Genomic DNA, 115,343 nt, shown 5'->3' with positions numbered 1-115,343 from the left:
CGGTGAGCCGACCTGTTCGATCCGGCCACCGTTGAGCACCACGACCTTGTCGGCCATGGTCATCGCTTCGACCTGATCGTGGGTCACGTAAATCATCGTCGCTTGCAGGTCTTTGTGCAGGCGCAGCAGTTCCAGGCGCATCTGCACGCGCAGCGCGGCGTCGAGGTTGGACAGCGGTTCGTCGAAGAGGAAAATCTTCGGGCTGCGCACGATGGCACGGCCAATCGCCACGCGTTGACGCTGGCCACCGGAGAGCTGTTTCGGCTTGCGCTCAAGCATCGGGCCAAGCTCAAGGATCCGCGCCGCTTCGCCGACTTTCTTCTCGACTTCGGCTTTCGGCACGCCGGCCAGATCGAGGGCGAACGACATGTTCTTCTTCACGGTCATGTGCGGGTACAGCGCGTACGTCTGAAACACCATCGCCAAGTCACGCTTGGCCGGGCTGACTTCGGTGATGTCGCGCCCATCGAGTTCGATGGTGCCGTCGCTGACTTCCTCCAGACCCGCAATCAAACGCAGCAAGGTGGATTTGCCGCAGCCCGACGGCCCGACGAAGACCACGAATTCCTTGTCGTTCACTTCAAGGTCGATGCCCTTGATGATGGAAAAGCCTTCGAAGCCTTTTTGCAGATTCTTGATTTTCAGGTTGGCCATGAGATGGGCCTCCATGGTTTTAATTCTGTTAAGCCGGACGCGCTTTTCTGTAGGGGTGAGCCTGCTCGCGATAGCGGAGTGTCATTCAACAATGATGTCGACTGACATGGCCTCATCGCGAGCAGGCGAAGGCCTACAGGGAGTTGTGTTGGGTTTGGGATGTTCATTTCACGGCGCCGAACGAGAGGCCACGCACCAGTTGTTTCTGGCTGATCCAGCCGAAGATCAGGATCGGCGCGCAGGCCAGCGTCGACACGGCCGACAACTTGGCCCAGAACAAACCTTCGGGACTGGAATACGAAGCGATCAGTGCGGTCAGCGGCGCGGCTTTCGACGAGGTCAGGTTCAGCGACCAGAACGCCTCGTTCCAGCACAGGATCAGCGACAGCAGCACGGTCGAGGCGAGGCCGCCCTTGGCGATCGGCAGCAGTACGCGAACCATCTCTTGCCACAGCGTGGCACCGTCGAGGCGGGCGGCTTCGAGGATGTCTTTGGGGATGTCCTTGAAGTAGGTGTAAACCATCCAGACCACGATCGGCAGGTTGATCAGCGTGTAGATCACGATCAGCGCGATGCGCGTGTCGAGCAGGCCGAAACTCTTCGCCAGCAGGTAGATCGGCATCAACACGCCCACGGGTGGCAGCATCTTGGTCGAGAGCATCCACAGCAGCGTGCCTTTAGTGCGCTGGGTTTCGTAGAACGCCATCGAGTACGCCGCCGGCACCGCGATCAGCAGGCACAGGGCCGTAGCGCTGAAGGAAATCACCACCGAGTTCCAGGCGAAACTGAAATAGTCGCTGCGCTCGTTGATGTGCAGGTAGTTCTCCAGCGTCGGCATGAAGATGAATTGCGGCGGCGTGGCGAACGCATCGATTTCTGTCTTGAAGCTGGTCATCACCATCCACAGGATCGGGAAAAAGATCACGATCGCGATGGCCCAGGCCAAAGTGCCGAGCAACAGGCTTTGCAAACGGCGGGATTGTTGGAGAGTCATGGCGGGCCTCAGGCTTTGTCAGTCAGGTTTTTGCCGATCGTTCGCACCAGAATGATCGCCGCGATGTTGGCGATGACCACGGCAATCAAGCCGCCTGCCGAGGCCATGCCGACGTCGAACTGCACCAGGGCCTGGTTGTAGATCAGGTAGGCGAGGTTGGTCGAGGCGTAACCGGGGCCGCCATTGGTGGTGGTGAAAATCTCGGCGAACACCGACAGCAGGAAGATCGTTTCGATCATCACCACGACGGCAATCGGCCGCGCCAGATGCGGCAAGGTCAGGTGCCAGAAAATCGCGATCGGGCCGGCGCCATCCAGGCGAGCGGCTTCTTTTTGTTCCTGATCCAGCGACTGCATGGCGGTCATCAAAATCAGGATCGCGAAGGGCAGCCATTGCCACGAGACAATGATGATGATCGACAGCAAGGGGTAGTGGGCAAGCCAGTCCACCGGTTGTGCGCCGAACAGCTTCCAGATGTAGGCAAGGATTCCCGACACCGGATGAAAAATCAGGTTTTTCCAGATCAGCGCGCCAACCGTGGGCATGATGAAGAACGGCGAGATCAGCATGACCCGCACCAGACCGCGACCGAGAAACTCGCTCGCTTCCAGCAGCGCACTGATCAACACGCCGAACACCACGCTGATCAGCAACACGCTGCCCACCAGCAGCAACGTATTGGTGGCGCCAGGCATGAAGCCCGAGTCGGTCAGGAAGTAGGTGAAGTTCTCCAGCCCGACGAATTCGTTTTCGCCGGGGTAGAGCAGGTTGTAGCGGATCATCGAGAAGTACAGCGTCATGCCCAGCGGCACAATCATCCACAGCAGCAACAGGGCCACCGATGGGCTGACCAGAAACCAGCCGGGATTGCGCATGCGCAGTTTGCGCTGGGGTGGCGCCAGTTCGATGTGGGCTTTGGCAGTTGAAGTATTCATGACATTAACCGATTCGACAGGCGAATGAAGATCCCTGTAGGAGTGAGCCTGCTCGCGATAGCGTTTTTCCATCCAACCAGATGGTGACTGACACACCGCAATCGCGAGCAGGCTCACTCCTACAAAAGCAAGAGAGAGCTGTGCTGGTTACTTGGGATAACCGGCGCGCTTCATCTCGCGTTCGGTGGTCTGCTGGGCCGCAGCCAAGGCTTGATCCACCGCGGTCTGGCCGATCAGCGCCGCCGAGAACAACTTGCCGACCTGCGTGCCCACGGCCTGGAACTCAGGAATGGTCACCAGTTGAATACCGATATAAGGCACTGGCTTCAACGTCGGTTTGCCCGGGTCTGCGGCTTTCAGCGATTCCAGGGTGACCTTGGCAAACGGCGCGGCGCTCATGTAGGCATCGCTGTAGGTCGAGGCCCGGGTGCCAGGCGGCACGTTGGCAATGCCGTCGGTTTTCGCCACCAGCTCGCCGTACTCTTTGGAAGTGGCCCAGGCGCTGAATTGCTTGGCCGCGTCCTTGGCCTTGGAGCTGGTCGGAATCGCCAGCGCCCACGAATACAGCCAGGCCGAACCTTTGTCAGTGACCTGATGCGGAGCGAAGGTGAAGCCGACATGCTCGGCAACTTTGCTTTGCGTTTTATCCGTCACGAAAGAACCGGCTACGCTGGCGTCCACCCAGATCGCGCACTTGCCGCTGTTGAACAGTGCGAGGTTTTCGTTGAAACCGTTGCTGGAAGCGCCTGGCGGGCCGGATTTCTTCATGGTGTTGACGTAGAAATTCAGCGCGTTTTTCCATTCCGGACCGCTGAACTCCGGTTTCCACTGCTCATCGAACCAGCGCGCGCCATAGGCATTGGCCACGGTGGTGATCAACGCCATGTTTTCGCCCCAACCGGCCTTGCCGCGCAGGCAGATGCCGTACTGCTCTTTGTCCTTGTTGGTGAGTTTTTCAGCGAACCCGGCGATCTGTTCCCAGGTCGGCCGTTCGGGCATCGTCAGTCCGGCATCCTTGAACAGATCGGTGCGGTAATAGGTGATCGAGCTTTCGGCGTAGAACGGCAGTGCGTACAGCGAACCTTTCACGGACAAGCCTTCACGGACCGAAGGAAAGACATCGTCGAGGGCGTAACTGGCCGGCAGGTCCTTCATCGGTTCCAGCCAACCCTTGGCGCCCCACAGTGCGGCTTCGTACATGCCGATGGTCAACACATCGAACTGACCGCCCTGGGTGGCGATATCGGTGGTCAGGCGCTGACGCAGGACGTTCTCTTCGAGCACGACCCAGTTGAGCTTGATGTCCGGGTGCTCGCTCTCGAAAGTCTTCGAGAGTTTCTGCATGCGGATCATGTCACTGTTGTTGACGGTGGCGATGGTCAGGGTCTGGGCGCCAAGGCTGACGCTGCTCAGGGTCATGCAGGTGAGGGCAAGCAGAGCTTTTGCAGTGGGTTGCATCGTGCACTCCTTTTCTGCACCCGGCGGGTGGCAGAAGGACGGTTATTGTTTTTGTGTCTTCCGACGACAGGAAGAATCTGCGCTGATTACAGCCTTCAATCGGCGCAGTGACAAATCATCCCTAGCACTTTTATCGATACTTTTTTGCACTGGGGTTTACGGGGGTTAACGCAGGGAAGGGGTTTGCAGCGGGGAAGGGGAATCGAATGTGTACAGGTTTCAGACGTTGCACATCCCATGTAGGCCTTCGCCTGCTCGCGATAGCGTTGTGTCATTCAACAATGATGTTGACTGACATGGCCTCATCGCGAGCAGGCTCGCTCCTACAAAGGATCGTGTTGTCAGAGGTGGTTCTGCTCGGTCAGGCGCTGTACCGCGAGCCGTCTGTAGTGCGATGGCGTCATGCCCTTGAGCTGCTGAAAACGCCGGTTGAAGTTGGAGATGTTATTGAACCCGGACTCGAAACACACCTCAGTCACCGGTTTGTCACCGTCGGCCAGCAACTCGCAGGACTTGCTGATGCGCAGGCGATTGACGAACTCGATGAAGTTACGTCCGGTGGCCTGTTTGAATACGCGGCTGAAATAAGTCGGGGTCATGCCCAGATGCTCGGCCACTTCCTCCAGCGAGATATCCCGCGCGTAGTGGCTGAAGATGTAATCGACCGCGCGGTTGGTGCGATCGATGTTGTGCTCGTCGGCCAGTTGCGGCGTTGTGGCGCCCGACAACAACAGGAAGTCATCACTCGCCGCGAGCAACTCCATCAGAATGAAAAAATGCCCGAGGCGGGTAATACCGCTGGAATCGGCGATGCGCTGCATCAAGGTCATGGCCTGGCGAATGGTGCGCTTGCAGCGAAACTCGATGCCGTACTGCGCACGCTCCAGCAGTGGTGCCAATGTTTTCAACTCAGCGAATACCTGATGGCCACTTTCGAACAATTCATCGGTGAAGTTGACCAGCATGTCGCGCTTTTCCACCACTTCGTCTTCGGCGACCTGGCTGATCCAGTTGTGCGGCAGGTTGGGGCCGGTCAGGAATAGCGTTTCCGGATAAAAGTTGCCGATGTAGTCACCAATGAACACTTTGCCGGAACTGGCGACGATCAAGTGCAGTTCGTACTCCTTGTGGAAGTGCCAGCGCACCAGCGGGCAGGGGAAGCCGTGCTGACGGTAGATGATGGACAAGCCGTTATGGTCATCCATCAACTCGTAAGAGGGGTCGGTGACGCGAGCGGTTCGGGTCATGGTGCGCTTCTTGTTGTTGATCGCCTGCCGATGATGCCTCGTTTATCAAGCGTTGCGCCAGTTCCCGTTGGCCGTACGGTGCTGGTGTCTATGCTGACTTCTCACTGGCTTTCTGTAGATTCGCCGTCAGGCAAAAGCGCACCAGATTCGAATTCTTGATGAAGTCGAAATTGATGATGTGGCACTTTTTCGCCCAGTCCGATTGGCTTGGATCGAACCAGCTGTCGAGCGCACCCAGAATCCGCTGCGGACCGCCCGCGGAGTAGAGCGTCGCTGACAAGGACCAAGGGCGCAGCCTGCTGATCGGCGCGCTCAACACTTCAGCAATGTAGTCTCGAAGTTCAGCTTCCTTGGCCAGATTTTTGCCGATCCATTTGTGGTCGATCTTGCGCTGGAAGCGAAAATCATCGTTTTCCCACGTCGTCGGCGCGGCCACCATGATGCGTTGCAGCGGACTGATTGCCTTCAGCTCTCCAAGGGGCAGATAAAGATTCTGCGCGGGGATCATTCGATCACCGAGATGCTCCAGCATTAATGCCTTGAACTGTGCATGATCGAATTCCTTTTTGCCATTGGCGAGCTCATGAAAGTCCAGAATGATGAATTCATCACGGCTTCTTTCATAAAAAGCTTTTATGTCACGCACCAGATCTTCAAGTGTGCGAGAGGAACGGTAGCCATTATGCTGGAAACGGAATTGCGCAAGGCCTTGGGCTCCAGGGATAAACTCAAGACGAACATCAAGTGCCCGGGCGCCACGACTCAATTGTGAATAGAACGAAACGTCCTGGCAGGCAATCCAGTTGCTGCTTAACGGTACGGTATAACGGGCATCAAGGTCGCAGCCCGCATTATGCGTGCCCGGCAGGGTCAATTCAAAAAGCGAAAGATTGTCAATCTGCGGCGCGTCGGCCATCCATTGGTACGGTTGAAAGTTGTCGATACTGTCCATGTATTACATCCTGCGTGGATTTTTAAGTTGGTAGAAGTGCGCGCGCAGGATGTTTATAACGGTTCGATGTTGTTTGGCCAATGTCGCTTTTAATGCAAGTCGTGTAGATATTCCCGCTTACATGTCACTTGTTTCTTGCGGTAGACGGTTCTTCGCTTCAATCCACTGCGCCATGTACTGAGTGCTTTTATGCGAATGATGCCGCAGCATGCTGCCGGTGAAGTTTGTAACCCTTAGTTGTTCGAGGTTTTCCTGACAATAACGCAGTTTTTCGATCAGCGCCGGACCGTGCACTGACTGCGAGTAGCGTTCGGTCAGCAGGGCGTAACCTGCCAAGCGGGCCTGCTGCCACTGCGCCTCATCGTTGTAAAGCGCGACAGCGCGATTAGCGAAATCGACTGCGCTCCGGGTGACTGCACCTGGCCACGCATGCTCGCCATGCATGCCTTCGGCACCCACCGGCGTGGTGACACTGGGCGTGCCGCAGAGCATGGCGTCGACCAGTTTGCCCTTGATGCCGGCGCCAAACCGCAACGGCGCCAGGCAGACCCGCGCGGCAGACATGACCTGCAACGCATCTTCAGCCCAGTTCATGATGTGAAAGCCTTCCCTGGCGTTATGCAGCGCCGAGGCTTTCGGCGGCGTATAAGCACCATAAATATGCAGTTGGGCCTGCGGCAATTGCTGGCGAATCAGCGGCCAGATCGTGGTTTTCAGCCACAGCACCGCGTCCCAATTGGGCGCATGTCGAAAGTTGCCGATGCTCAGAAAGTTCGCCCGTCCGGCCATGGCGGCCGGTTCGACAACAGGCAGATCGACCATCAGCGGACACCAGTGCAACAACTGCGCAGGCACGCCGAATTGTTCGATCAGCAATTGAATCTCGACTTCGGAAATCATCAGGTTCAGATCACAACGATACAGCGCTGCGATCTCGCGTTTGGCCAGATCGGTCTCGGCCATCAGCGCGAACTCGTCGGTGAGGGCAGGCGCGAATACATCGCTGAAATCATTCTGCTCAGGATTGCGCTTGAGGCGATCCTTCAGCCGTTGATGGCGCGCATGCCGCAGGCTTTGCAGGTCCGAAGTTTCCAGCACCCGCAGCGCTTGCGGGCAGTGCTTTTCCACGCGCCAGCCAAACTGCTCCTCCATCATGAACTGGTCGAACAGGACAATATCCGGCGCCAGTTCGCTGATGAACGTATCGAAGCTGCTGTTGTTGAGTTCGATCGGCACTTCACGAATGCCGAGCGCAGCCAGATCAGCCTTGTGCTCGCCAGGGCCGGCCGGACTGCTGAAAGTGATATCCCACCCTTGCTGCAGGAGGGTTTCGAGGATCTGCATGACATGCCCGCTGGCTGCCGAGGAACGCGGCTCTGGCCAGACGTAGCCGATGACAAGGACTTTGGTGGTGGAAGGCAGGTTCATGAGGGCAGTCCTGAGCATCAGCCGGGCCGGCAAAAAAAGGGCGCAATTAAACCACAGTGATGGTTGTTTGCGCCCCTCTTCTCAGCAGTGCACCTGTTTTCGCGTTTTAAAAGGCCGGTTTGGCCAGGTTAAGCAGAAGCGGGCCCGGAAGGAACTCTCCGGGAGCGGTGTTATTGATCGTATTGGTGATAACCGAACGGTTGAACTGAAAAGTACTGGGGCTGGTTCGGTATTGGTCTATCAACGACACTGCCACTGCATAGGATTCGGCATTCAGCAATGCCGGGTGCTCTTTGATGATTGCTGGCCAGGTTGTAATAGACTCGAATTCCTGAAAGTCCGCCACTTTTGCATAGCGGAAATGAGGGTTGGCCGTATTTTTGGGATGCGCCTTGCGCGGGTTTCTGGCGAACTCCAACAGACCGACGGCGTCGTACTCCGCCGGGCTTGCACCTTTAATCGCATCTCCGTAATAGAAGTCGAGCGTGCCTGGAGCGCCATGAGATATTTCATGCACCAGAACGTCGCCGATCTTGGCGTCGTCAAATTTCGCCACTTCATACATTTCATCCAGATTGTCCGGATAAATGGACAAGAACGTTCTTGTGTTGACGTCCAGTTTGGTATTCGAATACACAGCGGCTTGCCAGCGCTTATAGGCCTGGGGCTGTAAGGCAGCATAGGCATCGCTACCCTGTGGCCGAAAGATCATGTTCTCGAGGCTGACAAAGTCGAGATCTCTGCGCATGTTCCGCAGATTGTTCGTTATGTGCTCGACCGCCGCATTCGAGTCGGTACCAAAGATATGCAGAAGGACGGTTCTGACGTCCTCGTTTCGGGCATCGGAGATCAACGCAATCGTGTTGTCGATTTTACTTTTAGCGTGAGGAATCGCTTTTTTAAGATAACCGCGGGTATAGCTGAAAGGTTTTGCTCGCTTGAATGGATTGCGAAAGATATTGACAACTTTCAGCTCTCTCAATTGAGGTCCCCACGGTTCGCCCAGACGGTTTACGGCGTACCATTCATCCGTGTGGCGGATGCCCCATACCTGAAACAGGTCGGTGGAGCTTTGCGCATATTGCCGCGTGCCTAGTCGCAGAGTGTCCGTATCGGCCACAGTGGAAAGTGCGTGATAGGGCGGTTTTGCGGTCCATTTCCGGGCGTCGTATATAGCACCTTCAAGTGCGGCCAAACCGCTGTGCCAACCTTTACGCAAGAGTTTCGCTCCCTTGATCAGCACATCGGTGGCCCCGTCCAGTGGGTTGATCAGGCTGTTGACCAGTCCAAGGCCTGTCGAAGCGATTTTGCCGGCCTTTGTGGCAGCGCTCACGCCTGTGGCGACCACGGTGGCAACTTTTGCGATGGCAGCGACTACCAGCAGAACGGTCATTGCGGCTTCCAGCGCGCAAGCTCCGGCGCCTTGAACCTGTCGCTCTATATCGTCGGAATTCAAATCTTCGATACACGACTTGAACGGAACGATCACGTTGAGAAACGTATCCAGATCCTTGTCCCGTTTGATCCGCAAAGCCTCGAGCCGGGTCTGTCCCCAACATTCTTTGACCAGTTCATCATAAGTTGCGATCGGTCTGTGCTTGAGCACGAAGTTCACCAGGCGATCGAACTCCTTGGAGTAGAAACTTTGGTAGTAACCGTTGATCTGCGCAGGTGGCTCAGCGGGCAACTCATTGACCCTGTCGATAATGCCCGAACTGATAGCGACGAGACCGGGCGGTACGCCATGGGTATAACATTCGATATCCGTGGGTAATCGATGCACTGTAGCAGGCGCAGAGTATTTCCTCCCTGCGGGGGAAACCTTTGGATTCAGCAGATTTTCCTGCTGAATCAGCGCTGCCATTTGAGTGTTTTCACGGCAGACGCCGTGCAATGTGAGTAGCTCGTAACACGAACCCTGACCTTCGTACTCGCAATAAATCACCACGCCGTAGCGGCCTTTGGCTTCGTCTATCTCTTTATGGCTTTCAGTGGGCTTACGCTCAGTCGTCTTGACGATTGAATCAATGACCGATGCAAGGGGATTGACGGGCAAAGAGGTGATGTCCTGAAGTTTCGCAACCGAGGGTCTGACGGTGAACATTGTCACCTTGCCTTTGAGCAAACGCGTCCGCTCAGACAGTGACAGGAACGAGAAGGCCTGTTTCAGGTGCGTATGCATGGCTTGTGTATGCGTGACATAGGCCCGATTGAACTGGCGGTGGAATTCACCGTCGGGCGAAACCAGATTGCGCAGCAGGTCGGGAAACGCTTTATAGATACTTTCGCCTTTTTTCAGATCCCAGTCGCCGGTCGCAAGGTCGTTGGACATATGCAGTTCAACCGGAGAAAGGCGCAGCGAGTTATAGGCGTCTTCCAACGGTACATTGCGTACCTGCTGAAGCACGTCATTTTCAAGGTAAGTACAACCCTTGGCGACGTGCTTGAGAATGTCCAAGGCGACACTTTTGCGTGTTGGCAGAGGGCGCTTCAATGTTTCGGCATTTGCGGCAAGTGTTCTGGCATGCCGAACATACGCATCCGTGGCGACTTTAAGGGCCTCGGGGACGGAGTTCTCGACCTCTTCAGGCGAGACGATTTTATTGAGCAATGCCCAATCGATGACAGGGTCTATCGCTGCCAGAGCATCGAGTTTCTTGCGCGATTCGGTCGCCGGTTCCAGTGTCGAAAGTTGTTGCAGCTTTGCGTAAGACATCGAGCGGGTCGAGCCTGGGGCTATGATTTCATGCACCGCTACGATTCGGCAGTATTCGACGCATTGCGGTGTACCCAGTAACAGCGTGGCAGGCAGCTGGGGGACCAGAAACTCCGGCGCGGGCTCGGCCAGCAATAAATGCGCGGCGAGTGCGACGTTACGTTGGCTCACTCGATGATGCGCGATCAGGTGATTTTCGAATCGGGTCTGAATGTCTGCGAAAGACAGCTCCAGATGTTCGGCAGCATACAGATCGAAGCCGGCCACATGATTGCGCGGCTCTTGCTCACCCACTTGCGGATGCAGATCCAGCAAAAGGGCGGTCAGGATTATTTGTTTGCGCGCCGTTGCCGACTGTGGCTGACTCGGCTGCGTGCCATACCAGCCCAGATCGCGCACGCAAGCGTCCGCCCAATGAACGGCGATTGGGCTGGAGACCAGTTGATCAATGATATTTTCGGCTTCGGAGCGTGTGAACGGCGCGAGCCGTCCACCCAGAATACGTTCTGACAGATGCTCCAGTAATGACTCGCCTTTTGTATAACTGACAATGAGTTTGCGAAGCTCGCCGCGTTGCGCCGCCGACAGCGTGGCCGTGTTGCCTTCGCTGGCCTTGATCATTTCCCGATAGTTACCAAACACTGGACCTGGCTTGGGCGCGGCAGTCATGAATGCGACCAGGCGGGAAACTTCGAGAGCGTTGCGCGGGATCAGAAAGCCATGAAATGCCAGCCACTGCGTTAAATCAATCTGATCGGCGTTGGAAATCTTGCCACCGGTCAACGCTGCCATTTCAACCAGGGTTTGCAGGTCTTCTTTCAAATCCGGCGCGAGGATGAAAGCGTTTTCCAGGCCCGTGCTGTTGTTACCACTGACTGCATTCATTTTGCCTTCAGCGCTTATTTCAAAAATGAAACGATCGGAAAGTTGTAATGTTGCCAGGAGCTTTTTGAAAGAGGCTTGATCGCACAATGTATGCAATAGGTGTCGACCCGCAAGCAGTGCTTCCTCCAGGGATGATCCCGATTCGAGAGTGATGGTCGCGCCAGCCAAGGTAATGGTTTGCGAAGGGGCGAGATCCGATACGCGTTGCCTGAGTTTATAAATCACTTCTTCCCGCTCACGATTATCACTCGGAGAGTGATCGCGCTGGGAGTCTATGGAGTTTGTGAGTCGAGATAAATTACGTTGGTTTGAAGAATTCGTATGTTTGGTTTTCATAAGTCAGCTTGTTGTTGGTTTGTAAGTTCGATGTATCCTCTTTTTTAAGTGGGTGGTTATCAACAAGGTTTGTGTGAGGTCGTTTTTCGATTGCTCGAAAGTTGTTGTATTTATCTCGAGCTCATTAAGGGTGATAGCTGCGTTGATTTGTGCGGTTAATCAATTATCTTTTTTACTTTGTCGCGCAATTGGTCAATTGAAAACGGTTTGCCGATCATGTGCATGTCTTCCGGGACGTCAATGGATTCCGCGTAACCACTGGCGAACAGGACCTTAAGGGCAGGGCGCAGTTTGCGCGCTTCCTTCGCCAGCTCGCGACCATCCATGCCGGGCAGTCCGACATCCGTCATCATCAGATTGATTTGCCGGGTCTGGTCCTGAAGAACTTCCAGGGCCTGCTCGCCACCATCGGCTTCCACGACCCGGTATTCCAACTCCTCCAGCACATCCACAATAAGCATGCGCACGATGGCGTCGTCTTCAACGACAAGGATGGTGGATTGGGTGGCAGACATGGCAGGGCTCTCAAAAAAACGGGGGGACACCGGTCGATCGAAATCGCCGGACTCTTGCATGAGTAAATGGCGCATAGCCACAAGTTCCCGGCTTGATACAAAAAAAGCGCGGGGCAGCGGGGCGGCGACAGGATAGCGGTTGGCGCCGTCCGCGTGCAGGGGGATGTAGGAAATTGCCATCAAAAGCGTCAGAAAAATGGATCCAGACCGGGGTTTTCGGGCAAACTCCACGTTTTTCAACAGTTCGACAAGGCTGCCTCATGTCCTCTCCGTCTTCGGTTGATGAACAACGGTTTCGTAAACTCCTGACTCGCAACATCAGCCTGCCCTTGGGCGTTGGCGCACTGAGCGCCGTGTTTTTCGTGTCGCTGATCACCTATCTGTTGTCGGTTATCCAGTGGGTGGAGCACACCGACCGGGTGATCAATAACGCCAACGAAGCGGTGAAGCTCACCGTGGACCTGGAAACCGGCATGCGCGGCTACCTGCTCAGCGGTGACGAGCACTTCCTCGACCCGTACGAGACTGCCAAACCGCGGATCGCCGTGGCGCTCAGTACGTTGCTTGAGCTGACTGCCGACAACCCTGTGCAGACGGATCGCATTCGTCGTCTGCAGGCGTTGCAGGTCGAATGGGCCAATTACGCGCAATCAATGATCGATCTGCAGCGCAGCAGCGGCGATTATCGTGGCGCGGTCAAGGCCGGGCGCGGCAAGCGCCTGACCGACGAAATCCGCAAGCAGTTCGAAGACGTCATCGAGACCGAGCAGGTATTGCGCGCCACGCGTAATGAAGAAGTGCGGCGTACCACGATCTGGAGCATCAGCCTTTATCTGCTGTTCATCGGCGTCATCAGCGGTTTGCTGGCGTATGTCGGTCGCCGTGATCTGGTCAATCTTTCGCAAAGCTATAGCGCGACCCTGGCGGCGCAAGAGGCCAGTGCCGAGCGCCTGGAAAAACAAGCATGGTTGCGCAATGGCCAGACGCAACTGGCCGAGCAAGTGTTGGGGCAACTGACGCTGAATCTGTTGGGGCGCAATATTCTGCAGTTCTGCGCGCAGTACCTGGGCACTGCCGTGGCCGCATTGTATGTGCGCGAAGAGCACGGCGGACTGAAACGCGTGGCCACTTACGGGTTCTCCCGTCAACAAGAAGAACAGGAACAAGCGATCTTCAGTGGCGAGGGCATTGTTGGCCAAGTGGCGCAGCAGGCGCGGCTGATTCGTCTTGATGCGGTGCCGAGCGACTACTTCAAAGTCAGCTCCGGCCTCGGTGAAGGCTTGCCGCACAGCGTGCTGGTGGTGCCGACCAGCGACGACGAACGCGTCAATGGCGTGATCGAACTGGGCTTTCTGCGCCCGCTGAACCAGCGCGACATCGAATTGCTGGAACTGATTGCCGGCAACATCGGCACTTCCATCGAAGCGGCGCGTTACCGTCAGCGCCTGCAGGAAGTGCTGGCCGAAACCCAGCAGTTGAACGAAGAGTTGCAGGTGCAGCAGGAAGAACTGAAAACCGCCAACGAAGAGCTGGAAGAACAGTCGCGGATTCTCAAGGAATCCCAGGCGCACCTGGAAACCCAGCAGGTCGAGCTGGAGCAGACCAACGAGCAGCTTGCCGAACAGGCGCAAACTCTGGCCGAGCAGCGCGATGCCATGGACCAGAAGAACACCGAGCTCAATCAGGCCCAAGTGCAACTGGAAGAACGCGCCGAAGAGTTGCAGCGTTCAAGCAAATACAAGTCTGAATTCCTCGCCAACATGTCCCACGAACTGCGCACGCCGTTGAACAGCTCGCTGATTCTGGCCAAGTTGCTCGCGGAGAATCCGCAGGAAAACCTCAGCGCCGAACAGGTCAAGTTTGCCGAGTCGATCTATTCCGCCGGCAACGACTTGCTCAACCTGATCAACGATATTCTCGACATCTCCAAAGTCGAGGCGGGCAAACTCGAAGTGCTGCCCGAGAACACCAGCGTCGCGCGTCTGGCCGAAGGCTTGCGCAACATGTTCGAGCCATTGGCGACGGACAAGCAGCTGGCCTTCACTGTCGACCTGCAACCGGGCGCGCCGGCCATGCTGTACACCGACCGCCAGCGCCTGGAGCAGGTGATCAAGAACCTGCTGTCGAACGCGTTGAAGTTCACCGAGAAGGGTTCGGTGAGCCTGACCATCGCCGGCCAGCCTGACGAGCATATTGCATTCATCGTTCGCGATTCGGGCATCGGTATTGCGCCCGACCAGCAGGAAAGCATTTTCGAAGCGTTCCGTCAGGCCGATGGCACCACCAACCGCAAATACGGCGGCACGGGTCTGGGCTTGTCGATTTCCCGTGATCTGGCGACCTTGCTCGGCGGCTCGATCAGCGTCAGCAGCACGCCGGGGCAGGGCAGTGTGTTCACCCTGCTGCTGCCAACTCAGTACAGCGAGTCCGCGGAAGTGGCATCGGCGCCGTTGACCTTCACGCCGCCTGCGCCAGTCGCGCCTGCAGCGCCAGCGCTGAATGTGTCACCGCTGGCGCCGGTACACATCCCGCGTTTCGCCGATGACCGCGACAAGGCTCCGTTCAACACACGCTGCATTCTGGTGGTGGAAGACGAACCGAATTTCGCCCACATCCTCTATGACCTTGCGCACGAGCTGGGCTATCAGTGCCTGGTCGCCCACGGTGCCGACGAAGGCTACGACCTGGCGAAAGAGTTCGTCCCGGATGCGATCCTGCTCGACATGCGCCTGCCAGACCACTCCGGCCTGACCGTGCTGCAACGTCTCAAGGAACACGCCGGCACCCGGCACATTCCGGTGCATGTGATTTCTGTCGAAGACCGTGTCGAAGCAGCGATGCACATGGGCGCCATCGGCTATGCGGTCAAACCTACCACCCGTGAAGAGCTGAAAGACGTATTCGCCCGTCTCGAAGCCAAGCTGACGCAAAAGGTCAAACGCGTGCTGCTGGTCGAGGATGACGATCTGCAACGCGAAAGCATCGCGCGGCTGATCGGCGATGAAGACATTGAAATCACCGCGGTGGGCCTGGCCCAGGATGCGCTGGAGCTGCTGCGCACGACGATCTACGACTGCATGGTCATCGATCTGAAGTTGCCGGACATGCTCGGCAATGACCTGCTCAAGCGCATGTCCACCGAGGACATCTGCTCGTTCCCGCCGGTGATTGTCTACACCGGGCGCAACCTGACCCGCGACGAAGAATCCGAGCTGCGCAAGTATTCGCGCTCGATCATCATCAAGGGTGCACGCTCGCCGGAGCGCTTGCTTGATGAGGTCACACTCTTTCTGCACAAAGTCGAATCGCAGTTGTCCCATGAACGGCAGAAGATGCTCAAGACCGCACGCAGCCGCGACAAAGTCTTCGAGGGCCGCAAGGTGCTGTTGGTGGACGATGATGTGCGCAACATTTTCGCCCTGACCAGTGCCCTGGAGACCAAAGGCGCAGTCGTGGTGATCGGCCGTAACGGTCGTGAAGCGATTGAGAAACTCAACGAAGTCGAGGACATAGATCTGGTGTTGATGGACGTGATGATGCCGGAAATGGACGGTTTCGAAGCCACCATTGAAATCCGCAAGGATCCGCGCTGGCGCAAGCTGCCGATCATTGCGGTCACGGCCAAGGCCATGAAGGACGATCAGGAGCGCTGCCTGCAGGCGGGCGCCAATGATTATCTGGCCAAGCCCATCGACCTGGATCGTCTGTTCTCGCTGATTCGTGTGTGGTTACCGAAGATGGAACGCATTTAGTGGAACGCAGTACACCCGCCGAACGAAACAGCGAAATTGAGCTGCGCCTGTTGATCGAGGCGATTTATCTCAAGTACAGCTACGATTTTCGCGATTACTCCGGCGCTTCGATCAAGCGCCGGGTGCACCACGCGTTGAGCCAGTTCGAGTGCGCGACGATCTCGGCGCTGCAGGAAAAAGTGCTGCATGACCCGACGGCGTTCATGCAGCTTTTGCAGTTGCTGACGATTCCGGTCAGCGAAATGTTTCGCGACCCGTCGCACTTCCTCGCCATCCGCAACGAAGTGGTGCCGCTGCTGCGCACCTATCCTTCGCTGAAAATCTGGATTGCCGGCTGCAGCACGGGCGAGGAGGTCTATTCGATGGCGATTCTGCTGCGCGAAGAAGGCCTGCTCGATCGCACGATCATCTACGCGACTGACATCAATCCACGCTCGCTGGACAAGGCCAAGCAGGGGATTTTCTCGATGGAGAACGTCCGCGCCTATACCGCCAATTACCAGCAGGCCGGTGGTCAGCGCTCGTTCGCCGACTACTACACGGCGGCCTATGGCTACGCGATTTTTGACAAGACCTTGTGCGAAAACGTGACGTTTGCCGATCACAGCCTGGCCACCGACAGCGTATTCTCCGAAACCCACTTGATTTCCTGCCGCAACGTGCTGATCTATTTCAACAAGAAGCTCCAGGATCGGGCCTTCGGGCTGTTTCATGAGTCGCTGTGTCACCGCGGCTTTCTGGTGCTGGGCAGCAAAGAGACGCTGGATTTTTCCAACTATGCCAACCGGTTCGAAGGGCTGGTGAAGCAAGAACGGATTTACCGCAAAACATGAACGAAGCGGCGGTTTTGCCTCGCGTCGAGGCCGTTGTAGTCGGAGCGTCCGCCGGTGGCGTCGAGGCGCTGCTGAGCCTGCTTGGGCCGCTGCGCCGTGGCTTCAGATTGCCGATCATTGTGGTGTTGCACCTACCCGAAGAACGCCGCAGCCAATTGGCCGAAGTCTTCGCCCGGCGCCTGCAAATGCCGGTGGTCGAGGCTGCCGACAAGCAGGATATCGAAGCCGGCACGGTGTATTTCGCCACGCCCGGTTATCACCTGTCGATTGAAATGGACCGCAGCTTTTCCTTGAGTCAGGAAGACCGTTTGCACCATTCGCGGCCCTCGATCGATTTTCTTTTCGAGTCCGCCGCCGACGTTTACGGGCCAACGCTGGCCGCGGTTTTACTGACTGGCGCCAATCACGATGGCGCGCGCGGACTGGCGCAAATCAAGCGCTGCGGCGGTTTGACCATTGTCCAGGACCCCAACGAAGCGCAGGTCGCCACCATGCCCCAGGCTGCAATGAACATTCGGCAGCCGGATCATGTCCTACCCATTCACGACATCAGCGGTCTGCTTGTCGAGCTGGAACGAATCGCATGCTAAGTAACATCCAAGCCAAACTGCTGATCGTCGACGATCTGCCGGAGAATCTGCTGGCACTCGAAGCGCTGATCAAGCGCGAAGACCGCACGGTCTACAAAGCCCTGTCAGCGGATGAGGCGTTGTCGTTGCTGCTGCAGCACGAGTTCGCCATGGCCATTCTCGATGTGCAGATGCCCGGCATGAACGGCTTCGAACTCGCCGAATTGATGCGCGGCACCGAGAAAACCAAGAACATCCCGATCATTTTCGTCAGCGCCGCCGGCCGCGAGTTGAACTACGCGTTCAAAGGCTACGAGAGCGGGGCGGTGGACTTTCTGCACAAACCGCTGGATATCCATGCGGTGAAAAGCAAGGTCAACGTCTTCGTCGATCTGTATCGCCAGAGCAAGGCGTTGAAGCAACAGCTCGAAGCGCTCGAACAGGCGCGTCGCGAGCAGGAAGCGTTGCTGCAACAACTGCAAAGCACACAGGCGGACCTCGAGCAGGCCGTGCGCATGCGCGATGACTTCATGTCGATCGTCGCCCACGAAGTACGCACGCCGCTCAACGGTCTGATCCTCGAAACCCAGCTGCGCAAGATGCACCTGGCCCGCGACAACGCTTCGGCGTTCACTCTCGACAAGATGCACGCCATGGTCGACCGCGATGAGCGGCAGATCAAAAGCCTGATTCGCCTGATTGAAGACATGCTCGACGTGTCGCGCATTCGCACCGGCAAGCTGTCGATCCGGCCAAGCCGTTTCGATCTGGTGCAGTTGGTGAGTAATCTGTTGCAGAACTTCGCGCAGCAGATTGAAGCCGCGGAGACCGAAGTGTCGCTGACCGTGTTCGGCCCCGTTGAAGGTCACTGGGACGAGTTCCGCATCGAGCAAGTGGTGTCGAACTTGCTTACCAACGCCCTGCGTTATGGCGGCCGCAGTCCGATTCAGGTGCGCGTCTACCGTGAGGGCGATGAAGCGCGAATCGAAGTGCAGGACCACGGCATAGGCATCAGCAAAGAAAACCAGAAGCGTATTTTCCAACAGTTCGAACGGGTTTCCGCCAAGACGGTAGTGGCCGGGCTCGGGCTGGGTCTGTTCATTTCCGAGCAGATCGTCGCCGCCCATGGCGGCTCCATCGTCGTCGAAAGTGAAATCAACGAAGGCGCCCTGTTTCGCGTTTGTCTGCCAATCCAGGAAAACGGCATATCCGACGCAACCTCTGATTGACCGTACGGTCGTATCAGCAGCTATTGACCGAACAAAGGCTTCCCATGAGCGTAGATGCACAAGATGTAGTACTCGTCGTCGAAGACGAACCGGTTATCTTGATGGTTCTGACGGATTATCTGTCGGGGCAGGGCTATCGCGTGTTGCAGGCTGAAAACGGAGAACAGGCGTTCGAGATCCTGGCGAGCAAGCCGCACCTGGACATGTTGATCACTGATTTTCGTTTGCCGGGCGGAATTTCCGGCGTGCAGATCGCAGAACCCGCCGTAAAACTGCGCCCGGATCTGAAAGTGATCTTTATCAGTGGTTATCCTCAGGAAATCCGCGAAACCGGCAGTCCGATCACCAGCAAGGCTCCCATTCTTGAGAAACCCTTCGATCTGGACGTGCTGCAGGAAAAAATTCAGGAATTGCTGGCCTGACTGCCCGGCCCGCTTGCGCGGGCCGTGGATTGGCAGTCAGTTCTTGATCATCTCGCGCACCTTGGCGGTGAGCAGATCGAAGGTGAACGGCTTGGTGATCATCTGCATGCCGGAATCGAGGAATCCGCCGCGCACTGCGGCATGCTCGGCGTAACCGGTGATGAACAGCACCTTCAGACCGGGCCGGTATTGGCGACCGACCTCTGCCAGTTGACGGCCGTTCATGCCCGGCAAACCGACATCGCTGACCAGCAAGTCGATGCGCTGCGTCGAATTGAGAATCGGCAATGCGGTGTCGGCGTCGCCAGCCTCTACGTAGGCATAACCCAACTCACTGAGCACCGCACAGACCAGCACACGAACCGCTGGATCGTCCTCAACGATCAGCACGGTTTCGCCGTCCAGCGCATCGGGAGCATGCTCAACGTCTGCATCGTCGCTGACCAATTCTTCGCCGCGAAAGCGCGGCAGGTAGAGTTTGACCGTGGTGCCCTGATCGATTTCGCTGTCGATCGACACGTGGCCGCGCGACTGTTTACTGAAACCGTAAATCATCGACAGGCCCAAACCCGTGCCCTGGCCGATCGGTTTGGTGGTAAAGAAGGGATCGAACGCGCGGCTCATGACACTTTGCGGCATGCCGCAGCCGTTATCGGTGACGCTGAGCATGACGTAATCGCCAGGCTCGAGATTGCTGTAGGCCTCAGTGAAATCGCGGTGCAACACCTGATTGCTGGTCTCGACCACCAGTTTGCCGCCGTCGGGCATGGCGTCACGGGCATTGATCACCAGGTTGAGCAGGGCGCTTTCCAGCTGATTGGGATCTGCTTCGGCAACCCAGAGGTTTTCATCCAGACGCATTTCCAGCTGAATGCTTTCATTGAGGCTGCGCTGCAACAACTCGCCCATCGACAGTACCAGGGTGTTCATCTGAACGGCTTTGGAGTCCAGCGACTGGCGACGGGAAAACGCCAGCAGACGATGGGTCAGGCCGGCGGCGCGGTTGGCTGAGGTGACGCCGAGATCGATCAGGCTGTCGAGATCCTCGGTTCGCCCACGGGCCAGGCGCCGCCGAATCAATTCGAGGCTGCCGATGATTCCGGTGAGCATGTTGTTGAAGTCGTGCGCGATGCCACCGGTGAGCTGGCCGACCGCTTCCATTTTCTGCGATTGGCGCAAGGCTTCTTCGTTGTGGCGCAGCTGCGCGGTGCGCTCCTCGACCTGTTGCTCGAGGGTTTCGAGCGTCGATTGCAGGCGCCGTTCGCTTTCGCTGAGGTCGATCAGGCGATCGCGCGCTTCATATTGTCGTCGTCGCCCGCGCAGTGCGGCCGAGACCATACTGACCAGGGTGACGGGATGAAAAGGGCGCTCGAGGAAACTCACGTTGCCAAGCAGATCGCTCAGCCGCGACGAGGGGCCTTGTTCCTGTCCGCCGTGGTGGGTCAACAGAATGATCGGCAGATCCGACCACGCCGGTTGCTGCTCCAGCCAGGCGAACAGTGTTTCCATTTCCGGCCCGCGCAGGGCTTCGGCAGCGACGAGCAATAAGCCTGCGCCCAGTTCCAGCTGCGTACACAACTCGCCGAGGGCGGGGGTGACGACGCCACCGTAACCGGCCTCATTGAGAATCTTCAGCGCAATCTGACTGTCGCGACCCAAGGGCGCCAGAATCAGCGCCCGTTCGGCCAGTGGCACCTCGAGATTCACAAGCTGTCTTCCTGAAGCAGCGGATTGTTCGCGCCGAGGTAAGTTGGGACGCCACGCAGCACGCCCTGAAACGCTTCCAGCGGTTCACCGATGGTCATGCCGCCCTTCGAAATACGGAATTCACGAATGGTCGATTCGTGGCTGCCGGTGCGTTTCTTGATAATGGAAATCGCGCGGCGGACCTTGCCCAGCGCTTCGAAATAACGCAGCAGCACCACGGTGTCAGCCAGATAGGTGATGTCGACCGGCGCTTGCATGTCACCGACCAGGCCATGCTGGGCGACCGTCATGAACGTCGCCGCGCCCTTGCGGTTCAGGTACAGCAACAGTTCGTGCATGTGCAGGACCAGCGCGTTCTCTTCCGGCATCGCGGCCTGGTAACCGTTGATGCTGTCGATCACCACAGTCTTGATGTCAAGCTCATCGACACAGCGTCGTACGCGATGGGAAAACTCGCCCGGCGACAGTTCGGCGGCGTCGACCTGTTCGATCAGCAGATTGCCGGTGGCCTGCAGCTCCTTGAGGTTGATACCGATGTTCTTCATGCGCTCGTGCAGCAGGCCCAGCTCTTCGTCGAAGATGAACAGCGCAGCTTTTTCGCCGCGACGCACAGCAGCGGCGGCGAAGATCATCGAGATCAGCGACTTGCCGGTACCGGCAGGGCCGAGGATCAGCGTGCTCGAACCGGTCTCGATGCCGCCGCCAAGCAGCGCATCCATTTGCTCGATGCCGCTGGAGAGTTGCAACCGCGCATACTCGCCGCGATGCTCGGCCGCCACTAACCGCGGGAACACATGCACGCCATCACCCATGATGGTGAAGTCATGGAAACCGCCGCGATACTTCTGCCCGCGATACTTGACCACTCGCACGCGTCGACGCTCGGCACCGTAGGCGGGCGTCAGTTCTTCGAGGCGGATCACCCCGTGCGCGACGCTGTGCACGGTCTTGTCCAGCGACTCGGTCGTGAGATCGTCCAGCAGCACCACCGTCGCGTTATAGCGGACAAAGTAATGCTTGATCGCCAGGATCTGCCGGCGATAGCGCAGAGAGCTTTGTGCCAGCAAGCGGATTTCGGACAGGCTGTCGAGCACCACGCGAGTCGGCTTGAAACGCTCGACCGCTTCGAAAATCTGCTTGGTGGCTTCGCCCAGCTCCAGATCGGAGGAATACAGCAGGCTTTGCTGGTGCTCGGCGTTAAGCAGGCTTTCCGGCGGCGTCAGCTCGAAGATCTTGATGTTGTCGTCAAGCGTCCAGCCGTGGGACAGCGCGCCTTGGCGCAGCTCGCGCTCGGTTTCCGAGAGCGTGATGTACAACGAGCGCTCGCCGGCTTTTGCGCCGGCCAGGAGAAAATGCAAAGCGACCGTGGTTTTGCCGGTTCCGGGTTCACCCTCCAGCAGAAACACATGTCCGCGAGACAAGCCACCGGCCAGGATGTCGTCCAGGCCCGTAATGCCGGTAGCGGCTTTCGCACTGATCAACTCGTTAGAAGTAGACAAATAATGTCCTCTCATGACTTAGGGAAGCGCGACCATCGATGCATTGGGTCGGCCTGAATAACTTGACCTTAAGCCGTGATGGCAGTTCCGCTTATTGTTTGCGGATGTTGCGGGTTTTTACGCTCAAAGACCCTGCTGCAGCGCCGGATCGTCCGGGTTCAGCTGTTCGAGTTGCGCGAGCAGAATCTGCACATTTTGCAACTGGCCGCTTTCTTTCCAGTAATTGATCAGCAGAACCCGAGCCTTGCGGTCGGCGGGATGGCGCTGGACGATTTCCTGCAATTGCTTTTGCGCCGCCTCCAGTTCTTCTGCGCTGTGCAGGGTGGTGGCGAGGTCGTAGCGGTAATCCTTGTTGTCCGGCTCCAGTTCGACGGCTTTGGACAAACCGAGCAGGGCGTATTCACGCTGGCCATGGTGCAGCAACCACAAGCCCAGGGCGTGTTGCAAATAGGCTGAATCAGGCTGGGCCTTGAGTTGTTGAGCGAGCAATTGGCGGGCTGCGTCGCTTTGGCCCAAACGGTCGAGGACATCGATCTGCATGACCAGCGCCGGCAGATTGCCCGGTTCCAGACGCAACGAGTTCTCCAGGGCGACTTGCGCTTGCTTGAATTCGGCGTTGTGAATGTGCAGGCGCGCCAATTGCGCGTAGTTGGCGGCAGTTTCCGGTTGCGCCTTGAGGGTCTGCTCCCAGCCATCGATGGCTTGCTGCAGCGGCGCAAAATACAGCCCCAGTTCGTCAGGCGTCAGGCCGAGGAGGGCGTTGATGGCGGCAAAACGCACGTCCTGGTCCGCATCGTCGAGCATCGGCCCTACCAACAGACTGCGTTGCCCGCCCGGGACCAGCCCGACCACACTCTTGATGGCGGCCAGGCGTACTTGCGGGGCTTCGTTCTGCAGGTCGGTGTCCGCCAGTTTCAGCGCCTGGGGGCTCGGGTAGTTGGGCAGCTCGCCGTGCAGCCACACGCGGCGTTTCACCGAGATGTCCGGCCGACCCAGTTGCTGGTACAACTGGCGCGCTGCCCCCGGTTCGCCGGTGCGGGCGGCGTTCAGCGCTTCGCTGTAACCGTGTTTGATCGAATCGGGTATCACCGGGGTGGTGCTGCGCAGCGACAACCAGGCCACAACGACGACAAGCACCAGGCCCAGGCTGATCAGCAGGTAGCGGCGAGACTGAGGCATGCGGGATTCCGAAACAGGCGTTGTTGAGCAGAGCGGCAAGCTTCGGTCAGCTCGGGCAATCAGTCAAACCCTATGCATGTGAATCCTCCTACAAGCTGCGTCGACTCAGTTGCGCACCAAGCCGGCGATGCAGTGTCTACGCTTGCAGAAGTCGCTTTGATGAGTGTGCCCATGCAAGCCCTGTTCAATTACTTCAAGGCTGTGATTCATCCCGGCCAGGCCGTTCTGCTGTTTGCCCTGCGCACCATTGTGGCGGGGTTGCTGACGCTGTATCTGGCGTTCGTGTTCGACCTCGACCAGCCCAAGTGGTCGATCATGGCGGTGGTCATCGTCAGTCAGCCATTGGCCGGGATGGCGCTGGCGCGCAGCTTCGGCCAGGTCATCGGCACGACCCTTGGCGCGGCTGTGGCAGTGCTGATCATGACGATTTTCCCCCAGGCGCCCTTGCCCTTTATCACCACGCTCGCGCTGTGGCTGGCGCTGTGCACGGCCGGAGGCACGCTGCTGCGCTATACCAGTTCACAAGCGTTCGTGCTCAGTGGTTACACCGCGGTGGTCGTCGCGCTGCTGGCGATCCCTGATCCGGACGGCACGTTCCTGCTGGCGGTGACTCGCGTGACCGAGACCCTGCTGGCCGTGGCGTGCGTGTGCGTGGTCAGCCTGTTGACGGCGCGCCCGCAAGCCGTGGCCAAGGGGTATTTCGCCAAGGTCGATCAGGTGATCAAACTGGCAGCCAGTCATGCGGCGGCAGTGCTGCGCACCGAAGAAAGCGAGGCGGACTTCCAGCGTCGGCAGCAGCAACTGCTCGGCGAAATCAGCGCGCTCGAGGGGTTGCGTCGACATCTGTACTTCGACGCGCCGCGCCTGCGCAGTGCGAATAATCTGGTGTTGCTGCTGGGCAATCAATTGATGCTGCTGACTTCGCGACTCACTGCATTACGCCATCAGCGAGAACTGCTCACCGAGCGCTGGGAGGGCGATCTGCCGCTGGAGGTGCAACGCCTGCGCAGCGAAGAACTGGCTCTTCTCGACGAGCTGGCGGAGCAGGGGCGTTCGTTGTCCAGCGAGCGCCGGCATGATTTCGTCACCTTGCAGCAGCAATTCGAAGGCTTGGCTTATCAGGCCGAGCAACTCACCGAAAACATGAGCGCGACCCTGCGCTCGCTGGCCTGGGCGTTACGCTGGGAGCAGGCGCGGCTGTTGCAGCAACTCGAACAGATTCTCGAATTGAGCGATGCGATTCAGGAGGGACGGGAGGCCAGCGTGCTTTTTCGCGGTCAGGTCAGCCCGCTGCATCTGGATTTCACCCTGGCGTCGATGAATGCGATCCGCGCGTTCACGGCGTTGCTGGTGGCCGGGTTGATCTGGATCGAAACCGCTTGGGACGGCGCGCGTGGCGGGATGATTCTGGTGGGGATTCTCTGCTCGCTGATGGCGACATTTCCGCGACCGCTGATGGCCGCGCAGAGTTACGCCCGAGGTTTGGGACTGGCACTGGTGGTCTCGGCGCTTTATCAATTCATGCTGGTGCCGGCGATCAGTGATTTTGAACCGCTGGCCTTCCTGCTTGCGCCGCTGCTGTATGTGATCGCGATCGGCCTGGCGAACCCGGCGACGACGGGGATTGCCATGGGCCTGGGGCTGTCGAGCTTTCTGATGCTCGGTCCGCAAAACGTCGGCACCGGGCAGAACACGGCCATTCAATGGTTCGAATTCGCTGGTGCCTACGTCAGTGCGGCGATGCTCGCGCTGTTGGTTTATGCGTGGATCTTCCCGTTCCGCCCGGCATTGCGCTTGCGCCGCTTGTATAACGAAGCGCGCGAGCAGGTGTATACGCTAAGCAAAACTCCAGCAACCGACGCAGAGCAATTCGCCTTCGAAAGTCGCATGGTCGACCGGCTGACCAGCATGCTCGGCCTGCTACCGGCGGCGAACAGTCGGGCCATGCAACAACTGTATGAAGTCAGCCTGGCGTGCGTGGCGTTGGGGGTGGCGATGCAGCAGTTGCGCCAGCAGGCGCAAAACAATGCATTGCTCAGTGAGGCATTCAGTCAGCATCTGGCGTCTGCGCTGCGCAAGACCGGGCGTTTTGTCGCCGGGCGCGCGGATGTGCAACTGGCGCCATTGTTGAAGACACTGCGTGCCTTGGGCGACGAACTGGACGATCTGCACGTCGCCAGCCACGAACATTTGTGGTCGATATTCCGCATGCGTGTGGCCCTGCTGATCGTCGTGTCATTCCTGCAGCGTCACGGTGAGTTCATCGAACGCTCGATTCCGGAAGGAGAACCGGCCCTTGCCCATTGATTTCGAGATTGGCGGCGTGTACCTGCCGCCCATTGCCCAAGCGCTGTTGTTGGCCATACCGATCTTTCTGGTTCTGGACTGGGGGTTGCGCCGCCTCGGCGTGCTGCGCCTGGTCTGGCATGAAGCGCTGTTTGAGGGCGCCTTGTATGCGTGCGTTTGCGCCGCGCTGATTCTGTTGATGGGAGCCTGATGCCTTGAAAGTGTTATTCGCGCGGTTGGTCACGTTGGCGGTGGTGGTGTTGGCCATCGTGCTGGGCTGGTTTGCCTGGGAGTATTACACCCGTGCACCGTGGACACGGGATGCACGGGTGAGGGCGGATGTGGTGTCGCTGTCGGCGGATGTTTCCGGGCGCATTGTCAGCCTGGCCGTGCAGGACAACCAGCACGTCGACAAGGGGCAACTGTTGATGGAGATCGATCCGGCGCGCTATCGCCTGGCGGTGGAGCATGCGCGGCGCTCGGTGGAGGTCGCCCGGGCGTCGCTGGGTCAGTCGCAAGCGGCCATCGTTGCCAGCGAAGCCTTGCTCAAGCAACGCCAGAGCGAGGAGCGTCGGCGGCGCAAGCTCAAGCAGGGTTTTGCGATTTCCGGCGAAGAGTGGGAAAAATCCAGCACCGATGTCGCGGTGGCCCAGGCGGACCTGTTGCGTAACCAGGCCAATCTCGGGCTGGCCGAGGCCAACGTGCAATTGGCGGTTGCCGCATTGACCCAGGCCGAACTGGATCTGCAGCGTACCCGCGTCGAGTCGCCGGTCAGTGGCTACGTCACCAATCTGCTGACCCGTCAGGGTGACTATGCGACAGCGGGTGGCGCCTTGATGGCGCTGGTCGACAGTGATTCGTTCTATATCAGTGGTTACTTCGAGGAGACGAAACTGCCGCGTATCAGCGAGGGTGATCGGGTCCGTGTGCAATTGATGAGCGGGGAGACCTTTGGCGGGACGGTGCAGAGCATTGCCTTTGCTATTGCCGACCGGGAAAACGCACCGGGTAGCCGGCTGCTGGCTAACATCAATCCGAGTTACACCTGGGTGAAACTGGCGCAGCGGGTGCCAGTGCGGATCGAGATTGACGGCGACTATGCCGGGAAGAACCGCTTGCGTGCGGGTACCACTGCTACTGTGACGGTGCTTGAGGATCATGGTTTTTAGGCGCAGCGCTGAGCTTTGTTTGCTCTGATTTTTGGGTACATATCCGTTGCTGCGGTAACGGCTGCTTAGGGTTCCGCCCTTACGGCGGGTCACCTTTTTCAAACGCCGGAGTGCCGGCCCAGCAAAAAGGTAACCCAAAACGCTTGCTCCTACGTTCGGCCCTCGCAGGCTCGGGTTCCTTCGCTGCGGGATCGATCCGGGCGCAGCGGCTACGGTTTGCTTCGCTGCACCTCCTTCCGCTGTGTCTGGCTGCGCCAGACGGTCGCTGCGCTCCCACGCCCGGATCAATCCCTCCGCTCAGCCTTCCGACGTCGCTGGTGGATCAAGATCAAGAGCACTCGAGCTAACGCTCATTGTTGAGTGGTTAGAAGCGGGTGGTTGGCTTTGGGTTTGTGTGTATTCGCCCCTCACCCCAGCCCTCTCCCGAGGGAGAGGGAGCCGATATTGGTTGGTTTTGATATTCGCATTCGACTCGGTATTTCATGTCGGCGTAATTCTCGCATCCACCTCAGTCAGTCCCCTCTCCCTCCGGGAGAGGGCTAGGGTGAGGGGCTTTTGATTTCAGCTTTCAGCCTTCAGCCCTTCAATGCCGCCGGTGATCAAAATCAAAAGCGGGCGAGCTGACGCTCGGCCTGATGGTTGCACCCGATCCATGTGGGAGCTTGCCTGCAAGCGATTGGGCCAGCACAACCAACACATCATTGCCTGCATCACCGCCATCGCCAGCAGGCTGGCTCCCACAGGCTGAGCACGCTCCAACAGGTTCAGCATGCCCGCATTGAAATCGCATAAATCAGAAACGCCAGGTCACCCCACCTCCAACAATGTGCAGCGCACTGTTCGGATAACTACCGGACAATGTCTGGCCGTTGCGCTTGGTCTGTTGCACATCCATGTCGCCGAGCCAGACCAGGGTGTAATTGAGGTTGAGGTCGGTGTCTTCGGCGAGTTGGTAGTTCAGGCCGGTCGCCAGGCGCCAAGCGTCGTTCATAGGGTTGTCGACGGTGCGGTCCTTGTCTTTGACGGCGGAGCTGTCGTAGCCCAGGCCCATGTTCCAGCGCAGTTTCGGGCTGATCTGGTTTTGTGCCCCCACTGACAGGTGCCAGGTATCCTGATATTTGCGGTCGACGGCGCGGGACACGTTGCCGGCGGCGGAATCTACCGAGACGCCGATGTCGGCAAAGTTGCTCCAGTCCTGCCAGTTCACCGAGCTGAGCAGCGTCCATTGTTCGTTCAACTGATGGGCGATACTCAGGGTCGCGGTCTGCGGGATGTTCATGTCGATTTCCAGCTCGTCGACGTCCAGCCTCGATAAGGCGAGATTGAGCAGCGGGTTGCGTACACCATGGACTGACGGCGAATCCTTGAACTCCATTTTCACCTTGCTGGTGTACGCCAGGCCGAGCGTGGTGCGCTCGTTCAGTTGATAGCGCACGCCCACGTTGACCCCGGTGCCGACGTCGGTGTCCTTGTATTGCAAGCGGCCATCCTGCTGGAACGGGTCGCCGGGCAGGAAGGCGTTATTGTCGATGGCCATCTTGGTGTAGTAGTAGCCGTAGACCAGACGCGGGCCTATGCCCACTGACAGGTCATCGGTGAACTTGTAGGCGAAGGTCGGCTGCATCGAGATGCCGATCAGCGTCGATTCCTGAGAGAAATAGCGCCCGGCCCAGTCGTCGTCATATTTGACGCTCAGGCCGAAGTTGCCGTACATGCCGAAGCCGATACTGGCGCGGTCATTGAGTTCATGGCTGATAAAAAAACTGCTGCCCGGCAGGATCGGCAGTGGGTTGCCGCCTTCGTTGCCGCCGAAATCGTTGTCGCTGTCGCGATCAAAACCCAGGCCACCGAATATCGCCTGACCGGTCAGCGTGACCTGCGTGCCCTTCAGCGCAGCGATGCCGGCCGGGTTGCTCATCAGCACGCTCGGGTCGCTGGCCAGCGCCGCCGAGCCAGCATTGGCCAGCCCCGCGCCTTCCTGGCCCGCCTCGTACAAATCGATCCCGCCCGCGAGTGCCTGACTGCCGGCTCCGGCCAGCGCGAGAATGATCAGTGATTGCGTGGTTTTCATCCCGGCATCCTTATCAATGAAGATCAGCCTTCAGGTTTAGTCGCGAATCGGCTCGGGCACCAGTCGAGACGAGCCGTGATTCGTGAACTACGCTCACAGCGGTTCAACGGAACCGGGCAGGAGAGCCTGAATGGACGACAAACCGCTGCTGACTTTCAACAGTTCCCGCGCGCTGCTGGACGTGCTCATCCGCGCGGGGCTGATCACCGTGCTGGTGTTGTTCTGCTACGACATCTTTCATCCGTTTCTGAATGTGATGCTGTGGGCGCTGATTCTTGCGGTCACCCTGTATCCGCTGAACCAGAAACTCGGCGCGAAGCTCGGCAATCGCTACGGCTGGGCAGCGATCATTCTGGTGCTGCTGGGGCTGGTGATTCTGATGCTGCCGTTGAGCCTGCTCGGCGCCTCGATTGCCGATTCGGTCAAGGACGGCATGCACACAATCGAAGCCGGGCAGTTCGAGATTCCACCGCCACCGGCCAGCGTCGAGGCCTGGCCGCTGATCGGCGCGCCGTTGTATGGCATCTGGATGCACGCCTCGCAGGACCTGAGCTGGACATTTCAAGAACTGGCGCCGCACCTCAAGGAGTGGAGCAAAGTGGTCCTGCATCAGGCCGCGGGTGTCGGTGCCGGGATCGTGGTGTTTGTGATTGCGCTGATCGTCGCGGGGCTGATCATGACCCACGGCACGCGTGGCCACCGCACGGCCGTGGCGATCACCACGCGGATTTCCGGGCCGGTGCGCGGCCCGCAGATTGCCGAACTGTGTACCGCCACCATCCGCGCCGTGGCGCAGGGCGTGGTCGGCATTGCGTTCATTCAGATGCTGTTGATCGGCGTCGCGCTAGTGATCATGGGCGTGCCCGCCGCCGGCATTCTTGCCTTGCTGGTGTTGTTGCTGGGCATTACCCAGTTACCGGTGCTGCTGATCACCGTGCCCGTGGTGATTTACGTCTTCGCCCACGACGGGGTGGGCGCCGGGACGATCATCTTCGCGGTGTGGATGGTCATCGCCGGGCTGTCCGATAACGTGCTCAAGCCGATGTTGCTGGGCCGTGGGGTGGCGGTGCCGATGCCGGTGGTGCTGATTGGCGCGCTGGGCGGCATGGTCACCAGCGGCATCATCGGGCTGTTTACCGGGCCGGTGATTCTGGCGGTGGGGTATGAGTTATTCATCGGTTGGGTCTATCAACCGGCCAATGTGACTGATGTTCTGGAGGATTCGGGCAACGAAATCGGCCGTGACATTTAACCCGGTGTGGGAATCTGACAACCGTTCATCCCTCGACTACGCTGGCTTACGTATCCCATTTTGACACTTGGGCGTAAGGAAACAGGCGCATGCGAAGCAGGCTGCTGGCGGTTGGGATGGTGCTGTTCGCAATGCTCTGGAGCGATGTTGGCTGGGCGCTGGATGCCGCACCGAAAACGGCCGACGAAGCGGTCGAGTTGAAGGTCGCCAACCGCAGCATCATGCTGTTTCGCGCGACGATTCTCGGCGAAGCGCCGGCGTCACGGGTCAAACGGGCAAAAATGATCATCCATGAGGCGCTCAACGAAGACGCCGAACTGAAGATCAGCACCGACTCGATTCAGAACAGCTACATCGTGCTGATCGGCGACAAACGCGCGTTCATCGTTGCCCCCAAGGACATCGACAGCCTCGAATATTCCTCGGTACAGGAAGCCGCCGAAGGCGCGGCCGAGCGGCTGCGTCAGGTGGTGACCGAAACCCGCGAGGCACGCAATCTACAGATGATCGTGCGTTCGCTGGGGCTCGCCGCCGTGGCCACGCTGATTTATCTGGCGCTGCTCTGGTGCCTGGCCTGGTTACGGCGCAAATTGCTGAGCAAGCTGCCAGCGCTGATGGATCGCCACACCCGCGCGCTGAAGGTCGGGCGCGTGCAGCTGATCGATTCGAATTTTCTCTATCCGCTGGTCAGCCGTTTTTTGTTGTTGCTGCGCTGGCTGCTGATTCTGTTGTTCACCTACGAGTGGCTGGGTTTTATCCTGTCGCGATTTCCCTATACCCGGCCGTGGGGCGAGAGCCTAAATAATTACCTGTTCGAACTGGCCGGTTATCTGCTGCAAGGGATCGTCGATGCGATCCCGGGCCTTGGCGTGGCCCTGGCGATTTTCTTTATCGCCCGTGGCGTCGTAGCTTTCACCCGGCGGATCCTGCGCCGCATGGCCACGCCGGGGACGCTCAGCTGGCTGAACCACGAAACCCTGCAACCGACACAACGCCTGACCGCGCTGGCGGTGTGGCTGTTTGCGTTGGCGATGGCTTATCCGTACTTGCCCGGCGCCGGCACCGATGCGTTCAAAGGCTTGTCGGTGCTGATCGGTCTGATGATTTCCCTCGGCGCGACCAGCGTGGTCGGGCAGGCCGCTGCCGGTTTGATCCTGACCTACACGCGCACGCTGCGCCCCGGCGAGTTCGTGCGCATTGGCGAGTACGAAGGCACGGTTACGGAGCTGGGCATGTTCACCACGCGGATTCGCACCGGTCTGGGCGAAGTGCTGACGCTACCCAATTCAATGATCACCGGCACCGTCACCAAGAACTATTCACGCACCGTGCAAGGCCCCGGTTATGTGGTCGACACCGTGGTGACCATCGGCTACGACACGCCGTGGCGACAAGTGGAGGCAATGTTGCTGGAAGCGGCAAAACGTACGCCGGGTGTGCTGGAAGATCCGCCGGCGCAAGTGTTCCAGACGGCACTCTCGGACTTCTATCCCGAGTACCGCCTCGTTGCTCAAGCGATCCCAAGCCAGCCGCGCCCGCGCGCAGTGCTGCTGAGCATGCTGCACGCCAATATTCAGGATGTGTTCAACGAATATGGCGTGCAGATCATGTCGCCGCACTATCTGGGCGATCCACCGGATGAGAAGCGCGTGCCGCCGGAGAAATGGTTCACCGCGCCTGCGCAAGCGCCGCGGGATCAGTAATAGCCGCATTGGCGCGCATCGACAGTGAGAACTAGGCTGGTCAGTCAGTCGCCGTTCAGGCGCAACGCCCACGCAGGGACAGGAGCGGAACCGATGAAAACCCCAGCCAGTATTGTCTGCCTGATGTTCACCCTGGTTCTGGCACCGGGAGTCCGTGCCGAAGACCCGCCCCAACCGCCAGCGACCGAGGCCGCTGACGACACGCCGCTGGTCAATCCGCAGGTGGTCGACAAGCTCATCGACATGGGCAATTACCTGCGCAGCCTGCGGAAGTTTCAGGTCGATGCCCAGGTCTCGCGCGACACCGTTCTGGAGTCCGGTCAGAAGATCAAGACCGAGTCTTCCAACACCCTCAAAGTGGTCGGCCACGATCGGCTGTATGCCAAAAGCGAGGGCGATGTGCGCACCCGGGAGTTCTTCTATAACGGCAAGAAACTGACCCAGTATTCGCCCTACCTCAAGTACTACACCACCGTTGACGCTCCGGCCACTGTCGCGCAAACGCTGCACCGGGTCGAGAACCACTATGGCGTGCAAGTTCCGATGGAGGACCTGTTTCTGTTCGGCAGCGATCAGGCGCAGATCGACGCCTTGCAAGCCGCGCTTTACGTGGGGCCGTCGATCATCAAGGGCCAGCTCTGCGACCATTTGGCCTTTCGCCAGGAAGGCATCGACTGGCAGTTGTGGCTGACCCGCTCCGACAAACCCTTGCCATGCAAACTGGTGATCACCACCACCGACGAGAAAAGCTTTCCCGAGTACAGCGCGGTGTATCAATGGAACCTCAAGCCGAACATTCCGGACACGCAGTTCACCTTCAAACCGGGTAAAGGCGATGTCGCGATTGCCTTGAAGAAAGCCAGCGATCAGGGAGGGGAATGACATGAACAAGTCGCTGACGTGGGGCTTGTTGTTGTCGCTGGCCACCGCAACGCTGTTGACCGCAGGTTATGTCGCTGAAGCCGATGCCCGACCGCAGCGCGCCCAAGGGCATGCTCGCGCCCACGTCAACCGCGCCCCGGCGCCCCATGCGCAACGCGCACAACGAATCAACCCGCCACCGCGAGCCCATCATCTGAACGCCGGTCATCGGAGCAATCCGGGCAACCGGGTCAACGCCGGCAATAACGTTGGCAATCGCACGCACGTCAGTAACATCAATCGCAACGTCAACATCAACAATTACCGCGATGTCGACATCGATGTCGACGGGCATGGCCGCTATGGCTATGACGATCACTACCATCCGATTGCTACGGCAGCGGCGGTCACGGCGACTGTTGCGGTGACGGCAGCGGTGGTGGGCTCGATCCTTACCCCGGCGCAAATGCCCAGCAGTTGCGTGCAAGTGATCCGCTACGACGTGGCGTACATGCAGTGCGGTTCGACGTGGTACCAGCCGCAGTATCAGGGCAGCGACGTGACCTACGTGGTGGTCAACGCCCCTTGATCAGGCTTACAGCCCGTGTGCGGTGCCTTTGCAGAAAAACAAACCCGGCTGATGCCGGGTTTGTTCTGATCATCGTGCCTCAATCGATACGCGGATGCTGCTGCGCCAGCTCATTGCGCTTGGCTTGCAGCGTGGCGATTTCGGCGTCAATGTCTTCGATCTTCTGCTCGATATTGTCGTGGTGCTCTTGCAGCAGTTCCTTGGCTTCTTCGAGGTCCGAAGCCGCAGGCGCTGCACCGCGCAGTGGCTTGTTGGCGGTTTCCTTCATCGTCACGCCGGTGACCAGACCGACCACGGCGATGACCATCAGGTAATACGCCGGCATGTACAGGTCGTTCGTGCTCTCCACCAGCCAGGCGACAGCCGTCGGGGTCAGACCGGCGATCAGCACCGAGACGTTGAAGGCGCTGGCCAGCGCGCTGTAACGGATATGTGTAGGAAACATCGCCGGCAGCGTCGAGGCCATTACGCCAATGAAGAAGTTCAGCAGCACGGCGAGAATCAGCAGACCGGAAAAGATCAGGCCGATGCTGCCGCTGTTGATCAGCATGAACGCCGGAATGGCGAAGATGAACAGGCCGATGCTGCCGACCACGATAAACGGCTTACGGCCGATCTTGTCGCTGATGAAGCCAATCAACGGCTGCACGAACAGCATGCCGACCATGATCGCGATAATGATCAGCACGCCGTGGTTTTCACTGTAGTGCAGGTTGTGCGTGAGGTAATTCGGCATGTAGGTCAGCAGCATGTAATAGGTGACGTTGGTCGCCGCGACCACGCCAATGCAGGTCATCAGGCTGCGCCAGTGCTTGGTCGCCACTTCCTTGAACGAGACTTTCGGGCCGGCGGCCAGACCCTCGCGGTCGCCTTGTTCGAGTTTTTCCACGTGCTGCTGAAACGCTGGGGTTTCTTCGAGGGCGTGACGCAAATACAGACCGATCATGCCCAGCGGCAGGGCGAGGAAGAACGGCAGACGCCAACCCCATTCCTCGAAGCGCTGCTCGCCGAGAATGGTCGATATCAACACCACGACACCCGCGCCGAAAACGAACCCGGCGATCGAGCCGAAGTCCAGCCAACTGCCAAGAAAGCCGCGTTTGCGATCCGGCGCGTACTCGGCGACGAAGATCGAGGCACCGGTGTATTCGCCACCCACCGAGAAACCCTGAGCCATCTTCGCCAGCAACAGCAGAATCGGCGCCCAGATGCCGATGGAGGCGTAGGAGGGGATCAGGCCGATGGCGAACGTGCTCAGCGACATGATCACGATGGTCGCGGCGAGAACTTTCTGCCGCCCGTATTTGTCGCCCAGCGCGCCGAAGAACAAGCCGCCCAACGGCCGGATCAGAAACGGTACGGAGAAGGTGGCGAGTGCTGCGATCATTTGTACGCCAGGGTCGGCGCCGGGGAAGAACACTTTGCCGAGCACATAGGCGACGAAGCCGTACACACCGAAGTCGAACCATTCCATGGCGTTGCCCAGCGCGGCGGCGGTGATCGCCTTGCGCATCTTGGCGTCGTCGACAATGGTGATGTCTTTCAAACCGATCGGTTTGACGGTTTTCTTGCGTGGTTTCATTGCGATGTTCCCGCTCGCTGATTCAGATGACCGCTGCGATGCCATCTCTATGATGGCGCCGGCTCTTCTGGCTCAGATACATGCGGACACGAAATAATTCACCGATGGCGGGAATTAATTTCGACAGGTGCGCGGCGCGGCACCGCACCCTGTAGGAGTGAGCCTGCTCGCGATAGCGGTCTGTCAGTCACAGCCCTTTCGACCGACCCACCGTCATCGCCAGCAGGCTGGCTCCCACAGGGTTTTGTGGCGAACCTGGAGTTCAGGCAACAGACGAACCCTGTGGGAGCGAGCTTGCTCGCGAAGGCGGCGGTACAGCCGCTACAAGACTTACAGCGCAGCCTTCACCTGCAAGCCAAACACCAACGCATTGTCGATGTCCTGTCCGGAAAACGCGCCCGGTTCGATGATGTACTGCATGTTCGGTCGCAGCGTCAGCCACGGCGTGGCCTGATAACCGTAGCCGAGTTCGATCAATTGCTCGGCGCTGTCGAGGTTGGGGAACGCCGTGCCATTGTTCAGCGCAGCGTCCTGCTGCACGTCGCGGCTGCGCGGGTTGGGCACGGCGCGGCCGTAGCCGAGGGCGAGGGTGTCGCGCGGGCGCCCTTCGATCGGTTTGTACAGAACCACGCCGGTGCCGTACCACTTGCTGAACGGCGAGGCGGCTGCGCTGGCGGCGGAATACTGGCCGAAGGCGTGCAGGCTGCGACCTTCCGAGGACTGTGAGCGCCATACGGCCTGATCGATCAGCAGGTAATGCCCGCCACGACCGGAAACTTCGTCATCGCTGCCGATGCGTTTGGCGTCGGAGCTGTCGTAGTAATAGCCGACCTTGTACTCGCCCGGGAGTGCGCCGGCGTGTTTATAGACCAGTTCGATCGGCACCACGGTGCCGGTGGTGTGTTTTGGGCCCAGGTGCCAGGCGCGGCTGGAGTTGCCGTTGCTCGACGGGTCGACATTGAACGCGGCGACGCGCAGTTGCCACGCTGACGACAGGTCGTATTTGACCCGTACGCCCAGGTGCGCGTTGGGGTAGTTGGCCCAGCCGCTGCCTCCGGACATGTTCAGCGGATGGCCGCAGAAGCCGGCGTTCATGAAGTTACAAAGGATGCCGCTGTCGAGGCCGCCGAGGTCGTTGCCCATGGCCATGTAACCGAGTTTGACGTTGAGCGCCGGGGTGAACAGGCTGTGCTCGTAACTCAGTTCGGTCAGGCGCGTGTACAGGCCACCGTAGTTTTCCTGAATCGGCAAACGGTTGCCGACCAGATCTTCCGAGGCGCCGTTGCCGCGTCGATCATTGATGGTCAGCTGGACCTTGCCGGCATTGTCGACGCCGTAGAGTTTGCTCAGGTCGAACTGCACACCGAGTTTGATGTTCTGCGAGTAACGCGCCGAGCGATGCAGACCACCGTCGGCGTTGTAAGCGGTTTCGCCGCTGTAGTCGCCGGTGAACTTGATACCGTCTTCGTCGAGTTGATGGCGCAGGCCACCCCAGTCACCGGTGAGGGTGCTGCGGGTCAACAGATCGGAATCGTCAGCGGCGAATGCGGGGAGGGCAGCGGTGCAGGTGAGGCCCAGCAACAGGCCCTGGAACAGCGTGGAACGGGAAAAGCCAACAGCCAAAAACATCTGAATCTTCCTGCTGAAAACTTGAGCGATAGGGGAAAAGCAACGCGGCACCCGAAGGTGCCGCGCTCAACGTCGACGCCGTGGGTTACGGCAACGCATAGGCCATCACGTAGTCGCCACGATCAGTCGACTGACGCGCGCCACCGGCGGTGACGACGATGTACTGTTTGCCGGTTTTCGGCGAAACGTAGGTCATCGGGCCGCCCTGGCTGCCGACCGGCAGACGCGCTTTCCAGACCTCCTCACCGTTGCCGCTGTTGAAGGCGCGCAGGTAAAAGTCCTGAGTACCGGCGATGAAGATCAGGCCGCCCTGAGTCGACAGCGTGCCGCCGAGGGTTGGCAGACCGATCTTGATCGGCAAGTGCATGCGGATGCCCAGCGGACCTGTGTCTTCAACGGTGCCGACCGGCACCTGCCAGGCGACTTTCTGGGTCTTCATGTCGATTGCGGTCAGGGTGCCGAACGGCGGCGCCTGGCACGGAATACCGGCCACCGACAGGAAGCGGTTCTTGTTCACCGCATAGGGCGTGCCTTTGAGCGGCACTGCGCCCATACCGGTGTTCAGCGCTTCACCACCGCCAGCGGCCTGGCCTTTGTTCTGCGACGGGATCATCTGAATCCACAGGCCGAGGCGCATGTCGTTGACGAAAATGAAACCGTGTACCGGGTCGGTGGAAATGCTGCCCCAGTTCATGCCACCCAGAGAACCCGGGAAGCTCAGCGATTTGTCGGTACCCGGCGCCGTGTACAGGCCGTCGTAGCGCATGCTCTTGAAGTCGATGCGGCAGAGCAATTGATCGTAAGGCGTGGCGCCCCACATGTCCGACTCGGTCAGATGCTGCGCACCGATCTGCGGCATGCCCACCGATTTTGGCTGAGTTGGCGAGTACGGCTCGTTAGGAATGTTCGCCGCTTTGACCGGCACGTCCTTGACCTCGGTCAGCGGTTTGCCGGTGGCACGGTCGAGCACGTAGATCTGCCCGGCCTTGGTACCGATGACCAGCGCCGGAATGCTTTTGCCGTCCTTGTCGAAGTCGATCAGGCTCGGCTGCATCGGCAGGTCGAAGTCCCAGAGATCGTTGTGCACGGTCTGGTACACCCAACGCTCTTCGCCGGTGCTGGCGTCCAGCGCAAGAATCGACGCGCCGTACTTGTGGTCCAGTTCACTGCGCTCGACCCCATAGATGTCGGTGGACGAGCTGCCCATCGGCAGGAATACAGTGTTGGTTGCCGGGTCGTAGGACATCGGTGCCCAGCTGTTCGGCGTGCTGCGCACGTAGGTGCTGCCGTCGGCCGGGGCTTTGCGATCCTGCGGGTTGCCGGGGTCGAACGCCCAGCGCATGGCGCCGGTGACCACGTCAAAACCACGAATCACGCCGCCGGGCATGTCGCTTTGCACGTTGTCGGCGACGCGGCCGCCGACCACGACCGTGGTGCCAGCCATCAATGGCGCGGACGACAATTGATAGTAGCTGTCCGGCACATCACCCAGACCGGCCTTCAGATCGACCTGACCGTTGGTGCCGAAACCTTCGCAGAACTCGCCGGTGTCGGCATCGACGGCAATCAGGCGGGCATCGATGGTGTTGGTCAGCAGACGGCGCTGGCAATTGGCAGCTGGCGCCGGTTTGGCTTCGATGATCGGCGAATTGGCCGGCTGCGCGATGGCCGCAGTGCTATCGAAATACGCCATGCCACGGCAACGCTGCCAGACTTTCGACTGGGCATTGATCTGGTTTTTCCAGATTTCCTTGCCGGTGTCGGCGTCCAGCGCGATCAGGTTGTTGTGCGGGGTGCAGATGAACACCTTGTTGCCGACCTGCAACGGGGTGAGCTGGTCTTCAGCGCCATTGCCGTCGCTTTCGGCAACATCGCCGGTGTGGTACGTCCACGCCACTTTGAGCTTGTCGACGTTGTTGCGGTTGATCTGATCCAGCGCAGCAAAGCGGCTGCCACCTTCGGTATTGCCGTAGTGCGCCCAGTCTTTCTGCGCCTTGGCCGGCTCGACCGGGGTCAGGCCCGGGCCGGCGCCGGTGTCGGCAACGGTCGGGTGGGCGACGAACATATTGCCGCCAGCCACCGCCACGCCCACCGCCAACACGGCGGCAACGGCATACGCGCCGCGACCGGCAACCTCACCGTTCGCACGCTTGAGCAGGGGATAGACCAGCGCCACGACCAGACTGATCACGCTGAACATGAACAGTCGCGAGAACACCGGCCAGAACACCAGCCCGGCATCGCTCAGCGCCCAGATCGCGGTGCCGACGAGGAACGCTGCGAATAGCCACGCACCACTAGTCTTGAAGCGGGCGATCAGCAGGCCGGAAACCGTCATCACCAATCCACCCACCAGGAAGTACCACGATCCTCCCAGGCTGACCAACTTCACGCCGCCTGCGGCAAGCGCCAGGCCGAGCAGGGCGATGACCACGCCGAGCCCGACGAGAATGAACTTTGATATGCCTGAGAGGCGTTGACTCTGGTTCACGTTGAATGTCCCCGTTGAAATGAGGTGCGCAGTATATCGTTAGGTAACTACCTAGTTAAAACACAAATTTTCACAATAAAGCGTAGCCCGCGATTCTGGCGCGCGTTCGACGGTGTGTTGCTGAATGAGTTTACGCAGAGGCGGCGGAGGAAAAGCCCGGTTGTGTCAGTCTCGGTGGGATTAATGACAGCCATATGCAAAAAAGCTGCTCATCCTTGTCGAGGATAAACAGCTTTTGACTGGCCGACGCATGGCGGCCGACGGAAGGGAGATCAGGCGTTTTCTTCGATCCGGCGCACATCGCCAAGCGAATCACGCTGCATCGATTGCAGGTTTTTCTCGATGGTTTCGCACAGCGCTTCCATTTGAATCTGGTGTTCGCTGTGGCGAAACGGGCTTTGCAGGTCGGTGCCTATGCGTTCGATGGCCAACAGCATGAAGCCGACCACCGTCGAGGCCAGCGGCGTGAACCAGCCCAGCGATTCGACCAGCCCGACCGGCACGATCAGGCAGAACAGCGAAATGAACAGCCGCGGAAAATACACATAAGGGTAGGGCAGTGGCGTATTGGCAATCCGCTCCATGCCGCCCTGGCTGTTGGACAGATCCACCAGCGTCGACTCAAGCCGCGCCAGGCGAATGCTGTCCAGGCGCCCGGCCTTGTATTCGCGCGCCAGCAGCGCCGCCGAGCCGGTGAGAATGTCGTTGGCGAAATTGTTGGTGGTGCTGCTGCGGGCAAACTCGTCGGCCGGAATGAACGCGCGGACCTCATCGGGGCAGGGCAACCCTTGCAGGTGCGCGGCGAGGCAATTGACGTAGGCGACGTGACGGCGCAACAACGTCGACTTGACCGGATTGACCTCACGGCCGCCATCGTCGATCAACGTCAGCACCTGACGGGCGAAGCTGCGCGAGTTGTTGATCATCGAGCCCCACAGCGTGCGCGCCTCCCACCAACGGTTATAGGCGCTGCTGTTACGGAAACTGATCAGCACCACCAGCGCCGAACCGAGCAATGTCAGGGGCATCAACGGCAGGTTCAACTTGGCGTTGAGAAACAGCATGAAATCCACGGTGACGGCGATGTCCCAGAGCAACAGCCAGAACAGCGACCAGCCCACGTAGCCGAGGGTCTTGATGATCAGACGGTACTTTTTGGCGATGGCAGCTTTCAAACCGGGACCTCGTGAGCGTTGGCGATCAGGAGTGACGCCTTAACTCCGACGCTGTTTTCGCGCTAAAGGTCCGCAACCTGCTAAATCGATTAACCCAACGCGGTGTCGAGGAACATCATCACCCCGAAGCCCAGCATCAGCCCCAGCGTTGCCGGGGTTTCGTGACCGTTGCGGTGGGTTTCCGGAATGACCTCATGGGACACGACAAAAATCATCGCGCCCGCCGCCAGACCCAGTGCGATCGGATAGCCCAGGGCAAAGCCGCTGGAAACCCCCAACCCGATCACCGCGCCCAACGGCTCCATCAGTCCCGAGCCAATGGCGATCAGCGCCGCACGCCAAGCCGAAATCCCGGTCACGCGCAGCGCCAACGCGATGGCCAGACCTTCGGGGATGTCCTGAATGGCGATGGCAGTGGTCAGCGGCAGGCCGACTTTCATGTCGCCGTCGGCGAAACTCACACCAATCGCCATGCCTTCGGGCAGGTTGTGCAGAGTGATGGCGAGGACGAACAGCCAGACCCGGTTGATGCGCTGCGACTCCGGCCCACGGCGGCCGCTTTCCTGGTGCTCGTGGGGCACGAAGCGATCGAGCCCGATCATCAACGCCACGCCCAGCGCCAGACCGAACACCACCACACCGGCGGCCAGCAACGAATTGCCGGTCATTTTTTCGGCAGCGTCGATGCCGGGCAGGATCAGCGAAAATGAACTGGCGGCGAGCATCATGCCGGCGGCGAAGCCGAGCATGGTGTCTTGAGTGCGCGAAGCAATGTCGCGCAGCACCATGGCCGCCACCGCGCCCAATGCCGTCGCGCCGAAGCCCGACAAGCCGCCCAGCACGGCCAGACGCAGGTTGTTTTCGTCGGCGCCGACCAGTGCGGCGTAGCCGCTGATCAACAGCAATCCGGTGACGACAATCAATGTCGCCCAAAACAACAGCCCCGGCCAGCCGCCACTCGACGCCATGCTCCACCAACTGCGCATGGTCGTGCTTGCGGAAGACGAGGGAAGTGACATGGGGCCTCCTGTGGTTTGGGCTGAGATGCGGGTGTGCTCACAAATATCAGAAGCGATCGTGGGGGGCGGAATTGCAAATTTTTTGCGGAGTCGGCGACGGACGGCTATGCCGAAGATCAAAAGCCCCTCACCCTAACCCTCTCCCGGAGGAAGAGGGGACTGACCGCTGTGGATGTAAGAGATACGCCGACCCGCGATACCGAGTCGAACTCAGGATTTGAGCACAGCCCAAATCGGCTCCCTCTCCTGGGGGAGAGGGCTGGGGTGAGGGGTGAATTCACCGCGGTACCAAAGCTTGAACACGAAACTGCCGCAGCAACCCATTCAACTGCCCAAGCGCAATCCAGAGCCTGACCGAGATCTGGCCAACGACAAAGATCTGCTCCCTTTCCCCTCGCCCCCCATGGGGAAGAGGGCTGGGGTGAGGGGGATCGATTCCGGCAACCACACATAACCAGCGCCGACCCATCCAGGCATCGGCACTTCACATCTCAACCAGCGCTATTGCCCCACGCTGCCCTGATAAACACCCACACCCAACCCTTCAAACCGAGCCTTCAACTGCAACGCCAGATACAGCGAATAATGCCGCGACTGATGCAGATTACCGCCGTGAAACCACAAATTATCCTGCCGTGTCGGCTTCCACATATTGCGCAATTCCCCCTCGTACGGACCCGGATCGTTGGTCGTGCCAGACCCAAGCCCCCAGCAACGCCCGACCTTGTCAGCGACCTCCTGGGAAATCAGCTTCGCCGCCCAGCCATTCATCGAGCCATACCCGGTGGCATAGACGATCAGATCCGCCGCCAGCCGACTGCCGTCGGTAAGCACCACCGCGTCCGCTTCGATGTGATCGACGCCCAGCCCCGGCGCGCTCTTGAGCTTGATCGTGCCGTTAGCGATCAGCTCGGACGCGCCGACGTCGATGTAATACCCGGAGCCACGGCGCACGTACTTGAGGAAGAGACCGGATTCGTCATCACCGAAATCGAGCATGAAACCGGCCTTGGCCAAGCGCTCGTAAAAGTCTTTGTCGCGGGTTTTGATCGCGTCGAAGATTGGTTTGTGAAAGCTCGGCATGACCTTGTACGGAATCGAGGCAAACAACATGTCGGCCTTGTCGGTGGTCAAGCCTGCCTCCAGCGCGTCTTCGGAATAGAGCCCGCCGAACACCAGTTCCATCAAGCTGTCGGAGCGCACGATGTGCGTGCTCGAGCGTTGCACCATGGTCACTTCGGCGCCGTTCTCCACAAGGTCGGCGCAAATGTCGTGGGCCGAGTTGTTCGCACCGATGACCACCGCACGCTTGCCGCGCCAGGCGTCGCCGCCGGGATGGCGGCTGGAATGATGTTGCTGCCCTTGAAACACGTCGGCACCGGGAAAGCGCGGCACGTTGGGCACGCCGGACATGCCGGTGGCGAGGATCAGTTGGGTCGGTTTCAACGTCAGGTGCTCACCGTCGCGCAGCACTTCTACCGTCCAGGTCTGAGTCTGTTCATCGAACCCGGCGCTCAGGCATTCGGTGCGCGACCAGTAATCGAGCTCCATGACCTTGCTGTACATCTCCAGCCAGTCGCCAATCTGGTCCTTTGGCGTAAACACCGGCCAGTGATCGGGGAAGGGCAGGTACGGCATGTGGTCGTACCAGACCGGGTCATGCAGGCACAGCGATTTGTAGCGCCCGCGCCACTGATCGCCGGGCCGTTCGGCCTTGTCGACGATCAGCGTCGGCACGCCCAGACGCTTTAGCCGCGCGGCGAGGCCGAGTCCGCCCTGACCGCCGCCGACAATCAGGCAATACGGTTGCGTGGTGATGCCCAGCGCCGCTTGTTCATCGCGGCGGCGCTCCAGCCAGTTGCGTTTGTCGGCATGGGCGTGGCCATGGGTGGCGCCCATTGGCCGGCGGCGCCCACTGGGTTCTTCGAAGCCCTTGAGTTCGCGCATGGTCGTCAGCAACGTCCAGCACAGGCCATCCTTGAGCCGCACGTAACCCTTGCCGCGCGCGGCTTCGGTTTCCAGGCTCATCCAGCCTTCGAGCACGCCGTCGGTCAGCGTGGCCTCACCGTCGAGTTTCCATTGCTGTGGCCGGGTCTGCTCAAGACGGGTTTCGAGCAGGTCGCGGATGGCCGGTTTGCCTTCAAGCGTCACCAGGTTCCAGCTGAACAGCAGCAGGTCACGCCAGTAGCATTCGTCAGCAAACAGCTCCAGCGTCGCGTCCACATTCCGTTGGGCGAGGCGCTCGCCGAGTGTTTCGACCCAGGCAGCGAGTTGCGCGGTCGGCGTTTGCAGGGGCGCATCGATAGCGATGTTCATAGAACTTCTCCGATCTTGTTGTTGTAGGAACAACAGCCCCGGAGCAAGGCTCGGGCCATCTTCGGCAAAGCCCCGTGGCAGAGCGGTTGGCGCCGTAGATCGCCAATCGTGTATCGGCGCTGTGTCACGAATCCGGGAATGGGCGATGACACTGTGTCACGCCGGGCAAAAACGCCGGTTTCGGACTTTTCATATAAGCTGCAAACAGTCCCGTGTCCGACCGTAGCGGAGAACAACAACAATGAAACCGGCCTTGATCAACGCCCATGCACAGCAAGTGCTGCAAGCCGTGCAGGGTAGCGTCGCCAGTCATAATCCCGTTGCTGACCTGGCGATCACTCGCTCGTGGCGTCGCTGTCTGGATCAATACCGCCTCGACCCCGCCAGCCGCCGTGCGCCGGATGTGGTCGAGCAAGCGCGTTTGCAGGATCACCGCGCGCCGCTGGAACACATCATTGCCGTGGCGCACTGGCAGATGAACAGCCTGCACCAGCAGCTGGGGCGTGACGGCCATGTGGTGTTGCTCACCGATGCGCGCGGCGTGGCGATCGACAGCGTGTTCAACGATGCCGAACGCGCCGGATTTCAGCGTGCCGGATTGTGGCTGGGTTCGGTATGGAGCGAGGAGCACGAAGGCACCAACGGGGTCGGTACCTGTCTGGTCGAGCGCCAGCACGTGACCATCCGCCGTGATGAACATTTTCGCGGCAAGCACGTCGGCCTGACGTGTTCGGCCAGTCCGATCTTCGACCCGAGCGGCGAATTGCTTGCTGTGCTCAACCTGTCCTCGGTGCGCGAGGAGCAGAGCCTCGAACAGCGTTTCAAAGCCGTGGCGCTGACCAATCTGTCGGCCAAGCTGATCGAAAGCTGTTTTTTTCTCGGGCATGATCCGCAGCGCTATCTGCTGCGCTTCCACCCGGATGCTGGCTTTGTCGGACTGCTGGGCGAAGGGCTGCTCAGCTTCGATGAGAATGCGCGGATCTGCTCGATCAACGACGCGGGTCTGGAACTGCTTGGCCTCAATCGCGAGGCGATCATCGGTCAGCCGCTGACGCTGCTGCTGGAGACACCGATTGATCAACTGATGAGTCACGCCGGCGCACAACCCAGCGTCTGTTGGCCGCTGCGCCTGGCTGACGGTCGGCAGCTTTATGCCCAATTGCGCGAACCGCTGCGCCGGCCACAACCGGCGATTCCCGCAGTCATCCCTGTCAACGACGCGCGCGTCTGTCTGGAAGACCCGCGCCTGCAACGCGGTTTTGCCCGCGCGCTGCGAGTGCTGGAACGCGACGTGCCGGTGTTTCTGCAAGGCGAAACCGGCACCGGTAAAGAAGCCTTCGCGGCGGCGCTGCACCGCGCCAGCTCGCGGGCGAGCCAGCCGTTTGTGGCAATCAATTGCGCGGCGATTCCGGAGGCGCTGATTGAGAGCGAGCTGTTCGGCTATCGCGGCGGCAGCTTCACCGGGGCGCGCAAGGAGGGCATGCTCGGCAAGCTCGAACAGGCCCACGGCGGCATCCTGTTTCTGGATGAAATCGCCGACATGCCCTTGGCTTTGCAGACGCGCCTACTGCGTGTGCTGGAGGAGCGCCAGGTGGTGCCGCTGGGCGCGACAACGGCACGGCCACTGGATATACGCCTGATCAGCGCCAGCCATCAAAATCTGCAGATTTGCGTGACCGAAGGACGTTTGCGCGAAGATCTTTTCTACCGCATCGGCGGCTTCGCGGTGCAACTGCCAGCGCTGCGCGAGCGATCGGACAAGGGCCAGCTGTTCGATCTGCTGCTGCGTGAAGAAGCGGCCGGAATGCGCGTCCGACTGGACGCCGGGGTCAAGGAACGCCTGCTGAAACAGCCTTGGCCCGGCAACGTCCGGCAATTGCGCACGTGCCTGCGCACTCTGGTTGCATTGGCAATAGAGGGGCGCATCAGCCTCGATGATCTGCAAGAATTACTGCCGGAGGCGGCAGACAGCACAGCCCCCACGGAAAACCCTTTGTACGTGTCTGAACGACAGACCCTGCTGACCTTGATCGAAACCGAGCATTGGCACATCGCCCGGGTCGCCGCGCGGCTGGGCATCAGCCGCAATACGCTTTATCGCAAGTTGCGTCAGCACGGGATAACGCGGCCTGGTTGATCGCGGACAATCTCGGCAGGTGCGCAACGCTTCATCCTCCGATACCTGAACCAAGAGGCAAACGCTCATGTTGAAAGCCTGCACCCTCCTGTTATGCCTCGCCCTGGCCAGTTGCAGCAGCGTTGACGTGCGCAGCTACAGCCAGGAAAAACCCATGCTGGAGCTGCGCGAATTTTTCGAGGGCCGGGTCGAGGCCTGGGGAATTTTTCAGAAGCGTTCAGGTGAGGTCGCCAAGCGCTTTCATGTGGTGATCAACGGCCACTCCGAAGGCAGCAAGCTGATCCTCGACGAGGCGTTCACTTACAGCGATGGCACGAAACAGAAACGCGTCTGGACCCTGACCCCGGACGGCCCCGGCCAATGGCGCGGCACCGCCGGCGATGTGGTCGGCGAGGCACGGGGCGAGATCGCCGGCAACACCTTGCGCTGGCGGTATGTGCTGCGCTTGCCGGTGGACGGCGAGGAGTACGACGTCGAGCTCGATGACTGGATGTACCTGATGGACAGCAAGACCCTGATCAATCGTTCGTACATGAGCAAGTTTGGGGTCGAGGTCGGTCAGATCACCCTGTTTTTCCGTAAATAGCCCTGACGGACAAGCGCCGACGATTACTCGGTCGCGTCCGGGTCTTGCGGCATCGGTGTGGGAATCTGCCACGCCGGTTTCTGGGGTTCCTGAAGGTCGAACGCGCGGCGCGCGGTGCGAAAGTCTTCGACGTTTTCGACCACCCAGGTCCACACCGGCGACATCCGCACCAACAAGCCTTGGCCGAGTGCCGTCAGTTCGTATTCGACACGCGGCGGCACTTCGCCGAATTCCCGTCGCAGCAGCAGACCGTCGCGTTCCAGCGCGCGCAGGGTCTTGGTCAACATGCGCTGGGTGACGCCGGTCATCTGCCGTTTTATCTCGGCGTGACGCATCTCGCCATACACCCCCAAGGCATGCAAGATCCCCAATGACCAGCGGCTGCCAGCGTGTGCAAGCACTTCGCGGCGCACGCCGTCATCGTCTTTTCTGAGCGTCTGGCAGATCGCTTCGGCGTGCCGCAGCGCTTCCTGGTCGGTCATGTCTTCCCTTGGTATCACGTGTGTGCCTTCTTACGAGCGCTGACGGTTGCTGCCAGCATTGGCGCATCTTACAGGCAACGGATTTGAGGAGACATCATGACTGAAACAGGGCAATCCATTCTGGTGCTGGGCGCCGGAGAACTCGGCTTCGCGGTGTTGCGCAATCTGGCGCGTGTGGCAAAGCGCGCGCCGGGCTCGACCATCAGCGTCCTGCTCAGGGACTCGACCATCAATTCCCGAGTGCCGGAAAAAAAGGCCGAAATCGATGAGCTGCGTAGCCTCGGCATCCAGATGGTGGCCGCCGACCTGGTCAACGATTCGATCGAACAACTGGCGGAAGTCTTTGCCCGGTTCGACACGGTCATCGGTTGCGCCGGCATGGTTGCCGGTCGCGAAACGCCGATGAAACTGGCAAAAGCGGCGCTCCAGTCTGGAGTGAAGCGCTATTTTCCGTGGCAATTCGGTGTGGATTTCGAGGTGATCGGCCGTGGCAGTCCGCAGGATCTGTTCGATGCGCAGCTCGATGTGCGTGAGTTGCTGCGTGCCCAGGACCAGACCGAATGGGTGATCATCTCCACCGGCATGTTCACCAGTTTCCTGTTCGAGCCGGTGTTTGAAGTGGTCGATTTCGACAACAACGCCGTCAATGCGCTGGGCAGTCTGGACAACAGCGTGACGCTCACCACGCCCGAGGACATCGGAGCGCTGACCGCCGAGATCGTGTTCTTCGAGCCGCGGTTCCGTAATGAAATCGTCTACCTGTCAGGCGACACGCTGAGCTATGGCCAGATCGCAGGCATCCTCGAGCGTGCGCTGGGGCGGCCGTTCAAGTCCAATGTGTGGACCGTTGCGTACCTGATGGACGAACTGAAAAAAGACCCCACCCATCACATCAAGAAATACCGCGCGGTGTTTGCCCAAGGACGCGGCGTGGCGTGGCCCAAGGCCGGGACGTTCAACGAACGACAGTCGATTGCGGTCACTACCGCCGAGCAGTGGGCGCAGCAGCATCTCGCCAAGGCGTGATCGGGCAGGGCACGTTGGATTTCTAATACTTCCAGAACACCGGCGTAATCAGCACCAGCACCGTGAGAATCTCCAGCCGCCCCAGGAGCATGCCGATGGTCAGCAACCATTTCGCGGCATCCGGCAAGGATGAAAAGTTGCCTGCCGGGCCGATGATCGTGCCCAGCCCCGGGCCGACGTTGCACACCGCGGTGGCGGCGCCGCTCAATGCTGTCGTCCAGTCGAGCCCGATCAAGGCCAGCCCGAGAGCAATCAGGGCAATGGTGATGGTGAAGAAAAACGAGAAGGTCAGCAGCGAGCGCAGGATCTCCTCGTCGATCGGGTGGCCGTTGTACTTCTTCTGGATCACCGCGCGTGGATGGATCAGCTGCTTCAAACTGCTGACCAGCAGCGCGGCGGCGACCTGGAAACGGAAGATTTTCAGGCCGCCGGCGGTGGAGCCGGAGCATCCACCGACGAAGGTCAGGTAGAAGAACAGCAGAATGGCGAAGCTGCCCCACAGCGTGTAGTCGCCGACGGCAATGCCGGTGGTGGTCACGACTGAAGTGACATTCACCGCAACGATGCGAAACGCATCCCACCACGAGTAATCGCTGTGCTGCCACAGCCAGGTGCCGACCAGCAGCCAGGTGACCATCAGAAACCCGATGAAGCCGCGGACCTGATGATCCTTGAACAACGCACGGCGGTGGCCGCGCAAGGTCGCGACGTACAGGGTGAACGGCAGGCTGCCGGCGATCATGATGACCACCGCGACCCAGTGAATCGACGCTTGCGACCAATGCCCGAGCGAGGCATCGGAAGTCGAGAAGCCACCCGTGGAGATAAGCGACATCGCGTGGTTGATCGCTTCAAACGGCGTCATGCCGCACAGCCACAGGGCCAGCGCGCCGGCAGAGGTCAGACCGAGATACAGAAACAGGATGTATTTGGCGGCGACATGGGAGCGCGGCGTGACTTTCTCAGACCAGTCCGAGGACTCGGTCTGGAACAGACGCATACCGCCGACCCGCAGCAGCGGCAGGATCGCCACCGCCATGCCGATGAAGCCGATGCCGCCGAGCCAGTGCAGCATCGAGCGCCACATCAGCAAGCCCGGCGAGGCGTGGTCCAGGCCGCTGAGTACCGTCGAGCCGGTGGTGGTGATGCCGGACATGGTTTCGAAAAAGGCGTCGGTGTAACTGATGTGGCTGATCAACACCATCGGCAACGCGGCGAAGGCACACACCACCACCCAACTGGCGGTGGTCAGCAGGTACATGTCGCGCGGACGAAGCTGAGCCGTCTCGGGGCGCCCGCGCACCACCAGCAACAGGCCACAGACGACAGTAATCACGCTCGACCAGAGAAACGCCGAAAGGTCGTCGCTGCGCTCGAACGCCACCAGCGTGAGCATGGGAATGGCCATGCTCACGGCGAGGGTGATCAGGAAAATGCCGAGGATGAAACCGATAAGCCGCAGTGCTGCAAAAGACATGAACGTTCGTCTGTTGAAATAACGGCGCGTAGTATCGGATGTCGACATATCGAGGGCGTAAAATTTGCGTAAAATTTTCGACCGAGCCGCGACTGGCGCTGATCGCCAGTCACGGCAGCGCGACGATCAGCCGACCAGATGCAGGAACTGCATGTGTCGCTCGTACTGATCAAGGATGTCGCCGATCACTTCCTCGCGGGACCAGCCCATGATGTCCTGGTCCTGGCCACCCTCGCGCAAGTGCACCTCGGCGCGGAAGTATTTGCGCTCCTCGTCCTGGGTATCGGCCATCACAAAGCTCGGCATGGTGTACGGGTGCGGCCGCACTTCGTAAATGAACTGGGGGTTGTCAGCGCCGCCGACGCTGAGCCGCACGCTGTTGTCTTCCAGATCCTCGACATTGCAGATGTAGCCTTGCTTGCGCCATTCCTCGGCGACCGACAGGCACGCCGGTTTTGCCGTCTCCGCAATGAAGCGAAGTACGTGCGCGCGGCGCGGAAACATCGCCATGGTGCGCAGGCGTCGTTGCCAGCCGCCCGGATGGCGGCTGACCCCAGGCGACAGCGATTGATAACGCAAGCCGCGCTTGGTCGCGTCGAGTTTCAAGGCTTTGAGCAAGCCGCGCATGCTGAAGAGCAGGGTGATGGTGAAGGGCAGTGCGCTGGCAATTGTCGCGGTCTGCAAAGCCTTGAGCCCGTCAGCCAAGAGCAGGGCGATCGCCACCAAGCCCATGCTTGATGCCCAGAACACCCGCTGCCAGACCGGTGTGTTTGACGATCCGCCCGAGGCGAGCATGTCGACCACCATGGCGCCGGAGTCCGCCGAAGTGACGAAAAACACCACGACCATGACCACCGCCACCAGCGAGATCACCCCGGAAAACGGAAAGTGCTGGAGGAAGGCGAACAAGGCCAGCGAGGTATCCTTGTCGATGGCCGCGCCGAGGTCAGTGATGCCTTCGGTGAGGATCATGTGAATCGCGGTATTGCCGAACACGGTCATCCACAGCAGCGTAAAAGCGGCGGGTACCAGCAGCACGCCCATCACGAATTCGCGGATAGTGCGGCCACGCGATATCCGCGCGATGAACAGCCCGACGAAGGGCGACCACGCCAGCCACCAGCCCCAGTAGAACAGCGTCCAGCCGCCAATCCAGTCGGTCGGTTGGTAGGCGTACAGGTTCAAGGTCCGGCTGACGATTTCGGTGAGGTAACCGCCGGTGTTCTGCACGAACGTCTGCAGGATCAGCACGGTAGGCCCGAGAATGATCACCATCAACAGCAACAACACCGCCAGGCCGAGATTGAGTTCGGAGAGACGGCGCACGCCCTTGTCCAATCCGGTCACCACGGAAATGGTCGCAAGGCCGGTGGTGGCGACAATCAGAATGATCTGCACGGTGGTGTTGATCGGCACACCGAACAGCGCGTTGAGCCCGGTATTGATCTGCGCCACGCCAAAACCCAGCGAGGTCGCCACACCGAGCACGGTGCCGATGATGGCGAAAATGTCCACCGCATGGCCGATAGGGCCGTGGATGCGATCGCCGATCAACGGGTACAGCGCAGACCTGAGGGTCAGCGGCAGGCCGTGTCGGTAACTGAAGTACGCGAGGATCATCGCCACGATGGCGTAGATCGCCCAGGCATGCAGGCCCCAATGAAAAAACGTGATTTTCATCGCTTCCCGCGCCGCTTCGACGGTGCTGCCGTCACCCACCGGCGGATTGAGAAAATGCATGACGGGTTCAGCCACGCCGAAAAACATCAGGCCGATGCCCATGCCGGCCGAGAAGAGCATGGCGAACCAGGTGGTGCTGCTGTAATCGGGGCTGCTGTGGTCGGGCCCGAGTTTGATATCGCCGTAGCGACTGATGCCGAGAAACACCACGGTACCCAGAATGATTGCCACCGCGAGGATGTAGAACCAGCTGACATTGGTGATGATCCAGTTCTGCACATTGGCGAACACCACTTGTGCATGGGCCGGGAACACACTGGCGTAGATCACCAATAAAAGCAGGAGCACGCCCGAGGTGTAGAACACCGGAGGGTTGAGTGTCGGAGCGGCGCCCGTGTCGGCCTTGTTGGTCATATAAGTCTCCTGAGGTCGGTCACAGCGCGGTATGCGACTGAAGGGAAAATCGCGCGGCGTTTCAGATGACCATAGGGGACGGGCGTCGTTCCGCAACGCCTGGGCGACGTTTTTTTACGTGCGCCGGCAGATTATTTACGGGTTGGCGATCATCCGTTGCAACGCACGGGCAATATCGCGGGCGGACTGCTCGGTGATCGCGCCCGGATATTGATCGAACATATGCGGGGCGCCGGGGTAGACGTGCAGCTCGACGGCCGAGAAATTCGCCGTGCTGACGTCACCGAAGCTGCTCGAGCAGAGATCGGTCCGCGCGGCGGCGGACCTGCTCGATCATGATCTGATTCTCTCGGAAGCGACCTTGCTTTCTTGAGTGGATCGAAACCGAGCTGGGCCATGGTTTCGTCTATTGAGCCGGATTGACCTCAGGTCGGGATCGCGCCGCTGAGCACGGCAAACGCCAGCATCACCAGGCTCACGCCCCAGGCCCAGAAAAACGTGTACATGATGTGCTTGCGCAATTCGACCCCGGCCAGCGCCAGGGCGAGGTAGACACTGGGCACCACCGGGCTGATGGCGAAGCCGGTGTTCTCGCCGATCAACATGGCCCGTGCTACCGCTTCCAAAGGCACGCCGGCAGCGACCGCCACATCGCGGATCACCGGCAATAACGCAAAGTAGTAGGCGTCGGGGGAGAAAATCATCCCCAGCGGCACGCCGAACGCGCCGATGATCAGGTGCAGGTATTGCGCAGAGCCGTGGGGCAGGGCGTCGATCAGCGCGAGGGCCATGCCGTCGGACATTTTTGCCCCGGACAACACGCCGAGCAGCACACCGGCCGCCATCATCACCAGGACCATCTGCAGCGCGTCAGCCGCATGCGCTTTGATGCGCTCGGTCTGCGCCTCCAGCGAAGCAAAGTTAAGCGGCAGCGCAATGCCCAAACCGACCATGAAGCAGGCATACAACGGGAAAATACCGCTGAACAGGCAGGCGAGAATGGCGACGGTCAGGGCCACGTTGAGCCAGTAACGCAACTGGCGTGGTGAGAGCGCGTGTTCACGTTCTTCTGGCTGGGCCAGTGTGGCGTCGAAACTCGACGCTGCGCCCAAGGATTTCGGCAACCGCCGCTGCGCACGCAAACCGAGCCATCCGGCAATCAGCAGCAGACAGGCAAAGCCTACCAGTTGCACCGGAATCAGCCCCATCCACAGCGCGGTCGCGTCGAGCCCAGTAGTAGCGGCCGCGCGAGCGGTGGTGCCGCCCCACGGCACCATGTTGCCGACGCCTGCGGTCGTGCCGACCAGCAGCAAGAGCATGTTCGGGCTCATGTTCAGGCGTTTGTACAGCGGCAGCAGCGCCGGAATGGTCAGCAGAAAAGTGGCGGCACCGACGCCGTCCAGGTGCACCACCGCCGTCACCAAAACCGTGACCAACGCCACGGCCAGCGGCTTGCCGCCGGTACGCCGGATCAGGAAATCCACCAGCGGATCGAACAGGCCGCGATCGCGCATGATGCCGAAATACAGGATGGCAAACAGAAACAGCGCGGCGGTCGGCGCGACAGTGATCAAGCCGTTCTTGATGAAGTCGCCGATTTGCGGCGGCGCGAAACCCGCCAGCAGGCAGACGGCGACGGGGATTGTGGTGAAGCCCACCACCGGGCTGATCCTGCGAAGCAAAATCAGCGCGATGATGCTGAACATCATGAGAAAACCCAGTGCAGTGATCATGGATATGGCATCTCGGTATTGTTTTTATTGTTCGATTGGGTCCGATGGGGCGGCCCGGTAAAACCTGTCAGAGGAGGGCGGTCAACCCGGTGCCGGCAAGCGCAACGACAGCAGCAGGTAGCTCAGGCTTTTGCCATGGCGGTCGAGCCCCGGGCTGCGATTCACCCCGCCTTCGAGCGCGTCGTCGAGAACGAAATTCAGCGCCTGCAGGGTATCGATCTCATAACGCTGAACGCGTGAAGGCCGGCGGCTGGCGAACTGCTCGGCGACGCGCTCGACGGTCAGTTCGCGCTTGAGCCAGTCGTAGTGCGCGGCGTCCAGCGGCAGGACCACGACGCTGAGGATATTGCCTTTATCGCCGGCGCGGGCGTGGGCGAAATCGGCAAGCGTGACAAGTGCAGTCATCAGTACCACTCCAGGCGCGTCTCGATTTCATCGCGCGCAATCAGAAAACCGTGGGTCGCGATCGACTCGCTCAAGTGCCGGCGAACGCCGCCACCGCCAGCCGGGCCGTTGGTGTAGAGGGACTCAACCTCAGCCAGCAGCAGGTCGACCTGGGCGCGGTCCTTGTGTACCAGACCGACCCTGACCGTCACATCCGCCACCTGCGGCGCTTGCGCCAGACATTGGTTGAGGTAATCGCCACGGGCATCGTTGAACAGGCTGGCGACGCCGGCAATGTCGATCCACGGCTGCACTTGCGGGGCCATGTGATCGAAGCGTTGCAGGAGGATTTCACGGGCAAGCTTCGCCCGATCGACCGCGCCGGGGCCGGCATAGGAAATCTCGGCTTCGCCAAACCACATGCCGCGCACACCCGCCAAACCCTTGAGCTGTGCGGGACGCGGGTGGCCCTGAATACCGCTGATGGCCACGCGATTGGGAGAGAGGGTGGTCACGCTGGCTTCGCCGAGGTCGAGCACCACATCCGGCGTGAGGTAACGGCGCGGGTCATGGACCTCATAAAGCAGTTGTTCCTTGACCGTGCGCTCGGTCACGCAGCCGCCGGAGCCAGCCGCTTTGGTGATCACCAGCGTGCCGTCAGCACTGATCTCGGCGATCGGGCAGCCCAAACGCGCCGGATCGGGCACATCCTTGATGCCGGGATGGCCAAAATAGCCGCCGGTGACTTGAGTGCAGCATTCCAGCAGATGCCCGGCCGCCGTAGCGATGGCCATTTTCTGCCAGTCATCCGCCGCCCAGCCGAGACCATGGCGGATCGGACCCACCGCCAGCGAAGGGTCGGCAACCCGACCGCAGAGGACGATGCCGGCGCCATCATTTAATGCCTGGGTGATGCCGTCGGCGCCGGTGTAAACGTTCACCGAAACCACATCGTGCTGAGCAACGTCGAGGTCCAGCCACTGCTCAAGACGCTGCTGTTCGACGTGCAACAAGTCATCGCCGAGCACGCAGGCGATCTTCAGATCCGCGTGGCGTGCGCCCAGTTCGGCTCGTAACCGCTGGGCGGCGGCGCGTGGATTTGCCGCGCCGCCATTGGTGATGATGGGGATGCCAGCCTCGATGCAGGTATCGAGCACTGGGCGCAGAAAATCGAATAACCGCGCGGCATAACCGCTTTGCGGGTCAGCCTGTTTGCGCAGCTGCGCCTCGGCGAGGGTGCGCTCGGCGAGCAGTTCATACATCAGATAGCGTTTGCCGCAGCGGCTGGCCAGATCCTGTGCCAGGCGCAAACCCGCGTCGGGGCGATCGTTGGCGAAACCTGCGCCACAACCGATATGAATTGTTGTTGTCATTGCGTCGGACTCGGCATGTGTTCGCGGCCATCATGCGAGCGTTGGATTGTTCTGTGAATTTTAAATATTCTAAGAATTAATCCATTAATTTTATCGGTCGAGCATGGACATCAACTTCCGCCAGCTGCGCGCGTTCATCCTGATCGCCGAGACCTCAAGCTTCACCCGTACCTCAGAGAAACTGCACGTCTCACAACCGGCGCTGAGCTACATCATCCGCAAGCTCGAAGAAACCATCGGTCTGCAACTGCTCGCGCGCAACACCCGCAGCGTCGAACTGACCCCGGCCGGCGAACACTTCCTGCCCCAGGCCCAGGCCATGCTGCGCGACATGGAAAACGCCGTGCGCGACGCCCGTGAAACGCTGAATCTCAATCGCGGCAGCATTCGTTTGGCCGCATTACCGACTGCGGCTGCGTCGTTCCTGCCGGAAATCATCGCCGCGTTCATGCGCGAATTTCCCGGCGTGCAGGTATCGCTGCGCGACGGGCGCGCGGGGGAGGTGAGCCATTGGGTGCAAAGGGGTGAAGTCGATATCGGTATCACTTCGCGGCCGGAGGATCTGTCCGGACTGGAGTTCGACGCGCTGATGGACGACAACCTCATGCTGCTGGTGCGCCGGGATGCTCTGGCGGGTAGCACTGACGAGCGCTGGCAGTCGCTGCCTTATATAGCGCTGACCCGGGACACCAGCATTCGTCCGTTGGCGGATGCGGCATTGGGGTTGTTGGGTGTGAAGGCTGAATGTTCGTGGGAAGTTGCGCATATGAGCACGGCGGCGGCGCTGGTGCGTGCGGGGTTGGGGTTTACCTTGCTGCCGGCCAGCGCCACGAGGTTTTTGCGTGTTGATGCGGAGGTGGAGGTTTTGCAGATTGAACAGCCGCAGCAGCGGTCGTTGGGTTTGTTGCAGAGGAAACCGTTGAAGCAGACGCCGTCGATGCAGGCGTTTGTGCGCAGGTTGGCAGGGTTGAGGCTAGGCTGAGCCAGTGGCGCTCCGATGTTTAATCGTGAGCAAACTGGTCAATCAGTCCCAGACGCGGCACGCGCATATGTGGCCGCAACAAAGCGCCGGGAGCGATTACTGCGTTTGCACCGATTTTGCAGCCATCACCAACAAGGGCACCGAATTTGTTGACCCCCGTTTCTATTACATGATCTTCATGGCGGATTTTTATATTGGCGCCGTCAAGCTCGTTACGATAGTTGGCAATGATCGCCCCGGCTTCGATATTTACTGCTTCGCCAATCAATGAATCACCAACAAAGTTGAAGTGCGCCAGCTTGCTACCGTCCAGCATGAACGTACTCTTGAGCTCGCAGCTTGGGCCAACAATGCAATGACTCCCCAGATAAACACCTCCACGGAGATAAGCGCCTGCAGCCACGAAAGAGCCTTCGCCAATGATAATTGCGCCTTTAAGGACCGCTCCTTGTTCAATGATTGCTGTTTCATGGACGGCACAATTGCCATGGCGCCGGTATCCTGCGCCCAGCGTGTCAAGCAAGGCCAGGATCCGGCTTTCGCAGTCCTGAGCCACGGTCCATGGGGGCGCAGAACATATACCCAGCAATGGCCATCCAGCGATGTATTCACTTATCTCTGGTAGCTTCATGAAAACCTCGTAAATCATTGCGTGGAAAGTAGTCCGACAGGGCCGTGCTTTCGCCAGTGGACAAGCCAAAGCCAGCATCAACTACGGCCCGATCAATCAGAACTCCAGTGAAGTACCGTCTTGCGGAATATCGACCCGGCTCTCGATCCCGTGTTTCCTGACATAGGCGCGCAGCGCTTCGCGGGTCAAAGACATATGGTTGATCGCATCCATATGCACGGCAACGATCTTCGCATCTTTCGCAGCCTTTGAGGCGCGCAGCACGTCTTCTTCGCCCATGATGATTGATCCCTTGTAGCCGGTCATCATCGCCTTCCCGGCGTTAAGCACGATGACTTCGGGATGATATTTCTCGATGGTCTGGTCAACTTCTTTACGCCAGACAGTGTCGCCAGCGAGGTAAAGGGTCTTGTAGCCTGGCGCCTGAAACACCACGCCCATGGCTTCACCCAGCGGTTTGGCAAGTGCTGGCACGGCGTACATCTCGTCGGTGCCATGTTGGCCACCTGTCTTGGTGATCTTCACGCCGCCGAATTGCGCTTCATCAGTCAGTACGCGCACATTCTTGAAACCTTGCGAACGAATCAGTTGCGCATCTTCTTCATGCTGAGCGAACAGAGGGATGTCTTTGGGCAGTGCTTTTTGCGCAGCGTCATCCCAGTGATCAAGGTGGGTATGGGTGACGATGACAGCGTCGACACCGGCAATGATGTCGGCGGGCGCCTCGGTCAGATCAACTAATGGGTTGCGCAGGTTGCTGCGGTAGGTATTTTCAAAGCCAGGGTAGGCACCCTTTTTGGCAAGCATCGGGTCGATCAGAAAGGTCGTATCGCCATAGGTGATCTTCGCCGTCGCGTTGCGAACCTGGTGCAGTTCGACTTTATGAGCTGCGTCAGGTACTTGGGGAGCGTTTGTACCCGCGAATGCCGGTGCGGTCGTTGCAGCACAAGCGATGCTGACGGCAAGGGGAAGTGTTTTAAAGTTCATGGATTCAGTCCTGTTGATGTATCGATGCGCCATTCTTGCTGAATCGCATCAACCTCAACAGTGGCCTGAATGACAGCTTTCGATATAATCGGGCCATAGGTTTTTATTCAAGCCGGGAGTAGGGTGGTCGCTCGAATCCTGGTCATTTGTGGAAAGCGGACGTAGAGCCCTTTGGGCTTACCGGGGGTATTGCATGGGTTCCATCCGCGTTGCCGTATTGGCTTTCGATGGCGTAAGCCTGTTCCATCTTTCGGTTCCGGGGATGGTATTGGGCACCGCTCAATCCGGTTCCGGCGAACCCCATTATAAGGTCAGTTATTGCGCAGTGACGCCCGGGATGGTGACTACCGACCAAGGCGTCGGTCTTGAGGTGAAGCAAGGCCTGGAGCTGATGGCGTCGGCTGATGTGATTGTTATTCCAGCATGGGGCGATCAGTCGGTCTCTGCGTGTCCTGAACTCGTGGAGGCTCTTCAGGCAGCCAATTCCACAGGCAAGCTCATCGTCGGGTTGTGCCTCGGAGCGTTTGTGCTCGGAGATGCCGGACTGCTCGATGGCAAGGAAGCGACCACTCACTGGGCAGCCCGAGACGAATTTGCGCAACGCTTTCCCAATGTCCGCTTCAGGCCTGAGGTGCTTTATGTCAGCGCAGACAACATCGTGACCTCCGCAGGGACTGTAGCGGCAATCGATTGCTGCCTGCATTTGATACGTGAACGCCTTGGCGCTGATGTCGCAAACCGCACTGCGAAGATGCTGGTGACGCCACCACATAGACAGGGTGGCCAGGCTCAATACGTTGAATATCCTGTGCCGCAGCTGTCCAGCGAGACTCATTTGTCTGAAGTATTGACGTGGGCGCGCATGAATCTGTCGGGTGATCTGTCGCTCGACGTCCTGGCGGAAAAGGCAAAGATGAGCCGGCGAACGTTTACTCGGCGTTTCAAGGAAACTACCGGCACAACCGTTTCCAAATGGCTGAACAGCCAGCGCGTGGCCAGAGCGCAGGAGCTTCTGGAAACGACAGATTTGCCTGTAGAGTGCGTGGCTGGTGAGGCGGGCTTTGGAACCGCCTTATCCTTGAGGCAACAATTCAGCGCTCAGCTCGGGACTTCGCCTTCTGAGTACAGGCGAATGTTCTGCCGCGAAATGCACCGGGCCGAGAAGACTGCAGAGTCGTTAACGAGCAAGTGATGTGTGGATCGATAGGACAGGGCTCATCGTGGGCATGTGCGCATTGCACTTGAGGATTTCTGCGACTGGCGAACTGACAATGAGGAAGGTTCCGTCCTGATACATGATTTAACATAATATACATTACACGTAACAAGGTATTACGAGCTCATCCTCGATGTACGCGGCATTTCGATCTGCTGCGAAGCCTCAGTGTCCTTTTCGTCGAGCCGCTGGTATTTGAAATCTGCGCCTTTCAGCCTTTCTCCCGCGTCAGCTTTTCAATCAGCGCACGATGCTGCGGAAATTGCGCAGTGAGTTTTCCTCGATCAGCCATTTCCATGTCTTTAAAATCAAATCCCGGCGAAACCGCCTCGCTGATCAATCCGAATCCATGTGATCCATTGAGCAAGCGTGAGGCTTTCCAGATGCCACCTGGTACGTGTAATTGCAGATGTTGCTTAGTGAGAATGTCGCTGCCCATGACCAGCGTCTGCAATGAACCGTTTGCATGGATCAGGCTGTATTCGATCGGATCGCCCAGATGAAAATAATGCAGGATGTCGGATTGGTTGAAATGAAACTGTCCCACCGGAGATTGCTCAGTCAACAGATAGTAGATCGACGTCAGTAGATAACGGGGCCCTGTGCTGGTCTCAAGGCTGGCGCGGTGATCGGATTGATAGGTTCGGCGGAAATAACCGCCTTCGATGTGAGCTTCGAGATCCAGCGCATTTATGACGTCGTGCGCATTGGGTTTAGCTTGAATCATCGCCTGCTCCCGTTATTCCGATAGGCTTTTTTGATAGCTCAACTAAACGGTCATTTAGTGTAGCTATCAATAATTTCGCTTTTATCCCCCTGCATAAGACTTTCTGCGCACTCAATCGTCAGGACTCGATTTGATAATAGTCGCGATACCACGCAACAAATCGGGACACGCCGTCTGCAACATCCACTTGTGGAGAAAACCCCGTCCAGTCGGCAAGTGCCGATACATCGGCCCATGTACTGACAACATCGCCCGCTTGCAGCGGCAGAAAATTGTATTGAGCTTTAATACCTAGCGCCTTTTCCAGATAATCGACAAAATCCAGTAATTCAATAGGCCTGCCGCGTCCTATATTGAATAGTTTGTTAACGCCCTCGCCCTCCTTCGCCGGTACCGGCGGTTTTGGACATAACCGCGCGATGCCTTCGACAATGTCATCTATATAAGTGAAATCCCGCGCCATCTGGCCGTTGTTGTAAATATCGATCGGCTCCCCCTGCAAGATCGCCTGGGTGAATTTGAATAGAGCCATATCCGGTCGGCCCCAAGGCCCATAAACGGTAAAAAAGCGCAGCCCGCTGGCCTTCAGTCCGTAGAGATGGCAATAGCTGCTGGCCAATAATTCGTTGGCGCGTTTAGTGGCTGCGTACAGCGAAACCGGGCGCTCGACCGGGTTGTCGACACGGTAAGGCAGCTCGCTGTTCGCGCCGTACACCGAACTGCTTGATGCGTAGATGAGATGCGCCGGCTGGTGAAAACGACAGGTTTCCAGTACGTTCAAAAAGCCCACCAGATTCGATTGCGCATAGGCGTCCGGGTTGTCCAGTGAGTAACGCACACCGGCCTGAGCGGCCAGATGGATGACTTCGGTAAAACGATGCTCTTTGAACAGCGTCATCAATGCCGGTTTATCAACTATGTCCATCTGACGAAAATCGAAGCCTGGCAGTTCTCTTAGTTGCTTTAATCGTGCCCGCTTTAGCTCAACGCTGTAATAATCGTTGAGGTTGTCGATACCGATTACTTGCTGGCCTTGTTGAACTAATCGTTTCGCCGTGTGATACCCGATAAAGCCTGCCGCGCCAGTCACAAGAACGGTCATAGTCCCTGCTCTCCTCGATCGAATAGGCGATAAGTTATAACGCCGTCCGCCAGAAGCCGTCCATAGCTTATAAGCATTTCGTAGCCGCTCAATGCTGGAATGTCTCAGCGACCCTGACGCTAGCGGTCAGTGTAAAAAAAACGAACACGTTCGGACGTCAAATTAAAAACCCTTTATAAACAGCAAGATAGTCACGTGAGATACAGCTAGTCGACAAATGGCGTGTTTTTTGACTCGGATCGTTTGACAGACCGCGAAGACTGGCCGATAACTACCAACGTCTAGCTGAACGTGGCGCGATTCCCTTCTCAATCGCTGCCGAAAGTTCCAGAGCTAACCACTTAGCAACCTAACGTAAACACTGCGAACATGCAGACTGTGCGGTAGCTTTGTCTTTGAAAAAGTTCAGCCAACATCGAGCCGGACAAGTGATTCATTATTGAGACACACCGACGTTACATCATAATAAAAACACACCCTGCCAATTGTCTTTGCACGGCCCTGAATAGAGCTTCTGCCTGCCCTAAACTTCTCGAACATCAAAGAGTTTACTCGCATGCCAGCAATCAGCTCGGATCAACCCAATTGGTATCTGTTGCAATGCAAACCACGCCAGGATGAGCGCGCACACCTCAACCTGCTCCAGCAACACTACGTGGTCTTTCACCCTCAACTCTTCACTGAGCGCGTCATTCGCGGGAAACGACAGCGCGTGATGGAGTCGTTATTCCCCGGTTATCTATTTATCCAGCTCAGCAGCACAGACAATTGGGCACCGTTGCGCTCGACCCGTGGCGTCAGCCGGGTTGTCGAGTTCAATCATGGTCCCGTGGCAGTAGCGGAACATGTCATAGAGCATCTGCGCGAACGCTGCCTGGAATCGGATTCGGATGTGAAAGGCCGCCTCGAACCCGGTGAGCCTTTGCGGATCATCAGCGGCCCGCTCTCACCACTCGAGGGTGTATTCCAGGCGCTGCAAGGCAACGATCGGGTGTTACTGCTTCTGCAGTTTCTCAACCGCGAACAGCCCGTTTGCCTGCCGCTTACCGCTATTCAACGACAACAGCACAACTTCCAATCGTACAAATAACAGCTTTTCTCACCTGCCATTTCTCAGGAGCCATGACATGGCCTTGAAATCACGCTGCCCTGTTGCACTGATCATGGCCTCTTTCTATCCGGGAATGGCCTGGAGCACCGACCCACAAGCGATAAACGTTTATGGATTCGACTTCACGCCGACGTTTGTTTTTTCAGAAAGTTATGACGACAACTTTCGCGAAGTGGAAGACAACAAGCAGTCCTCGATGATCACCAAACTGGCCCCCTCCTTCGAGCTCAAGGCCGAAGACCGTAACAGCGCCACGCGAGTGATCTGGCAACCGACGCGGTACATCTATTACGACGATTCCGATGCCTCGAACACGGCGCAACGTGTGCGTGCCGAGAGCGTGATGGAGTTCACCGATCGCCATCGTTTGAAGCTGGACGCCGAATATCGCAAATGGGAGCGCACCGAATCGACGGCGGTCGAGGGTGTGAATGACAAGCTCAACAACAAACGGGTCGGCGGGCTTTATACCTTTGGCGCCAAAAGCGCGGACAACCAGATCGACCTCGGGGTCAATTACGCGCAACTGCGCTACGACAATGGCGACGGCATCAATGCCGACAAGGAACGCGACACCACCGCCTTGACCAGCACCTGGTACCACCGCATCGGCAGCAATACCCGAGGTTTGCTCGAATATGACCACACCGACTTCGACTACAAGCAGGCGAACAGTCCGCGCAGCAGCGTATCGGACGCCGTACTGGCCGGTGCCGTCTGGGATTTCACGGCACGCACGACGGGCAAAGTGCGCGTCGGTTACGAAAAAAAGAACTTCGACAGCAACGAATCCAACGACCTCGACAACCCCACCTGGCAAGTCGATCTGCAATGGAAACCGCGCACATATTCGACGTTTACCTTTGTCGCGCGCCAGGCGCTTGCCGAGGGCGACGACGGCGCGGAGGCGGTGAAGTCGACCTTCACCCAGGTCGGCTGGCGACACGGCTGGACCGAGCGGATTACCACTGTGGCCCAAGCCGGCCTGGGCCGTTACGTCTACGAAGGGCAAAGCCGCACCGACGACTTTCAGGATTACAACCTGGCGGTGATCTATGCGATGCGCCGCTGGCTGGACATCGAGGTCGGCTATCGCTTCCGCGACAACGATTCCGATGCCGACAACGAAAGCTTCACCCGCAACGTGTTTCAGATCAGTTTCAACGTCAGCCTTTAAGAGGGTTTCGACATGAACACATCCGCACTTGTCTTGTCGTTCACGCTGGTGATGGCGGCGCCTGTCTACGCGGCAGATCCCGGCACGCAATACAAACTGGCCGCTGGCGATGTGTTGCGCATCATCGTGTTTGGTGAGCCGGAGTTGAGCCTGAAAAAGATCCGGCTCAGCGACGCCGGCACGTTTTCCTACCCCTTTCTCGGCGAAATCTCCGCCAAGGGACTGACCCCCAGCCAGGTCGAAAAAATCATTGTCGACGGACTCAAGCAAGGCTACCTGGTCGACCCGAAAGTCAGTCTCAGCCAGATCGAATACCGCTCCTTTTACATCAATGGCGAAGTGAAAAAGCCCGGCAGCTATCCGTTCGTGCCCGGCTTGACCCTGGAAAAAGCCATTGCTTTGGGCGGGGGGCTGACCGAGCGGGCCTCGATCAAGCGCGTCACCATCTTGCGAGGCGACAGTGGCGCGACCGACACCGATAACGTGACGCGCAGCACCACGATTGCCCCCGGCGACACCATTTCCATTGCACAAGGGTTCTTCTGATCATGGACAACAGCCTTGGCACTTACGTCGAACGTCCTTTGCAAGCGCACGTGCAGCAGCATCACCAGCACAGCGAAGACAAGGACACCCTGGATCTGCTGAAACTCTGGCGGGTGATCTGGCGCGCGAAATGGAGCATCGGCTGGCTGATTCTGGTGAGTGGTCTGCTCGCGGCCATCGTGGTCTCGAACATCACTCCGCAATACATCGGCAGCACCACCCTGCTGTTCAACGACAAGAGCCCGCCGCTGATGTCCTTTCAGCAGGTCAAGGACTCCAACAGCAACACCACTGACTACCTGCAGACGCAACAGGCACTCCTGCAATCGCGGGATCTGGCCGAGCGTGCGGTGAAAAAACTCGGTTTGACCACGCACCCGGTCACTGACCCGCGCCAGCAACCGAAGTCGTGGTTCGCACCGCGCGAATGGCTGGCCGCTGTTGATCTGGACAAATGGTTACCGGGGCTGGGCCTGGAGCGCTGGCTGCCGGAAAAACAGGCGGTCACCGAAGAAGAAGTGTTCAACCAGGTCACGCAAAACCTGATGCTGCACACCAGCGTCAAGTTCGTCGGCAAGAGCCAGTTGCTCGAGATCGAGGTCGAGTTGCCCGACCCGGTTCTAGCGGCGGCCGCGGCCAATGCGCTGGCCCGCGGCTTCACCGACAGCCAGCTCGATACCAGTGAAAAGTCCACGCAAACCACCACAGCGTGGATGAACACCCGGCTGGTCAAGCTGCGTGACAACTTGCGCGCCGCCGAGAAAAAGCTCCAGGGCTACCGCGAAGAACAAGGTCTGGTAGACGTCGGCGGCGTCGCCACGATCAGTGCCAACGAGCTGGAGATGACCGGCAATCGCATGGTCGACGCGCGGCGCAACCGCGCTGAAGCCGAAAGTGAATATCGGCAGGCAAAAGCCTTGGGCAACGGTGATCTGAGCAAACTGTCCAGCGTGCCCGCCGTCCTGAGTAACCCGCTGGTGCAGAAATTCCAGGCCGATCGTGCCCTGGCCCAGGCCAAGGTCGATGAACTGTCGGGACGTTATGGGCCGAAACACCCAAGCCTGTTGTCCGCGCAGTCGGAGTTGCGCACCGCCACCACCAGCCTGCAATTGCAGGTGCAGCAGGTGGTCGCCGGAATCGAGCGGCAATACCAGCTCGCCACGGCCAGTGAGGCTTCGCTGCGTCAGTCCTTCAACAGCAACAAGGCGCAAATTCAGGACATTGCCCGCAAGGAATTCCAGTTGCGTGAATTCCAGCGTGAGGTCGACAGCTCGCGGGCGCTCTACGAAACCTTCGTCACCCGCTTGAAGGAAACTACTGCGACCGCCGACATGGACTCGACCAAAGTGCGCATCGTCGACCCGGCGATTGTTCCGGTCGATCCGAGCAAACCGCGGAAAACCTTGATCGTGGCGATCGTTTCCTTGATCGCGGCGGTGATCGGTGTGGCCCTGGCGCTGCTGTTCGACAGCCTGAGCAACACCTTCAAAACCGACGAGTCGATCGAAAGCGCGCTGAACATTCCGCTGCTCAGCGTGGTGCCATTGGTCATGAAGAAGAATCGTCGGCAACTGGCGCGTTTGTTCGAAGACAACGACAACCCACGCTTCTCCGAGACGATCCGCAACCTGCGCACCTGGCTGATGCTGCAAAGCAACGAGATGCCCTCGCAAGTGGTGCTGATCACCTCGACGGTGGCCGGTGAAGGCAAAAGCACCATCGCCAACAACCTCGCCAGCTCGCTGGCACCGCTGGAAAGGGTACTGCTGATCGATGCCGACATGCGCCAGCCGACGCTGTCGCAGAATTTCGACTTCCCGCCCGACAGCCCTGGCCTGGCGAACGTGATTGCCGGCACCGCCCGACTCGAAGACTGCATCGTTTCGGTGGGCAATCTGGACATGTTGCTGGCCGGCAAGGTCATGCCGTCGGCGCGAGATTCCCTCGCCGCGCCACGTCTGCCCTCGCCTGCCGAGCCGGCCAACGCACTGCAACCACCGCCGCAGGATCTGCTCAGTTCACCGCGCATGGCGCGCATGCTCGAAGCGCTGCGCTCGCGTTACCGGCACATCATCATCGATTCACCGCCTGCAGAATTGATCAGCGATGCGCTGTTGCTGGCCAAGCATTCGGATGCGGTCATTTACGTGGTCAAGGCTGACAGCACCCCGATCAGCCAGGTCCAGCGCGGCCTCGCGATGTTGCAACAGAGTCATGTGCCGGTATTCGGTACCGTGCTCAACCAGGTCGACCTGCGCAAGGCGCGCAAGTATGGCCATCACCACTCCCGGGCGTTCTATAACTACGATTTCGCGCCCAGGTAACACCGGGCGCTCGCGCCTGCCGCTGCACCCCTTTCTGCCAACACACAACTCGCTTCACCTCTGCCGAGCCACGGAAAAGCCAGCGGGAAGACACCTCGTGTCTGCTCGCTCAGCGCTGACGCATTACTGCTGCCTTGAGGTCAAGCCCATGACTCCGCTCTATACCGCTCATATGACGCAACGCCGCGGCCTGACCTTCTGGGGTCAATGGTCGTGCGCCCTGCTGCTAGCCACCTCGTTGCTGGTGCTGCTGGTGTATTGGCGCGTCGGCTACCTGACCAGCGAATATCGCATCCTGATTATCCTGGCTGTGCTCGGCTCAGTGCCGATCTACAGCGTGATGCGCGTGTATCACAAACGCTATGGCCTGGTGGTCGGGCTTGGCAGGCTGCTGGCCGGCTGGTTGATTCTGCTGGCGGTGCTGGCGGCGATTGCCTTCGTCACGCAGACCAGCGCGATCTATTCGCGCCAGGTGATCATCCTCTGGGCGGTGCTGGGTTTCGTGGTCCAGGCGGCGAGTTTTCTGCCCCTGCATTACCTGGCCCGGCTGTACTCGCGCAAGATCTGCAACGAACGCCGGTCGGTGATCATCGGTACCTGCCCGACGGCGCATGAGCTGGCGAAAAAGCTCTCCACGCCCAATCGTGCACTGGTGCTGGGCTTTGTCGCTGCCGCCGATGACAGCGGCCCCGCACCGAGCATTCTGCCGCTGCTGGGCCGCGTCGATGCGATTCGCGAGATCATCGCGCGCCTTGAAGTGCGCCGCGTGTACATCGTGCTGAACATGGCCCATGCCGCCACCATCGAAGCGCTGTACATCGACCTGCTCGACGTCAATGTCGACGTGGTGTGGATTCCGGATTTCGGCAGCATGGTGCTGCTCAACCATTCGATCTCGGAAATCGAGCGGATGCCGGCCATCTACCTCAACGAAAGCCTGATCAGCTCGCATCCGGCCAGTCTGTTGTGCAAGGACCTGTTCGAGCGCAGCCTCGCCGCCCTGGCGATCGTTCTGCTCAGCCCGTTGCTGTTGGCGGTAGCGGCCGCGATCAAACTGACCTCCGCCGGCCCCGTGCTGTTCAAGCAGAACCGCCACGGCTGCAACGGCGAAGTGATCAAGGTGTGGAAGTTTCGTTCGATGCACGTTCACGACGACCGTGAAGTGCGCCAGGCCACCCGCAACGACAACCGCCTCACGCCGATCGGCCACTTCCTGCGGCGCAGTTCCATCGACGAATTGCCGCAGCTGTTCAATGTCGTGTTTGGGCAGATGGCGCTGGTCGGTCCGCGCCCCCATGCGGTCACCCACAACATTTATTACACCGGCAAGGTGCGCGCCTACATGGCCCGCCATCGACTCAAGCCGGGCATCACCGGGCTGGCGCAAATCACTGGCCATCGCGGCGAAACCGAAACGCTGGAAAAGATGCAGCTGCGCGTCGCCCAGGACCTCAATTACATCAATCAATGGTCGCTGTGGCTCGACCTGAAAATCCTCCTCAAGACCCCCTTCACGCTGTTCTCGAAAAACATCTACTGACCCCTGCCCCACCGCTGCCTGCCCCTGCCCGCCCGTTGATAACCGGTCATGACGACCTGAGGTTTGACCATGAATGTGAGCGTATTCGGTATTGGTTATGTTGGCCTTGTCCAAGGCGCTGCGCTGGCTGAGGTCGGGCACAGTGTGCTCTGCGTCGATGTCGACGTCGCCCGGGTCGAGGCCTTGAAGGAAGGCACTCTACCGATCTACGAGCCGGGCCTGAAAAGCCTGGTGCGTGACAACTATCAGAGCGGCCGGCTGCGCTTCGGCACCGATCTGGTGGACGCCGTGCACCATGGCGACGTGTTGCTGATCGCCGTCGGCACCCCGCCGGACGAAGACGGTTCGGCGGATCTGCAATATGTGTTGAGCGTGGCGCACACCATCGCGCTGAACATGGACCGGCACCAGATCATCGTCGACAAATCCACCGTGCCGGTCGGCACTGGCGATCGGGTGCGCGCCCACATCGAGCAGGTACTGGCCGACAACGAGCGCAGCGATCTGACCTTCGATGTGGTTTCCAACCCGGAATTTCTCAAGGAAGGCTGTGCCGTCGAAGACTGCATGCGCCCGGACCGGATCATCATCGGCACCGACAGTGCGCGTGCCGAAGAAGTCATGCGGGAACTGTATGAGCCGTTCAATCGCAATCGCGAAAAAATCCTCGTCATGGACGTGCGCAGTGCCGAGCTGACCAAGTACGCCGCCAACTGCATGCTGGCGACCAAGATCAGCTTCATGAACGAAATGGCCTGCCTGGCCGAAAGCCTCGGTGCCGACATCGAAAAGGTGCGCCACGGCATCGGCTCCGATCCGCGCATCGGCTACCAATTCATCTACCCCGGTCCGGGCTACGGCGGTTCGTGTTTCCCCAAAGACGTGAAGGCGCTGATCCACGCCGCCACCAGCGTCGACTTCGATGCCCGCGTGCTCAAAGCCGTCGAGGCGCGCAACCAGGAACAGAAAACCACGCTTTACAGCAAGATTTTCAATCACTTCGACGGCCACCTCAGCGGCAAGACCTTTGCCCTCTGGGGGCTGAGCTTCAAGCCCAACACCGACGACATGCGCGAAGCACCCAGCCGCGTGCTGATGGAAGCCCTGTGGCGCGCCGGCGCCAGCGTGCAGGCCTTCGACCCCAAAGCCATGGAAGAGGCGCAGCGCATTTATGGCTCGCGCGATGACCTGACCCTGACCGGCACCAAGGAAGCGGCACTGAAAAATGCCGACGCGCTGATCATCGTCACCGAGTGGCAGGCGTTTCGCGCCCCGGACTTCGACGTCCTCAGCGCGCGGCTCAAGCAACCGCTTATTTTTGACGGGCGCAATCTGTTCGATCCGCAACGGTTGAGCAAACGCGGCTTCACCTACGTCTCGGTGGGTCGTCAGACCCTCTCTGTGATCTGACGGGAGCCTCGCCATGTTGAAACTCGAACTGGTCGGGCAGTACTCGCCACAATTGCTCGAGGCCAACCAGGCCTATTCGTTCATCAACTTTGCTTCGATCAGCAGCGTGTTCGCGCAGCGCTCGGGCGCCATCACCTACTTTTGCGACGGCATGCTGATGTCGTCATTCATGTCGCGGGTGACCGGCAGAACCATCGGCCGGGTCAGCTTCGACTTCACCTCGATCGCCGACCAGGTACTGGGCGGTGCCGAGCGTTTGGGCAAGCGGGTTTACTTCGTCGGCGCCCGACAAGGCGAACTTGAGCTGTTCATGCGCAAGATCCAGACCCTCTATCCGCGGCTGAGCATCGCCGGCTACCACAACGGCTATTTCAACGCCGCCGAGGCCGAGGCGCTGCACGCCGATATCTGCCGCAGCAAAGCGAACATTCTGATTGTCGGCCTCGGCGCCGGCCTTCAGGAACAGTTCGAACAGGACGTGCTGCGCGCAGGTTTTCAAGGCGTTGCCTTCACCTGTGGCGGGTTCATTCGTCAGGAAGCGCTGGCCTCGCGGCAATACTATCCGGCGCTGATCAATCGCCTGCACTTGCGCGCGTTCTATCGCATGTATCGCGAGCCGCACACGATCAAACGCTACCTCATCGATTACCCGAGCAACTTCCTGCACCTGCTGGCCTTGCTTGCACGGCGCAAAGTCGCCATCAGTGTCGGGGAGTGACCATGCACATTCTGTTCATTCTCAAGGATTTCAAATCCGGCGGCGGCGTCGAACGCGTGCAGCAACGTCTGTCCGAGCAGTTTCTCAAGGATGGCCGGCGGGTGAGTTTCTTCGTCATGAACGGCGAAACCCCGGACACCGAAGGCAATCAACGCCACCACAGCGGCGGAGGCAACGGCATCGCCGGCCTGCTCCGCTCGATCGTGCTGTTGCGCCGGCTGATTCGTGACGAGCAGGTGACCCACCTGATTTCCGCCAAGGAGCAGGCCAACGTCTGCACCTGGTTCGCCACGCTGGGCAGTGCCTGCAAAGTCATCTACAGCCGACACATCGCCCTCGATTGCAAAGAGCAGAAAACCGGCCCTTCGAGCCTGCGCCTGCTGTACGCCTTGTACCTGTGCGGCAGCGGCAAAGTGGTCACGGTGTCCACGGCGTTGCGCCAGTCGCTGGTCGGCGGGTTGCCGTGGGGCCGAAAGCGCATCAGCTTTTGCCCGAACGCGGTGATCACCGAACAACTGTTCCAGGCCTCACGGGCGCCACTACTCGCCGGGCTGCCCGAAGCTTACTGGTTGGGACTGGGACGACTCACGCAGCAGAAAGGCTTTGATCTGTTGCTCGACGCCTACGCCCTGGCCTTGCAACAGCGCACGCTGCCGGACCTGGTCATTGCCGGCGACGGGCCGATGCGCGATGCACTCAAAGCGCAGGCGCAACGCCTGGGTATCGCACGACGGGTGCACTTCACCGGTTACCTGAGCAACCCCTATCCGCTGCTCAGAAACGCGCGGCTGTTCATTCTCAGCTCCACCCACGAAGGCATGCCGACCGTGCTGATCGAAGCGCTGGCCCTGGGCACGCCGGTGCTGGCCAGCGACTGCGAAACCGGCCCCCGAGAACTGCTGGACAACGGCCAGCTCGGCCTGCTGGTCAAGGTCAACGACGTGCCGGCACTGGCTGAGGGAATGCTGCAAAGCCTGGCCTCGCGCGATGACGCAATGCCCCACGAACAGACCCTGAACGAAGCGCTGCGTCCTTACACCAGCCAGCACGCGGCTCAGGCGTATTACCAGGTATGGAATCAATGAAAAAATTCCTGATCATCCTCCACGACCTCAGCGCCGGCGGCGCCGAAAAAATGATGACGCGCCTGGCCGGTGCGCTGGTCGATGCGGGTAACGACGTGACTTTGCTCCTGCTTACCGGGGGCGGCATCAACGCGAAGTACCTCGATCCACGCGTCAAGACTGTCGAATTGCACAGCCCGCGCAGCGTTCGCGCGATTCCAGCACTGGCGCGGTTCCTGCGCGCCAATCGCTTCGATGCGCAATTGGCGGCGCTGACCCACGTCAACGTCGTGGCCATCGCCGCCGCGCTGTTGTCCGGCACGCTGGCACGCCTGCACGTCAGCGAACGCAATGCGTTTTCCCACGATAAACACGTCAATCCGGCCTTCATGGTGCGGCTCGCCTACAGCGCGGCGCCGCTGCTGTATCGGCTGATTCCCAACCCGGTGATCTGCGTGTCGAAAGGCGTTGCTCAGGATCTGGTCGATACCACCATCGCCCGCCGCCAGGACGTGACCACTGCCGACAATCCGGTGCTCGACGACGACTTCTACAAAAAGCGCCCGGGCCGCCCCAGCCACCGCTGGCTGCTGGAAAAGTCCGGTGCGGTAATCGTTGCCGTGGGCCGTCTGGCCCGGCAAAAAGGCTTCGACACCCTGATCAGCGCGTTGGCCGCGCTACCCGATACCAACGTGCGTCTGATCATCTTTGGCGAGGGTGCGCTGCGCGAGCAGTTGCTTGAACAGGCCCGCGAGCTGGGCGTTGCCGAGCGTGTCGATCTGCCGGGTTACACCGCCGATCCGCTGGCAGAAGTGGCCGCCGCCGATTGTTTTGTCCTGTCGTCACGCTTCGAAGGCAGCCCGAATGCGCTGGTCGAGGCCTTGGCCACGGGCACGCCGGTGGTCGCGACTCGCTGCCCCCACGGCCCGGCAGAAATTCTTATCAATGGTCTGGTGGCGCCGCTGGTCGAGGTCGATGACGCGCCCGCCCTGGCGCAGGCAATCGTTCTGCAACTCAACACACCGCGCCACTTCAAGCGGCATACCCGGCTTGAGGCGGCGGCCCGGTTCGCCAATACCCGCGCGTTGCAGACCTATCTCACGGCGATGCTTGGGAGCGCCGCATCATGAGCACCCTGACGATCCGATATTCAACCTTGCGCGACGGCTTCGCCCTCTTCGGCGTGCTGTTTTACATCCAGGTGATCACCTTCATCCTCGGCCTCGGTGGCGGGTTCAACTTCGGCGACGTCGACAAGGACCTCGAAGGCAGCGTCGCCAATCAGGTCTGCGGACTGGTGACGCTGTTGGTGCCGTTGTTTTTCTTCATCCGCAACAAGGTGTTCCTGAGCAAAACCTTCTACCGCAGCAACTTCTTTCTGCTGCTGTTCCTGCTCTGTGTGATCGCCTCGATCGGCTGGTCCCATGACCCGATGCTCAGCCTGAAACGGGTGATCGCTATGCTCGGCGTGGTGTTTTTCGCCGGCTTCATTGCCTGGAACTACCCGCTGGAAAAGATCGTGTTCATGCTCGGCTGTGCGATCGGCGCCGCGGCGTTCATCGGGCTGATACTGGCGGTGCTCATGCCTGACGTCGCGTTCCTCTCCGGGGGCATCCGCGACGGCGCCTTCAAGGGGATTTTTGCCGAAAAGAACGCCGGCGCGCGGCTTAACGCTGTGGCCATTCTGTTATTGCTGCCGATGATCCGCCAGGGCAATCGCCGCGCGCTGTTCTGCGCGCTGTGTTCGCTGGTAGCGATTCTGCTCGCGCAGTCGGCGACCGGCGTCGCGCTGGTGGTGTTCGGCACGGTGAGCTACTGGTATTTCCTGACCCTGATCCGCCTGCGCATCCACCGCTCGCAGGGACTGTTTTTCGCCAGCACGGTGCTGTTTCTGCTGGCGGGTCTGTTGCTCTACAACCACGTCGCCTGGCTGCTCGAAATCGCTGGCCGCGACCCATCGCTGACCGACCGCACGCTGATCTGGGAACTGCTTTCACCCTTCGTCGAGCAGGAATGGCTCAAGGGCTATGGCTTCGGCGCTTTCTGGGCCAGTCCCGATGCCGATGCGTTCATCACCCGTTGGGGCTATATCGGCAACGCCCACAGCGGCTACATGGAAACCCTGCTCAACGGCGGTGTGATCCAGTTGAGCGCATTGATTCTGCTGTTCGGCGAAGCGCTGCTCAAACAGTACCGCGCCGTGACCGCCAACCACACGGCGCAACTGCGTGCCAGTGCGCTGGTGATCATCGGCCTGTTCGCCGTGACCAACTACGTGGCGTACGTGATTCCCAACTATCGCTCCGCCGAATTCCTGGTGTTCTGCACCCTCGCCCTGTCCTTCCGGCATCAGCTGGTGATGCTCCCCGCGTTCAAACCGGCAAACCCGCGCCAGCGTCAGGCTGGCCGGGCATTTGCGCCTGATTCCGCCAAGGCGTAACCCAAGGAGAAGCTGCCGTGACAAACCAATCCCCGCATACCGTTTGTGTTCTGATCCCGATGTACAACGGCGTCGACAGCATCGAGCAGACGCTGACCTCGCTGGCCGAGCAGACGCGTCTGCCCGATCACGTCATTGTCATCGACGATGGCTCCACCGATGACGGGCCGCAACGGGTCCGGGACTTCGCCGCGCCGTTTCGCCTGACCCTGTTGCAGCAGGCCAACGCCGGCCAGGCCAGTGCGCGCAATACCGGTCTGCACCACAGTCAGGAAACCTTCGTGGCGATGCTCGATGCCGATGACCAGTGGCGTCCGCAAAAACTTGAGCTGCAACTGGCGCTGTACGACGAACTTGAACAGCAGGGCCGCCCGGTCGGCCTGATCGATTGCTACACCCAGGTCAATTACAGCAACGGCAAGCGCCAACTGGACGCCGTGCGCAAGAGCGGCATGCACTTCTACGACTTCGTCCACGCCAACGTGCTCAATGGCGTGTCGGCCGCACTGGTCAAACGCGACGTGATGCTGCAACTCGGCGGCTTCGATGCCGGCCTGCGTTATTGCGAAGACCGGTTCATGTGGACGCGCATCGCCGAGCACTGGGAAATCCACACGGTGCCGCAGGTACTGCTCGAACGCACGGTCAACGACGGCAACATGACCGCGCAACCGAAAAAGCACTACCAGAACAAGATGAAGTTCATCGACGTGTACCTCGAGCGCTATGGCGCCCAGCTGAGCAAGCAGCAGCACATCGATTTTGTGCTGGGCAATCACACCGATTTTCTCAACACGTTTTCCCGGCGTGGCGATCATGCCGAGGTGCTCGATGTGTACCGGCGGATGTTCGAATACTCCTGGCAGACGCTGATCTTCGATCACGGCAAACCGACCTTGCGCTGTCTCTACGCCCTCGCCCGCACCGGGTTCAAGGCACCGGCATCAACCGCCGCTCAATGATCCGGTAACCGCCATGGCCAATCACCGCCTCGTCACCCTCGGCTGGATCTTCACCGAAAAATTCGGCCTGATCCTGCTGTCGATGATCACCTTCGTCGCCTACGCGCGCCTGCTGTCGCCGGCCGAGCTGGGTGTGGGCACGATCATCATTGCCATCGTCGAGCTGGTCGGGCTGATTTACTCCTCGGTGCTGGAAGACCCGCTGGTCCGCCTGGAGCGGCTGGAAGACAAACACATCTCGACGGCGTTCTGGGCGGCGGTGCTGGTCAGCCTCGCATCGATTGTGCTGATCTGCGTGGCGGTGATGTTCTATACGACCGACCCGGTGCTGCGCTGGATGACCGCGCTGGCCTCGGTGAAGATCCTGTTCACCATGATGGCGCGTGTCTACGTGGCGCAAATGCGCCGCAGCGGCAACTTCAAGATGCTCGCCTCGCGCACGTTGCTGGGCAAGATTGTCGGCGGTTTCGCCGGCATTGCCGTCGCGCTATGGGGTTTAGGCGCCTGGGCGGTGATCGCGCAGGCACTGATCATGGAGTTCGTCTCGATCATCGTGCTGATGCGTGCAGATCCGCGGCGCATCGCCTTTTATATCGACGGTGCGTTCCTGCGTGAGCTGATCAAGGCCGGCACTCCGGTGGCGATCAATGCGCTGAGTTCCCAGACCCTGCAGCGCGGCGTCAACGTGGTGCTGGGGATGACGGCCGGGGCGAATGCGGTCGGCATGTTCAACATGGCCATGCGCATCATCGACCTGCCGCGAACGGCAATCTACAACGGCCTGCTGAGCTATGCGCTGCCGGCGTTTTCACGACGCAGCGCCGAACCGCTGCGCCTGCTCGGAATCATCGGCGACTCGACTGTGGTCAGCAGCTTTCTGTTGACGCCGCTGTTCCTCGGCATCGCCCTGACGGCCAGCGATCTGATCCTGCTGATCTTCGGCGCCAAGTGGGCCGAGGCGATTCCTTTGCTGCAAGTGCTGGCGTGCACGGCGGCCGTCGGCAACATGGCGATGTACGCCACCACCGCGCTGGTCGCGGTCAACCGCAGCCATTTGACGATCAAGGCCGAGGTGCTGACCACGTTGCTGGCGCTGCTGTTGGTGTATGTCTTCGGCAGCGCCTATGGCGGCATGGCCGCCGCGGTGGCGCTTCTGGCGCGCATGCTGCTGATCACGCCGCTACAAATCCGCGGGCTCAACACCGCCGTCGGTTACGACTGGCGCCGCTTCTTCGATTCCAACTACCGCAGCGTGCTGGCCTCGCTGGTGATGGTCGCAACCGTGTTGTCGCTGTCGCCGCACCTGGCCGTTCAGGGCTACCTGCACCTGCTGTGCGACATCTCGCTTGGCGCGCTGAGCTATGCCGTGGCGTATAGCGTCCTGCACCCGCGCTGGCCTCAGGAATTCAAATCGGTGTTCACCGCTCGCTGAATTCAGTCCATGAAAACAGGAAGGTTCCTCCATGCGTAAAACTACGTTGATTACTGGCGGCGCCGGTTACATCGGCTCGCACACCGCTTTGGCCCTGATCAATGCCGGACGTCACGTGCTGGTCCTCGACAACCTGTGCAACAGCAGTCGCGAGTGCATCAAGCGTCTGGAGCAGTTGACCCTGAGCCGGGTGGATTTCATCAGGGGCGATATTCGCGATGCGCACTTGCTCGACAACATCTTCGGCCGCTACGACATCGACGCCGTGGTGCATTTCGCCAGCCTCAAATCGGTGGCCGAAAGCGTGAGCAACCCGTTGGACTATTACGCCAACAATGTGGCCGGCACGCTGGAACTGTGCCGGGCGATGGCGCGCAACGAGGTGTTCAAACTGGTCTTCAGCTCTTCGGCCACGGTGTACGGCGATCCGGCGAGCACGCCCATTCGCGAAGACTTCGGCACCGGCAAACCGGTCAATCCCTACGGCCGGAGCAAACTGATGATCGAGGAGCTGCTGACCGATCTGTGCCACTCCGATCCACGCTGGAGCATCGCCTTGCTGCGCTATTTCAATCCGATCGGTGCCCATGAAAGCGGGATGATCGGCGAAGATCCCAGCGGCCGGCCGAACAACCTGTTGCCCTGCCTGACCCAGGTCGCGATTGGCCGGATACCTGAACTGACGGTGTTCGGCAGCGATTATCCAACCGTCGACGGCACCTGCGTGCGCGACTACATTCATGTCGTCGATCTCGCCATCGGCCATCTCAAGGCGTTGTTGAAGTTGCAGCAAACCAACGGCGTCGACGTGTGGAATCTCGGCACCGGCGTCGGTTACAGCGTGCTGCAGATCATTCAGAGTTTCGAAGACATCACCGGCATCGCCATCCCCTATCGCTTTGCCCCGCGCCGTGCAGGTGACGTTGCCAAAATGTTTGCCGACCCGGGCAAGGCCGGGCGGGAATTGGGCTGGACCGCGCAACGCGACCTGCAACAGATGATTGTCGATGCCTGGCGCTGGCAGTCATGCAATCCGCAGGGCTATCAGTCTTCCTTCAAGATCCCCGCGCTGAGTGTGGCCCGATGAAACTTCATGGCGTGCTGTTTCTCTGGCTGCTGGGGTTTGCCCTGGCCGGCAACGCCGCGCCAGCACCGCCCGGTGTTCCCGCCGCCGGGCTGGTGCTGTGGCTGGACGCGGCGGATGCGCAAAGCGTGCAGCTCGATGAGCAGAACCGCGTGCTGCGCTGGAAAGACAAATCCGCCAGCGGCCTTGATGCCAGCGCCGACAATCCCGGCGCGGCGCCACAGTGGCTGCCGGACGCGGTGAACGGTCGTGCGGTGGTGCGCTTCAACGGCGTGTCGGGTTTGCTCGGCAAAGCCATCCGTAGCGCCAAAGGTCCGGTGACGGTGTTGGTGGTGTCGCGGCGTACGGCAGAACAAGCCGGGACCGATCCTTGGCAACGCTTGTTCAGCTCGCGCCCGCAAACCGCCAACAACGATAACGTCCTGCCGAATTTCGCCATCAGCCTGCGCGACACTGCGGCGTACGCAACCAGCGTTTCCGTGCTGGAGCTTTACGACGTACCGATCGGGCCGTATGGCATCGGTCGCAACGCCGTTGGCACGGCGGATAACTTTCGCGGCGACATTGCCGAAGTGCTGGTCTATGACCGTGCGTTTGCCTCGCTCGCCGACCGCCAGCAAGCCTTTCAGTACCTCGCAGACCGCTGGACCGTGGCGGTCCCGCCGATCGCTGATACCTGGACCCGGGTCGGCCCGCTCGGCGCTGTACCGAACCGGACCAACAGCAACCTGCCGCTGTCCGATCAGGCCAACAGCGGGCAGTGGGTGCTCAACGACAAGCTGTCCGACGAGTTCAATGGCAGCACCCTCGATCGCACACGCTGGCACGTCAACCACGGCGTCGGCAACGAATCGCTCGGCCGCAAACCGGCGCTGTACACCGAGAAAAACGCCAGCGTCAGCAACGGCAACCTGAACATCGTCTTTCGCAAGGAAACCTTGCCGGAAAAATACGTGAAACTCGGTTTCAAGGACTACACCTCTGCCATGGTCCGCACCCTTGAGAAGGGTTTGTTCGGCTATTACGAAGCGCGGGCGAAACCGATGAATTCCGCCGGTTCCAGCGCCTTCTGGCTGGCCTGGACGGGCATGGCCGACAACGCCACCGAAATCGACATTTTCGAAATCGCCGGCAAGACCAAGGATGGCAAACTGGACCGCTCCTACCACATGAACGCCCACCTCTGGGCCACGCCGCAAAGCACCGAGCACATCGCCGATGGCAGCATCTGGGTCAGCCCATGGCGGCTGGCCGATGACTTCCATGTCTACGGCTTCGACTGGCAGCCCGACACGCTGCGCTGGTATGTCGATGGCGTGCTGGTGCGCGAATCGCGCAACAAACACTTCTTCTTCCCGATGGAAATTGTCTTCGACAGCGAGGCCATGTGGTCATGGTTTGGCGTGGTCGACGATGCTGACCTCCCCTCAACGTTCGAAGTCGACTACATCAAGATGTGGCAACGCCGTGCATCGCTGTCCCAGGCCGGGAGCACGCCATGAGCCGCCACTGCTGTTTCAGCTTGCGCCTTGGGTCGAACCGTGTTCGACAGAGTCGTCAGTTTTTGATCAGCGCTGATCAGTCCGGAGCGCATCTACATGAACAATCGACGGCTCAAGGAACTGGATTTATTGCGTTTTCTGGCGGCCCTGGCCGTGGTGTTCTTTCACTATGCGTTTCGCGGTTATGCCAAGGGCGATATGTCGGCGATGCCCTACCCGCTGCTGGCTGAGCCGGCCAAGTACGGCTATCTGGGGGTCGAGCTGTTTTTCATGATCAGCGGCTTCGTGATTCTGATGACCGCCTCGAGCAACAACCTCAAAGTGTTTTTCATTTCGCGCGTGGTGCGCCTTTGCCCGGCCTTCTGGGTGTGCTGCACGATCACTTTTCTGGTGACCCTCGCCGTTGGCCAACCCAGGTTCAGCGCTGATTTTTATCAATACGTGGTCAACATGGCCTTTCTCAGCGAGATGCTCAATGTCGAGCCCATCGACGGCGTGTACTGGTCGCTGTTCGTGGAGATCAAGTTCTACCTGATGATTTCCGTGTTGCTGGCCTTGAAGAAAATCGACCGGATCGAGCCGTGCATGGTGGTCTGGCTGCTGATCTCCGCCGTCGCCGAAGTCCTGCAATTCGAAAAGCTGCGCTCGATGCTGATCACCGATTACGCCGCGTGGTTCATCGCCGGGGCCACGTTTTATCTGGTCTGGGCCAAGGGCTTCACACCGCTGCGGATTCTGCTGCTGGCGGGGGCGTTGGCGCTGGCGATTTTCACGGCGGTGGTGTGGGCAGCATCGATTGAAAGCAAATACGCTACCGACTACGACCCGCTGATCATCTGCGCCGTGGTGGTGCTGTTCTTCGTGATTTTCCTGTTGATCGCGACCAACCGCATGTCCGCTCTGCAACGCTGGAACTGGACCGCGCTGGGCGTGCTGACCTATCCGCTGTACCTGCTGCATCAGATGATCGGCTTCATGATCTTCAACATCGCCTACCCGGCGATCGATCCGCACGTGCTGCTCTGGGGCACGGTAGCGTTCATGATCGGTGTGTCGTGGTTGATTCACGATCAGATCGAGAAACCGATGGCGCAATCGATAAAAAAGTCGCTGTCGATTTCCTTCAAACTGGTCAGGGCCGACTAGCTCGCCCAGCATCAGCCGCGCTTGAGCGTCTCGCTCGGCAGCTCTTTGAACAGCGCCCGATAGCTGCTGGAAAAACGCCCCAGATGCCAAAACGACCAGTGCATCGCCACTTCGGCCACGGTGGTTTCCGTCGGTCGGCGCCTGAGCAGTTCGCGGTGCGCGCTGTTCAACCGACGCAAGCGTAACCAGTGGCTTGGCGTCATCCCCGTGTAGGCCTTGAAGGCCTGTTGCAATTGCCGTAGCGATACCCCCGCCACCTGCGCCAACTCGAGCAGATTGAGCGCATCTTCCGGCGAATCAGCCGCCCACTCCCCCACGCGTTTCATGATCATCCGTTCTTCGCCACGCCGTTGCAGGCCGCTTCGATCAAGGCGCGCCTGCGCGTTGTCGAGAATGAACAGACAGTCTTCAAGTAGCTGTTGAGTCAGCGCCTCCTTGCTTTCCATATCAATGGCTTGCGACAACTTCGTGAGGGTCGAGCTTAACCAGCGACTGAACAAGGCGTTCTGTCCGCAGGTGAGCGGCGCCATGAACAGCCCGTCGAATTTCGCCACATCCAGCCCATGTTCACGGACGAATGCCGGGCCGAACACCACGGCGATTTCCTGGTAATTCTCCGGGGTGATCCAGATGTTGCGGCTCTCTTCGTTGAGCAGGTAGAGCGCGTTGTCGCTGCGATCGAAACAGAACGCCAGCGCACCGGACGGCGCGCTGAAATTCTGCTCGACCCGGGTATTCATCTGCTCTTCGTAGACCTCGACGCCCTGCAGATCGAGATAGCGGATCTGCCCGGCGAAATGCCCCGGCGACATCTGCTGGTAATGCTGGACCCAGCCCGGTGTGGCGCGCACTTGCTCGGCCACATCGGCGGTGTTGAAGGCTTGAACCTGAAGCGGATTGCACGTTGTCATGAGGTGACCTTGCGCACTCTTTTGGTGCGCTTGGGTGCTGCTTAAAGTGGATAGATGGATTCACCAGCCGCGCCCAAGATAGACGCCAACGCGCCACAGGGGAAGGGGCGGAAGATGAAACCCGCCCTCCCCGGCGTCTACAAAACCAATAACGAGGTCTCTATGAATGCCCCTTTCGATCAGCTGTTCACGTGGCTGAAAGATCACAAGATTACCGAAGTCGAATGCGTGGTCAGCGACCTGACCGGCATCGCCCGCGGCAAGATCGCACCGACCAACAAGTTCCTGCATGAGCGCGGCATGCGCCTGCCGGAAAGTGTGCTGCTGCAAACGGTAACCGGGGATTTTGTCGATGACGACATCTACTACGACCTGCTCGACCCGGCCGATATCGACATGGTCTGCAAGCCGGTGTCCGACGCTGTGTATGTGATCCCGTGGGCAATCGAGCCGACCGCGATCGTTATCCATGACACCTTCGACAAGTTCGGCAATCCGATCGAACTGTCGCCGCGCAACGTGCTGAAGAAAGTCCTGCAGCTGTACACCGACAAGGGCTGGAAGCCGATTGTCGCGCCGGAAATGGAGTTCTACCTGACCCAGCGCTGTGAAGACCCGGACCTGCCACTCAAGGCACCGCTGGGCCGCTCCGGTCGTGCGGAAAGTGGCCGGCAGTCGTTTTCCATCGATGCCGCCAACGAATTCGACCCGCTGTTCGAGGACGTCTACGACTGGTGCGAACTGCAAGGTCTGGACCTCGACACGCTGATCCACGAAGACGGCCCGGCGCAGATGGAAATCAACTTTCGCCACGGCGACGCGCTGGACCTGGCCGACCAGATCACCGTGTTCAAACGCACCCTGCGCGAAGCGGCGCTCAAGCACAACGTCACCGCGACGTTCATGGCCAAGCCGATCGGCGACGAGCCCGGCAGCGCCATGCACTTGCACCAGAGTGTGGTCGACATCGCCACTGGCCAGCCGATTTTCGCCAACGCCGACGGCAGCATGAGCGAGCTGTTCCGCCAGCACATCGGTGGTTTGCAGAAGTACATCCCGAAAGTGCTGCCAATGTTCGCGCCCAACGTGAACTCGTTCCGCCGCTTCCTGCCCGATACCTCGGCGCCGGTCAACGTTGAATGGGGTGAAGAGAACCGCACCGTTGGCTTGCGCGTGCCGACCTCGGGACCTGAATCGATGCGCGTGGAAAACCGCCTGCCCGGCGCCGATGCCAACCCGTATCTGGCGATTGCCGCAAGCCTGCTCTGCGGATACCTGGGCATGGTCGAGAAGGTCGAGCCGAGCGCCGCCGTCGAGGGCCGGGCTTACGAGCGCCGCAACCTGCGCCTGCCGATCACCATCGAAGAAGCGCTGACCCAGATGGAAGAATGCGCCACCGTAGCCCAATACCTGGGCGCCAAGTTCGTGCGTGGCTACGTCGCGGTAAAACGCGCCGAACACGAAAACTTCAAGCGCGTGATCAGCTCGTGGGAACGCGAGTTCCTGCTGCTGAGCGTCTGACCCAAATCTGCACACTCCTTGTAGGAGTGAGCCTGCTCGCGATGGTGTCGGCACATCCAACATCAATGTCGTCTGAAACACCGCTATCGCCAGCAGGCTGGCTCCCACACTGAAAAGGAGGTGTACACAAAACCCGCTAACACCCCAAAACCCTGTAGGAGTGAGCCTGCTCGCGATGGCGCCGGCACATCCAACACCAATGTCGTCTGAAACACCGCTATCGCCACCAGGCTGGCTCCTACATTGGCGGTGTACCTGAGACCTGACAACACTCACACATGAATCGTGTAACGCCCAAGAAATCCAACAATTTGAAGAGGTGTCGATATGCGTCTGTTGAAATCCGTACTCCCGGTTGCACTGAGCGTGGTGTTCAGCGCCGTGGCGCAAGCCCAGCCCCAGGTCAGCGTCTACAACTGGACTGACTACATCGGTGAAACCACTCTCGCCGACTTCCAGAGTCAGACCGGGATCAAAGTCATCTACGACGTGTTCGATTCCAACGAAACCCTCGAAGGCAAGCTGCTCGCCGGACGCACCGGCTACGACGTGGTGGTGCCGTCGAACCATTTCCTCGCACGCCAGGTAAAGGCCGGGGCGTTCCTCAAACTGGATCGCTCGCAACTGCCGAACTGGAAAAACCTCGACCCGAAACTGCTCGAGTTGCTGGAGAAAAACGATCCGGGCAACGCCCATTCGGTCCCCTACCTCTGGGGCACCAACGGCATCGGCTACAACGTCGACAAGGTCAAGCAAGTGCTGGGCATCGACCATATCGATTCCTGGGCGGTGTTGTTCGAACCGGAAAACCTGAAAAAACTCAGTACTTGCGGCGTGTCGATGATGGATTCCGCCGACGAGGTGTTCCCCGCCGTGCTCAATTACATGGGCATGGACCCACGCAGCGAAAACCCCGAAGACTATAAAAAGGCCGAAGCCAAGCTGCTGAGCATTCGCCCCTACATCACCTACTTCCATTCCTCGAAATACGTTTCCGACCTGGCCAACGGTGATATCTGCGTGGCGTTCGGTTATTCCGGCGATGTGTTCCAGGCGGCCAACCGCGCCAAGGAAGCCAGGAACGGCGTGAACATCGCTTATGCCATTCCCAAGGAAGGCTCGAACCTGTGGTTCGACCTGCTCGCGATTCCGGCCGACGCCAGTAACGCCAAGCAAGCCCACGCCTTCATTAATTACCTGCTCGATCCGCAGGTGATCGCCAAGGTCAGCGCCGCGGTCGGTTACGCCAACCCGAACCCGGCCGCCAAGCCGTTCATGGACCAGGAACTGGTCAACAACCCCGAGGTTTATCCGCCGCAAGCGGTGCTCGACAAGCTCTACATTTCCTCGACGCCACCGCAGGCGATCATGCGGCTGATGACCCGCTCGTGGAGCAAAGTGAAGTCGAACAAATGAATCAGTACACCCAGGAACACGCGCGCTCCTATTACGCGGCATCGGCGCGAGCGAGTACTGATTACCCGGTTCTCGAAGGAGATCTGAGCGCTGACGTCTGCGTGATCGGCGGCGGTTTCACCGGGGTCAACACGGCGATTGAACTGGCGCAGCGCGGGCTGTCGGTGATCTTGCTCGAGGCGCGGCGAATCGGCTGGGGCGCCAGCGGGCGCAATGGCGGTCAGTTGATTCGGGGCATCGGCCATGACGTTTCGGGCTTCGCCAAGTACGTCGGCGAGGAAGGCGTGACGTATTTGCAGCGCGCCGGGATCGATTCGGTGGAGCTGGTGCGCCGACGTATCGCTGATCATCAGATCGACTGCGATTTGCGCTGGGGCTTCTGTGAACTGGCCAATACCCGTGCGCAGTTTGCTGCGTTCCAGACGGAACAGGCTGAACTTGGCAAACTCGGCTATGCCCATGAAACCCGTCTGGTCGGCCCTGAGCAGGTCCGTCAGCAAGTGGTCAACGCCGAAGGTTACGCTGGTGGCCTGGTCGACATGGGTTCCGGGCATCTGCATCCGCTGGATCTGGTGCAGGGCGAGGCTCGGCTGGCGGCCGCGTTGGGTGTGCGTATTTATGAGCAAAGCCCTGTGCTGGAAATCGTCCATGGCCCCACCGTGAAGGTGCGCTGCGCGGGCGGCACGGTGCGCGCCGGCAGTCTGGTGCTCGGTTGCAATGCACATCTCGATGAGCTCGAACAGCAGCTGAGCGGCAAGGTGCTGCCGGCGGGCAGCTACATCATCGCCACCGAGCCGTTGTCCGCCGCACGCGCTACGCAGTTGATCCCGCAGAACCTGGCGCTGTGCGACCAGAAAGTCGGCCTCGATTACTACCGGCTCTCGGCCGACCGGCGCTTGCTGTTTGGCGGCGCTTGTCACTATTCCGGGCGTGATCCGGCGGACATAGGCGCGTACATGCGGCCGAAAATGCTCAAGGTGTTTCCGCAACTGGCCGATGTGCGCATCGATTATCAGTGGGGCGGCAAGATCGGCATCACCGCCAATCGCTTCCCGCAGGTGGGCCGCCTCAAGCAGCAGCCGAACGTGTTTTATGCGCAGGGTTATTCCGGGCATGGCCTCAACGTCACGCACTGGTGCGCAAAACTGCTCGGCGAGGCGATCCACGCCGGACACAGCCAAGGCCTCGACGTGTTCAGCCGCGTGCCGCACATGACCTTCCCCGGCGGCCCGGCACTGCGCTCGCCGCTGCTGGCACTGGGGATGTTCTGGTATCGGCTGCGCGAATTGCTCGGCTGAAAAACTGTGGGAGCCAGCCTGCTGGCGATGGCGGTGGGTCTGTTGAAATGATGGTGGCTGGCAGACCGCTTTCGCGAGCAGGCTCACTCCTACAGGGAACTGGGGGTTGCCTGGGTTATGTGTTCACCACTGGGGCTGGGGGGAATTGGCTATTTCGGTTTGCTCTATCGCAAGGCACTTCTATATTGATGAAGTGCTTTTGCGTTCCTGACGCTCAGTGCCCAATGAATTAAGGAGGACATGGATGAAGTCGTCAGCCAGCGACGAACCGCGAGCACCCGGTCAGGCCCCGATCAAGACCCGCCGTTTCGGCGTTTCACTGGTATGGATCGTGCCCATCGTGGCCGTCCTCGTGGGCATCTCGCTGGTGGTCCACAACATCCTCCAGGAAGGCCCGACCATCACCGTCACCTTCAAGACCGGTGACGGCCTCACCGCCAACAAGACCGAAGTGCGCTACCGCAACGTGGTCATTGGGCATGTCTCGGATGTCGAACTGGCCGACGACCATAAAAACGTCAACGCCACGATCAAACTCGCCAAACAGGCCGAGAGCTTTACCCGCGAAGACTCGCAGTTCTGGGTAGTGCGCCCACGTATCGGCGCGGGCGGTGTGTCCGGCATCGACACCCTGCTCTCCGGTGACTACATCGGCGCCGACATTGGCCAGGCCAACAACCGTGCCAAGCACTTCACCGGTCTGGAAAACCCGCCGCCGATCACCTACGGCGAGCCGGGCAAACGCTTTACCCTGCACGCGCCGGACCTCGGGTCGCTGGACATCGGCTCGCCGGTCTACTACCGCAAGATTCCCGTCGGCCAGGTAGTGTCGTATTCGCTGGATGCCGATGGCAAAGGCGTCAACATCGAAGTGTTCATCAACTCACCCAACGACGCCTACGTCACCGAGAACACGCGGTTCTGGAACGCCAGCGGCATTGACGTCAACGTCGGCGCCAACGGTTTTGCGGTGAAAACCGAATCGCTGTCGACCCTGCTGGTCGGCGGCATCGCTTTCCGCGCGCCGGATTACAGCCCCAATGACACCACCGCCGCTGAAGACCGCGACTACGAACTGTTCGCCGACCAGACCACTGCCCTCGCCCCACCCAATGGCAAGGCGCAATACTTGACCCTGCGTTTCGATCAGGCCCTGCGCGGGCTCAAGGTCGATGCGCCGGTGGAATTCCTGGGGGTCGAGATTGGCCGGGTAGTGGCGGTCAATCTGGATTTTGACGAGGTCAAGCGAACCTTTCCGGTGAACGTCGGCATCGTTATTTATCCGCAACGCCTGGGCCGCGCCCACGCGAAAATCCTCAAGACCTACAAGGGCGACGAAAACGACGAAGCCACGGGCGCGCGCCTGATCGCCACATTCGTTGAAAATGGTCTGCGCGCACAGGCACGCAACGGCAACCTGCTCACCGGGCAGTTGTACATCTCGCTGGATTTCTACCCGAAAGCGCCGAAAGTCGCCTTCGACGCAACAGCCCGGCCGATCAGCATTCCGACCGTCCCCGGCAGCCTCGAACAGCTTCAGGAAAAACTCGAGGCGATGGTCAACAAGATCAACGCACTGCCGGTGGAACGCATCGCCAGCAACCTCGACAGCAATCTGGTCGAGCTGCGCAAAGGCCTGAGTCAGTTCAACGCCAAGACCTTGCCGAGCGTGCAAAGCACCCTCGCCGACGTCAGCAAAACCTTGCAGTCGGCCAATTCGACCCTCGCCGAAGATTCGCCGCAGCGCGAGCAACTGGGGCAGACCCTCGACGAACTCGGACGCATGTCGCGCTCCCTGCGTGAGCTGTCGGATTACCTTGGCCGGCATCCGGAGTCGCTGATTCGCGGACGGCCCGACAACGCCGCGCCGCTGGACCTCAAAGGACCGCCACGCAATTGAGCACAGGAGCAAAAAACATGGCATCACCGCTGAAAATCAGTGTGCTCGCGGCGATCATGCTACTCGGCGCCTGCCGCAGCGACCCGATCAGCTTTCACACTCTGACCCCGGTGCATCAAGGCGCCGGGCGCAGCGGTGCGGACATTGCCATCGAGAGCATCAGCGTGCCGCCGCAGGTCGATCGGCCGCAAATCGTCATCCGTGAAGGCAACAGTGGCCTGGCGATTCTCGAAACCGATTGGTGGGGTGCCAGCCTGATCGACGAACTGCGCAGCGCCCTCCTCGACCAGTTGAGCAACGGCGCGGGTCAGCAACGCTCATCGGTGCGCGTCGACGTGCAGCGCTTCGATTCGATTCCCGGCCAATACGCGTTGATTGACGTGAAATGGCGCTTGCGTGCGCTCGGTGAGCCTGACGCCGACTTGCTGACCTGTCGCTCGATCCTGCAGACACCGTCGGGGCCGAGCATCGAGGATCTGGTGACGGCGCAGCAGAACAACGTCAAACGACTCGCCGCACAGATCACTCAGGCCGCCAGCCGTTCGCGCGGCTGCCCAGCCGCGGGTTGACTCATCTCACAGATCGAAACGGTCCACTGCCCGCCGCCGCTCGTTGTCATCGCGCACATCGTAGTTGGCGGTGGTCTGGATGTTGCTGTGATGCGCCAGTTTCTGCGCGATCGACAGGTCGTGTTCTTCGATAACCCGCGTAATGAATGAGCGACGGAAATCGTGCGGCATGATCTTCACCCCGACCTGCGTGCCACGCTGGCGGGCAATGTAGTAGATCGCGTGTTTGGTGATGCGCTCGCGGGTGATGTGGTTGCCACGGCGAATGCGGTTGAACAGAAACGCATCATCGCTCTCGCCTTCCTTGAGCTGCGAACGGCGCAGTTCCAGCCAGGCATTGAGCTTGGCGAACGCCCAGGTCGGCGCGTACTTGATCAACTGCTTGTTGCCCTTGCCGGTGACGGTCAGGCTGCGCTCGCTGAAGTCGACCTGATTCAAATCCAGATCCACCGACTCCGACTTGCGCATGCCGGTGCCATACAGCAGCGCAATCACCGCCGCGTCGCGCAGACCTTGCGGACGTGGATCGGCGGCGCAGACTTCCATCAATTCGTGAATCAGCGTGCGCTTGAGGTTGCGCCCCTGGGACAGGCGCGTACCGGCGATGGCCTTGACCGAACGCATCTTCAACAGATGATCCTGACTGATCAGGCTCATGCGCCAGGCTTCATTCATGACCCCGCGCACAGCGTTCACGTACAGCGAAGAGGTGTTCGGCGCGTAGCCGTCTTCGCGCAATGCGGCGACCAGCGCCACGACATCTTCCGGTTGCAGGCCGTGCCAGGGGATGTCTTCGATGTCCACGTCCTCGAAGCCGAGGCGATCGGCCGCGTCCTGCAAGACGTAGCGCATGGTCAACTGGCTGGAAGGCGCCAGGCGCGTCAGGTAAAGCGTCAATGGATTGGTGGTGGACGCGGTGGATTCAGTACTCGACAAGTCAATCAAACGAAACGGCCTTGGTAAAAAAACAGTTCAACAAAACGACACGGTGACAAAAACGGGCAAGTGCCGGGCTGCCCCAAAAAAAGGCCTACAACCTGCCGCCCGACCGCGTGAAAGTCAATCAGGCATTCCCCGGCAGGTAGCCCAACCCTTTGAATTTCAGTGCTTTTCAGACAACCGGGTGCTGGCATTGCGCCTGCGCCAATTGAACGGCCGTCAGCATCGCCTGCCTGTCTGCACCGCCAGGAAGTCGCGTCGCGCAAAACAGTAGGCAAATTGAAACATGCCCTTGCCTATCCTGACCTTAAGGCATGAACACCCGTCCGGCTCAGGAGTGTCCTATGAAAATCACGGTCTTTGGCAGCGGTTACGTGGGTCTTGTGCAAGCGGCGGTACTGGCCGAGGTGGGCCATGACGTCGTGTGCATGGACGTCGATCAGCACAAGGTCGACCAGTTGCGCCAGGGTCACGTCAGCATCTTCGAGCCGGGGCTGGCGAATCTGGTGCGCGAGGGCCTGGACGCCAAACGTCTGCACTTCACCAGCGACGAAAAACTCGCCGTGCAGCACGGTCGGGTGGCGTTTATCGCCGTGGGCACGCCTTCGCGTGAGGATGGCTCGGCGGACCTGCGTTACGTGCTCTCCGTGGGCGACGCGATTGCCCGGCACCGCGAGCAGCCGCTGATCGTTGTGGAGAAATCCACAGTGCCGGTGGGTACCGGTGACACCTTGCGCGCGCACATCGAAAAGGCCCTGATAAAGGTCGGCCGGCTGCTGCAATTCGATATTGTCTCCAACCCGGAATTTCTCAAGGAAGGCTCGGCCGTTGCCGATTGCCGGCGCCCGGACCGCATCATCATCGGCTGCGAAGGCGATGACGTGCGCGACGTGATGCGTGATCTGTATGCGCCATTCAACCGCAACCATGACCGGATCCTGTTCATGGACCTGCGCAGCGCCGAGCTGACCAAATACGCCGCCAACTGCATGCTCGCGACCAAGATCAGCTTCATCAACCAGATCGCCGAACTCGCCGAACACCTGGGCGCCGACATCGAAGCGGTGCGCCAAGGCATCGGCGCCGACACGCGCATCGGTTATCACTTCATCTATCCGGGCTGCGGCTATGGCGGCTCGTGCTTTCCCAAGGACATGCGCGCGCTGATCCACAGCGCCGAACAAGCGCACTGCTCCAGCGATTTGCTGCAAGCGGTCGAGGCGATCAACCAGCGCCAGAAACACAAGCTGTTCGAGCGCATCAACGCGTTCTACCGCGGCGACCTGCGCGGCAAGATCTTCGCCCTTTGGGGCCTGGCGTTCAAACCCAACACCGACGACATGCGCGAAGCACCGAGCCGGGTCCTGCTCGAAGCGTTATGGGCAGCCGGCGCCAGCGTCCGCGCCTACGACCCCGAAGCCATGCAGCAAACCCAGAACCTCTACCCGGACGAAGCGAAACTGCTGCTGATGGGCACCCCCGAATCGGTCCTGCCCGGCGCCGATGCCCTGATCATCTGCACCGAATGGCAACCCTTCAAAGCCCCGGACTTCGACCTGATCAAACAACGCCTCAACAGCCCGGTGATCTTCGACGGCCGCAACCTCTACGACCCCGAACGCCTGGCCCGCAACGGCTTCCACTACTTCGCCATGGGCCGCGGCGAATCGCAGCAACTGCCGATCCCGCTGCAACAGTGGCCGCGTGCGTCGGATGTGGCGTGAGTCGTCCTGTTTATGCGCAGGATTTTCAAGTTCATTCCAAACAGACAACGCCGACCCTCACCCTAGCCCTTTCCCGGAGGGAGAGGGAACTGACCGAGGAGGATGCGAGAGGCACGTCGGCTAGCAATACCGAGTCGAATGCAATTCTCGAAATCAACCAAAATCGGCTCCCTCTCCAGGGGGAGAGGGCTGGGCGGGCGGCGTTCCGATGAGGGGCAGCCACACCACAAATCCAAAGCCAACCACCCGCTTCTAACCACTCAACAATGAGCGCAAGCTCGAGTGCTCTTGATCTTGCGTCACCGGCGACGTCGGAAGGCTGAGCGGAGGGATTGATCCGGGCGTGGGAGCGCAGCGACCGTCTGGCGCAGCCAGACACAGCGGAAGGAGGTGCAGCGCAGCAAACCGTAGCCGCTGCGCCCGGATCAGTCCCGAAGCGAAGGGACCCGAGCCTGCGAGGGCCGAACGTAGGAGCAAGCGTTTTGGGTTACCTTTTTGGCGTTTGAAAAAGGTGACCCGCTGTAAGAGCGGAACCTTAAGTAGCCGTTACCGAAGCAACGGATATGTACCCGGATTCGCAGTATGGCCCTTGACCGCCAGCAGACGCACAGGGAGGATGACTGACGCCCGCCAAGCCTCTGAAACAAGGACATTCAAACTTCGTGGCCACCTGTTCGCCCCTCATCCGCCGATTGATGATCAGCTCCCTGAGCGTCGTCGTCAGCCGCGCCCTGATCAGCCCACTGCTGACCCTGTTCCTGAGCAACAAACTCGGCCTCAACCCCCAGGACGTCGGCCTGCTGCTGGGCATCGCCGTATTCAGCGCCACGCTGCTGTCCTTGTACGGCGGCTACATCATCGACCGGCTCGACAAACGCCGCTTGCTGATCCTCACCATGCTCTCCAGCGGCATCGGTCTGATCCTGCTCACCTTCGCGCAAAACCTGTACCTGGTCACGCTGGTGCTGATCATCAGCGAAACCGCCTCGGCGCTGTTCCTGATCGGCTCCAAAGCCATCCTCAGCGAAAACTTGCCAGTAGGCCAACGGGTCAAGGCGTTCTCGCTCAACTACACGCTGACCAACATCGGCTACGCCGTCGGCCCGATGATCGGCGTGGTGATCGCCGGTGTGCAGCCGGCGGCGCCTTTCATCGTTGCGGGCATGATCGCCATCGGCAGTATTTTTCTTCTCCTCGGCGCTGCCCGGGAAGCCAGTCCGGCCGCAACCCTCACGCCACCACAGAGTTTCCTCAACACCCTGATCATCCTCAAGAACGACCGCACGATGATCCTGTTCACCCTCGGCTGCCTGCTCAGCACGCTGGTGCACGGGCGCTTCACCCTGTACCTGTCGCAATACCTGCTGGTCACCCACACCCAGCAACAGACGCTCGACACCATGGCCGCCCTGCTCGCCTGCAACGCGATCACGGTGATCCTGTTGCAATATCAGGTCGGCCGCTTGCTCAGCCGCGAACACCTGCGTTACTGGATTGCCGGCGGCACCGCGCTGTTCATCGTCGGCCTGATCGGTTTCAGTCTGGCCGACAGCCTCGTTGGCTGGTGCGTGGCGATGTTCATCTTCACCGTCGGCGAAATGATCATCTACCCGGCCGATTTTCTCTTCGTTGACACCCTCGCCCCGGAAGAATTGCGCGGCAGCTACTACGGCGCGCAGAACCTCGCCGCGCTCGGCGGTGCGGCGAGTCCGGTCATGTGCGGCTTTCTGTTGATGCACACGGCGGCACCAAGCATGTTCTATGCCCTGAGTGCGCTGGCAGCAGCGGGCGGTTATCTGTGCTTCATCAGCGGGCGCCGGGTCGCTTCAATTCAAAAATAATGCACTAAATCTGCATTAATATGAATTTGTCAGTATCGACTTCGCCCGGCACACTGTGCGCGTTCCTCCCCCAATGTTGGAACGCTTCGAGGGCTTTCCGGATATGCCGGACAAGTCCTTTTTTTTGTCTCGAATTTGCTGCAAAGGATCGGATTCACATGCTCGCTCGCTGGTTGCCCGCCGCTATCAACACCCGTCCCACCGAATGGAGTCGCGCCGCCATCGGCATGGCGCTGGGGACGTTGTTCAGTGTCTGGATGTGCGCACAAGTCTTCGGCCATGACGTTGCCTATCACCTGATCGGCCCGCTGGGCGCATCGGCAGTGCTGCTGTTCGCCGTGTCCTCGGGCGCCCTCGCCCAGCCGTGGTCGATCCTTGGCGGCTATCTGTGTGCCGGCGTCGTCGCGCTGCTGGTCGCTCACGTGCTCGGCCGCACCCTCGGCAGTGCCTGCCTGGCAGCGGGCATGGCGTTGATTCTGATGTGCTGGCTGCGTTGCCTGCATCCACCGGCCGGTGCTCTGGCATTGACGCTGGTGCTGGCTGACCCTGCGACCATTGCCATGGACTGGAAAGCCATGGAACCGGTGATGCTCGGCGCGGTATGCATGCTCACCAGCGCCCTCGCCTACAACAACCTGACCCGCATCCGCTATCCGAAACGCCCGGCCGAACCGGCGCCGCTGGTGACGCCGGTCGACAGCCTCGCCATTACCGCCGAAGACCTGAAACTGGCGCTGGCGGAGATGGAGGCTTTTATCGATGTCACGCCCGAAGACCTTGAGCGCTTGGTGCATGTCAGTGAGCTGTACGCCAAGCGTCGCAGCATCGGTGAGGTTTTTTCCAAGTAATTTTTCGTGGTTCGGCTAAGGTAAAAACGCAAACAGCGCCTGCACATATCCGGGTTGTACACGGCAAATTTGCACTGTTACGATCGGCTACTGCCCGTGCGCGGGCTTTTCGAATAAAGACAATAAAAGCAGGGAGTTACAGATGACAGCTCAGGCTTCATCCCAACGGACCCCGTCCATGGATACCACGCAGAACGAAGTGCTGGCCGAAGTGCGCAACCACATCGGTCACCTGACCCTGAACCGCCCCGCTGGCCTCAACGCCATCACCCTCGACATGGTCCGTCAGCTGCAGCAGCAGCTCGATGCCTGGGCCACCGACGCCAACGTGCACGCGATTGTTCTGCGCGGCGCCGGGGAAAAAGCCTTCTGCGCCGGCGGCGACATTCGTTCGCTGTACGACAGTTTCAAAAGCGGCGACACCCTGCATGAAGATTTCTTCGTCGAGGAATACGCCCTCGACCTGACCCTGCATCACTACCGCAAGCCGGTGCTGGCGCTGATGGACGGTTTCGTCCTCGGCGGTGGCATGGGCCTGGTGCAAGGCGCCGATTTGCGTGTGGTGACCGAGAAGAGCCGTCTGGCGATGCCGGAAGTGGCCATCGGTTATTTCCCGGATGTTGGCGGCAGTTATTTTCTCTCGCGCATACCCGGCGAACTGGGGATTTACCTGGGCGTCAGCGGCGTGCAGATTCGTGCGGCCGATGCGCTGTATTGCGGCCTGGCCGACTGGTATCTGGACAGCAACAAACTGGCGCTGCTCGACGAAAAGCTCGACCAGATGGAATGGCAGGACACGCCACTCAAAGCGCTGCAGAACCTGCTCGCCAAACACGCCGTACAGACCTTGCCTGATGCACCGCTGCAAGCCTTGCGCCCCGCCATCGATCACTTTTTCGCCTTGCCGGACGTGCCGAGCATAGTCGAGCAAATGCGCGAGGTCACCGTCGCCAACAGCCACGACTGGGCGCTGACCACCGCTGATTTGCTGGAGACTCGCTCGCCACTGGCGATGGCAGTGACGCTGGAAATGCTCCGTCGCGGTCGACAGCTGAGTCTGGAGCAATGCTTCGCTCTGGAACTGCATCTGGATCGCCAATGGTTTGCCCGTGGCGATCTGATCGAAGGCGTGCGCGCCCTGCTGATCGATAAAGACAAGACACCACGCTGGAATCCGCCCACCCTCGCCGAGCTGGACGCTGCGCACGTCGCGAGTTTTTTCCACGGTTTTGATGAGAGCGGGAGCTGAGCCATGCACGATCTCGAACTGACTGAAGAACAAGTGATGATCCGCGACATGGCCCGGGATTTTGCCCGTGGCGAAATCGCGCCCCATGCACAAGCCTGGGAAAAGGCTGGCTGGATCGACAACGCGCTGGTGGCAAAAATGGGCGAACTCGGCCTGCTCGGCATGGTGGTGCCTGAAGAATGGGGCGGCACTTACGTCGATTACGTCGCCTATGCCCTCGCCGTGGAGGAAATCTCCGCCGGCGACGGTGCGACCGGCGCATTCATGAGCATTCACAACTCGGTGGGCTGCGGCCCGGTACTCAATTACGGGAGCGACGAGCAGAAGCAGACCTGGCTGGCCGATCTGGCCAGCGGCCAGGCCATCGGTTGCTTCTGCCTGACCGAGCCGCAGGCCGGCTCCGAAGCGCACAATCTGCGCACCCGCGCTGAACTGCGTGACGGCCAGTGGGTGATCAACGGCGCCAAGCAATTTGTCAGCAATGGCAAACGGGCGAAACTGGCGATCGTGTTTGCGGTGACCGACCCGGAGTTGGGCAAGAAAGGCCTTTCGGCGTTTCTGGTGCCGACCGATACGCCGGGTTTCATCGTCGATCGTACCGAACACAAAATGGGCATTCGCGCCTCCGACACCTGTGCAGTGACCTTGAACAATTGCAGCATTCCCGAAGCCAACCTGCTCGGCGAACGCGGCAAAGGCCTGGCGATCGCCTTGTCCAACCTCGAAGGCGGACGCATCGGCATCGCCGCGCAAGCACTGGGTATCGCGCGAGCGGCATTCGAGGCGGCGCTGGTGTATGCCCAGGAGCGCGTGCAGTTCGATAAACCGATCATCGAGCACCAGAGCATCGCCAACCTGCTGGCCGACATGCACCTGCAGATCAACGCAGCACGCTTGCTGATCCTGCACGCGGCGCGGCTGCGCACGGCGGGCAAACCGTGTTTGTCCGAAGCGTCGCAGGCCAAGCTGTTTGCCTCGGAAATGGCCGAGAAAGTCTGCTCGTCAGCGATTCAGATCCATGGTGGTTATGGTTATCTGGAAGATTACCCGGTCGAGAAGTACTACCGCGATGCGCGGATTACCCAGATCTATGAAGGATCCAGCGAGATTCAGCGGATGGTGATTGCGCGGGATTTGAAGAACTATCAGTTGTAATGTGTCGGCCCCTTTCCCTCACCCTAGCCCTCTCCCCTGGGAGAGGGAGCCGACCGAGGTGTCTGGCGCTATGCATCGACCTGAAAGACCGGGTTGATTATGGATTCAATAGAGCACTTCCAGACCGGCGCAAATCTGAAATATCCCCCAATCAGTCCCCTCTCCCTTTGGGAGAGGGTTAGGGTGAGGGGCTTTTGCTTTTGGCTTTGCTTCTGCCGCTTACTTACCCTGAAACTCAGCCGGCCGCTTGCCAATAAACGCCGCCATCCCTTCTTTCTGATCCTGCGTGGCAAACGCGGCATGAAACACCCGACGCTCAAACCGCACGCCTTCGCTCAGATTCACTTCAAAGGCGCGGTTCACGCTTTCCTTGATCATCATCGCAATCGGCAATGACTTGTCGGCAATCACCGCCGCCACTTTCAGCGCTTCATCAAGCAACTCATCGCTCGGCACGATCCGCGCGACGATGCCGCAGCGCTCGGCTTCCACGGCATCGATCATGCGCCCGCTCAGGCACATTTCCATGGCTTTGGCCTTGCCCACGGCGCGGGTCAGGCGTTGGGTGCCGCCCATGCCTGGGAGCACGCCGAGGTTGATTTCCGGTTGGCCAAATCTGGCGTTGTCGCCGGCCAGGATAAAGTCGCACATCAGCGCCAGTTCGCAACCGCCGCCAAGCGCAAAACCGTTGACCGCGGCGATGATCGGCTTGCGCCGATTGGCGACGCGGTCGCTGTCGCTGAACAGGTCGTCCATGTAGATCTGCGGATAGGTCAGCTCGGCCATTTCCTTGATGTCAGCCCCGGCGGCGAAAGCCTTTTTCGAACCGGTGAGGACGATGCAGCCAATGTTTGCGTCAGCTTCCAGCGCATCGAGGGCCTGGTTCACTTCGCTGACCAGTTGCGCGTTCAGCGCATTCAGGGCCTGCGGCCGGTTGAGGGTGATCACGCCAACTCGGCCATGGGTTTCAAGCAGGATGGTGTCGAAAATCATGAAGTAGTTTCCTTGTCAGAGATTGCGCGAAATGACCATGCGCTGAATGTCGCTGGTGCCTTCGTAGATCTGGCAGACCCGCACGTCGCGGTAGATGCGTTCCAGCGGAAAATCGTTGAGATAACCGTAACCGCCGAGGGTTTGCAAGGCCATCGAGCAGACCTTTTCGGCCATCTCCGAGGCGAACAGCTTGGCCATCGATGCCTCGACCAGTGCCGGCTGGCCGCTGTCACGCAGAGCCGCGGCGTAATGGACCATTTGCCGGGCGACAGCGATTTGCGTGGCCATGTCGGCCAGACGAAACGCCACCGCCTGATGCTCGATGATCGGCTTGCCAAAGGTGTCACGTTCACGGGCGTAGTCACGCGCCGCTTCGAAGGCTGCACGGGCCATGCCCACCGACTGCGCGGCGATGCCGACTCGACCGCCCTCAAGGTTGGCAAGGGCGATCTTGTAGCCTTCGCCTTCCTCGCCCAGACGGTTGGCCAGCGGCACCTTGAGCTCTTGAAAAAGAATCTGGCAGGTGTCCGAGGCATGCTGGCCGAGTTTGTCTTCGACGCGCGCGACGCTGTAGCCCGGTGAATCGGTGGGCACGATAAACGCGCTGATGCCGCGCTTGCCGGCGCTCGGATCAGTCACCGCGAACACGATCACCACCCCGGCGTTTTGCCCGGAGGTGATGAACTGTTTGCAGCCATTGAGTACGTAATGATCGCCCTCGCGCCGGGCGCGGGTCTTCAGGCTGCTGGCATCGGAACCGGCCTGCGGCTCGGTAAGGGCAAAGGCGCCAAGCATCGCGCCGCTGGCCAGCGGCTTGAGAAAGCGCTCGCGCTGATCGTCATTGCCGAACTTGAGGATCGGCACGCAACCCACTGAGTTGTGCACGCTCATGATCGTCGAACAGGCACCATCGCCGGCGGCGATTTCCTCCAGGGCCATAGCGTAGGCCAGGTAACCGGTCTCGCAACCGCCCCACTGTTCCGGCACGAGCATGCCGAAAAAGCCCAGTTCGGCCATCTCGGCGATGGCTTCCCTGGGGAAACGGTGCTCGCGATCCCACTCGGCGGCGAACGGTTTCAGGCGTTCCTCGGCGAACTGCCGGGCCATGTCGCGGATCTGGGTTTGGTCTTCGTTGGGAATCATGGTGAATCCTTAATCCTTGTAACAACACAGACCCCTGTGGGAGCTGGCTTGCCAGCGATGAGGCCGTCACATCCAACATTTATGGTGACCGTTCCACTGCCATCGCGGGCAAGCCCGCTCCCACAAGGTCAACTGTCAACCTCAATAGAGGCATTCCACCGCCATCGCCGTGGCCTCACCGCCACCAATGCAGATCGCCGCAATCCCGCGCTTGAGCTGCTTCTGCCGCAGCGCCGCCAACAACGTCACCAGAATCCGCGCGCCCGATGCACCGATCGGATGGCCGAGGGCGCAGGCGCCGCCGTGCACATTGAGCTTGTCATGGGGGATTTCCAGGTGGGTCATCGCTGCCATGCCGACCACGGCGAAAGCTTCGTTGACCTCGAACAGGTCGACCTGATCCAGCGCCCAGCCGGTTTTCTTGATCAGCTTCTTGATCGCCCCGATCGGCGCGGTCGGGAACAGCCCCGGCGTGTCCGCGAATGCCGCGTGGCCATGGATCACCGCCAGCGGTTTCAAGCCCAGGGTTTGCGCCTGCGACTGGCGCATCAGCACCAGCGCCGCGGCGCCATCGGAAATCGAGCTGGAGTTGGCCGCCGTCACGGTGCCGCCTTCGCGGAACGCCGGTTTCAACGAGGCGACCTTGTCCAGTTTGGCTTTCGGTGGTTGTTCATCGTGGCTGATAAGCACCTGCTCTTTGCCCACGGTCACGGTCAGCGGGACGATTTCGTCCTTGAAGCTGCCGTCCTTGATCGCTTGCTGGGCGCGGGTGGTCGAGGCGATGGCGAACGCATCCTGGGCTTCGCGGCTAAAGCCGTTGGTTTCGGCGCAGTCTTCGGCGAAGGTGCCCATCAGGCGGCCCTTGTCGTAGGCGTCTTCGAGGCCGTCGAGGAACATCGAGTCGAGTACGCGGCCGTGGCCCATGCGGTAACCGGCGCGGGCGCGATCGAGCAGATACGGCGAGTTGGACATGCTTTCCATGCCCCCGGCGATGACTACATCTGCGCTGCCGGCGATGAGCATGTCGTGGGCCAGAATGGTGGTTTCCATGCCCGAACCGCACATCTTGTTGACCGTGGTACAGCGGGTCGATTTATCCAGCCCGGCGCCCAGCGCGGCCTGACGTGCCGGCGCCTGGCCGAGGCCGGCGGGCAGCACGCAACCGAACAACACTTCATCGACCGCATCGCTGGCAACCCCGGCGCGTTCGACTGCGGCTTTGATCGCCGCAGCGCCCAGTTGCGGCGCGGTGAGGCTTTTCAATTCGCCCTGAAAACCGCCCATTGGCGTGCGCACAGCGCTGACGATGACAATCGGATCATTGGAAATAGTCATGACAAATCCTCCTTACTTCGCGGCCATGCGCAAGGCGCCGTCGAGACGGATCACCTCGCCGTTGAGCATGCTGTTTTCGATGATGTGCCGCACCAGCGCGGCGTATTCGGCCGGCTTGCCCAGACGTGGCGGGAACGGTACGCCGGCGGCCAGCGAGTCGCGCACTTCCGGGGTCATGCCGGCCATCATTGGCGTTTCGAAAATGCCCGGGGCAATGGTCATCACGCGGATGCCGAAGCGCGCCAGTTCACGGGCGGCCGGCAGGGTCAGGCTGGCGATCGCGCCCTTGGAGGCCGAGTACGCCGCCTGACCAATTTGCCCGTCGAAGGCCGCCACCGAGGCAGTGTTGATGATCACCCCGCGCTCGCCGTCGGCGTTGGCTTCAGACTCAGCGATCGTCGCCGCGGCGAGGCGCAGCATGTTGAAACTGCCGATCAGGTTGACGTTGATCACCTGGGCAAAACTGCTCAGGGCATGCGGGCCGGTCTTGCCAAGGATCTTCTCGCCACGGACGATGCCGGCGCAGCTGACCAGGCCGTTGAGGCTGCCAAACGCATCAAGGGTCGCCTGCACCGCGGCTTCGGCGGCGGCTTCGTTGCTGATGTCGGCGACCACGCTTTTGGCGCCAAGACGCTGCGCCTGAGCGGCCACGGCCTCGGCGTTCATGTCCACCAGCATCACTTTCGCACCGGCGCTGACCAGCAGCTCAGCGCTGGCCGCACCTAGGCCCGACGCGCCGCCGGTGACGATAAAAACCTTGTTCTCGATCTGCATGACTGTTTCCTTCGATTCAAGCTGAAACGTTGTGCGCCGCGGCCTCTTGAGCCTTGGCGATTTCCTGGTTGCGCAAGATAAAGCGCTGCAATTTGCCACTTGGGGTCTTGGGCAATTCGCTGACAAATTCGATTTCCCGCGGGTACGAATGCGCGGCCAGACGCTTGCGCACATGTTGGCGCAGTTCTTCAGCCAGCTCGGGGGCGGCGCGGTATTGCGCACTGAGCACGACGAAGGCTTTGACCAGTTCGGTGCGTTCCGGGTCGGGTTTACCGACCACCGCCGCTTCGACCACCGCCGGGTGCTCGACCAAAGCGCTTTCGACATCGAACGGGCCGACACGGTAGCCGGAGGTGGTGATCACATCGTCGCTGCGGCCGACGAAGCTGATGCTGCCGTCCGGGTTCCATTCCACGGTGTCGCCGCTGAGGTAGTAGTTGCCGACAAACGCCTTGGTCGGCGCGCCTTCGTAGCCGCCAAACCAGCACATCGGCGATTGCGGGCGGTCGATGGCGAGAATGCCGGGCTGGCCGACGCCGAGCTCGTTGTGGTGTTCATCGAGTACCACAATGCGGTGGCCCGGCGAGGCGAAACCGGCGGCGCCAACGTGCACCGGATGGTCGAGGCCGTGGTGGTTGCACAGGACCATGCCCAGTTCGGTCTGGCCGTAATGGTCGTGGATGACCACGTCGAGATGGTCGGCGAACCAGCGAATCACTTCCGGGTTCAACGGTTCGCCGGCACTGCTGACGATGCGCAGTTTGCCCTTGATCGACTTGGCGAATTCCTCACCGCCGGCAATCAGCAGACGATAGGCCGTCGGCGACCCGGTGAGGTTGCTGATGGCGTATTTGTTGATCACCCGGCAGGTGCTTTCGAGGGTGAACGGCCCATCGTAGAACGTAATCGGATGGCCCAGCGCCAACGGCCCGGTGACACCAAAATAGATTCCGTAGGCCCAGCCCGGATCGGCGACGTTCCAGAACGCATCTTCCGGGCGCAAATCCACGGCATCGCGGGTATAACTCTTGAATGCAACGATGGCCTTGAGCGGCACTGACAGCGCTTTCGCCGGGCCGGTAGTGCCGGAGGTGAACATCAGCAGGAAAGGATCTTCGCCGGTCAGCAGCACGGGTTCGCAAACGCTGGAATAGTTGGCCAGCTCGGCCCAGAAGCTGTAATCGCCACGCACGATGCCCTGCCCCTTGGCGCCGCCCACCGTGACCAGCGTCGGGCAATCGGCGACTTCAGCGAGTTTCGGCCGGTTGACCGCATCGGTCACCACGACTTTGGCGCCGGAACTGTTCAGACGGTGTTCGAGGGCTTTCGGGCCGAAGGCGGTGAACAACGGTTGATACACCGCACCGATGCGCCAGGTGGCGAGTACGGTAATCAGCAATTCGACATTGCGCGGCAGCAGTCCGGCGACCCTGTCGCCCTTCTGCACGCCTTGGGCAAGAAGGAAATTGGCGAAACGCGCGGCTTTATCTTGCAGGTCAGTGAAGGTGTACGTCGCACTGCTGCCGTCGCGCCCCTCCCAGAACAAGGCAATGCGCCCCGGCAAGGCGTGGCGGTCGCAACATTCGACACAGGCGTTGAACGCTGCAAGCGAACCGCTCAGCGCGGCATCGACGGTGTGCTGGTAGTTGAACTGTGCGGTGGCAGACAAGTAATCGCGCATTGCCAGAATCCCTCGGTGTTTTTATTAGGCTGGGAACCGTAAACAACAGAGGGATAGTCGCGCTGCACGGGGCGCCGGGCAATGGTCAAAGCCATCAAACTGGTTGACTGGTTTGGCCAAGGCCCCGGCGAAGATGATCGTTCCCACGCTCTGCGTGGGAACGCAGCCCCGGACGCTCTGCGTCCTTCCGAGTCGGGACGCGGAGCGTCCCTTGAGGCATTCCCACGCGGAGCGTGGGAACGATCAGTCATGCGGCGTCGGCTCAGACCGCGTCGTTGAGGATCAACGTGCGATAGTGGCCGGGGTTTGACCCTGACCACTTGCGAAACGCCTTGTAGAACGAGCTGACATCGGCAAACCCCAGCCGCGCGGCGATTTCGGCGAAGCTGATCGAAGGCTCTGCCAGCCAGGTGATCGCCAGCTCCTTGCGCACGCTGTCCTTGAGGCCCTGCCAGGTCTGCCCTTCTAACGCCAGGCGCCGGCGCAACGTCGAGGCGGACATGCACAATTGCTGGGCCAGCGCTTCGGTTTCCGGCCATTGTTCGGCGGGCAACTGACGCAAATCGTGCTTGATCCGGCTGGCGAGGCTTTGCGGGTCGCGGTACTTCACCAGAATGTTCGCCGGTGCGTGGGCGAGAAAGCGCTGCAATTCTTCCGGGCTGCGCTTGATCGGCAGGTCGAGGCAGTCAGCGGCGAAAATCATCCGCGTGCGCGGGCGTCCGAAACGCAGGTTTTGCGAAAACATCACTTGATAGTCGTCAGTGAAATCCGGCGCGGCGCAGCGCAGTTCGATCGCCAGAATCGGAATGCGCCGCCCCGCCAGCCAGCAGGCGACGCCGTGAACGATCATCCAGTAGGTGAAATAAGTGAAAGCGCGGCGCGGTTCGTAGTCGTCTTCGAGCAGAACGATTTCCGCCAGGCTTTGCTGGCGCACCAGTTGCGCCGACAACCGCTCGAGCATCAGCGAGAGGAAACCCAGCCCCGTCTCGAGCCCCGCCACCAATGTCGGTTGCGCCATCGCCGCGCGGCACAGGAACGCCAGGCTGCCAGACTTGAGCTTGCGTGGGTCCATGCCGAAAAACTCGTCGTCGGTGCGGCGGGCCAACAGGCGCCAGAGTTTCGCGTATTGCGATGCGGGCACCCGAGCGTGCTCGGCCTGCAGCAATGCCGGATCGATGCCGACCTTGTGCAACACCTCCTGAGTGGCCGCGCCGGGCGCACAACTTTGCAACAGTGCTTCGCGCACCAGTTGAATGGCGATGGTGTCTTTTTCCGACATGGAACGCGGCGAGCCTTGTTGTTATTTCAATGCCCGGCATCTTACCCCTGTGTGAGCGAGCCTGCTTGCGAAGGCGTTGTCAGGCGAATGCGATGTTGAATGTACCGCCGTCTTCGCGAGCAGGCTCGCTCCTACAAGGGATGTTGGTGAGGCGAAGATCGGTTTTGTTCAGGTTAGGTTCAGCTAAATGTCAATCAGTGCCATTTGGGAATGAGTGTCATTATGTTACAACTTAGCTACCTATCTAAATCACCGGTGGTTGTGCCGAATGCTCGTTCCCTTTCTGATCATGCTGCGCGAAGGCATTGAAGCCGCGCTGATCGTTGGCATCATCGCCAGTTATCTCCAGCAAACCGGCCGCGGGCAGTGGATGCCTGCCGTGTGGATCGGGGTTTTCCTCGCGGCCGCCCTCGCCTTGCTGGTCGGCGGCGGCCTGGAACTGGTCAGCGCTGAATTCCCGCAGAAGCAGCAGGAGCTGTTCGAAGGCATCGTCGGACTGGTCGCCGTGGGCATCCTCAGTTCAATGGTGTTCTGGATGCGCAAGGTCGCCCGCTCGATCAAGCATTCGCTGCAGGCCTCGCTGGATCAGGCGCTGACCGCATCGAAGCATCAGGTGATCGCGTTGATCGCCATGGTGTTTTTTGCTGTCGCCCGCGAAGGCCTGGAGACGGTGTTTTTCCTGCTCGCGGTGTTCCAGCAGAGCGAAGGCCCTGGCGCGCCGATCGGCGCATTGCTCGGGTTGGTGCTGGCGGTCATCGTCGGTTTGCTGATCTACAGCGGCAGCATGCGCCTCAATCTCTCGGCGTTCTTCAAGTGGACCGGGCTGTTCATTCTGGTGGTGGCCGCGGGGATTCTCGCCAACTCGGTGCAGGCGCTGCATGAAGCCGGGCTGTGGAATCACCTGCAGACCGTGCTGTTCGACTTCAGCGCAACCCTGCCGATGGATGGCCCGCTGGGCTCGGTGCTGGCCGGCATGTTCGGTTATCAGGACGCGCCGACCGTCAGCACCCTCGGTGCCTATGTGATCTACCTGCTGGTGGCGCTGGTGCTGTTCTTCCTGCCCGCGCCCGCGCCATCGGTGTCATCGACTTCCGTTTCCAGCCAATAAGGGCCTTCATGTCCAAGCCTAAAACTCCTCAGGCCTCGCCTCCCCGCGCCTTGCGCTGGGCGGTGGCCGGCTCGGTGGTGGTGATGATCGCCGCCGGCGGGCTGTTCTACTACGCGTCGCAATTGGCCGCCGCCAAGCGCCAGCACAACCGCGATGAAGTGGTGGTCAACATTCATCCCGGTAACTGCGAGCCGAATGCGCTCAGCGTGCCGGCCGGGCGCGCCAGTTTTCGCATCGTCAACCGCTCGGATCGTGCCGTGGAATGGGAAATCCTCGACGGCGTGCTGGTGGTCGAAGAACGCGAAAACATTGCGCCGGGCCTGAGCCAGGTGATCAACGCCAACCTGCAACCCGGCGACTATGCGATCACCTGCGGCTTGCTGAGCAACCCGCGTGGCACCTTGCACGTGACCCCGACCGCAGCCTCCGACGCCGCGGCCAAAGCCAAGCCGTCGATGGTGGCTTTCGTCGGGCCGCTGTCGGAATTCCGGGTGTACCTCGCCAGCCAGAGCAGCGCGCTGATCAAAGCGGTGACCGCGTTGAATCAGGCCATCGTCAGCGGCGATCTGAGTCAGGCGCAGGCGCTGTATGTGCCGGCGCGTGCCGCTTATCAACGGCTGGCCCCGGCAGCGCAACGCCTGGCCGAACTGGATAACCGCATCAATGCCCGCGCCGATTACTTCGAAAAACGCGAAGAGGATCCGGGCTTCGTCGGTTTCCATCGCCTCGAATACGCGCTGTTCCAGCAACGCAAACTCGACGGCGTGGCGCCGGTGGCGCAACAACTGCTCAGCGACGTCACTGAGTTGAAACAGCAACTGCTCGCCCAGTCACTGCCGCCGGAGCAACTGGTGAGCATCGTCGTGCGCAACCTCAACACGCTCGCCGACGTGCGCGCCGCCAACGGCGAAGAAGAACGCTACAGCCACACGGACCTCAACGGTTTCGCCGCCAATGCGCAGACCGCGCACAAGGTGGTCGATCTGCTGCGGCCAATGCTGAGCAAATCCGCCGCCGAGCTACTGCCGAAAATCGACGCCGCGCTGGGTGATTTCGATAGCGCGTTAAGCAGCCTCAAAGTTGCTGAAGGCTACGCCAGCTACGACAGCGTCAGCGGCGAACAACGCCAGCAGCTCGCCAATAAAGCCCAGGCCCTGGCCGACGCGCTGGATGGCATCGACCCCGCCCTTGGCCTTTCCGGCCTGTAAGCAGAAGACCTGACCCTGATGAAAGAATTCGAAACGCTCAACCTGCAACGTCGCCGTGTGCTCATGGGCATGGGCGCCGCCGGTGTCGCCCTCGCCGGCTCGGCCCTGAGCTGTCCGGCCATGGCCGCCGCGCCGGCGCAAGTCACCGAAGCACCAAGCAGCGACAAGACCGAAGACCGCCACGATTTTCACGGCGTCCACCAGACCGGTATCGTCACGCCGCGCCCAGCCTCGGGCATGCTGGTGGCATTCGACGTGCTGGCCAGTGATCGCGACGATCTCGAGCGGCTGTTCCGCACCCTCAACGAGCGCATCGCGTTTTTGATGAAGGGTGGCCCGGTGGCGCAGATCGATCCGAAACTACCGCCGCCCGATTCCGGCATCCTTGGCCCTAACGTCACCCCGGATAATCTGACCATTACCGTGTCTGTCGGTGATTCATTGTTTGATGAGCGCTTCGGTCTGGCCGCCGCCAAGCCGAAACGCCTGCAACGCATGGTCGGCTTCCCCAACGACGCGCTGGACGCCGATTGCTGCCACGGCGACCTGAGCCTGCAGTTCTGTTCGAACACTGCCGACACCAACATTCATGCGCTGCGCGACATCGTCAAAAACCTTCCGGACCTGCTGCTGGTGCGCTGGAAACAGGAAGGCAGCGTACCGCCGCAAGCCCCGGCGAAACCGGGAGTGCCGGCGCAATCGGCGCGCAATTTTCTGGGTTTTCGTGACGGCTCGGCCAATCCCGATTCCAACGACGGCAAGGCCATGGATCGACTGGTCTGGGTGCAGCCCGGCAGCGACGAGCCAGCCTGGGCGGCCCACGGCAGTTATCAGGCGGTGCGGATCATCCGCAACTTCGTCGAACGCTGGGACCGCACGCCGTTGCAAGAGCAGGAAAGCATCATTGGCCGGGTCAAAACCACCGGCGCACCGATGGGCGCGGAGCATGAAAGTCAGGTCCCCGATTACGGCAAGGACCCGGCCGGCAAGCTGACCAGACTGGACGCGCACATTCGCCTGGCCAACCCGCGCACCGCCGCGAGCCAGGCCAACCTGATCCTGCGCCGGCCATTCAACTACTCCAACGGCGTGAACAAGAACGGCCAACTCGACATGGGCCTGCTGTTCATCTGCTACCAGGCCGATCTGGAAAAAGGCTTCATCACCGTGCAAACCCGGCTCAACGGCGAACCGCTCGAGGAATACCTCAAACCGGTCGGCGGCGGCTACTTTTTTACCCTGCCCGGTGTCACCGGCGACAAGGACTTCATCGGTCGCTCGCTGCTCAACGCCACCCAACCAAAAACTGCCGCCTGACAACACACTGGAGCCGCCCCGATGAAAAAGACGCCACTCGCGTTACTGCTGACCCTTGGTTTGCTCAACACCCCGCTGTCGGCATTCGCCGCGACAGCGCCGCTGGATCTGGTGGGGCCGGTGTCGGACTACAAGATCTATGTCACCGAGAAGCTCGATGAGCTCGCCAGCCACACCCAGCAATTCACCGACGCAGTGAAGAAAGGCGACTTGGCTACTGCGCAAAAACTCTACGCACCGACCCGCGTGTATTACGAGTCGATCGAGCCGATTGCCGAGCTGTTCAGCGACCTCGACGCGTCGATCGATTCACGCGTCGACGATCACGAAAAAGGCGTCAAGGCTGAGGATTTCACCGGTTTCCACCGCCTCGAATATTCGCTGTTTTCGGAGAAGTCGACCCAAGGCCTCGATGCACTGGCCGATGGCTTGAACAAGGACGTCCAGGACCTGCAGACCCGCGTCGCCGGCCTGACCTTCCCGCCGGAAAAAGTCGTCGGTGGCGCAGCGGCGCTGCTCGAAGAAGTCGCCGCGACGAAGATTTCCGGCGAAGAAGACCGCTACAGCCACACCGACCTGTATGACTTCCAGGGCAACATCGACGGCGCGAAGAAAATCGTCGACCTGTTCCGCCCGCAGATCGAGCAGCAGGACAAGGCGTTCGCCGCGAAGGTCGACAAGAATTTCGCCAGCGTGGACAAGATCCTCGCCAAGTACAAAACCACTGATGGCGGGTTTGAAACCTATGACAAGGTCAAGGACAACGACCGCAAGGCGCTGGTCGGGCCGGTGAATACGTTGGCTGAGGATTTGTCGACGTTGCGCGGCAAATTGGGACTTAACTAAGGTTTTATAGCGCCTGTCGGGGCCCTATCGCGAGCAGGCTCACTCCTACAGGGGAACGCATTCCAATGTAGGAGTGAGCCTGCTCGCGATAGCGGTTGTAGCCGCACCACACAATCCGAACGATTACAGGATCCGGTAAAGCAACCGCTCAATCCGCACCCGACTGACGCGCTTGAGAAACTTCGCCACCCCAGCCGGGTAATCCGGCAGCGTTTCCAGGGTCTGAAAGCTGTCGATGCGCGTGGTGTGGCGGAAGATTTCTTCCAGCTCCTGCGCCCGCGGTGCCAGCCATTCGCCTTTCGGATCATCGATCAGCAACGCGTTTTCCAGATCGAGGCGGAATGCTCGCGGATTGAGGTTGTTGCCGGTCAGCAACGTGTAGCGCTGATCGACCCACATGCCTTTGAGGTGGTAGGTATTGTCGCCGTCGCGCCACAGGTGCAGGTTCAACTGACCGCTGTCGATGTTGCGCTGGTGGCGTTTGGCAAAGCGACGCAGGCTGATCTCGTAGAGATACGGCAGCGCGGCGATCACCTTGAACGGCTCGCTCGGCGGAATGTAAAAGTCGTTGGCGGTCTTGTCGCCGACCACGATGTCGATCTTCACCCCGCGCGCCAACGCCCGGTTGATCTCGCGGATGACCCCCAGCGGCAGGTTGAAGTACGGCGTGCAGATGGTCAGTTGGGTCTGCGCGCTGGCAATCAGCTCGAGAATGGCCCGGTTCAACGGGTTGTTCTTGCCGACACCCAGTAGCGGGCTGACCGACAGCCCTTCCCTGCCGCTGCTGCCTTTGGCCGTGTCGTACGTCGCATATTTCAGACGGCTGCGCAGATCGCCGATGTCGTTGCGCAGGCTGCGCGTGGTCGGCAGATTGGGCAAGTCGAGGCGATGCACCGCTTTCGATTCGATCAGGCCATGCTTGACCAGGTGATGCATCGAATCCGCCAGGTCGTGGCTTTGCAGGACGTGATAGCGGTCGAAGCGGTACTTGTCGAACTTGTGCAGATAAACGTTGTTCAGGCTCGCCCCGCTGTACACCACGCAATCGTCGATGACGAAGCCCTTCAGGTGCAAAACGCCAAACAGCTCGCGGGTCTGCACCGGCACGCCGTACACCGGCACTTCACTTTCGTGAGTGCGGGTCATTTCCTGATACCACGCCGAATTGCCCGGCTGCTTGCCGGCGCCGATCAAGCCACGCTGCGCGCGCAACCAGTCGACCACCACGGCGATTTCCAGCTCGGGGCGCTTGAGCTTGGCGGCGTGCAGGGCATCGAGAATTTCCTGACCGGCTTCGTCCTGCTGCAGGTACAGCGCAACGATGTAGATGCGCTGCGTCGCGCTGGCGATTTTCTCCAGCAGGCAACGACGGAACTCGGCGGCGCCGGACAGAATGGTCAGGGCCTCGGCAGTCAGCGGAAAGCTGCGCAGTTTGGGCAGCAGGGAACGTTTGAAAAGCAACGGCATAGGGCTCGCAATGGGTCGAATCCGAAGAGGTTGAGAGCTTACACCATCGTATCCCTCGGGTCTTGTCGGGTCCCGAAGGACGCCATCGCCAGCAGGCTGGCTCCCACATTTGAAATGCATCCCCCTGTGGGAGGGGAGCCAGCCTGCTGGCGATGGCGATTTTACGGCTGAAGATAATACAGGCTTGACCAAGGAGAACATCCGTTCTACTGTCAGCCCCATGAACGAAATCACTCACAATGAAACCCGCGACATCATTCTCGATGTCACCGAAAAGCTGATCTATAAAAGTGGCATCGCCGCCACCAGCATGGATCTCCTGGTGAAGACTGCCGGCGTCTCCAGAAAAAGCATTTACCGTTACTTTGCCGACAAGGACGCGCTGGTGGTCGCCGCGTTGCGACGCCGTGACATCCGCTGGATGGACTGGTACCGAAACGCTGTCGAACAGGCCCCAACCCCGGCCGACCGCCTGCTCAACCTGTTCAGCGTGCTCACCGGCTGGTTCGCCTCCGAGGGCTTTCGCGGCTGTGCGTTCATCAATACCAGCGGCGAGACCGGCGATGCGCAAGATCCGGTGCGACTCGTCGCCAAAGAACACAAACAGAAGCTGCTCGACTACGTGTGCGAGTTGTGTACCGAACATGGCGCCGAAGATCCGTTGTTGCTGGCCAGGCAATTGCTGATCCTGATTGACGGTGCCATTACCGTAGCGCTGGTGATGGGTGATCACAGCGCTGCCGATAATGCGCAATGCATGGCGCGCAAGTTATTGGACCTGTAACGCCTTAATAAGCCGGACACGTTGTTTAATTATTCATTCATTCGGGAGATTGATATGTCGACTGCAGCCCAGGTACGTCCGCCATTGCCACCGTTCAACCGCGAATCGGCCGTCGAGAAAGTGCGTCTGGCCGAGGATGGCTGGAATAGTCGCGATCCGGAAAAGGTCTCGCTGGCCTATACCCTCGACACGAAATGGCGCAACCGCGCCGAGTTCGCCAACAACCGCGAAGAAGCCAAGGCCTTTCTCACCCGCAAATGGGCGAAAGAGCTGGATTACCGTTTGATCAAGGAACTCTGGGCCTACTCGGATACCCGTATCGCAGTGCGTTATGCCTACGAGTGGCACGATGATTCGGGCAACTGGTTCCGTTCCTACGGCAACGAAAACTGGGAATTTGATGACAACGGCGTGATGTTCCAGCGTTACGCCTGCATCAACGACATGCCGATCAAGGAAAGCGAGCGCAAATTCCACTGGCCGCTGGGCCGGCGCCCGGATGATCACCCGGGGCTGTCCGATCTCGGTCTTTGAATCAGATTTTCAATGTGAGAGCCCGCCTGCTGGCGATAGCGGATTGCCGGGTCACCGGCAATCCGGCGCAATAAGCGCCACCCCTTCAGGCGATGACAATCCCCTCGCCGCTCAAGCTATTGAGCGACACCCCGACCAGCGTCACCGAATCATTGCCGAACGTCAGCAGCGTGTCCTGGCCGACGCTGCTGGCATGCGCACGGAAATCTTCCGCTGGCAAAACGCCCTGCACGCCGAGAAACACCAGTTTGTCGTTGGCCGTGTAACCGGCCACCCGATCGTGTCCGAATGCGCCGCTGAACAGGAACGTATCGGCGCCACCGCCCGACTCCAGCAGATCATTGCCGCCACCACCGACCAACACATCGTTGCCGCTGCCGCCAATCAGATGGTCATTGCCGTCGAGCCCGAACAACCAGTCGCCGCCGGCATGGGCCTTGAGCGTGTCGGCACCATTGTTACCCTTCACGCTGGATTCGTAAGCGCTTAGGTTGCTGCCGACCTTCAAACCGCTGGCCGTGACGCTGTGCACCACGTCGTCCTTGAACAGCCCCCAGAGAAAACCCGGCTCCTTGGAGACGATGCTGCCGATGTCGCGGGTGATGCTGATCCCGCCGTTGGCATCGCGCACGTACAGGTTGCCGGCGCCGTCGTTGGCGAAATCGAAGTTCTTCACTGAGCCTTGCAGGTCGAGGCTGTTGCTGCCCTGCCCGCCGAGGATGACGTTGTAGCCACCGCTGTCGCGGAAGCTGTCGTTGCCGGCGCGGCCTTCCAGATAATCGTTGCCGCTGCCGCCCTGGATCAGGTCGTTGCCGTCGCTGCCGATGATGAACGTGCTGCCCTTGTGGGTTTCGGCGTTGCGGTTGAGGTCCTGCACCCAAGTGTTGGCCCGCGCCGGGTCCGACAGGTTGGCGACGATGATCGTCGAGTCGCGACTGGTCAGGTCGTAGAACTTCGAGTCCAGCACCCGCGTCATGCCGTCGCCATAACCGGTGGGCAAATGCGAGATCCAGGTGGGAATGTTGAGGATCGAGAACGGCAGCACGTTCCAGGCGCTGGAGGCGTAATGGTCGTTGAAGCTGACAATGTTGTCGGTGGTCGAGGTGTGCGGCGCATCGTGCACGCCGACCGAAGCGCCGCTGAAGGTCGAGCCGTCGAGCGCGCGGAACACCGGGTCGTTTTCATAGCCGATATTGAGCACCTTGTCGGTGCTGCTCTGGGTCGGCGAGGCGTAGGCGATGTAGTTGGAGTCGGCAAAAAAACCGCCCCACTTGCCGCCGCTCAGGTCCGCCATGCTGTTGACCGCCAGCCCGCCGAGACTGTGGCCGCTGACCAGAATGTCCTTGCCGGTAAGGCCGTTGGCCTTGGCGAACGCCATGACATCGTTGAGCAGATTGCCGAACGCTTCGCCGACGTAGTTTTTCGCATAATCGGCGGGGCCGAACGCGGCGAGCAGATCATTGATCACGTCACCGATCGAATCGCCAATGAGGATTTCCCGTGGACCGCTGGTGCCACGAAAGGCAATGCCCAACTCGGTGAGATGGCCCTGAGCATCGTATTTGCCGAGGATTTCCACTTGCGCGCTGGTGTAGCCGGGTTTTTCGCCGAAGAATGTCCCGCGTGCATCGGTCTTGCCGTCGTAGCCCAGTTGCGTGGCGCTGATCGGCGTCCATCCGGCCTTTTGCACCGCGTCGAGGGCGAGCTTTTCCGAGTCGGGATTCCACGGAATGCCGGGGATCACCCCTTGCGAATCGGTCCCGCCAATCAGCGCGGTGACCAGCGTGGCCGGCAGGCCGAGGCCGAAACCGTTGTGCTGATAACCGCTGGCGAAGCCGTTGTCGAGGTTGTGGTAGGAATACAGCGTGATCGCCATGGCGTCGCTGAACAACGCCTTGGAATCAGCCGTACCGAGGTTCTTGTAGTCATACACACCCATTGCCATTGCCTCTCTTGTTGTTGGAATTGTTCAGAGATAGCTCACAGCCAGAGCGCCCCACGGGGACGCCCCGGAGCATTGTCACTACTGCTTTTGATGTCTGTAGGCCTTCGCCTGCTCGCGATAGCGGAGGGTCAGCCACCTTTTTATGACTGACACACCGCTATCGCGAGCAGGCGAAGGCCTACAGGGGTTACTAGGCGAAAACGAACGCCGAGTCCGACAGATTAGCCACTCCGACCCCGATCAGGGTTACGGTATAGTCGCCAATCTTCAGCACGGTATCGCCACCGGACTGCGACGCGTGCTGTTTGTAGTCGTAGCCCTGCCCCGCGCCCTCGACGCCCATGAACACCAGTTTGTCGCTGCCCTGATATCCATTGATCGCATCGAGCCCGAACGCGCCGCTGAACAGGAAGGTGTTGTTGCCGCCCAGCGCGGTCATCACATCGTTGCCAGCGCCGCCGACAAAGGTCACCTGGCCTTTGTCGCTGATCAGGCTGTCATCACCACCGAGGCCGAACAGCCAGTCACCGTCAGCACTGGCGTGCAACGCATTACCATAGCCATCGCCGCTGAGGGAGTGGTTGTACTGAGTCAGCTCGCTGCCATTGCTCAGGCCCTTGGCCGTGACGCCCCAGGTGATCTCCTTGCTACCCCACCACGACCCCGCCTCTTTACTGACCAGCGCGCCGATGTCGCGGGTCAGGCTGATGCCGCCGTAAGCGTCGCGCACGTATAAGGTGCCGTCGCCATCGTTGGCGAAGCTGAAGTTCTGCAGCGGCTTTTGCAGTTCGAAGGTGTTGTGCCCCTGACCGCCGAGCAGAATATTGAAACCGCCGTCATCGCGGAAACGGTCGTCACCGCCCAGGCCTTCCAGAAAGTCGTTACCGCTGCCGCCCTTGAGCCAGTCGCTGCTGTGCGTGCCGATGATCAACGTGCTGCCCACATGCGGTTCGCCGCTGCGGCCGAGGTCTTCAACCCAGGTCTTGCCGCGCGACGCCTCTTCCAGATTGGAGACGATGATCGTCGAGTCCTTATGAGTCAGCGCGTAGAACTGCGAGTCGATTACCCGGTTCAAGCCATCAGCATAGCCCAGCGAACTGTGGGCCGACCAGTTCAGCGGATTGACGATGCTGAACGGCACCAGGTTCTGCGCGGTGGATGCGTAGTTGTCGGTGAAATTGATAATGTTGTCGGTGGTCGAATCGTGCGCGCCGTCGTGTTTGCCGAGCGAACCGCTGCTGAAGGTCGTGCCGTCAAGTGCGCGGAACACTGGGTCATTTTCATAACCGATGTTCAGCACGTTGCTGCCGGTGCTGCTCTGGGTCGGCGAGGCAAACGCAATGTAGTTGGCATCCTTGAAGAACCCGCCCCAGTGGCTGGCGCTCAGCTCCGCCACGCTGTTGACCCCGAGCCCGCCAAGGCTGTGGCCGCTGATCAACACGTCCTTGGCGGCGATGCCGTTGGCGATGGCAAATGCGGCAACAGCCTTGAGCAGATTATCGAAGGCATTTTTCGCGTAGTTGCTCGCGTAATCCGATGGACCGAAGGCGGCCAGCAGGTTGTTTTTCATGTCGCCGTAGGTGTCGCTGTAACCGAGCCCGCCGGTGCCACGAAAGGCGATGCCGATACCGATCAGCTTGCCGGCGGCATCGTACTTGCCGAGCACTTCGGCCTCGGCGCTGGTGTAGCCGTCCTGCTCACCGAAAAACGTGCCCTGCGCGCCGACCTTGCCCTGATAACCCAGCGCCGTCGCTGCGACGGGCGCCCAGGCGGTGGCCGGTAACGGTTTGCCGGTCGGCGTGTAGGCATACAGCGTCAGTGCGATGGCGTCGCTGTACAACGCTTTGCCATCGGTATTTCTGTAATCGAACAATCCCATGTCGGTCCTCTCATCCTTCAAAACGGCAGTGCCCTTGAGCACTGCCGATACACCAGGAACTGTGGTTAGAACTGCCAATCCAGCGTCAGCCCCACACCGTGGTCTTTTTCGTTCGAGCCGACCAGACCGTTGTAATCCAGATTGACCCGCACGTCACGGTTGAGTGCCAGGCCTGCGCGCACGCCGACCACCGCGGCGTCGCGATCCATCGACACGCTCTGCACGGTGAAGGCGCTGTTGCCGTTGGCGAACGCCAGGTGGCTGTCGGCGTCGACACTGCTCAGGTTGTGCTGCCAGCCGAGGCTCGCGCCCAGCTCCAGCTGATGCTGATCCGACAAGGCGAAGCTGCGCTTGGCGCGCACGCCGAGGGTCGACAGCACCACGTCGCGGTTGTCCTCACCGCCCTTGAGCGCCGCCGCGTCACCCTTTTCGGTGAAGCTGTCGGTGTTGAGGTGGACGTAGGACAGATTGGCGAACGGCTCCAGATTCATCGGTTGCAGGCCGAGGTCGTAAGCAGCTTCGGTGAACAACTGCGCCGTGGTCGCATCGCGCTTGGTTTTCTGCTGGCCGCTGACACCGGCAAATTGCAGATCACGTTTGGCATCAATGCGGTGCCAGCTGTAGGCGCCGCCGACGGTCAGGCGCAGCGCATCGATCTCATGCCCCAGATACGCACCCAAGTGGTAGCTGTCGACCGACGCCGATGAATGCGTGCCGCTGCCCATGCTCAACGAGCTGTCGCTATAACCGGTGACGAAACCCAGGCGCGTATCTTCAGCGATCAAGCCGTCGACACCGGCCAGCAAGCCACCGATGGAACTGGTGGAATCGGCATTCTCGTGGCCGCCATCGCTTTTACCCCACGACCCGAGCACCTTGACCCAGGCATTGCTGCGATCGTCAGTCGGCGCATCCGCGTTGAACAGATCGCGCTCACGCAGACGCTCACCCACCGCTTCGCGCAGGTAGCGGCTGTCGTTGATCAGCAGCGTGCCGATGGCCGGATGAATCTCGCCGGAGAGTTGCTGGAACGCTTGCTGCGCCGATGCAGCGTTCGGCGACAGCAGCAGGGTTTCGAACAAGGCATTGCCGGCGCCCAGACGCTCAGCCGCTGCACCGACCGCGCGCTGATTCGGCGTCAGGCCGACGCTGGCGAACGAGGCGTCGTTGCGCCCCACCGCCAGTTGAATGCCGTCCGCCGAATACGCCAACGTGCCGCCAAGGAAGGCGTAATCCGGCAACACCTGGCCGAAGCGCCCTTCAATGCCGCCGGCCGCTTGCAGGATGTTGTAGCGCGTACCGAGCAGACTTTGCACTTCACTGGTGGACAGCAGGGTCGGGCTGTTTTCCAGCGACATGCTCACGGTGGCGCCTTCGATGACGGCTTTGCCGCCGGCGACGATCTGGTCGCTGCTGGTTGGCGACAACTCGACGGCGTAAGTCGAGCCCGGCGCGAAGGTCACGTCGCCAGCAACATTCAGCGTGCCGATCGAGTTGCCCGGCGCGACCGTACCACCGCTGTTGACTGCCAGCGCGCCAATGCGGCCATTACCGCCGAGGAAGCCGCCGTCATTCACGGTGACGGACGATTGCAGCGAACCGTTGATGGCCAGCCGTCCCTGATTGACCAGTGTCGGGCCGCTGTAGGTGTTGTTGCCGGTGAGCACCAGGGTGCCGATGCCCTGTTTGGTCAGGCCGCCGTGACCGGAGATATCGTTACGCCAGGTATCGAGGCCGCAGGTAATGTCCGTGCACACGCGTTCGGTCGGCTTGCCCTTATCGATGATTGCGCCGATGCCCGGCAGATCGGCGACGAACTGGCCGGAACCGTAGGCGCCGTCGATGCGGAACTCAGCGGGAATGTCTTGCTCGGTAACGAACATCGATGGGCCATCGATGCCTTTGCGCAGGTTGATCATGCCCCAGCCGTACAAGGCGTCGATGCCCGGTGCGCCAAGGTCGGTCGCGGTGGTGCGCAGGACCGTGGCGACCTGATCGCCCGTCATGTACGGAAAGCGCTCCATCAACACCGCCACCGAACCGGCCACATGCGGCGCGGCCATCGAGGTGCCGTTGTAGTTGGCATAACTGGTGGTGAGGTTGTCGAGGCTGGTGCCTTCGATGATCGAGCTGTAGATTTTCGTGCCCGGCGCGGCCACGCAGAAGCTCGCGGTGTAGCCGCAGCGCGAGGAAAACGTACTCATGATGTACGGGTTGCTGCTGGCCAGATCCGGGTTCTTTTGCAGGGCGGCGACGGTGATCCAGTTCGGCGCGATGTCCGGGACGAAATAGCCGAGGCCCGCGATCGCATCGGGGTTGTTGAGGTTGTAGTCGTTGCCTGCGGCAAAAATGGTGACGATGCCGCTGCGCGCCGCGGCGATGGCGCCGTCATAGGCGCCGCCGGGTTTGGTCCCGAGCAGCGTGCGGATCTCGTTGAACTGCAACTGCGCGTCGTTGACGGTGAAGTGCGGATAGGCCGGATCGCGGCCACCCAGATCGAAGCGGTCGGTGATGCCAATGCCCCAGCTGTTGTTGATGATCCGCGCGCCGCTGGCGATCAGCGCATCCCAACCGGCCTTGTACACCGCGCCGTCGTTGCCGCGCACGATGCCGTCTTCCGGGCCGGGGTCGCCGTTGTCGGCGCTGATGATCTGCGCGCCGAAGGCCACGCCGTGCATGACGCCACCGTCACGGCTGCCGGCGGCGATACCGCCGACATGGGTGCCGTGAGCGCCGAGTTTGCCGTTGGAACCGACCGTCGGCGCGCCGTCATAAAGGAACGCGTCCCCGGCTTTGACCGGGATGTACGGGTCGGTGTATTCGCGGATCCCGC

At 60.2% G+C, this 115,343-nt stretch carries 90 protein-coding genes and 1 pseudogene (2 of these 91 cut by a window edge); 49 read left to right on the top strand and 42 right to left on the bottom strand.

Going from position 1 to position 115,343, the window contains the following annotated elements; genetic code table 11:
• The 9 genes from BLU24_RS15520 to BLU24_RS15480 all read right to left on the bottom strand — a co-directional run.
• Positions 1-654, bottom strand: the 5' portion of a protein-coding gene (locus BLU24_RS15520; protein ID WP_093101728.1) for an ABC transporter ATP-binding protein. The gene continues 450 nt to the left of window position 1, outside the view; only the first 654 of its 1,104 coding nucleotides appear in the window; its start codon is at positions 652-654; the stop codon falls past the left edge of the window.
• 163 nt (positions 655-817) lie between these two features.
• On the bottom strand, positions 818-1,648 hold the full coding sequence (locus tag BLU24_RS15515; RefSeq protein WP_090283315.1) for a carbohydrate ABC transporter permease: 831 nt from the start codon (positions 1,646-1,648) through the stop codon (positions 818-820).
• Positions 1,649-1,656: 8 nt separating this feature from the next.
• Positions 1,657-2,583: a carbohydrate ABC transporter permease gene (locus BLU24_RS15510; RefSeq protein WP_093101727.1), complete on the bottom strand. Its 927-nt coding sequence runs from the start codon at positions 2,581-2,583 to the stop codon at positions 1,657-1,659.
• A 147-nt stretch (positions 2,584-2,730) separates the two neighbouring features.
• Positions 2,731-4,041, bottom strand: coding sequence for an ABC transporter substrate-binding protein (locus BLU24_RS15505; protein WP_093101726.1), 1,311 nt, complete (start codon positions 4,039-4,041; stop codon positions 2,731-2,733).
• A gap of 341 nt (positions 4,042-4,382) precedes the next feature.
• Positions 4,383-5,288, bottom strand: coding sequence for an AraC family transcriptional regulator (locus BLU24_RS15500; protein WP_093101725.1), 906 nt, complete (start codon positions 5,286-5,288; stop codon positions 4,383-4,385).
• Between the two features lie 88 nt (positions 5,289-5,376).
• Complete coding sequence (locus BLU24_RS15495; RefSeq protein WP_093101724.1) at positions 5,377-6,240, bottom strand: phospholipase; 864 nt, start codon at positions 6,238-6,240, stop codon at positions 5,377-5,379.
• A gap of 117 nt (positions 6,241-6,357) precedes the next feature.
• Positions 6,358-7,668, bottom strand: a complete 1,311-nt coding sequence (locus BLU24_RS15490) for a glycosyltransferase (protein ID WP_093101723.1) — start codon at positions 7,666-7,668, stop codon at positions 6,358-6,360.
• Positions 7,669-7,774: 106 nt separating this feature from the next.
• Positions 7,775-11,605, bottom strand: coding sequence for a hypothetical protein (locus BLU24_RS15485; RefSeq protein ID WP_231990158.1), 3,831 nt, complete (start codon positions 11,603-11,605; stop codon positions 7,775-7,777).
• A 155-nt stretch (positions 11,606-11,760) separates the two neighbouring features.
• Positions 11,761-12,120, bottom strand: a complete 360-nt coding sequence (locus tag BLU24_RS15480) for a response regulator (protein WP_093106722.1) — start codon at positions 12,118-12,120, stop codon at positions 11,761-11,763.
• A gap of 260 nt (positions 12,121-12,380) precedes the next feature.
• On the opposite strand from BLU24_RS15480, the gene BLU24_RS15475 reads away from it, so the two are divergent.
• The 5 genes from BLU24_RS15475 to BLU24_RS15455 are packed head-to-tail and all read left to right on the top strand — an operon-like array spanning position 12,381 to position 18,925.
• Entirely contained in the window at positions 12,381-15,872 is a 3,492-nt protein-coding gene (locus BLU24_RS15475) for a response regulator (protein ID WP_093101721.1), read from the top strand.
• Complete coding sequence (locus BLU24_RS15470; protein ID WP_090283324.1) at positions 15,872-16,705, top strand: CheR family methyltransferase; 834 nt, start codon at positions 15,872-15,874, stop codon at positions 16,703-16,705. Before BLU24_RS15475 ends, BLU24_RS15470 begins: the two co-directional genes overlap by 1 nt.
• Positions 16,702-17,295, top strand: coding sequence for a chemotaxis protein CheB (locus BLU24_RS15465; RefSeq protein WP_090283325.1), 594 nt, complete (start codon positions 16,702-16,704; stop codon positions 17,293-17,295). Before BLU24_RS15470 ends, BLU24_RS15465 begins: the two co-directional genes overlap by 4 nt.
• Positions 17,289-18,503 (top strand): hybrid sensor histidine kinase/response regulator, encoded by a 1,215-nt coding sequence (locus BLU24_RS15460; RefSeq protein ID WP_090283326.1) that lies wholly within the window; start codon positions 17,289-17,291, stop codon positions 18,501-18,503. Before BLU24_RS15465 ends, BLU24_RS15460 begins: the two co-directional genes overlap by 7 nt.
• Positions 18,504-18,547: 44 nt before the next feature.
• Positions 18,548-18,925: a response regulator gene (locus tag BLU24_RS15455; protein ID WP_016774860.1), complete on the top strand. Its 378-nt coding sequence runs from the start codon at positions 18,548-18,550 to the stop codon at positions 18,923-18,925.
• A 36-nt stretch (positions 18,926-18,961) separates the two neighbouring features.
• Here the strand turns inward: BLU24_RS15455 and BLU24_RS15450 are convergent, their stop codons facing one another.
• The 3 genes from BLU24_RS15450 to BLU24_RS15440 form a co-directional block, all read right to left on the bottom strand.
• Positions 18,962-20,632, bottom strand: coding sequence for an ATP-binding protein (locus BLU24_RS15450; protein ID WP_090283327.1), 1,671 nt, complete (start codon positions 20,630-20,632; stop codon positions 18,962-18,964).
• Positions 20,629-22,131: an ATPase domain-containing protein gene (locus BLU24_RS15445; RefSeq protein ID WP_090283328.1), complete on the bottom strand. Its 1,503-nt coding sequence runs from the start codon at positions 22,129-22,131 to the stop codon at positions 20,629-20,631. The genes BLU24_RS15450 and BLU24_RS15445 overlap by 4 nt, the downstream gene beginning before the upstream one ends.
• A 123-nt stretch (positions 22,132-22,254) precedes the next feature.
• On the bottom strand, positions 22,255-23,310 hold the full coding sequence (locus BLU24_RS15440) for a tetratricopeptide repeat protein (RefSeq protein ID WP_090283329.1): 1,056 nt from the start codon (positions 23,308-23,310) through the stop codon (positions 22,255-22,257).
• A gap of 171 nt (positions 23,311-23,481) precedes the next feature.
• Between BLU24_RS15440 and BLU24_RS15435 the strand changes: the two genes are divergently transcribed.
• The 3 genes from BLU24_RS15435 to BLU24_RS15425 are packed head-to-tail and all read left to right on the top strand — an operon-like array spanning position 23,482 to position 26,765.
• Positions 23,482-25,617 carry an FUSC family protein gene (locus BLU24_RS15435; protein WP_093101720.1) on the top strand — a complete coding sequence of 712 codons (2,136 nt, stop codon included), beginning with the start codon at positions 23,482-23,484 and terminating at the stop codon, positions 25,615-25,617.
• Complete coding sequence (locus tag BLU24_RS15430) at positions 25,607-25,807, top strand: DUF1656 domain-containing protein (RefSeq protein WP_093101719.1); 201 nt, start codon at positions 25,607-25,609, stop codon at positions 25,805-25,807. Before BLU24_RS15435 ends, BLU24_RS15430 begins: the two co-directional genes overlap by 11 nt.
• Before the next feature lie 4 nt (positions 25,808-25,811).
• Positions 25,812-26,765: an efflux RND transporter periplasmic adaptor subunit gene (locus tag BLU24_RS15425; RefSeq protein ID WP_093101718.1), complete on the top strand. Its 954-nt coding sequence runs from the start codon at positions 25,812-25,814 to the stop codon at positions 26,763-26,765.
• Positions 26,766-27,326: 561 nt separating this feature from the next.
• Here the strand turns inward: BLU24_RS15425 and BLU24_RS15420 are convergent.
• Positions 27,327-27,536 (bottom strand): hypothetical protein, encoded by a 210-nt coding sequence (locus tag BLU24_RS15420; RefSeq protein WP_093101717.1) that lies wholly within the window; start codon positions 27,534-27,536, stop codon positions 27,327-27,329.
• Between the two features lie 22 nt (positions 27,537-27,558).
• Complete coding sequence (locus BLU24_RS15415; RefSeq protein WP_093101716.1) at positions 27,559-28,836, bottom strand: OmpP1/FadL family transporter; 1,278 nt, start codon at positions 28,834-28,836, stop codon at positions 27,559-27,561.
• Positions 28,837-28,966: 130 nt separating this feature from the next.
• Between BLU24_RS15415 and BLU24_RS15410 the strand changes: the two genes are divergently transcribed.
• The 4 genes from BLU24_RS15410 to BLU24_RS15395 all read left to right on the top strand — a co-directional run bounded on the left by BLU24_RS15410 (position 28,967) and on the right by BLU24_RS15395 (position 33,241).
• Positions 28,967-30,088, top strand: coding sequence for an AI-2E family transporter (locus BLU24_RS15410; RefSeq protein ID WP_093101715.1), 1,122 nt, complete (start codon positions 28,967-28,969; stop codon positions 30,086-30,088).
• An 89-nt stretch (positions 30,089-30,177) separates the two neighbouring features.
• Complete coding sequence (locus BLU24_RS15405) at positions 30,178-31,791, top strand: mechanosensitive ion channel family protein (RefSeq protein ID WP_093101714.1); 1,614 nt, start codon at positions 30,178-30,180, stop codon at positions 31,789-31,791.
• Between the two features lie 93 nt (positions 31,792-31,884).
• A complete protein-coding gene (locus BLU24_RS15400; protein ID WP_093101713.1) occupies positions 31,885-32,673 on the top strand; it encodes a DUF2092 domain-containing protein in 789 nt (262 codons plus the stop codon).
• Between the two features lies 1 nt (position 32,674).
• Complete coding sequence (locus tag BLU24_RS15395) at positions 32,675-33,241, top strand: hypothetical protein (RefSeq protein WP_093101712.1); 567 nt, start codon at positions 32,675-32,677, stop codon at positions 33,239-33,241.
• A 79-nt stretch (positions 33,242-33,320) separates the two neighbouring features.
• Here BLU24_RS15395 and proP read toward each other — a convergent pair whose 3' ends face one another.
• From proP to BLU24_RS15365, 6 genes are all read right to left on the bottom strand, one after another.
• Complete coding sequence (gene proP, locus BLU24_RS15390; RefSeq protein WP_093101711.1) at positions 33,321-34,823, bottom strand: glycine betaine/L-proline transporter ProP; 1,503 nt, start codon at positions 34,821-34,823, stop codon at positions 33,321-33,323.
• Between the two features lie 330 nt (positions 34,824-35,153).
• Positions 35,154-36,452, bottom strand: a complete 1,299-nt coding sequence (locus BLU24_RS15385; protein WP_093101710.1) for a carbohydrate porin — start codon at positions 36,450-36,452, stop codon at positions 35,154-35,156.
• 85 nt (positions 36,453-36,537) lie between these two features.
• A complete protein-coding gene (locus BLU24_RS15380; protein WP_093101709.1) occupies positions 36,538-38,943 on the bottom strand; it encodes a glucose/quinate/shikimate family membrane-bound PQQ-dependent dehydrogenase in 2,406 nt (801 codons plus the stop codon).
• A 272-nt stretch (positions 38,944-39,215) separates the two neighbouring features.
• The gene (locus BLU24_RS15375) at positions 39,216-40,118 is read right to left on the bottom strand and encodes a bestrophin family protein (RefSeq protein ID WP_093101708.1); all 903 of its coding nucleotides are present in this window, start codon (positions 40,116-40,118) and stop codon (positions 39,216-39,218) included.
• Positions 40,119-40,207: 89 nt separating this feature from the next.
• On the bottom strand, positions 40,208-41,086 hold the full coding sequence (locus BLU24_RS15370) for a ZIP family metal transporter (RefSeq protein ID WP_418951652.1): 879 nt from the start codon (positions 41,084-41,086) through the stop codon (positions 40,208-40,210).
• 552 nt (positions 41,087-41,638) lie between these two features.
• Entirely contained in the window at positions 41,639-43,453 is a 1,815-nt protein-coding gene (locus BLU24_RS15365) for an NAD(P)/FAD-dependent oxidoreductase (RefSeq protein WP_093101706.1), read from the bottom strand.
• A 241-nt stretch (positions 43,454-43,694) separates the two neighbouring features.
• Here BLU24_RS15365 and BLU24_RS15360 point away from each other — a divergent pair, with 241 nt between their 5' ends.
• A complete protein-coding gene (locus BLU24_RS15360; RefSeq protein ID WP_093101705.1) occupies positions 43,695-45,590 on the top strand; it encodes a sigma-54-dependent Fis family transcriptional regulator in 1,896 nt (631 codons plus the stop codon).
• A gap of 67 nt (positions 45,591-45,657) precedes the next feature.
• Complete coding sequence (locus BLU24_RS15355) at positions 45,658-46,176, top strand: DUF3833 domain-containing protein (RefSeq protein WP_093101704.1); 519 nt, start codon at positions 45,658-45,660, stop codon at positions 46,174-46,176.
• 23 nt (positions 46,177-46,199) lie between these two features.
• On the opposite strand, the gene BLU24_RS15350 is transcribed toward BLU24_RS15355, so the two are convergent.
• Complete coding sequence (locus tag BLU24_RS15350) at positions 46,200-46,658, bottom strand: winged helix-turn-helix transcriptional regulator (RefSeq protein ID WP_093101703.1); 459 nt, start codon at positions 46,656-46,658, stop codon at positions 46,200-46,202.
• 96 nt (positions 46,659-46,754) lie between these two features.
• Here BLU24_RS15350 and BLU24_RS15345 point away from each other — a divergent pair, with 96 nt between their 5' ends.
• Positions 46,755-47,684 carry an aromatic alcohol reductase gene (locus BLU24_RS15345; protein ID WP_093101702.1) on the top strand — a complete coding sequence of 310 codons (930 nt, stop codon included), beginning with the start codon at positions 46,755-46,757 and terminating at the stop codon, positions 47,682-47,684.
• Between the two features lie 22 nt (positions 47,685-47,706).
• Here BLU24_RS15345 and BLU24_RS15340 read toward each other — a convergent pair whose 3' ends face one another.
• Both BLU24_RS15340 and betT read right to left on the bottom strand, forming a co-directional pair.
• Positions 47,707-49,161 (bottom strand): TrkH family potassium uptake protein, encoded by a 1,455-nt coding sequence (locus BLU24_RS15340; protein WP_093101701.1) that lies wholly within the window; start codon positions 49,159-49,161, stop codon positions 47,707-47,709.
• Between the two features lie 126 nt (positions 49,162-49,287).
• Entirely contained in the window at positions 49,288-51,255 is a 1,968-nt protein-coding gene (gene betT, locus BLU24_RS15335; RefSeq protein ID WP_093101700.1) for a choline BCCT transporter BetT, read from the bottom strand.
• Positions 51,256-51,514: 259 nt separating this feature from the next.
• Between betT and BLU24_RS28020 the strand changes: the two are divergent.
• A pseudogene (locus BLU24_RS28020) lies at positions 51,515-51,622 on the top strand (LysR substrate-binding domain-containing protein); the annotation flags it as partial.
• A gap of 58 nt (positions 51,623-51,680) precedes the next feature.
• Here BLU24_RS28020 and BLU24_RS15330 read toward each other — a convergent pair.
• The 3 genes from BLU24_RS15330 to BLU24_RS15320 form a co-directional block, all read right to left on the bottom strand.
• Complete coding sequence (locus BLU24_RS15330; protein ID WP_093101699.1) at positions 51,681-52,988, bottom strand: CitMHS family transporter; 1,308 nt, start codon at positions 52,986-52,988, stop codon at positions 51,681-51,683.
• A gap of 81 nt (positions 52,989-53,069) precedes the next feature.
• Positions 53,070-53,393, bottom strand: coding sequence for an AtuA-related protein (locus tag BLU24_RS15325; protein WP_172833274.1), 324 nt, complete (start codon positions 53,391-53,393; stop codon positions 53,070-53,072).
• Positions 53,393-54,745 (bottom strand): acyclic terpene utilization AtuA family protein, encoded by a 1,353-nt coding sequence (locus tag BLU24_RS15320; protein ID WP_093101697.1) that lies wholly within the window; start codon positions 54,743-54,745, stop codon positions 53,393-53,395. The genes BLU24_RS15325 and BLU24_RS15320 overlap by 1 nt, the downstream gene beginning before the upstream one ends.
• A 103-nt stretch (positions 54,746-54,848) precedes the next feature.
• On the opposite strand from BLU24_RS15320, the gene BLU24_RS15315 reads away from it, so the two are divergent.
• Positions 54,849-55,727, top strand: a complete 879-nt coding sequence (locus tag BLU24_RS15315; protein ID WP_093101696.1) for a LysR family transcriptional regulator — start codon at positions 54,849-54,851, stop codon at positions 55,725-55,727.
• Positions 55,728-55,746: 19 nt separating this feature from the next.
• On the opposite strand, the gene BLU24_RS15310 is transcribed toward BLU24_RS15315, so the two are convergent.
• Positions 55,747-56,358: a transferase gene (locus BLU24_RS15310; protein ID WP_093106719.1), complete on the bottom strand. Its 612-nt coding sequence runs from the start codon at positions 56,356-56,358 to the stop codon at positions 55,747-55,749.
• A gap of 96 nt (positions 56,359-56,454) precedes the next feature.
• Positions 56,455-57,345 carry an MBL fold metallo-hydrolase gene (locus BLU24_RS15305; protein WP_093101695.1) on the bottom strand — a complete coding sequence of 297 codons (891 nt, stop codon included), beginning with the start codon at positions 57,343-57,345 and terminating at the stop codon, positions 56,455-56,457.
• 193 nt (positions 57,346-57,538) lie between these two features.
• On the opposite strand from BLU24_RS15305, the gene BLU24_RS15300 reads away from it, so the two are divergent.
• Complete coding sequence (locus BLU24_RS15300; RefSeq protein ID WP_093101694.1) at positions 57,539-58,537, top strand: GlxA family transcriptional regulator; 999 nt, start codon at positions 57,539-57,541, stop codon at positions 58,535-58,537.
• 235 nt (positions 58,538-58,772) lie between these two features.
• On the opposite strand, the gene BLU24_RS15295 is transcribed toward BLU24_RS15300, so the two are convergent.
• Together BLU24_RS15295 and BLU24_RS15290 are read right to left on the bottom strand one after the other, a co-directional pair.
• The gene (locus BLU24_RS15295; RefSeq protein WP_093101693.1) at positions 58,773-59,288 is read right to left on the bottom strand and encodes a cupin domain-containing protein; all 516 of its coding nucleotides are present in this window, start codon (positions 59,286-59,288) and stop codon (positions 58,773-58,775) included.
• A 118-nt stretch (positions 59,289-59,406) separates the two neighbouring features.
• Entirely contained in the window at positions 59,407-60,390 is a 984-nt protein-coding gene (locus BLU24_RS15290) for an SDR family NAD(P)-dependent oxidoreductase (RefSeq protein ID WP_093101692.1), read from the bottom strand.
• A 556-nt stretch (positions 60,391-60,946) separates the two neighbouring features.
• Between BLU24_RS15290 and rfaH the strand changes: the two genes are divergently transcribed.
• The 15 genes from rfaH to BLU24_RS15215 all read left to right on the top strand — a co-directional run bounded on the left by rfaH (position 60,947) and on the right by BLU24_RS15215 (position 78,846).
• Complete coding sequence (gene rfaH / locus BLU24_RS15285) at positions 60,947-61,480, top strand: transcription/translation regulatory transformer protein RfaH (protein ID WP_090283377.1); 534 nt, start codon at positions 60,947-60,949, stop codon at positions 61,478-61,480.
• 37 nt (positions 61,481-61,517) lie between these two features.
• Positions 61,518-62,678: an outer membrane beta-barrel protein gene (locus BLU24_RS15280; protein ID WP_093101691.1), complete on the top strand. Its 1,161-nt coding sequence runs from the start codon at positions 61,518-61,520 to the stop codon at positions 62,676-62,678.
• A gap of 12 nt (positions 62,679-62,690) precedes the next feature.
• Positions 62,691-63,224 carry a polysaccharide biosynthesis/export family protein gene (locus BLU24_RS15275; RefSeq protein ID WP_093101690.1) on the top strand — a complete coding sequence of 178 codons (534 nt, stop codon included), beginning with the start codon at positions 62,691-62,693 and terminating at the stop codon, positions 63,222-63,224.
• Positions 63,225-63,226: 2 nt separating this feature from the next.
• A complete protein-coding gene (locus BLU24_RS15270; RefSeq protein ID WP_090283383.1) occupies positions 63,227-65,548 on the top strand; it encodes a GumC family protein in 2,322 nt (773 codons plus the stop codon).
• A gap of 148 nt (positions 65,549-65,696) precedes the next feature.
• Positions 65,697-67,088, top strand: a complete 1,392-nt coding sequence (locus BLU24_RS15265) for an undecaprenyl-phosphate glucose phosphotransferase (protein WP_093101689.1) — start codon at positions 65,697-65,699, stop codon at positions 67,086-67,088.
• Positions 67,089-67,157: 69 nt separating this feature from the next.
• Entirely contained in the window at positions 67,158-68,498 is a 1,341-nt protein-coding gene (locus BLU24_RS15260; RefSeq protein ID WP_093101688.1) for a UDP-glucose dehydrogenase family protein, read from the top strand.
• 13 nt (positions 68,499-68,511) lie between these two features.
• Positions 68,512-69,216, top strand: coding sequence for a WecB/TagA/CpsF family glycosyltransferase (locus BLU24_RS15255; RefSeq protein ID WP_093101687.1), 705 nt, complete (start codon positions 68,512-68,514; stop codon positions 69,214-69,216).
• A gap of 2 nt (positions 69,217-69,218) precedes the next feature.
• Positions 69,219-70,301: a glycosyltransferase gene (locus tag BLU24_RS15250; protein ID WP_093101686.1), complete on the top strand. Its 1,083-nt coding sequence runs from the start codon at positions 69,219-69,221 to the stop codon at positions 70,299-70,301.
• Complete coding sequence (locus tag BLU24_RS15245; RefSeq protein WP_093101685.1) at positions 70,298-71,410, top strand: glycosyltransferase; 1,113 nt, start codon at positions 70,298-70,300, stop codon at positions 71,408-71,410. Before BLU24_RS15250 ends, BLU24_RS15245 begins: the two co-directional genes overlap by 4 nt.
• Positions 71,407-72,720 (top strand): O-antigen ligase family protein, encoded by a 1,314-nt coding sequence (locus BLU24_RS15240; RefSeq protein WP_093101684.1) that lies wholly within the window; start codon positions 71,407-71,409, stop codon positions 72,718-72,720. The genes BLU24_RS15245 and BLU24_RS15240 overlap by 4 nt, the downstream gene beginning before the upstream one ends.
• 17 nt (positions 72,721-72,737) lie before the next feature.
• On the top strand, positions 72,738-73,682 hold the full coding sequence (locus BLU24_RS15235; RefSeq protein WP_093101682.1) for a glycosyltransferase family 2 protein: 945 nt from the start codon (positions 72,738-72,740) through the stop codon (positions 73,680-73,682).
• 13 nt (positions 73,683-73,695) lie between these two features.
• Positions 73,696-75,114, top strand: coding sequence for an oligosaccharide flippase family protein (locus tag BLU24_RS15230; RefSeq protein WP_093101679.1), 1,419 nt, complete (start codon positions 73,696-73,698; stop codon positions 75,112-75,114).
• A gap of 31 nt (positions 75,115-75,145) precedes the next feature.
• Positions 75,146-76,201 (top strand): UDP-glucose 4-epimerase GalE, encoded by a 1,056-nt coding sequence (gene galE, locus BLU24_RS15225; RefSeq protein WP_090283399.1) that lies wholly within the window; start codon positions 75,146-75,148, stop codon positions 76,199-76,201.
• Positions 76,198-77,700, top strand: a complete 1,503-nt coding sequence (locus BLU24_RS15220; RefSeq protein ID WP_093101676.1) for a family 16 glycosylhydrolase — start codon at positions 76,198-76,200, stop codon at positions 77,698-77,700. The genes galE and BLU24_RS15220 overlap by 4 nt, the downstream gene beginning before the upstream one ends.
• Positions 77,701-77,796: 96 nt before the next feature.
• Positions 77,797-78,846 carry an acyltransferase family protein gene (locus BLU24_RS15215; protein WP_093101673.1) on the top strand — a complete coding sequence of 350 codons (1,050 nt, stop codon included), beginning with the start codon at positions 77,797-77,799 and terminating at the stop codon, positions 78,844-78,846.
• 11 nt (positions 78,847-78,857) lie between these two features.
• On the opposite strand, the gene BLU24_RS15210 is transcribed toward BLU24_RS15215, so the two are convergent.
• Positions 78,858-79,757 (bottom strand): helix-turn-helix domain-containing protein, encoded by a 900-nt coding sequence (locus tag BLU24_RS15210; protein WP_093101670.1) that lies wholly within the window; start codon positions 79,755-79,757, stop codon positions 78,858-78,860.
• Positions 79,758-79,919: 162 nt separating this feature from the next.
• On the opposite strand from BLU24_RS15210, the gene BLU24_RS15205 reads away from it, so the two are divergent.
• The 5 genes from BLU24_RS15205 to BLU24_RS15185 all read left to right on the top strand — a co-directional run bounded on the left by BLU24_RS15205 (position 79,920) and on the right by BLU24_RS15185 (position 86,461).
• Positions 79,920-81,278 (top strand): glutamine synthetase family protein, encoded by a 1,359-nt coding sequence (locus BLU24_RS15205; RefSeq protein WP_093101667.1) that lies wholly within the window; start codon positions 79,920-79,922, stop codon positions 81,276-81,278.
• Positions 81,279-81,605: 327 nt separating this feature from the next.
• Positions 81,606-82,694: a polyamine ABC transporter substrate-binding protein gene (locus BLU24_RS15200; RefSeq protein WP_093101664.1), complete on the top strand. Its 1,089-nt coding sequence runs from the start codon at positions 81,606-81,608 to the stop codon at positions 82,692-82,694.
• The gene (locus BLU24_RS15195) at positions 82,691-83,992 is read left to right on the top strand and encodes an NAD(P)/FAD-dependent oxidoreductase (protein WP_093101660.1); all 1,302 of its coding nucleotides are present in this window, start codon (positions 82,691-82,693) and stop codon (positions 83,990-83,992) included. Before BLU24_RS15200 ends, BLU24_RS15195 begins: the two co-directional genes overlap by 4 nt.
• A gap of 244 nt (positions 83,993-84,236) precedes the next feature.
• Positions 84,237-85,892 carry a PqiB family protein gene (locus BLU24_RS15190; protein WP_090283412.1) on the top strand — a complete coding sequence of 552 codons (1,656 nt, stop codon included), beginning with the start codon at positions 84,237-84,239 and terminating at the stop codon, positions 85,890-85,892.
• Positions 85,893-85,909: 17 nt separating this feature from the next.
• Positions 85,910-86,461 (top strand): PqiC family protein, encoded by a 552-nt coding sequence (locus BLU24_RS15185; protein ID WP_093101656.1) that lies wholly within the window; start codon positions 85,910-85,912, stop codon positions 86,459-86,461.
• 6 nt (positions 86,462-86,467) lie between these two features.
• Here BLU24_RS15185 and BLU24_RS15180 read toward each other — a convergent pair whose 3' ends face one another.
• The gene (locus tag BLU24_RS15180; RefSeq protein WP_231990226.1) at positions 86,468-87,313 is read right to left on the bottom strand and encodes a site-specific integrase; all 846 of its coding nucleotides are present in this window, start codon (positions 87,311-87,313) and stop codon (positions 86,468-86,470) included.
• Between the two features lie 431 nt (positions 87,314-87,744).
• On the opposite strand from BLU24_RS15180, the gene BLU24_RS15175 reads away from it, so the two are divergent.
• The 5 genes from BLU24_RS15175 (at position 87,745) to BLU24_RS15155 (ending at position 94,217) form a co-directional block, all read left to right on the top strand.
• Complete coding sequence (locus BLU24_RS15175; protein ID WP_093101653.1) at positions 87,745-89,124, top strand: UDP-glucose dehydrogenase family protein; 1,380 nt, start codon at positions 87,745-87,747, stop codon at positions 89,122-89,124.
• A gap of 662 nt (positions 89,125-89,786) precedes the next feature.
• Positions 89,787-90,965, top strand: a complete 1,179-nt coding sequence (locus BLU24_RS15170) for an MFS transporter (protein ID WP_093101650.1) — start codon at positions 89,787-89,789, stop codon at positions 90,963-90,965.
• A gap of 158 nt (positions 90,966-91,123) precedes the next feature.
• Positions 91,124-91,813, top strand: coding sequence for an HPP family protein (locus BLU24_RS15165; protein WP_093101647.1), 690 nt, complete (start codon positions 91,124-91,126; stop codon positions 91,811-91,813).
• A gap of 142 nt (positions 91,814-91,955) precedes the next feature.
• Positions 91,956-93,062, top strand: coding sequence for an enoyl-CoA hydratase/isomerase family protein (locus tag BLU24_RS15160; RefSeq protein ID WP_093101644.1), 1,107 nt, complete (start codon positions 91,956-91,958; stop codon positions 93,060-93,062).
• Between the two features lie 3 nt (positions 93,063-93,065).
• On the top strand, positions 93,066-94,217 hold the full coding sequence (locus tag BLU24_RS15155) for an acyl-CoA dehydrogenase family protein (protein ID WP_093101641.1): 1,152 nt from the start codon (positions 93,066-93,068) through the stop codon (positions 94,215-94,217).
• Positions 94,218-94,436: 219 nt separating this feature from the next.
• Here BLU24_RS15155 and BLU24_RS15150 read toward each other — a convergent pair whose 3' ends face one another.
• From BLU24_RS15150 to BLU24_RS15120, 6 genes are all read right to left on the bottom strand, one after another.
• Positions 94,437-95,210: an enoyl-CoA hydratase gene (locus BLU24_RS15150; RefSeq protein ID WP_093101639.1), complete on the bottom strand. Its 774-nt coding sequence runs from the start codon at positions 95,208-95,210 to the stop codon at positions 94,437-94,439.
• A gap of 15 nt (positions 95,211-95,225) precedes the next feature.
• On the bottom strand, positions 95,226-96,353 hold the full coding sequence (locus BLU24_RS15145; protein WP_093101636.1) for an acyl-CoA dehydrogenase: 1,128 nt from the start codon (positions 96,351-96,353) through the stop codon (positions 95,226-95,228).
• Between the two features lie 141 nt (positions 96,354-96,494).
• Complete coding sequence (locus BLU24_RS15140; RefSeq protein ID WP_090283430.1) at positions 96,495-97,688, bottom strand: acetyl-CoA C-acyltransferase; 1,194 nt, start codon at positions 97,686-97,688, stop codon at positions 96,495-96,497.
• Positions 97,689-97,700: 12 nt separating this feature from the next.
• Positions 97,701-98,462 carry an SDR family NAD(P)-dependent oxidoreductase gene (locus BLU24_RS15135; protein WP_093101633.1) on the bottom strand — a complete coding sequence of 254 codons (762 nt, stop codon included), beginning with the start codon at positions 98,460-98,462 and terminating at the stop codon, positions 97,701-97,703.
• 16 nt (positions 98,463-98,478) lie between these two features.
• A complete protein-coding gene (locus tag BLU24_RS15130; RefSeq protein WP_093101630.1) occupies positions 98,479-100,143 on the bottom strand; it encodes an AMP-binding protein in 1,665 nt (554 codons plus the stop codon).
• A gap of 262 nt (positions 100,144-100,405) precedes the next feature.
• Positions 100,406-101,422, bottom strand: a complete 1,017-nt coding sequence (locus BLU24_RS15120; protein ID WP_093101624.1) for an AraC family transcriptional regulator — start codon at positions 101,420-101,422, stop codon at positions 100,406-100,408.
• Between the two features lie 268 nt (positions 101,423-101,690).
• Here BLU24_RS15120 and efeU point away from each other — a divergent pair, with 268 nt between their 5' ends.
• The 4 genes from efeU to efeO (BLU24_RS15100) are packed head-to-tail and all read left to right on the top strand — an operon-like array spanning position 101,691 to position 105,901.
• On the top strand, positions 101,691-102,530 hold the full coding sequence (efeU, locus tag BLU24_RS15115; RefSeq protein WP_093101621.1) for an iron uptake transporter permease EfeU: 840 nt from the start codon (positions 101,691-101,693) through the stop codon (positions 102,528-102,530).
• A gap of 8 nt (positions 102,531-102,538) precedes the next feature.
• Positions 102,539-103,738, top strand: coding sequence for an iron uptake system protein EfeO (gene efeO / locus BLU24_RS15110; protein ID WP_093101618.1), 1,200 nt, complete (start codon positions 102,539-102,541; stop codon positions 103,736-103,738).
• Between the two features lie 18 nt (positions 103,739-103,756).
• Complete coding sequence (efeB, locus tag BLU24_RS15105) at positions 103,757-105,055, top strand: iron uptake transporter deferrochelatase/peroxidase subunit (protein ID WP_093101615.1); 1,299 nt, start codon at positions 103,757-103,759, stop codon at positions 105,053-105,055.
• A 21-nt stretch (positions 105,056-105,076) separates the two neighbouring features.
• Positions 105,077-105,901: an iron uptake system protein EfeO gene (gene efeO / locus BLU24_RS15100; protein ID WP_093101612.1), complete on the top strand. Its 825-nt coding sequence runs from the start codon at positions 105,077-105,079 to the stop codon at positions 105,899-105,901.
• A gap of 123 nt (positions 105,902-106,024) precedes the next feature.
• Here the strand turns inward: efeO (BLU24_RS15100) and pssA are convergent, their stop codons facing one another.
• The gene (pssA, locus tag BLU24_RS15095; RefSeq protein WP_093101609.1) at positions 106,025-107,368 is read right to left on the bottom strand and encodes a CDP-diacylglycerol--serine O-phosphatidyltransferase; all 1,344 of its coding nucleotides are present in this window, start codon (positions 107,366-107,368) and stop codon (positions 106,025-106,027) included.
• A 220-nt stretch (positions 107,369-107,588) separates the two neighbouring features.
• Between pssA and BLU24_RS15090 the strand changes: the two genes are divergently transcribed.
• Both BLU24_RS15090 and BLU24_RS15085 read left to right on the top strand, forming a co-directional pair.
• Positions 107,589-108,152, top strand: a complete 564-nt coding sequence (locus BLU24_RS15090) for a TetR/AcrR family transcriptional regulator (protein WP_093101606.1) — start codon at positions 107,589-107,591, stop codon at positions 108,150-108,152.
• A 54-nt stretch (positions 108,153-108,206) separates the two neighbouring features.
• Entirely contained in the window at positions 108,207-108,686 is a 480-nt protein-coding gene (locus tag BLU24_RS15085) for a nuclear transport factor 2 family protein (RefSeq protein ID WP_093101603.1), read from the top strand.
• Positions 108,687-108,771: 85 nt separating this feature from the next.
• Here the strand turns inward: BLU24_RS15085 and BLU24_RS15080 are convergent, their stop codons facing one another.
• From BLU24_RS15080 to BLU24_RS15070, 3 genes are all read right to left on the bottom strand, one after another.
• A complete protein-coding gene (locus BLU24_RS15080; RefSeq protein ID WP_093106714.1) occupies positions 108,772-110,625 on the bottom strand; it encodes a polyurethane esterase in 1,854 nt (617 codons plus the stop codon).
• Positions 110,626-110,821: 196 nt separating this feature from the next.
• Complete coding sequence (locus BLU24_RS15075) at positions 110,822-112,510, bottom strand: polyurethane esterase (RefSeq protein WP_093101600.1); 1,689 nt, start codon at positions 112,508-112,510, stop codon at positions 110,822-110,824.
• 65 nt (positions 112,511-112,575) lie between these two features.
• Positions 112,576-115,343, bottom strand: partial view of an autotransporter serine protease gene (locus BLU24_RS15070; protein WP_093101597.1) — the 3' portion only. Its footprint extends 310 nt past the window's final position; 2,768 of the gene's 3,078 nt are visible here — the last part of the coding sequence; its start codon lies beyond the right edge, outside the window; the stop codon is at positions 112,576-112,578.

The organism is Pseudomonas sp. Z003-0.4C(8344-21), from assembly GCF_900104975.1.
Classification (GTDB): domain Bacteria; phylum Pseudomonadota; class Gammaproteobacteria; order Pseudomonadales; family Pseudomonadaceae; genus Aquipseudomonas; species Aquipseudomonas granadensis.
This window is presented reverse-complemented; position numbering and strand designations above follow the sequence as displayed.

Coding starts and splice junctions, on each gene's coding strand:
- BLU24_RS15275 (WP_093101690.1), top strand. CDS start 62,691: ATGAACACATCCGCACTTGTCTTGTCGTTCACGCTGGTGATGGCGGCG.
- galE (WP_090283399.1), top strand. CDS start 75,146: ATGCGTAAAACTACGTTGATTACTGGCGGCGCCGGTTACATCGGCTCG.
- BLU24_RS15230 (WP_093101679.1), top strand. CDS start 73,696: ATGGCCAATCACCGCCTCGTCACCCTCGGCTGGATCTTCACCGAAAAA.
- BLU24_RS15485 (WP_231990158.1), bottom strand. CDS start 11,605: ATGAAAACCAAACATACGAATTCTTCAAACCAACGTAATTTATCTCGA.
- BLU24_RS15190 (WP_090283412.1), top strand. CDS start 84,237: ATGAAGTCGTCAGCCAGCGACGAACCGCGAGCACCCGGTCAGGCCCCG.
- BLU24_RS15360 (WP_093101705.1), top strand. CDS start 43,695: ATGAAACCGGCCTTGATCAACGCCCATGCACAGCAAGTGCTGCAAGCC.
- BLU24_RS15415 (WP_093101716.1), bottom strand. CDS start 28,836: ATGAAAACCACGCAATCACTGATCATTCTCGCGCTGGCCGGAGCCGGC.
- proP (WP_093101711.1), bottom strand. CDS start 34,823: ATGAAACCACGCAAGAAAACCGTCAAACCGATCGGTTTGAAAGACATC.
- BLU24_RS15320 (WP_093101697.1), bottom strand. CDS start 54,745: ATGACAACAACAATTCATATCGGTTGTGGCGCAGGTTTCGCCAACGAT.
- BLU24_RS15120 (WP_093101624.1), bottom strand. CDS start 101,422: ATGTCGGAAAAAGACACCATCGCCATTCAACTGGTGCGCGAAGCACTG.
- BLU24_RS15165 (WP_093101647.1), top strand. CDS start 91,124: ATGCTCGCTCGCTGGTTGCCCGCCGCTATCAACACCCGTCCCACCGAA.
- BLU24_RS15355 (WP_093101704.1), top strand. CDS start 45,658: ATGTTGAAAGCCTGCACCCTCCTGTTATGCCTCGCCCTGGCCAGTTGC.
- BLU24_RS15395 (WP_093101712.1), top strand. CDS start 32,675: ATGAACAAGTCGCTGACGTGGGGCTTGTTGTTGTCGCTGGCCACCGCA.
- BLU24_RS15075 (WP_093101600.1), bottom strand. CDS start 112,510: ATGGGATTGTTCGATTACAGAAATACCGATGGCAAAGCGTTGTACAGC.
- rfaH (WP_090283377.1), top strand. CDS start 60,947: ATGCCAGCAATCAGCTCGGATCAACCCAATTGGTATCTGTTGCAATGC.
- BLU24_RS15370 (WP_418951652.1), bottom strand. CDS start 41,086: ATGGCGTCGAGTGGCGGCTGGCCGGGGCTGTTGTTTTGGGCGACATTG.
- BLU24_RS15515 (WP_090283315.1), bottom strand. CDS start 1,648: ATGACTCTCCAACAATCCCGCCGTTTGCAAAGCCTGTTGCTCGGCACT.
- BLU24_RS15490 (WP_093101723.1), bottom strand. CDS start 7,668: ATGAACCTGCCTTCCACCACCAAAGTCCTTGTCATCGGCTACGTCTGG.
- BLU24_RS15315 (WP_093101696.1), top strand. CDS start 54,849: ATGGACATCAACTTCCGCCAGCTGCGCGCGTTCATCCTGATCGCCGAG.
- BLU24_RS15140 (WP_090283430.1), bottom strand. CDS start 97,688: ATGACTATTTCCAATGATCCGATTGTCATCGTCAGCGCTGTGCGCACG.
- BLU24_RS15410 (WP_093101715.1), top strand. CDS start 28,967: ATGGACGACAAACCGCTGCTGACTTTCAACAGTTCCCGCGCGCTGCTG.
- BLU24_RS15365 (WP_093101706.1), bottom strand. CDS start 43,453: ATGAACATCGCTATCGATGCGCCCCTGCAAACGCCGACCGCGCAACTC.
- BLU24_RS15130 (WP_093101630.1), bottom strand. CDS start 100,143: ATGCGCGATTACTTGTCTGCCACCGCACAGTTCAACTACCAGCACACC.
- BLU24_RS15400 (WP_093101713.1), top strand. CDS start 31,885: ATGAAAACCCCAGCCAGTATTGTCTGCCTGATGTTCACCCTGGTTCTG.
- BLU24_RS15155 (WP_093101641.1), top strand. CDS start 93,066: ATGCACGATCTCGAACTGACTGAAGAACAAGTGATGATCCGCGACATG.
- BLU24_RS15440 (WP_090283329.1), bottom strand. CDS start 23,310: ATGCCTCAGTCTCGCCGCTACCTGCTGATCAGCCTGGGCCTGGTGCTT.
- BLU24_RS15185 (WP_093101656.1), top strand. CDS start 85,910: ATGGCATCACCGCTGAAAATCAGTGTGCTCGCGGCGATCATGCTACTC.
- BLU24_RS15220 (WP_093101676.1), top strand. CDS start 76,198: ATGAAACTTCATGGCGTGCTGTTTCTCTGGCTGCTGGGGTTTGCCCTG.
- BLU24_RS15310 (WP_093106719.1), bottom strand. CDS start 56,358: ATGAAGCTACCAGAGATAAGTGAATACATCGCTGGATGGCCATTGCTG.
- BLU24_RS15465 (WP_090283325.1), top strand. CDS start 16,702: ATGAACGAAGCGGCGGTTTTGCCTCGCGTCGAGGCCGTTGTAGTCGGA.
- BLU24_RS15255 (WP_093101687.1), top strand. CDS start 68,512: ATGTTGAAACTCGAACTGGTCGGGCAGTACTCGCCACAATTGCTCGAG.
- BLU24_RS15435 (WP_093101720.1), top strand. CDS start 23,482: ATGCAAGCCCTGTTCAATTACTTCAAGGCTGTGATTCATCCCGGCCAG.
- BLU24_RS15280 (WP_093101691.1), top strand. CDS start 61,518: ATGGCCTTGAAATCACGCTGCCCTGTTGCACTGATCATGGCCTCTTTC.
- BLU24_RS15145 (WP_093101636.1), bottom strand. CDS start 96,353: ATGATTCCCAACGAAGACCAAACCCAGATCCGCGACATGGCCCGGCAG.
- BLU24_RS15295 (WP_093101693.1), bottom strand. CDS start 59,288: ATGATTCAAGCTAAACCCAATGCGCACGACGTCATAAATGCGCTGGAT.
- BLU24_RS15420 (WP_093101717.1), bottom strand. CDS start 27,536: ATGCTGAACCTGTTGGAGCGTGCTCAGCCTGTGGGAGCCAGCCTGCTG.
- BLU24_RS15250 (WP_093101686.1), top strand. CDS start 69,219: ATGCACATTCTGTTCATTCTCAAGGATTTCAAATCCGGCGGCGGCGTC.
- BLU24_RS15195 (WP_093101660.1), top strand. CDS start 82,691: ATGAATCAGTACACCCAGGAACACGCGCGCTCCTATTACGCGGCATCG.
- BLU24_RS15260 (WP_093101688.1), top strand. CDS start 67,158: ATGAATGTGAGCGTATTCGGTATTGGTTATGTTGGCCTTGTCCAAGGC.
- BLU24_RS15345 (WP_093101702.1), top strand. CDS start 46,755: ATGACTGAAACAGGGCAATCCATTCTGGTGCTGGGCGCCGGAGAACTC.
- BLU24_RS15240 (WP_093101684.1), top strand. CDS start 71,407: ATGAGCACCCTGACGATCCGATATTCAACCTTGCGCGACGGCTTCGCC.
- BLU24_RS15330 (WP_093101699.1), bottom strand. CDS start 52,988: ATGATCACTGCACTGGGTTTTCTCATGATGTTCAGCATCATCGCGCTG.
- BLU24_RS15090 (WP_093101606.1), top strand. CDS start 107,589: ATGAACGAAATCACTCACAATGAAACCCGCGACATCATTCTCGATGTC.
- BLU24_RS15180 (WP_231990226.1), bottom strand. CDS start 87,313: ATGCGCTACGTCTTGCAGGACGCGGCCGATCGCCTCGGCTTCGAGGAC.
- betT (WP_093101700.1), bottom strand. CDS start 51,255: ATGACCAACAAGGCCGACACGGGCGCCGCTCCGACACTCAACCCTCCG.
- BLU24_RS15300 (WP_093101694.1), top strand. CDS start 57,539: ATGGGTTCCATCCGCGTTGCCGTATTGGCTTTCGATGGCGTAAGCCTG.
- BLU24_RS15305 (WP_093101695.1), bottom strand. CDS start 57,345: ATGAACTTTAAAACACTTCCCCTTGCCGTCAGCATCGCTTGTGCTGCA.
- BLU24_RS15290 (WP_093101692.1), bottom strand. CDS start 60,390: ATGACCGTTCTTGTGACTGGCGCGGCAGGCTTTATCGGGTATCACACG.
- pssA (WP_093101609.1), bottom strand. CDS start 107,368: ATGCCGTTGCTTTTCAAACGTTCCCTGCTGCCCAAACTGCGCAGCTTT.
- BLU24_RS15200 (WP_093101664.1), top strand. CDS start 81,606: ATGCGTCTGTTGAAATCCGTACTCCCGGTTGCACTGAGCGTGGTGTTC.
- BLU24_RS15085 (WP_093101603.1), top strand. CDS start 108,207: ATGTCGACTGCAGCCCAGGTACGTCCGCCATTGCCACCGTTCAACCGC.
- BLU24_RS15205 (WP_093101667.1), top strand. CDS start 79,920: ATGAATGCCCCTTTCGATCAGCTGTTCACGTGGCTGAAAGATCACAAG.
- BLU24_RS15150 (WP_093101639.1), bottom strand. CDS start 95,210: ATGATTTTCGACACCATCCTGCTTGAAACCCATGGCCGAGTTGGCGTG.
- BLU24_RS15385 (WP_093101710.1), bottom strand. CDS start 36,452: ATGTTTTTGGCTGTTGGCTTTTCCCGTTCCACGCTGTTCCAGGGCCTG.
- BLU24_RS15475 (WP_093101721.1), top strand. CDS start 12,381: ATGTCCTCTCCGTCTTCGGTTGATGAACAACGGTTTCGTAAACTCCTG.
- BLU24_RS15160 (WP_093101644.1), top strand. CDS start 91,956: ATGACAGCTCAGGCTTCATCCCAACGGACCCCGTCCATGGATACCACG.
- efeB (WP_093101615.1), top strand. CDS start 103,757: ATGAAAGAATTCGAAACGCTCAACCTGCAACGTCGCCGTGTGCTCATG.
- BLU24_RS15270 (WP_090283383.1), top strand. CDS start 63,227: ATGGACAACAGCCTTGGCACTTACGTCGAACGTCCTTTGCAAGCGCAC.
- BLU24_RS15495 (WP_093101724.1), bottom strand. CDS start 6,240: ATGGACAGTATCGACAACTTTCAACCGTACCAATGGATGGCCGACGCG.
- BLU24_RS15340 (WP_093101701.1), bottom strand. CDS start 49,161: ATGTCTTTTGCAGCACTGCGGCTTATCGGTTTCATCCTCGGCATTTTC.
- BLU24_RS15265 (WP_093101689.1), top strand. CDS start 65,697: ATGACTCCGCTCTATACCGCTCATATGACGCAACGCCGCGGCCTGACC.
- BLU24_RS15210 (WP_093101670.1), bottom strand. CDS start 79,757: ATGACAACGTGCAATCCGCTTCAGGTTCAAGCCTTCAACACCGCCGAT.
- BLU24_RS15505 (WP_093101726.1), bottom strand. CDS start 4,041: ATGCAACCCACTGCAAAAGCTCTGCTTGCCCTCACCTGCATGACCCTG.
- BLU24_RS15500 (WP_093101725.1), bottom strand. CDS start 5,288: ATGACCCGAACCGCTCGCGTCACCGACCCCTCTTACGAGTTGATGGAT.
- BLU24_RS15135 (WP_093101633.1), bottom strand. CDS start 98,462: ATGCAGATCGAGAACAAGGTTTTTATCGTCACCGGCGGCGCGTCGGGC.
- BLU24_RS15460 (WP_090283326.1), top strand. CDS start 17,289: ATGCTAAGTAACATCCAAGCCAAACTGCTGATCGTCGACGATCTGCCG.
- efeO (WP_093101618.1), top strand. CDS start 102,539: ATGTCCAAGCCTAAAACTCCTCAGGCCTCGCCTCCCCGCGCCTTGCGC.
- BLU24_RS15455 (WP_016774860.1), top strand. CDS start 18,548: ATGAGCGTAGATGCACAAGATGTAGTACTCGTCGTCGAAGACGAACCG.
- BLU24_RS15480 (WP_093106722.1), bottom strand. CDS start 12,120: ATGTCTGCCACCCAATCCACCATCCTTGTCGTTGAAGACGACGCCATC.
- BLU24_RS15175 (WP_093101653.1), top strand. CDS start 87,745: ATGAAAATCACGGTCTTTGGCAGCGGTTACGTGGGTCTTGTGCAAGCG.
- BLU24_RS15245 (WP_093101685.1), top strand. CDS start 70,298: ATGAAAAAATTCCTGATCATCCTCCACGACCTCAGCGCCGGCGGCGCC.
- efeU (WP_093101621.1), top strand. CDS start 101,691: ATGCTCGTTCCCTTTCTGATCATGCTGCGCGAAGGCATTGAAGCCGCG.
- BLU24_RS15215 (WP_093101673.1), top strand. CDS start 77,797: ATGAACAATCGACGGCTCAAGGAACTGGATTTATTGCGTTTTCTGGCG.
- BLU24_RS15080 (WP_093106714.1), bottom strand. CDS start 110,625: ATGGGTGTGTATGACTACAAGAACCTCGGTACGGCTGATTCCAAGGCG.
- BLU24_RS15510 (WP_093101727.1), bottom strand. CDS start 2,583: ATGAATACTTCAACTGCCAAAGCCCACATCGAACTGGCGCCACCCCAG.
- BLU24_RS15405 (WP_093101714.1), top strand. CDS start 30,178: ATGCGAAGCAGGCTGCTGGCGGTTGGGATGGTGCTGTTCGCAATGCTC.
- BLU24_RS15350 (WP_093101703.1), bottom strand. CDS start 46,658: ATGACCGACCAGGAAGCGCTGCGGCACGCCGAAGCGATCTGCCAGACG.
- BLU24_RS15325 (WP_172833274.1), bottom strand. CDS start 53,393: ATGACTGCACTTGTCACGCTTGCCGATTTCGCCCACGCCCGCGCCGGC.
- efeO (WP_093101612.1), top strand. CDS start 105,077: ATGAAAAAGACGCCACTCGCGTTACTGCTGACCCTTGGTTTGCTCAAC.